The sequence below is a fragment of the Pseudomonas sp. HR1 genome (assembly GCF_030175875.1).
Classification (GTDB): domain Bacteria; phylum Pseudomonadota; class Gammaproteobacteria; order Pseudomonadales; family Pseudomonadaceae; genus Chryseomonas; species Chryseomonas oryzihabitans.
In genome coordinates, this window is sequence record NZ_JASNRF010000001.1 from 1,165,723 (window position 1) to 1,272,458 (window position 106,736).

The following is a 106,736-nucleotide window of genomic DNA, read 5'->3' on the forward strand; positions in this document are numbered from 1 at the left end:
AAGACGAAGAAGGTCAGGAAGAAGCCCAGCACCACGCCGCCACTGGCGCCGACGGCCATCTGCAGCGCGGTGCGCTTGGGATCCGGCGAGGCCGAGGCCAGCGCCGAGACGGCTGCGGCGTTGAGCGCCAGCATGCCGCCGCTGGGATAGGCACTGGCGATCCAGAAGGCGCCCAGCACCAGCACCAGAAAGGCGCTGCGGATACCCGTGACCGCCGCGCCCAGGGCATTGGCCTTGGCCACGAAGCGCGGCTTCCACTGCTCGCGACTGTGCCGCGGCGCGGCCAGGGAAGCGTGGGTCTGCAGATAGCCGTGCCATTCGCCGGTGAAGCGAAAGAGCAGCTCCACGGCGGTCTCGAAGTCGCGCCGGTCGGTTTCGCTCAAGGGCGGCAACTCGGCGCGCAGGGCACGAATGCGCGGCCGCAGCCCCTGGTGCAGCTGTTCCAGACGCGCCGCCGCCGTCAGGGCCGCGCGGTCGGTGAGCGCCTGGCCGCGCCATTCCTCGAACAGTTCCAGCAGCGGCGCCCAGAGGCGTTCGAGGGCCGTCAGTGGCAGCTGGGCGTTGCGTTCGCGCAGGCGCATCAGCAGGCGGCTGAGGGCATGCAGGCGGGTGGTCAGGCCCATGAATTCGGCGTTCAGCCGGGCCAGGCGGCCGCTGCGCATGCGCATGTGCGGGTCTTCGAAGGCCGAGGCGCTGCGCAGGCTTTCCAGCCCCACCGCTTCGGCGGCCAGGCGCACGCCCGCGGCTTCCAGGGTGGGCCGGTCGAGCCGACCGCGCAGGACGTCGGCGGCCAGTCCGGCGAAGCCGCCCATGCGCCGATAGAGGGTCGCGCGCATGGCCGTGGCGCTGGTCTGCGGAAAGACCGCCGCACTCACCGCGCCGCTGCAGAGCACGCCCAGGGTGATGGCCAGCACCCGCATCACCGCCGACATGAAGGCGGTGTCGGCATTGAGCGCGGCAGGGATGCCGATCAGCGCGGCGGTATAGCCGGCCAGCATGCAGGCATAGCTGCGAAAGTCCCGGTAGCGCGCCGAGCCGGCCACGCAGAGGCCGATCCACAGCGCCAGAAAGATCAGGAAGGGCACCCGTTCCTGGGCGAACAGGGCGATCAGCACCAGCATCACCGCCAGTCCCAGCAGGGTCCCCATGACCCGGTAGAAGCTCTTGGCCAGGACCTGGCCGCTCTGCGGCTGCATGACGATGAACACGGTGATCACCGCCGAACTGGGGTGCGGCAATTGCAGGCGCATGGCCAGCCAGAGGGTCAGGCTGGCGGCGAGCAGCATCTTGGCCTGGTAGAGCCAGAGGCTGCCGTCGCTGCGCGCCCAGGCGCCGAGGGCCTGGCGCAGCGGCGCGCCGGCGGTGGTGCCGGCACTCACCGGGGGGCTCGCTCGACGGCCACGCGCGCCGGCACCAGATCGTGGTCGCCCGGGCCGCGTTCGAGGTCCGCGCCGCCGCCGAGGGCGACCAGGGCAGCGGCCTGGGCGGCCAGGCGCAGGGCATGCACCTGGGCGGTGACCCGCTGCTGGGCGAACAACCGGGTCTGGGCGTCGAGCACGTGCAGGTAGTCGGTCAGGCCGCGGCGAAAGGCCTCGCGGGCGATGTCGTAGGTGCGCTGGGCTTCCTGGCTGGCCTGGTCGGCGAGGGTGGCCTGCCTGGCCGCCGAGTCGGCCTTGATCAGCGCATCGGAGATGTCCTTGAGGGCGTCCACCAGGGTCTGGTTATAGGCACTGACCGCCATGTCGTAGGCCGCCGATTCCGCGCCGAGACGACTGCGCAGGGCGCCGCCGTCATAGATCGGCAGGGAGAACGCCGGGCCGATGAAGGAGCCGGTCTTGGCGTGGGTCAGCATCTCGCTGAGGCGGCCCAGGGTCAGGAACTGGCCGACGTTGGCCACCAGGTCGATGTTGGGATAGAAGCTGGCGCGGGCGACGTCCACGCCCTTGGCCGCGGCGGCGATCTGCCAGCGGCGTGCCACCACGTCGGGGCGCTTGCCGACCAGTTCCAGGGGCAGACTGCTGGGCAGGCGTGGCGCCGCGCCCAGGGTCAGGCGCGGCCGCTGCAGGCGGGCGCCGGCACCCGGGCCCTTGCCGGCCAGGGCGGCGAGCTGGTTGCGATCCAGCGCCAGGGTCTCGTCCAGGGCTTCCAGCTGGCGTTCGGTCTCGGGCAGCAGGGCGCGCGCCTGGCTAACCTCGAACTGGGTGCCGAGGCCACCGTCCAGCTGACGCTGGGCCAGGTCGGCCAGTTGCCGCTGCTGCTCCAGGGTGGCGGCGAGGATGTCGCGCTGGTCGTGGTGCAGGGCGAAGCCGATGTAGCTGCGGACGATGTTGCCGGTCAGCTCCAGTTCGGCGGCGCGGACCTCGGCGGCTGCCTGATGGGCCTGGTCCAGAGCCTGGGCGCTGGCGTCGCGCTCGCGGCCCCAGAAGTCCAGGGCATAGCTCAGGCCCAGTTCGGCATTGTTGTTCCAGGTGGTGCGATCGGCCAGCTCGCCCGGGCCATAGAAGCCGTCGGTGGGCCAGCTGTAGCGCTTGAAGGCGCCCTTGCCCTCGACCTGCAGGGCTTCCCGGGATTCGGCCAGGCCCGCCAGGGACTCGGCGCGGCGCACCCGGGCGGCGGCCGTGGCCAGGCGCGGGTTGTCGGCCAGGGCACTGCCGATCCAGGCATCCAGCTGGGGATCGCCATAGGCGCGCCACCACTGGCGCTCGGGCCAGGCGGCCTGGCCGGCGGCGGCCTGGATGGCGGCGTCGGTGGCCAGCGCCTGATCGTCGAGACGCTGCGCCTGGGGCGCGTTGTGACCGGTACCGATACAGCCGGCCAGCAGGGTCGCGAGGGCGACCACCGTGAGCGCAGGCCAGGCTCTGCTAGAGAAAGGCGACACGTGGGGGTCCGTTGGCAACAAGGCCATACCGGCGTCTGGCTGAGAGGGCGCAGCGCGGTAGGCGAGATGAGCTGGAACTGAAGAGGACGCCGGTAGGAGATGCCCGCGAACCGAGCGGTCAGCGGACGTTACCATTAGGCTGCTAACGATTCTATAAAATTCCAGGGTGGCCGATTAGCGCGCGAACCGGCGAATCTTTGTTTCACATACTGAAATAATATGGAGAATGACGCTTTTCCCGACTGTCGAGGCGGCATGGACACCCTGCACAACATGCGCGTTTTCGTCGCCGTGGTGGAGAGCGGCAGCTTCACTGGGGCGGCCCAGACGCTGCAGACCACCACGGCCCACGTCTCCCGGGCGGTGGCCCATCTGGAAACCCATCTGCGCACCCGCCTGCTGCACCGGACCACGAGACGCATCGCCCTGACCGAGGCCGGCCAGCGCTACCTGGCGCGCTGCGAGCAGATCCTCGCCTATGTCGAGGAAGCCGAAGCCGAGGCCGGGCACGCCCAGGCGCGCCCCGAGGGACGGCTGCGGGTGCACAGCATGACCGGCATCGGTCAGCACTACGTGATCCGCGCCATCGCCGGCTATCGCGCCCTGCACCCCGAGGTGCGCTTCGACCTGACCATGGCCAACCGCATTCCCGATCTGCTCGAAGAGGGTTTCGACCTGGCCATCGTGGTGGCGGCCGAGTTACCCGATTCCGGCTTCGTCTCCCAGCAGATCGGCCACACCTACAGCATCCTCTGCGCCTCGCCCGCCTACCTGGCGGAGCATGGTCAGCCACAGACGCCGGCGGAGCTGGCCGACCACGCCTGCCTGAGATTCATCAGTCCGGTGGTGTCCTTCGACCGCTGGCACTTCGAGGGCCCCAACGGCCCTGAGACCTATCGCATCGGCGAGACCCCCTTCCAGGTCAACGTCGGCGACGCCATGACCGAGGCCCTGCGCCAGGGCCTGGGCATCGGCGTGCTGCCGCTCTATTCGGCGGTGGACGGCCTGCGCGACGGCAGCCTGGTGCGGGTGCTGCCGGCCTATCGCCTGCAGCGGCTCAATGCCTATGCCCTCTATGCCTCGCGGCAGTACCTGGATGCCAAGATCCGCACCTGGGTGGCCTATCTGCGCGAACAGATCCCCGGGGCGCTGGAAGCGGACGAGGCGTTCGTGCGGGCCGTCAGCGAAGTCGTCGGCCAAGCGCATTGAGATCGGCGGGCCCCTTGGACTAAGCTCGGAAGAGACCGGGCCGCGCGCCGGGTCATAGTTAGTAAGCTATTGAAATATCGCCCGGTATTGCGGTCCTGAGGGCGACAGGATGGGTGCTCGACGGCACACTCCGCCATCGTCGAGGTCCATGTCCCGAGTCGGTGCCCACGCCGACGGACCGCCGTGCAGGACGGCCGGATCACGCAGGCGGTCAGGGACCGCCGTCAGAGCGTGTTCAAGGTCTCGCGAGCTAGCGACAAACAAGGCGAAAAGGCCTGAGGAAGCGGAGTTTACAAAGGGTAAATGAGCATTCCGAAGGCATTTTCAACGACGTTTGGCCGACGCGCAGCAGACTTTGAACAGGCTCCAAGCGCCACGGGAGTCCAATGAGCGCCCCAGCAGGACCCACTCTGAGATTCGCCGACCAGCCGCTCAAGGGCATCGCCCTGATCTGCCTCGCGGTCTGGCTGTTCGCCTCCCACGATGCCCTCTCCAAGTACCTGTCCGGCTTCTATCCGGTAGTCATGGTGGTCTGGGCCCGCTACCTCTCCCACACCCTGCTGATGATGGGCATCTTCATCCCGCGCTCGGGACTGGCGGTGATCCGCACCAAGCGACCCGGCCTGCAGGTGCTCAGGGCGCTGTGCCTGATCGGTTGCAGCCTGTTCTTCACCACCGGGCTGCGCTACCTGCCGATGGCCGAGGCCACGGCGGTCAACTTTCTCGCCCCGCTGATGGTGACGGCGCTGTCGGTGCCGCTGCTCAAGGAAACCGTGACCCGCAGCCAGTGGGCGGCGGTGCTGGCCGGCTTCATCGGGGTGCTGATCATCGTGCGGCCGGGCGGCCAGCTGTTCACCCCGGCGGTGCTGCTACCGGTCTGCTCGGCGGTGTGCTTCGGTCTCTACCAGCTGCTGACCCGCCTGCTCAGCGGCATCGACAGCCCCACCACCAGCAACTTCCTTACCGGCATCATCAACACCCTGGTGCTGAGCAGCGTGGTGCCCTTCTTCTGGGAGATCCCGACCCTGACCCACGGCTTCATGCTGGCCCTGCTCGGCCTCTTCGGCATGTCCGGCCACCTGCTGCTGACCCAGGCCTTCCGCTATGCGCCACCGGCGCTGCTGGCGCCCTTCAGCTACGGCCAGATCGTCACCGCCGGCATCATCGGCTATTTCGTCTTCGGTCATGTGCCGGACAGCGGCGCGCTGATCGGCATCCTCATCATCTGCGCCAGCGGCCTGGCGGTGGCTTGGCAGCAGAGCCGCAAGGCGTCCAAGGCCAAGAAGGCCCGTGCGGTGCAGGCGACGCAACCCGAGGCGCTGCCGGAGGTGGTGGCCGATGCCGCCGCGGGCGCTCCGGCTCAGCGCAGTCCGTAATCGGCGATGATGCCGACGAGGATCGCCAGCCCCGCCCAGTGGTTGTGCAGGAAGGCCTTGAAGCACACCAGAGGATCACGGTCGCGGGTGACGTGGAATTCCCAGGCGAAGCAGCCGGCCGCCACCACCAGGCCCAGGTAGAAAGGCAGGCCCAGGCCGAAGCGGCCGCCGGCCAGCGCCAGGCAGAACAGGGTCAGGCCCTGCAGGGTGGCGATGATCACCCGGTCGGCGTCGCCGAACAGGATGGCGGTGGATTTCACCCCGATCTTGAGATCGTCTTCGCGGTCGGCCATGGCGTAGTAGGTGTCGTAGCCCACCGTCCAGATCACATTGGCGACGAACAGCAGCCAGGCCGCCGCCGGCAACTCGCCGGTCTCGGCGGTGAAGGCCATGGGCATGCCCCAGGAAAAGGCCGCGCCGAGCACCGCCTGGGGGTAGTAGGTGTATCTCTTCATGAAGGGATAGAGCGCCGCCACGCCCAGGGCGCCAAAGGACAGCCAGACGGTGGTGGCATTGGTGCAGAGCACCAGGCCGAAGCTGAGCAGCACCAGCACGGCAAAGAACAGCAGGGCTTCCTTGGGCGAGATGCGCCCGGTGGCCAGGGGGCGGTTCTTGGTGCGGGCGACGTGGCCGTCGAAATTGCGGTCGGCGAAGTCGTTGATCACGCAGCCGGCCGATCTCATCAGCACCACGCCGAGCACAAAGATCAGCAGATTCTTCAGACTCGGCACGCCCTCGGCGGCGATCCACAGCGCCCAGAGGGTGGGCCAGAGCAGCAGATAGATGCCGATGGGGCGGTCCAGCCGGGTCAGCTGGACGAAGTCGCGGATGCGCTCGCGGCGGGGGCGCGTAGCGATCACCCGGGCGCTGGGCTCGGGACCGCGGGGCGCGGCGGGACGGCGATCACGGGGACGGGAGGCGTTCTTTTTCATCGGACGGCTGCATGGCGAAGGGCCCGGCGATTATAGGGGCCCTGGGATTTCGCCGCTGCCGTCGTGATGAGTCGACCCGCTCTCGCGCCGCGCGTGCGGCCAGAAGGCCGGCAGGAAGACCTCGCCCACCAGGATCGCCAGGGGACCACGCCGGAACACCGAGCGCCGGGCCCAGCAGGGCGTGGTGGCCGCTCCTGCGGGCAGCCAGGCGAGCGGATAGCGGCAGGCTTCCAGCGGTCCGCGGACAAAGGCCGGTGCCTGGAACAGCCAGTGGCCGAGGGGGCGCTCGCCCAGCGCCGCCAGGTCGAAATCCGCCGCTTCCAGGGCTTCGCGCGCCGCCACGCTGCGGGCGAAGACCCAGGCCTCGCCGGCACCGCGCAGCCAGACCTCGCGCACCCAGCCAGGGCTGGCCGGCGGCACCTCCAGCGCCTGGCACTCGTCCAGCCGCAGCGCTTGCCAGCCCTCGGCGATCACCTCGACGGCGAAGCGGCCGCCACTGAGGGCGGTCAGGCGTTCGGTGAGGGAGCCGCGGTCGGCATAGAGCCAGCTCCACGGCGCCTCGGCATGGTCCGGCTCCGCGCCGGCCGCCGCCTGGGTCAGCCAGCGCGGGGCGCCGTCAGAGGCCCCAGACATTGCCCAGGGTGCTCAGCAGGGAGGGCTGGGTCCCTTGCTTGCCGAGATAGCCGAGGATCACCTGGGCGAACTGGCTGGTCATGCCGCTGTTCATGCCCAGGGCGTTGAAGGTCTTGTCGACGTCCTGGCGGCTGTCGACATTGCCCAGCAGGCTGCCCAGCGGACTCTGCTTGGCGTCCTGACCACCGCCGCCGAGCAGACTGCCCAGGCCGCCCAGTTGCGCCAGGCCGCCGGTGGCATTGGCGCCGGCCAGTTGGTCCAGTCCCGGCACGGCCTTGGCCAGCTGGCGATAGTCGTTGCCCACCAGCTGATTCTTGGCCAGGCCGAGCAGGGCGCCGGTGCCGCCCACCGCCTGTTGCGGGGTGACGTTGAGCTGGCTGGTCAGCGCCTGCAGCAGGCCCTGGGCCTGGGGCGTGGCCGCCGCGGCGGCGGTGGCCTTGGCGTTGTTGTTGCCATTGGCGCTGTTGTAGGCGTTGACGGCGTCGTTGAGGTTGAAGGCGAACACCGGGCTGGCGGCGAGCACCAGCGGCAGGGCGAGAACGGACAGACGCATGGGCGGACTCCAGCGGGTTGCGTGAAAGGTCAGAGGATAACCCGGCGGCGATGACCACAGACTGAACGGCTTCCCTGCAGGGAGCGGACGCTGCGGTTATCATCGCCGTTTTGCCGGGAGAACCGCGATGCTCAACGGGTTGTGGCTGGGCTTCTTCATCGTTGCCGGGATCAGCGCCTTCGGCCAATGGCTGGTCGCCGGCAACGCCGGGGTCTTCGCCGCCATGGTGGAGAGTCTGTTCGCCATGGCCAAGCTGTCGGTGGAGGTCATGGTGCTCCTGTTCGGCACCCTGACCCTCTGGCTCGGCATCCTGCGCATCGCCGAAAAGGCCGGGCTGGTGGACGCCCTGGCGCGGCTGCTCGGACCGCTGTTCGCCCGGCTGATGCCCGAGGTGCCGCGCGGTCATCCGGCGCTGGGGCTGATCACCCTCAACTTCGCCGCCAACGGCCTGGGCCTGGACAACGCCGCCACGCCCATCGGCCTCAAGGCCATGCGCGCCCTGCAGGAGCTCAATCCCAGTAGCACCACGGCGAGCAATGCGCAGATCCTCTTCCTGGTGCTCAATGCCTCTTCGTTGACGCTGTTGCCGGTGACGGTGTTCATGTACCGCGCCCAGCAGGGCGCCACCGATCCGACCCTGGTGTTCCTGCCGATCCTGCTGGCCCACACCTGCGCCAACCTGGTGGGGCTGTTCTCGGTGGCCTTCATGCAGCGGCTGAAACTCTGGGATCCGGTGGTGCTGGCCTGGATCGGCGGGGGCGCCCTGGCCTTCGGCGCCTTCGTCGCCTTTCTCTTCACCCTGACCGCCACGGCGCTGGCCGGGTTGTCGTCGCTGCTCGGCAACCTGACCCTGTTCGGCATCATCCTGGCGTTCATGATCCTTGGCGCCCTGCGCAAGGTGCCGGTCTACGAAGCCTTCGTCGAAGGCGCCAAGGAAGGCTTCGACGTCGCCAAGTCGCTGCTGCCCTATCTGGTCGCCATGCTCTGCGCGGTGGGGGTGCTGCGCGCTTCCGGCGCCCTGGAGGCCGTTCTCGAAGGCATCCGCCATGCGGTGACCTTCCTTGGCTGGGACACCCGCTTCGTCGAGGCGCTGCCCACCGCCCTGGTCAAGCCCTTCTCCGGCAGTGCCGCCCGCGCGCTGCTGATCGAGACCATGCAGACCCACGGCGTGGACAGCTTTCCGGCGCTGGTGGCGGCGACCATCCAGGGCAGTACCGAGACCACCTTCTATGTGCTGGCGGTGTACTTCGGCGCGGTGGGCATCCAGCGCGCCCGCCATGCGGTGGGGTGCGCCCTCCTGGCGGAATTCACCGGGGTCACGGCCTCGATCCTGATCTGCTACTGGTTCTTTGGCTGAGCCTTGGGCTCCAGCTCGACCATCCACTCGTCCTGCACCATGCGCCGCTGGCGGCGCGTGGTCAGCTGCTGGGTCTGCCAGTCCTCGGCGATCAGCGCGCAGTAGTGGCCGTCGTGCTGGCCCAGGCGAAAGCGCCGGCGCACGCCGATGGGGTCGTGGTCCGAGCCGTAGAAGGCCACCGCGCGGATCTCCAGGCCCTCGAACACCCAGCCCTCGGGCGGCCGGTGGTCTTCCAGGGTCAGGCCGTTGTACTCGGCGGCGCGGCGAATCAGGCCCTGGAAGGTGCCGATGTGGGTGAAGTCGCCGGTGTTGAGCGGTCCCTGGTGGGTAGCCTGGCCCAGCACCAGATCGGGATCGACGTCATCCTGGCCACTCTCGCGGATGTCGGTGACATCCGTGTAGAGCGTCTCGCGATTGGTCTTGAGGATCACCGTGAGCTGGTTGATGAACACCGGCTCGGCGCTCATGTTGGACAGCAGGCAGAGGGCGCCTACGCCCTTGCCGGCGCCGCGGTTGATGATCAGCCGCGGCTGACGCTGGCGCTTGTAGTTGTTGAGCAGGAGCTGCGCATAGAGGACCCAGACGCCCAGGGTGCAGCACTGGGCGAAGAGTGTGAGGACCTGGGAATTGTCTTTCAACCACTGGAACATGGGAGCACTTCGCTGAACGGAATGCCCATCGGAAATACCGTTCGGGTTCCAGGTTCCACCGCTTCGCTGGCCAAAGGGCCGCGCTGAGAACATCGCCACAGCGCGGGCGTCCAAGCCTGAGAGGTCATCACGCCAAGGAAAACCGCCATGCTGCGTCTCTCGCTCCTCTGCTGCACCACCCTGCTGAGCACTGCCGTGCTGGCCGAACCCCTGTCCTGCGATCAGCTCAAGGCCGACATCGAGGTCAAGATCCAGTCGGCCGGGGTGACCGCCTATACCCTCGAAGCGGTCCCCAATGCCGAGGTGCGCGATCCCAACATGGTGGTGGGCAGCTGCGCCAACGGGACCTACAAGATCCTCTACCAGCGCAACGACTGAACTCCCGGACCGGGAGACAGACCGTTCATCCGCTGGATGCTTGTACAGTTCCGCTTGGCTTAGTACTGTTTGCGCATACAGTATTTAGCCAAGAGGGTAATGCCATGTCGCCGTTCGCCCGGATTCGCCAAGCTCTGTCCCTTGCCCAGCCCGCGCCGCGCTGGATGGAACGCGAGGATTTCCTGCGCATGAGTCGCCAGCTGCGCGAGCAGAAGGGCCGCCCGCTGACGGTCCGCACCCAGGATCGCAGCCAGGACGACTGGCTCAGCGTGCCTGCCTAGTAGCCCTTCACCCGACCGTGCCGGCCGCTCTGCCAGCCGTGGTCAGAAGGGCGAGCAGATGCCGCGCTCGGAACTCACCAGCTCGCGCGGGCCGTCGTAGAGGGTGATCTGACCCTGGCCAAAGGTGTTCTCGGCCTCCAGGCGATAACGCCGGCCGGCCTGGAAGTCCGGATAGTCCAGTTCCAGATAGCACTGGATCTGCAGCGGTTCGCGCCAGCCGAAGCGCGAACCGAAGCCACCGCCGCCATAGAGTTCGTAGCGATAGCTCACCTTGAGGCTGTGGCTGCCGGGGGTGAGCTGGAAGTAGCGGCCGTCATCGAGACGCTTGCCGTCCTGGGCCTCGGCCAGCAGCGAGGCGCCCACCGCGGGTTCGCGCAGCACCAGATCGACCCACGCCTGGTGGGGATCCTTGGGGGGCAGCGGCGTGGTGCAGCCGCCGAGCAGGAGCAGCAGGGGGACCAGCAGGCGCAGGCGCATGGACGGCGACTCGCGACAGGGAGATCAGCCGAGTCTACACGTCGCCGCAACGACTGGCAGTGCTACGCGCGACTTCCTGGTTGCGCTCGTCATAGAGGCGCGCCCAGGGCCGCCAGCCGGTCTGGCCGGCTTCCAGGCGATAGCGCTCGCCGGCGGCGAAGGCCTTGTAGTTGAGGGTCACCAGGCAGGTGCGCGCCAGCGGATCGGCCACCTGGGCGCCGATGTTGGTGGGCTGCACCTCGAACTGGTAGCGTACCTGCAGATCGTGGTTCCCCGGCCAGACCTGGAAGTAGCGCCTGTCTTCGAGATCCTTGCGGTCGGCGCGCAGGGCTTCCAGCTTGGCCTTGCCGTCGCTGTCCAGATCGATCCAGGCCTGCGCCGGATCCGGCTTGGGCAACGGCCACAGGGAACAGCCACCTAGGAACAGCACAGGCAACAGCAGGCACAGTCTACGCATGACGGCTACAACTCCGGGCAGGGAAGGGCGCGCCACCCAGCCAGGCACCCTGCCTGCGCAACGCACGAGCCGCTGGCTGGCGCTGCTGTCCCTCGTGATCGGACTGAGCGGTTGTACCTCGGTCGGGTACTACGGTCAGATGGTACAGGGCCAATGGGCGCTGATCCGTGATCGCGAGCCCATTGCGACGGTCGTCGCAGATCCCGCGCGACCCGCCGCCCTGCGCGAACGCCTGGCCGTCGCGGCGGCGGCCCGCCGCTTCGCCAGCGCCGAGCTGGCCTTGCCCGACAACGCCAGCTATCGCAGTTTCGTCGAACTCAAGCGGCCCTTCGTGCTGTGGAACGTCTTCGCCACCGCCGAATTCTCCACCCGGCCCACCACCCACTGCTTTCCCATCGCCGGTTGCGTGGCCTATCGCGGCTACTACCAGGAAGCCCGGGCGCGAGGCGAGGCGCAGCGGCTGCAGGCCGAGGGCCAGGACACCTATGTCGGTGGCGTGCCGGCCTATTCGACGCTGGGCTGGTTCAGCGATCCGCTGCTCAGCAGCATGCTGCGCTGGGACGACGATCAGGTGGCGGCGACGATCTTCCACGAACTGGCGCACCAGCGCTTCTATCTGCCCGGCGATACCGCCTTCAACGAGTCCTATGCCACCTTCGTCGAGGGCGAAGGCCTGCGGCAATGGCGCGCCAGTCGCGGTCTACCCCCGCCGGATGCGGGGCGCGAAGCCCGCTACCAGCAATTCCGCGCCCTGCTGCTGACCACCCGCGCCGACCTGGCCCGGCTCTATGCCCAGCCATTGACGGCCGAGGCCAAGCGCGCGGCCAAGGCCTGCCGCTTCGCGCAGTTGCGCAGCGATTACCAGCGGCTGCGCGCCACCCCGGCCTGGCGGGACGACCGCCGCTTCGATGGCTGGATGCAGCAGCCGCTCAACAATGCGCGGCTGGTGCCCTATGGCCTGTACGAACAGTGGGTGCCGGCCTTTGCCGCCCTTTATCGACAGCACCCGGGCAACTGGCCGGCCTTCTTCCATCGGGTCCGGCTGCTGGGCGAGCGCCCGGCGGCCGAGCGCGAGCAGGCGCTCAGGGCGCTGCTCGGGCCGGAGGCAGGCCCCCAGTCCTAGCGCGGTGCCCGCCAGTTGGACCAGGCGGCGACCAGACCCAGAGCCGCCGCCAGAGCCAGTCCCAGCCGCGGGGCCAGGCTGCCATCCAGATGCAGCAGCAGCGCCAGGGCCGCGGCGCCCAGGGCCATGCCGGTCTGCCGCGCCGTGGCCTGGACACCGCCGGTGGCGCCATTGCGACCGGCCGGGGCGGCGGTCAGCATGATCCTGTTGTTGGGCACCTGAAAGAAGCCGAAGCCGATGCCGCCGAGAATCAGGCAGGGTATCAGCAGGGCGGTCGAGCGCTCCAACGGCATGATCGCCGCCGCGGCCAGCCCCAGGGCGATGCCCAGGCCACCAAGCATGCAAAGGCGCTGCGGCGGGTGGCGGTCGGCCAGGCGCCCGGCCACCTGCGCCGAGACGGCCACGGTGAGCGGCCAGGCCAGCATCAGCAGGGCCACCTGCAACGGCACTAGTCCGAGCTGGTGCTGCAGATAGAAAGGCAGGGCGAGAAAGCAGAGCATCTGCGCGGCAAAGGAGCAGACCGAGGCCAGCACCGAGTGGCGCATGGCCGGCAGCCCCAGCAGATCGACCGGCAACAGCGGCGCCGGCAGACCGCGCTCGCGGCGCACCAGCAGCACCAGGCTGGCAGCGGCCAGCAGCAGCAGACCCAAGCCCTGCACCGGCGCGGCGCCGAGGCGCTCCAGACCGCCGATGCCGGCGCAGAACAGCAGGGCGTTGAGCAGCACGCTGAGCGGATCGAGGCGGCGCTGCGCACGGGGGCTGTCGGGCAGGTTATGCACCAGCAGCGCGATCAGCACCGCCACCGGCACATTGACGGCGAATAGCCAGGGCCAGCCACCCAGGGCCAGGATGGCGGCGCCCAGGCTGGGTGCGGCAGCCGACCCCAGAGCCACGCAGAGGGCATTGATGGCGATGCCACGCCCGAGGCGATCGCGCGGATAGGAGAGGCGGACGATACCGGCGCTGACGCACATGATGGCGGCGGCGCCCACCCCCTGCAGCGCCCGCGCAGCTACCAGGCTGGCGAGATCCGGCGCCAGGGCGCAGCCCAGGGAGGCCAGGCCGAAGATCCCGACCCCGGCGGCGAAGACCGGCCGCAGACCGTGACGCTCGGCCACCGCGGCCAGGGGAAACAGCAGCGCCACCAGACTCAGCTGATAGGCGCTGACGATCCAGACCGCCGCCGCCGCCGAGACGTCCAGGGCCTCGGCGATGCTGGGCAGCGCCAGGTTGGCGATGCCGCTGTCCAGCACCGTCATGCTGATGGCCAGCAGCAGGGCGGCCACGGCGCGATAGCGGCGGGGCAGGGGCAGGCCGTCGGTGACGGCGGTGGCGGTGCTCAATCCTCGACCTTCACATGCTGGTCGCTCTCGCCGAGCTTCCAGTAGCCGGCCGCCTTGACCCAGTCCCGCGGCAGTCCCTTGGCCAACAGCGCCTGGCGCGCGGCGCGGGCTTGGGTGGCCTCGCCGGCGATCCAGGCATAGCCTTCACCGGGCGGCAGCTCCAGCTGCTCCAGGGCCTGCACCAGGGCCTCGGCCGCGGTCTCGCGATAGACCCAGCGGATCTCGGCGGCCGCGGCCGTCGGCAGGGCGATTTCCAGGCCCGGACGGGCCACTTCGGCAACGACTACTACCCGGACGCCGGCTGCCAGCTGCTCCAGGCGGCGAGCGATGGCGGGCAGGGCGGTCTCGTCGCCGGCCAGCAGGTACCAGTCGAAATCCTCGGGCGGCACCAGAGCGCCCTTGGGTCCACCGATGATCAGCTCGGCACCCGGCTGCGCCTGGCGCGCCCAGGTGGTCAGCACCCCGGCTTCATGCAGGTAGAAGTCGATGGCCAGTTCGCCACGGGCGGCATCGTAGTGGCGCGGCGTGTAGTGGCGGCCCACCAGCTGCTCGGGGCTAGCGGCGCGAATCGGCGTGGTGTCGGCGGGGACGAAGAGCTTCACGTGCTCGTCGAAGGCCGCGCTCTGGAAATCCGCCAAGTCGCTGCCGCCAAAGGTCAGGCGCAGCAGGTCGCCACCGAGTTCTTCGCGGCGGACGACGGTTGCCCAGCGACGCTTGAGGTCGAAGCGCACGCGCTGGAAAAGGTGAGGGGCACTGGCATCGCCCTCGCGGCTGTGAAAAGATGTCGCCATTGCGGAGGTACCATTCATTGAGGTTCCTCACTATATTCGAGGTAAGCAGCTTTCATGTCAACCGCCGCCGCCATTGCCGAAGCCCTGATGGATCTGAAACGGCAGATGCGCCAACAACTGGATGAGACCCTCAAGGCCTCCGGACTTTCCTTTGCCCGCTACAAGGTGCTCAAGGTGCTGGAACGCCTGGGCCCCTGTCGTCCGGGCGAGGTCGCCGAACAGCTGCGCCATGCGCCGCGCACCCTGACCGATGCTTTCGATGCCCTGGAACGCGACGGCCTGGTCCGGCGCGAGCCCCATCCCCAGGATCGCCGGGCGCTGCTGGTCCATCTCACCGAGCAGGGTCGCCAGGCGCTGGACCAGGCCCAGGTGCCGCGCACCCAGGCCCTGGAAGCGGTCTTCGCGCCGCTGGACGCCACCGAGCAGGCGCAGTTGCTGGCCTATCTGGAGCGGGTGCGGATCCGCAATTGAGCGGCGGGCGAACTCCGCAGCGGTCGTCGCGCTCGAAAGAAGGACCCTACCGAGGAGAGCCCTTCATGAGCGACCAGCGTTCCGATGCCCATCTGGGCAAGACCCCACCCAACGAACCCGCGCTCGATGAAGCCGGACGGCCGGTGGACGTGGTGAAAAAGGACATGGAACAGCCGGAATCGACGCCGACCGATGGCATCGACAAGGTCATCACGCCCACCGATATCAAGACCAAGGAGCAGGAAGCCGAGGAGATCAGGCGCAAGACCGCCGAGGTCGAGCGCAAGCTGGAACGCTGATGCTCCACGTGGAACCTCGGGCCAGCCGGGGCTGCCACGCGCCAGCGGCCCTGGCCGGTCATAGTCCGTACCAGGGCCCGTCATAGCGATTTTGAACGGGTCAAACGCAGGTGGGTGCTTTAGCCTGGACGCGGATCATCTCCCTTCAGCGTCAGGAGCACCCTTGGACTCGATCACCTTCATCGAGCAACTCGCCCGCGAGGGCTTCCAGCCGCCGGTACTGGTCGAGCGCGAGGCCCTGGGCCGCCTGGACTCCCATGCTCATCCCTTCGAAGCCAAGGCGCTGGTCGTCCAGGGCGACTTGCACATCCGCACGGCCACGGGCGAGCGCCACTATGGCGTTGGCGAGGTCTTCCACCTGGCCGCTCAGGAGCCGCACTCGGAGCGCTTCGGTGCCGAGGGCGTGCGCTATCTGGCAGGTCGGCGCCTGGCCTAGCCTTCGCTGTCGTTCTTCTCGATGTCCTTGCGCTGGCGATTGAGGATCACGCAGCCGTAGATGCCGCCGCCCAGCAGCAACACGGCGAGGATGGAAAAGAGGGTCATGAAGAGGGAGTCGTTCATCGTGCTCTCCGAAAGCGTGGTCGGAGCAGTCTAGCGATTCGGCCTGTCGCTGCGAACGGCCTTTATGACGCGGTGTTGCCGATGCCAGGCGGCACCGGCAGGCACCTCAAACCCTTAGCCTTCGAGCGTGGCGTTCAGGTTGATCTTGGCGCCCTTGAGCACCTTGGACACCGGGCAGCCTTCCTTCGCCTGGTTGGCGATGGTGGTGAACTGCTCTTGGGTGGCACCGGGGATCTTGGCCTTCATGGTCAGATCGATGGTGGTGATCTCGAAGCCGTCGCCGACCTTGTCCAGGGTCACGTCGGCCTTGGTCTCGATGCGCTCGGGGGTCAGACCGTTCTGGCCCAGCAGCATGGAAAAGGCCATGGAGAAGCAACCGGCATGGGCCGCGCCGATCAGTTCCTCGGGATTGGTGCCCGGGGTGTCTTCGAAACGGGTGTTGAAGCCGTAGGCATTGTCCTTGAGCGCGCCGCTCTCGGTGGAGATATGGCCCTTGCCATCCTTCAGACCGCCTTGCCAGACCGCGGAAGCATATTTTTTCATGGAGCGTCTCCGGTTGTGGATGAGAATTCATCTAGAACCAGACGGCAGCCGGTAAGTTCGTTGCAGTCGATCCGGGACCCACGTGGTCAACCCTTTTCGACCATCCCTGGAGGCCCCCATGAACTATCGCAATCTAGGCCGCACCGGTCTGAAGATCTCGCCCCTCTGCCTCGGCTGCATGACCTATGGCGTCCCCGAGCGCGGCAATCACCCCTGGACCCTGCCGGAAGACCAGAGCCAGCCGCTGCTGAAGAAGGCGCTGGATCTCGGGATCAACTTCTTCGACACCGCCAACAGCTACTCCGACGGCACCAGCGAAGAGATCGTCGGCCGCTTTCTCAAGGCCAACGCCGTGCGCGAGGAGATCGTGCTGGCGACCAAGGTGTACTTCCCGCTGCGCGACAAGCCCAATGTCGGCGGCCTGTCGCGCAAGGCGATCTTCGCCGCCATCGACGCCAGCCTGCAGCGGCTGGGCACCGACTATGTCGACCTCTACCAGATCCACCGCTGGGACTATCACACCCCCATCGAGGAGACCCTCGAAGCCCTGCACGACGTGGTCAAGGCGGGCAAGGCGCTGCACATCGGTGCGAGCAGCATGTATGCCTGGCAATTCGCCAAGGCGCTGCACACGGCGGAACGCCATGGCTGGACAAAATTCGCCACCATGCAGAACCACCTCAATCTGCTCAATCGCGAAGAGGAGCGGGAGATGCTGCCGCTGTGCCGCGACGCCGGCATCGGCGTGATCCCCTGGAGTCCGCTGGCCCGCGGCCGCCTGACCCGCGACTGGGACGCCAGCACCGCGCGCACCGAAAGCGACGCCTTCGGCAAGACGCTCTATACCGCCAGTGAGGAATCCGATCGGCAGATCGTCGCCGCCGTGGCGCGCATCGCCGAAGCCCGTGGCGTACCCCGTGCCCAGGTGGCCCTGGCTTGGCTGCTGCAGAAGCCGGGCATCGACGCACCCATCGTCGGGGCGTCCAAGCCTCAGCATCTGGAGGATGCGGTGGCGGCGCTGGAGCTGCGCCTGAGCGAAGAAGAGATCGGTGCCCTGGAAGCGCCCTATGTGCCGCATCCGGTGGTGGGGTTCAGCTAAATACGCGAGCAGCCCTCACCCCGGCCCTCTCCCGGAGGGAGAGGGGGAAGAGCGGGATGGCGCGAGGAATGAGTTCCGGCGCCCAGGCCGTCACGAAGCTTGATCTCTGGGCTCTAGCTCCCCTCTCCCTCAAGGAGAGGGGCCGGGGGTGAGGGCCCCTTCACTCCGACCTCGACTTTTCAGACTGCCCCTGCCCACGCGCGAGGAGTCGCTAGCTCCCCTCTCCCTGAGGGAGAGGGGCCTGGGGTGAGGGCGTCCGGACTCAGGCGTACTGGTCGGCGATCTGGCGTTCGGCGCTGGCCAGGGCCGCGTTCTTGGCTTCGTCGCCATAGGCCAGGCCTTCAGCGCGGACGATCTGGACATCGGTGATGCCGAGGAAGCCCAGCAGCAGCTTCAGATAGTCTTCGTGGGCGATGCCGGTGGGCTTGCCGGCATGGATGCCGCCCGCGGTAGCGACGATGATCGCCTTCTTGCCTTCACAGAGACCCACCGGACCGGCTTCGCTGTAGCGGAAGGTGGTGCCGGCCACGGTGATGCGGTCGATCCAGGCCTTGAGCTGGGTCGGGATGGTGAAGTTGTACATGGGGGCGCCCAGCACCAGGACATCGGCGGCGAGGAATTCCTGCAGGGCGCGGGCATTGCGCTCGGCTTCGTCGCGCTGTTCGGCGCTGCGCTGCTCGCCGGGGGTGGCACCGGCGGCCAGGCTGGCGGCGGAGAAGTGCCCCAGGGCGTCGTGGGCGAGGTCATGGTAGCTGACCTTCAGTCCGGGGGTAGCGGCCTTGAGGGCGGCGACCACCTTGGCGGTCAGGGCACGGGAGGCGGAGTGATCACCGAGGATGCTGGAATCGATGTGCAAGAGTTTCATGTGCGGTAGTCCTGTAGGGTTCGACGCGATGAGCCCAGACTACCGATAAGACGATCGGCTGATTAGTCGCCTAGAATGCGATGCTTCGTCCCATGGATAGGACAATCGTCCATGCAAGACCTCAATGATCTCGCCTACTTCGCCAAGGTAGTGGAAGCCGGGGGCTTCGCCGCCGCCGGGCGGCTGCTGGGCATTCCCAAGTCGCGGCTGTCCCGACGGATCGCCGAGCTGGAGACGCGCCTGGGCGCGCGGCTGCTGCAGCGCACCACCCGTACCCTGACCCTGACCACCCTTGGCGAGCGCTACCTCGTGCACTGCCAGGCGCTGCTGCGCGAGGCGGAGAGCGCCGCCGAGACGGCGGCCAGCCTGTCCAGCGAACCCCGTGGACCGCTGCGGGTGTCCTGCCCGGTGGCGCTGGCGCAGGATTACCTGCCCGACGTCGTCACCCGCTTCCTGCAGCGCTATCCCCAGGTGCAGCTGGAGATGGTGCTGGTCAATCGGCGGGTGGACGTGGTCAACGAGGGTCTCGACGTGGCCCTGCGGGTAAGGGACGTCGACGACGTGGAACCGGGGCTGATCGTGCGCCGCCTACGCCAGGCCTCCGGGGTGCTGGTGGCCGCACCCGACTTTCTCGTCGGTCGCCAGCTGGATGCACCGGAGGCCCTGCTGGGGGTCCCGCTGCTCGGCGCCCTGGAACTGGATCGCCGGGTGCACCTGCGCATGGTCGGCCCCAACGGCCAGCGCCGTGAGCTGGTGCTGGAAGCCCGGCTGGGCATCGATGACTTTAGCGTACGCAAGACCGCCGCCCTGGCGGGCCTCGGCTACACGATGCTGCCGCTGCTCTATTGCGAGGCCGAACTGGCCGAGGGTCGCTTGCAGCGCCTGCTGCCGGACTGGTCGCTGCCCGGTGGTCACCTGCAGGCCGCCTATGCCCACAGACGCGGTCAGCTGCCGGCGGTACGCGCCTGGCTGGAGCACCTGGAGGACAGCTTCCGCGATCAGGGCGGGATGCCGGTCTAGACCACCGTCGCCCAGGCCGAGGCGAGCAGCAGCGCCGCCATCCCCAGGTTGAAGCCGCGCCAGGCGCGGGTCGATTTCAGGCCATGCGCCGCGACCCGGCCGAGCAGGGCCCAGAGGCCCAGGCAGGGTACGGACACCAGCAGGAACACCAGGGCCAGCACCAGCACCTGGTGCCAGAGATCGGCACCGGGTTCGGCATAGACGGTCACCACCGCCAGCGCCATGCTCCAGCTCTTGGGGTTGAGCACCTGCAATCCGGCGGTGCCGCCGAAACCGAGGCGGGCGCTATCGTCCGCCACCGCGGGCGCCCCGGCGCGGGCCAGTTGCCAGGCCAGCCAGCTCAGCCAGAGCACCCCGGCCCAGGCTAGGGCGCGCTGCCAGTCGGGGTGTTGCGCCAGGGTCTGGCCGAGTCCGAAACCCACCACCAGCACCAGGGCCACCGCGCCCAGGCTGCCGCCCAGCACCAGCGGCAGGCTGGCCCGGGCGCCATGGCGCGCGCTGTGGCCGAGGATGAGCACATTGGTCGGCCCCGGGGTGATGGAGGCGACCAGGGCGAACAGCAGAAAGGGCAGCAGGGACATGGAAGACTCCCGAGAGGACTGAGCCACCAGGGTCGCAAGCCTTGCCGCTAGCGGTCTGGAAGATTCGAGCAGCGCGCGCGATAGGCCGCCGGGGTCAGGCCATAGGCGCGGCGGAACCAGCGCCCCAGGTGACTCTGATCGGCGAAGCCCAGGGCGGCCGCGGTCTCCGCCGGCGACAGACCATCGGCCAGCAGGCGGCGTGCCCGCGACAGGCGCAGCTGCACCAGATAGGCATGGGGCGCCAGGCCAAAGGCGGCCTTGAAGGCGCGGGTCAGGCGGAATCTGTCCACCCCAGCGGCCTGGGCCAAGGCTTCCAGGCCGATGTCTTCGTGGTGATGGGCATGCAGGAAGTCGCGGGCGCGCAGGGCCACCTGAGGCAGCCGCGGATCGCCGGCCTGGGGCGCGCGCCATTGCAGTTGCGGCAGGAGGCGCAGTAGCAGGGCGTCCAGCGCGCTCTGGCGGACGATACGCAATTCCGGACGACTCAGGACCTCATGGGCCCAGGCCACGGCGCGATGCAGCTCGGCCTGCTCCACCAGGGTCCGGGCGAAGCCGGGTTCGCCCAGGGGTCGGCCGTCGCCATGCAAGCCCTGCAGCTCGCGCGCCAGCCACTGGGGATCGAGATAGAGCATGGAATAGGTGAAGCCCTCGGCCTCCGGCGCCTGGCCGTCGTGCAGTTCGCCGGGCTCCAGCAGAAAGACCTGGCCGGGCGTGCTCAGGTGGCGCTGGCCGCGGCAGTGGAATTGCTGCAGGCCCTGCTCGGTGTAGCCCACCAGATAGGCGTCGTGCCAGTGCGGGTCATAGGCATGGCCTTCGAAATGGGCGCGCAGGGTCTCGATGCCGGTCTCGGCGTCCTGCTGCAGCTGGATCCAGTGATCGTCGGCCATGGCGAGAGAAGGGGGCTTTCGGGCCTTTCAGTCTAGTTACTGACCTGATGGCGGTCTGGAAGATTCGTGCAGCCCTAGCGTCCCAACCGCGCGGGCAGCTCCCGTGCCAGGTAGCGGATCAGCTCCGACAGTCGGCGCGGCACGTGGCGCTGCTGGCGGTGCACCGCATAGATGGCCGCCGCCGATGCCTCGTGATCGGTCAGCAGCGGCACCAGGGCGCCGCTGGCGATCAGCTCGGCCACGTCCCATTCCGATCTCAGGATCAGCCCGTGGCCCTCCAGCGCCAGACGCACCACCACCTCGCCATCGTTGCTGCTCAGGCTGCCGCGGACCTTCTGGGCGAAATGCTGGCCGTCCCGGGTGAAACGCCAGACGGCGTAGTCACCGGCGTCCTGGCGCAGCACCAGGCAGTTGTGGTGCGCCAGGTCGGCCACGCTTTCCGGCACGCCGGCCCGGGCCAGGTAGGCCGGGGCGGCGCAGAGCAGGCGGCGGTTGTCCAGCAGGCGATGGGCGATGACCCGGGCATCCGGCGGCTCGCCGACGCGGATGTCCAGGTCGAAGGGGCCGTCCAGCAGATTCACCGGATGGCTGGAGAGGTGCAGGTTGAGCTCCAGCTCGGGATGACGGCGGGCGAAGTCCGACAGCAGTGGCGCCAGGTGGCGGCGGCCGAAGCCAAAGGTGGCGTTGAGATTGAGCGTGCCACTGAGGGGCGCATCGGGTCGGCCGACCGCGGCCTCGAGATCCTCCAGCTGAGTCAGCAGCGGACGGGCGCCTTCCAGATAGCGCAGGCCTTCCGGGGTCAGGTCCAGCCGTCGCGTGGTGCGGCGGATCAGCTGCACGCCCAGCCGGCGCTCCAGGGCGGTGAGTCTCTTGCTGACGGCCGCCAGCGACAGGCCCAGTTCCCGGGCGGCGGCGGTCAGGCTGGGGTGGCCAGCCAGGCGGACAAAGAAGGCGAGGTCATCGGCGGACAAGATTCTTGATCCCAGGTTAAGAATGGCTTTCCCTGTGGCGGGATTGTACGCCCCTGGCGCAGGACTACACTGGGTCCATCTCACCCAGACTGCCGGAGAACGTCCATGCAAGCGTCCAAGCCCCACAAGATCGCGGTCATCGCCGGAGACGGCATCGGCAAGGAAGTCATGCCCGAAGGCATCCGCGTGCTGGACGCCGCCGCTCGCCGCTTCGGACTCTCGCTGCAGTGGGACCACTTCGACTTCGCCAGCGCCGAGTACTACCAGGCCCATGGCAAGATGCTGCCGGACGACTGGTTCGAGACGCTCAAGGACTACGACGCCCTCTACTTCGGCGCGGTCGGCTGGCCGGACGTGGTACCGGACCACATCTCCCTCTGGGGCTCGCTGCTGCAATTCCGCCGCCGCTTCGACCAGTACGTCAACCTGCGGCCCTGCCGGCTGATGCCCGGGGTCAAGGCGCCCCTGGCCAATCGTCAGCCGGGCGACATCGACTTCTATGTGGTGCGCGAGAACACCGAAGGGGAGTATTCCAGCGTCGGCGGCATCATGTTCGAGGGCACCGAACGCGAGGTGGTGATCCAGGAAACGGTGATGACCCGTCACGGCACCGACCGCATCCTCAAGTTCGCCTTCGACCTGGCCCAGCAGCGGCCGCGCAAGAAGCTGACCTCGGCCACCAAATCCAACGGCATCGCCATCACCATGCCCTGGTGGGACAAGCGCGTGGAAGAGATGGGCAAGGCCTATCCGGAGGTGGCGGTGGACAAGTTCCACATCGACATCCTCACTGCCAACTTCGTCCTGCACCCGGACTGGTTCGACGTGGTGGTGGCCAGCAACCTGTTCGGCGACATCCTCTCCGACCTGGGTCCGGCCTGCACCGGCACCATCGGCATCGCGCCCTCGGCCAACATCAACCCGGAGCGCACCTTCCCCAGCCTGTTCGAGCCGGTACACGGCTCGGCGCCGGACATCGCCGGGCGTGGCATCGCCAATCCCATCGGCCAGATCTGGTGCGGCGCCATGATGCTGGAGCACCTCGGCCATGCCGAGGCCGGCGCTGCCGTGGTGGCGGCCATCGAGGCGGTGCTGCGCCAGGGGCCCGAGCAGGCGCCCCTGACCCGCGACCTTGGCGGCCAGGGCACCACCGAAAGCCTGGGGCAGGCCATCGCCGCGGCCCTGGCCTGAAATGGACGGTCTCTTCGCGGGATTCGAACAGCGGCGGCTGAGCGTCAACGGCGTCGAGCTCAATTGCCGCGTCGGCGGCCAGGGCCCGGCGCTGCTGCTGCTCCACGGCCATCCCCAGACACTGGTCATGTGGCACAAGGTAGCGCCGCGGCTGGTCGAGCGCTTCACCCTAGTGGCCGCCGATCTGCGCGGCTATGGCGACAGCGCCAAGCCGGAGGCGGGTGCCGAGGCGTACAGCAAGCGTACCCTGGCGCGGGACAACGTCGAGCTGATGCGCCGGCTGGGTCATGAGCGCTTCGCCGTGCTGGCCCACGACCGCGGCGCCCGGGTCGCCCATCGCCTGGCGCTGGATCATCCGGAGGCGGTGGAGCGACTGCTGCTGCTGGACATCGCGCCGACCCTTGCCATGTATCGGCAGACCGACGAGGCCTTCGCCCGCGCCTACTGGCACTGGTTCTTTCTGATCCGCCCGGCGCCGCTGCCGGAGCGGTTGATCGAAGCCGATCCGGAAGGCTATCTCAAGGGCGTGATGGGTACCCGCAGCGCCGGCCTGGCGCCCTTTCCGCCGGAGGTGCTGGCCGAATACCTGCGCTGCCTGAGCCTGCCCGGCACCGCCCGTGGCATCTGCGAGGACTATCGCGCCAGCGCCGGGATCGACCTGGCGCATGACCAGGCCGATCTGGATGCCGGGCGCCGGCTGGAATTGCCGCTGCGCATACTCTGGGGCGCGGAAGGCACCGTGGGGCGCTGCTTCGATCCCCTCGCCGAGTGGCGCCAGGTGGCCACCCAGGTCAGCGGCCGCGCCTTGCCGGGCGGGCATTACCTGGCGGAGGAGCTACCGGATCTGGTGGTAGAGGAGGCCCTGGCCTTCTTTGGTTGACGCGGTGACTGCAAAGGAGTGTTGCGTCATCTGGCTGTAACAAAGTGTGACGTTATCGAGGTCAAGCGGGTCTATTCGTGAAATTTTCGTGAAAAGAGACCTCGATGAACGCTCTACTCTTCGCTTCCACCTGGCAGTGGCGCCGCCTGGCGCTGTGCCAGGGACTGGCTCTGGGCCTGTTGCTGCTCTGGCTGATTCCGGGTGTGCGCAGCCAGCTGCTGGCCTTCGACGCCGGGTTGTTCCATGCCCTCAACGCGCCCCTGGCCCAGTCCACCGCCTGGCTCTACCTCTGGACCTTCTTCAGCCTGAGACCGGTGGATGCCCTCGTTGGCCTGGTGCTGCTGGCGCTCCTGGTCCGTGGCGGCTGGGCCTATCCGGCCCGGCAGGTGCGCCCGGCGCTGGCGGCCTTCATCGGCCTGCTGGTGATCCTGCTGATCGTGCGAACGCTGTTGACCAAGGGCATCGAAGCCTGGGGCCTGCAGCATTCCAGTCCGTCCGATGTGCTCTCGGGCGCCTATCTGCTCAGCGATCGCTTTCCCGGACTTGAGCACGGCTGGGAATTGAAGGACAGATCCGGCGCCAGCTTTCCCGGCGACCATGCCTCGGTGCTGCTGCTCTGGGCGCTGTTCATGGCCCATTTCACCCGCGGCGGACGCCGGTTGATGGTGGCCGCGCTGGCCGTGCTGTTCATGCTGCCGCGCCTGGTGGCCGGCGCCCACTGGGGCTCGGATGACTATATCGGCGGTCTGGCGCTAGCCCTGGCCGTCATCAGCCTGGGCCTGCATACGCCGCTGGCGGCCGTCTTCGCCCGCCAGGGTGAGCGCCTGCTGACGCCGCCGTTGCGGAGTCTGGGCCGGTTGCCGCTGCTGGGTCGGCTGAGTCTGCTGCGGCCCTAGCGCCTGCTAGCCGCGTGGCTGGGCCAGGGCTGGCAGCAATTGCTGGTCGATGGCCTGGCGCACCGCCGGCAGCAGCGCCGCGCTGCCGGACAGCAATTCCTGGATCAGTTGCCGCAAGGCCTGGGCGCGCTCCTGGTTGAGTCCCGTCACCGCCTGGCGGCAGGCCTCGTCCGCGGTGGCCGCGGGCGTTACGTTGAAACCCAGCGCACGCAGGCGGTCGCGGAAGTCGTCCTGGTCGATCAAGTCGGCGATCATCATGGTGCTGCCCTCTCCGGTGGAATGCCTGGATTCTCCCATCGGCGTCGCAGACGGCAAGCCGGGCTGGCGTCGCCGCATAGCCGGATGTCGTTTTTGGAAAGCACCGCGCCCGCCAGCCAGGCAATGTAGGTTTATTACGACGTCATGCCCGGACAATCTGCCGCAGGGTCAAGAGCGACGTTCGCGGTTAGAATGGCGCCTATCAACGACATTTTCCGGTTGTTCGCCACCAGAGCCGAGCAACCCCCGGTTACACACTGAGGCCCATCAGGGCGTTTGAACCTCTTCCGTCTCCAGCGGTTGAGGTTTTTTTTTGTCTTTTGCCAGGTCAGCAGGGGGCAGGGCGCCCAGTTCGCCCGCGAGAAAGCGCTCCAGGGCCTCGCGCAGCGCCTCGGCCCGCCGACCCTGGGCGCGCAGGGCGCCGTGCAGCAGACCGGCGCCTTGCCACAGGCGACCGGGCGTTCCGCCGGCACGCAGGGTGGCGATATAGGCGCGGCCATGGTCGGCCAGGGGATCGCGCCGGGCCACGGCGACAAAGGCCGGCGCCAGTCCACTGCAATCGCTAGCCTCCAGGGGCAGGGCGAGAGACTCCCGGCGCTGCGCCTGGCGAGGCAGATAGACCTCCAGACACGCCCGCCAGTCGGCCGCGCTCAGCAACGGCGCCGCGGCCTGCCGGCGTTCGCTGGGCAGCACCCGCGCGGTCAGCGCCGGATAGATTAGCGCCTGGGCCCGGGGCTGGGCACGCCCTTGCTGCCGCAACGCCAGGCATAGGGCGGCGGCGAGATTGCCGCCGGCACTGTCGCCGGCCACCGCCAGCCGGGTCGGGTCCAGCCCCAGTGTCGGGGCGTGCTGCTGCAGCCAGTCCCAGGCCTGGCGGGCATCGTTCAGAGCGGCGGGATAGGGATGCTCCGGCGCCAGGCGATAGTCCACCAGCAGCACCGCCAGCCCCAGTCGCCGCGCCAGCCGCGCCGCGAGAAAGCCGTGGGAATCCAGATCGCCGAGCATCCAGCCGCCGCCATGCAGATAGAGCAGGGCGGGACGGTCAGCGGTGGGCTCCCGCGGCGCCACCAACCGCAATGGCACGTCGCCGGCTCGGTGATCGCTGACCGCCAGGCCCTGATAGTCCGCCGGTGCCAGGGCGGCGCAGAGGCGCGTATAGGCCTGGCGTTGGGCCTGGATATCCGGGTCGGCCGTGGCGAAGGCCTGGCTGGCCGCGACGAAGGCGGCCATGTCCGCCGACAGCGGTGGCTGGCTCATCGTTGCAGCACGCGAATCCGGGAGTGCAATTCGTCTCTGTCGACATAGCAGCCCTGGAAGTGACGTGCGCCGCTGGCAGGGTCGAATTCATCCCTGGCATGCAGGGCGCGTCTGTTGTCGAAACACCACAGCTGACCCGCTTCGAGTCGCTGTCGATAGCGGAAGCGATCGTCCCGCGTCAGGGCGATGAAGCGACGGTAGGCGCGGTAGAGCAGCGGCATGGTGGCGGGCGGGGTACTGAAGGGGCCACGCAGGAAATTCGCCATGCGGATTTCCGTCACCTCCTGGTTTTCGTCCAGGGCAATGATGGGCGCCTGGTAGCGATAGTCAGAAGACCTGCCCCGATTGCGGAATTCGATGGGCAGGCTGGTGAGGATCTCGAAAGCCTGCGGGTCTTCTTCCCTGAGCACTTCCGCCAGTTTGAAACCATCGACGAAGGTGCTGCTGCCGCCGCGTGCGTCGTTGACCAGGCAGTGCAGGAATTGCAGACCGGGTTGCAACTCGCGGGTCGGCAGATCGGTATGCAGCGGGAGGTTGAAGGCGGTATAGGCGTTGCTGTCCGCATCGACCTTGGACTGGACATCGAAGAGCGTGCCGAAATTGCTTTCCCGGATGAAGGAGATGCGTTTCGCCACGGGGACGAGCGCGCCGCTTTCGGTAGGCACGCCGTGGATCAGGGACAGGCCGGTATCTCTCACTGCCAGCAGCCAGGCCAGCAGCGCGGCGTCGTCGGCCATTACGTCGGTGTAATGGAAGGCTGGAACAGCCAGGCTGCTGCCCCAGAGCCTTTTCTTCGGCTTCAGCCGTTCCCGTTCAGCGAGGGATTCCTCGTCATAGGCGTGGGCGCGCAACCAACCCGCGTCGTAGGTACTGGCATGCCCGTCTTGCCAGAGGATGTCCAGATTGCCGTCATCCGTGAGGGTCACCCGGGCGGCCTGAATGTCTTCGGGAATATCCAGGATCTCGACGACCTGCTCGCGGGTAACGGAATAGACACAGCGCGAGCAGGGGCAGTTGTCCCTGAGCCAGAGTAGGTGGTAGGGACTGGTTCGGCCGTCCAGCCAAAGCACCGTGACCTGAGTGTCATCCTCCAGGGCGCTGCGTATCGGGCTGATGACCTTGTAGGTACTGAAGTCGGCGATGGCGCTCATGTCAGGGTGACTCCGCTGGATCCTTGGGGTCGTTGGTCATTTTCTCGCGGGCGGCAGGCCGATGACCCGCCCGACGTGCTCCGGCCAGGGTTCGTCCCGCTGCGCCGCCAGCCGGGTCGCCAGCCAGTCGTGCACCGCGGGGGCGAAGGGCGCCGATTTAGGACCGGCTAGGTCCACGTGCAGCAGCAACTGCTCGGAGGCGGCCAGCAGCTCTGTCTCGCCCTCGCGATACAGCCCGAAGTGCAGGTGCAGACGCTTGGCGTCCAGGGCCAGGAATCTCACCCGCACCTCCAGCTGGGCGTCCGCCTTCACCTCATGGAGGAAGTTGAGATGGCACTCCAGGGTGAACAGCGAGTGCCCGCTGGCGGCGCGGCCGGCGGCGTCCAGGCCCATGGCGTCCATCAGGGCGTCGGTGGCGTGGCTGAAGATCAGCAGGTAGTAGGCGTCGCGCAGATGACCGTTGTAGTCGACCCACTCGGGGGCGACGGTGGTGCTGTGGATCAGCATGACCCTTCTCCTAGTCCCGAATCCCGTGGCGTGTCTTGCAGTCGGCGATGGCCGCCTGCACCGCCAGCAGGCAGTCGTCGCGATAGCGCTCCAGCGCCGCCAGTTCCAGGTCGCCCTGCTGGGCCTGGGTGCCCTCGACCACGGCGTCGATCAGGCCGTCGGTCAGCTCCGGGGCTTCCAGGTAGGTCCAGGGCAGCTTCAGGGCCGGGCCGAATTGCTGCATGAAGTGGCGCATGCCCGCCGGGCCGCCGGCCAGGGTGTAGGTGAGGAAGGTGCCCATGAACGACCAGCGCAGGCCGGCGCCATAGCGGATGGCGTCGTCGATCTCGCCGGTGGTGGCGACGCCGTCGTTGACCAGGTGCAGCGCCTCGCGCCACAGGGCTTCGAGCAGGCGGTCGGCAATGAAGCCGGGCACCTCCTTGCGCACCCGCAGCGGCCGCATGCCCAGCTCGCGATAGAAGGCCTCGGCGCGCTCCAGGTTGGCCGTCGAGGTCTGGCTGCCACCCACCACCTCCACCAGCGGCAGCAGGTAGACGGGGTTGAAGGGATGGCCCACCAGGCAGCGCTCGGGGTGCTGGGCGTCGGCGTAGAAGTCACTGGGCAGCAGCCCCGAGGTGCTGGAGCAGATCAGGGCGTCGGGCCGAGCCGCGCGACTGACCCGGGCATGCAGGTCGCGCTTGAGCTCCAGGCGCTCGGGGGCGCTTTCCTGGATGACGTCGGCGCTGGCCACCGCGGCTTCCAGATCGGTATGGAAACTCAGGCGCTCCAGGCTGGCGCCGGGCGCCAGGCCCTGGGCCTCCAGGGCCGGCCAGGCATTGGCCAGGCGCGTGCGCAGGGCGGCCTCGGCGCCGGGTGCCGGGTCCCAGGCACGGACGTCCACGCCCCGAGCCAGGGCCCGGGCGATCCAGCCGGCACCGATCACGCCGGTGCCGAGGGCGGCGAAGACGGCGCTCATCGGGCACCTCCCAGCTGCATCCGGTCCCGCCCTTCGGCCGGGCTCAGAGCGCGTCCGCCCAGCCGTTCGATGATCTGGATGACCCGCTCCACCAGGCTGCCGTTGGTGGCGTGGACGCCCCGGTCCAGCCAGAGATTGTCCTCCAGGCCGACGCGGACGTTGCCGCCCAGCAGCATGGCCTGGGCGGCCATGGGCATCTGCATCCGGCCGATGCCAAAGCCGGCCCAGCAGGCGCCCGCCGGCAGGTTGTCGACCATGGCCTTCACGGTGGTGGTGTCGGCCGGGGCGCCCCAGGGAATGCCCAGGCACAGCTGGAACAGCGGATCCTTCAGCAGGCCCTCCTTGAGCAACTGCTTGGCGAACCAGAGGTGGCCAGTGTCGAAGATCTCCAGCTCGGCCTTCACCCCCAGTTCGGTGATGCGCCTGGCCCCGGCGCGCAGTTGCGCGGGGGTGGAGACATAGATGAAGTCGCCATCGCCGAAGTTGAGGGTGCCGCAATCCAGGGTGCAGATGTCCGGACGCAATTCCTCGACATGCAGCAGGCGGGTGAGGGGACCGACCAGGTCCGAGCCGGGGCCGAAGTCGGTGGGCGTCTCGCCCGGGCCGATCTCCAGGTCGCCGCCCATGCCGGCGGTGAGGTTGATGACGATCTCGGTGTCCGCCTCGCGGATGCGCTCGACCACCTCGCGATAGAGCGCCACGTCGCGACTCGGCTTGCCGGTGGCGGGATCGCGCACATGGGCGTGCACCACGGTGGCGCCGGCGCGGGCCGCTTCCAGGGCGGCGGCGGCGATCTGCGCCGGGGTAACGGGGACATGGGGATTGCGGCCTACGGTATCACCGGCGCCGGTCAGGGCGCAGGTGACGATGACATCGGTGTTCATGGGGTCTGTCCTTGGGCGATCAGAGCTTGAGAGCGGCGGGCTGGCCGGTACGGGTGGTCACGCCCTGGAGAAAGGCGTCGAGGCGTTGCGGGTTGTCCTTGAGCCAGGCGCGGGCGGCGTCCTTGGGCGCGGTGCGCTCCAGGATGGGCGCCATCACGGCACTGACCTCGGCACTGTCCATGTGCAGATTGCTGAGCAGGCGCTGGACGTTGGCGCAGCGCTGCGGATAGTCGGCGGTGGTCACCACCGAGACCGTGGCCTGGCCTTCGTTGGGGCCGAAGACGTCTTCGCTGCCTGTCAGGTAGCGCATCTTGATCTGCAGGTTCATCGGATGCGGCTTCCAGCCAAAGAAGACGATCCACTCCTTGCGCTTCTCGGCGCGGCGCACGGCGGTGAGCATGCCCGCCTCGCTGGACTCCACCAGCTGGAAGTCCTTGAGGCCGAAACGGTCGGTCTTGATCATCTCGGCGGTGCCGCGGTTGGCGCCGCTGCCTGGCTCGATGCCGTAGATCTTTCCGCCGAGCTTGTCCTTGAAGCGGGCGATGTCGGCAAAGGTCTTCAGGCCCCCCTCGTAGACGTACTCGGGCACCGCATAGGTGGACTGGGCATCGGCCAGCAGCGGCGGAGTCAGCACCTTGACCTGGCCCTTGTCGACGAAGGGCTGCACCACCGGCTGCATGGTCGGTTGCCAGTAGCCGAGGAACACATCGAGATTCTTGTCGCCCATGGCCGCCATGATGATCTGCTGGGAGGCGGTGGTCGGCTTCACGCCGTAGCCGAGGCCTTCGAGCATGACCTCGGCCAGGGCGCTGGTGGCGACCACGTCGGTCCAGCCGACGATGCCCATCCGTACCGTCTGGCAGCTGTCGGGATCGGCGGCGCGGGCGCTGCCAAGGGTGGCGGCCAGGAGGCCGCAGGCGAGGAGGGTGGCGCTTAGGGTCTTGTTGGGCATGACGAACTCCCTGGGGCGGCGGGCGGGGATGACTGCCGGTTGCCTTCTACCCTAGGCGCCTCGCCCCGCCGCCATGTGCAGCCCGACGACCGGAATTTGCACCCTGGCGACCTTCTTGCTTGCCCAAGCCAACCGTTACCGAGGACGCCCCACCCATGCCGCAGTCCTTTGCCTTTCTCCTGCTGCCCGGCTTTTCCGCCCTGGGCTTCATCGCCACCCTGGAGCCCCTGCGGGTGGCCAACCGCTTTCGCCCGGGCAGCTACCGCTGGCGCATCCTCGGTCGCGAGGGCGCGGCGGTGACCGCCAGCAACGGCATGTCGGTCAATGTCGACAGTGGCCTCGATGCCCTGGAAGCGGGCACCACCCTGTTCGTGGTGGCCGGTTTCGAGCCCCTGGCCCATTACGACGACGGCCTCGCCAGCTGGCTGCGCCAGGTCGCCCGCCACGGCCATCCCCTGGGCGGGATCGACACCGGTGCCCTGGTGCTGGCGCGTGCCGGGCTGCTGGACGGCCATAGGATCACCCTGCACTGGGAGGCGGTGGCGGCCTTTCGCGAGGCCTGGCCGCAGCTCGAGGTAACCGGCGAGCTGTTCGAGATCGACCGCGGCCGCATCACCTGCGCCGGCGGCACGGCCAGCCTCGACCTGCTGCTGGAACTGATCGGCCGCAGCCACGGCAGCGAACTGGCGGTGCAGGTCTCCGAGCAATTCGTGCTCGGGCGCATTCGCCCGCCGCGCGAGCACCAGCGGCTGCAGGTGGCGCAGCGCTACGGCATCGCCAATCGCAAGCTGATCCGCGTGGTGGAGCGCATGGAGCGCCACACCGAGACGCCCCTGGGCACCCTGGAGCTGGCCGCCGGCATCCAGGTGACCCGCCGCCAGCTGGAGCGGCTGTTCCGCCTCCACCTGCAGACGACCCCCTCCACCTTCTATCTGCAGTTGCGCCTGGACCGGGCCCGCCAGCTGCTGCAGCAGGGGGAGGCCAGCGTGCTGGACGTCGCCCTGGCCTGCGGCTTCGAGTCCGCGTCCTATTTCTCCCGCTGCTACCGCCAGCGCTTCGGCCTGAGTCCGCGGGAAGACCGGCCGCACCGGTCGTCGGCGCCGGAGCTTGCGGCGGCGGCTGCCGGCCTGCCGCCGGGGTAGGCCGACCCGCTCACTGACGCTTCTGGTGATACCCCTGTCGTTTTTGCATCCGGTCGGCCAGGACCCCGGGGCTATGCTGGCCTCGAATCGCCGGCACCCGTTCCGGCGCGAGACCAACGCCGGAGCCCGTCATGAATGCCACCGAACTCCACGCCGACAGCATCGTCATCGACGGGCTGATCATCGCCAAGTGGAACCGCGAACTCTTCGAAGACATGCGCAAGGGTGGCCTGACCGCCGCCAACTGCACCGTCTCGGTATGGGAGGGCTTCCAGGCCACGGTCAACAACATCGCCGCGAGCCAGAAGCTGATCCGCGAGTGCAGCGACCTGGTGGTCCAGGTGCGCACCACCGCCGAGATCCGCCAGGCCAAGGCCCAGGGCAAGACCGGCATCCTGTTCGGCTTCCAGAACGCCCATGCCTTCGAAGACCAGATCGGCTACGTGGAGATCTTCAAGCAGCTCGGCGTGGGCATCGTGCAGATGTGCTACAACACCCAGAACCTGGTGGGCACCGGCTGCTACGAGCGCGACGGCGGCCTGTCCGGCTTCGGTCGCGAGATCGTCGCCGAGATGAACCGCGTCGGCATCATGTGCGACCTCTCCCACGTCGGCTCCAAGACCAGCGAGGAAGTCATCCTCGAATCCAAGAAGCCGGTCTGCTACTCCCACTGCCTGCCCTCGGGCCTGAAGGAGCATCCACGCAACAAGTCGGACGAAGAACTCAAGTTCATCGCCGACCACGGCGGCTTCGTCGGCGTGACCATGTTCGCCCCCTTCCTGGCCAAGGGCATCGATTCGACCATCGACGACTACGCCGAGGCCATCGAGTACGTGATGAACCTGGTGGGTGAAGACTCCATCGGCATCGGTACCGACTTCACCCAGGGCCACGGCCATGACTTCTTCGAGTGGCTGACCCATGACAAGGGCTACGCCCGCCGCCTGACCAACTTCGGCAAGATCGTCAACCCGCTGGGCATCCGCACCGTGGGCGAATTCCCCAACCTGACCGAGACCCTGCTCAAGCGCGGCATGCCCGAGCGCACCGTGCGCAAGGTCATGGGCGAGAACTGGATGCGCATCCTCGGCGAAGTCTGGGGCGAGTAGTGAATACCTCTGGAGCCTACTGCGCACACCGCTAGCGGCGTCGCGTCCTCGCGCCAGGTTCGCCGTACCTCGGTACTGCTCTCACCTGGCGCTGCGGGGCTCCTTGCCAGCGGCGCGCTCGCTACGGCTCCACAGGCATTCACCCACACCTTTTTTTAGATACGTATTAGCGAATCGGAGCTCCACACATGGCCAGCCACGCCCCCGAAATGCCCATCCAGGTCGACGACGAAACCGGCGTCTGGACCACCGACGCCCTGCCGATGCTGTACGTACCCCGGCACTTCTTCGTCAACAACCACATGGGCATCGAAGAAGTCCTGGGCGCCGACAAGTACGCCGAGATCCTCTACAAGGCCGGCTACAAGTCCGCCTGGCACTGGTGCGAGAAGGAAGCCGAGTGCCATGGCATCCACGGCGCCGCGGTGTTCGAGCACTACATGAAGCGCCTGTCGCAGCGCGGCTGGGGCCTGTTCGAGACCCAGAAGCTCGACCTGGACACCGGCCATGCCGAGGTCAAGCTCAAGCACTCCGCCTTCGTCTACGTCTACGGCAAGGTCAATCGCAAGGTCGACTACATGTTCACCGGCTGGTTCTCCGGCGCCATCGACCAGATCCTGGCCGCCAAGGGCAGTGCCATCCGCACCGTCACCGTCCAGGAATACAGCGGTTCCGAAGAAGGCCATGACGACGGCCTGTTCGTCACCCGGCCGAAGTAACGTCCCGCCCCCGGGTGGCCGCCGACCCGCTCGCGGCCACCCCAGCGACACCCCAGAGCAAGAGCGCGGCTCAAGACCGCGCACCAGCCGATCGAGGAGAAGGTCATGGCCTTCGAAGCAATGTTCCAGCCGATCCAGATCGGCAAGCTCACCATCCGCAACCGCGTACTCTCCACGGCCCACGCCGAGGTCTATGCCACCGACGGCGGCATGACCACCGAGCGTTACGTCAAGTATTACGAAGAGAAGGCCAAGGGCGGCATCGGCCTGGCCATCTGCGGGGGTTCCTCGGTGGTCGCCATCGACAGCCCGCAGCACTGGTGGAGTTCGGTCAACCTCTCCACCGACCGCATCATTCCGCACTTCCAGAATCTGGCCGACGCCATGCACAAGCACGGCGCCAAGATCATGATCCAGATCACCCACATGGGGCGCCGCTCCCGCTGGGACGGCGGCCACTGGCCGACCCTGATGTCGCCGTCGGGCATCCGCGAGCCCGTGCACCGCGCCACCTGCAAGACCATCGAGCCGGAAGAGATCTGGCGGGTGATCGGCAACTTCGCCCAGGCCGCCCGCCGGGCCAAGGCCGGCGGCCTGGACGGCGTCGAGCTGTCCGCCGTGCACCAGCACATGATCGACCAGTTCTGGTCGCCGCGGGTCAACAAGCGTACCGACGAATGGGGCGGCAGCTTCGAGAACCGCATGAGATTCGGCATGGAGGTGCTCAAGGCCGTGCGTGCCGAGGTCGGTGACGACTTCTGCGTCGGCATGCGCATCACCGGCGACGAATTCCACCCGGACGGTCTGTCCCACGACGACATGAAGCAGATCGCCAAGTACTACAGCGACACCGGCATGCTCGACTTCATCGGCGTGGTCGGCTCGGGGTGCGACACCCACAACACCCTGGCCAACGTCATCCCCAACATGACCTATCCGCCGGAGCCCTTCCTGCACCTGGCCGCGGGCATCAAGGAAGTGGTCAACGTACCGGTGCTGCACGCCCAGAACATCAAGGACCCGAACCAGGCCACCCGTATCCTGGAGGGCGGCTATGTCGACATGGTCGGCATGACCCGCGCCCACATCGCCGATCCGCACCTGATCACCAAGATCAAGATGGGACAGATCGACCAGATCCGTCAGTGCGTCGGCGCCAACTACTGCATCGATCGGCAGTACAACGGCCTCGACGTGCTGTGCATCCAGAACGCCGCCACCAGCCGCGAATACATGGGGCTGCCGCACATCATCGAGAAGTCCACCGGGCCCAAGCGCAAGGTGGTCATCGTCGGTGGCGGCCCGGCCGGCATGGAGGCCGCGCGCGTCTCCGCCGAGCGCGGCCATGACGTCACCCTGTTCGAGAAGCAGGAGCAACTCGGCGGCCAGATCACCCTGGCCTCTCGCGCTCCGCAGCGCGACCAGATCGCCGGCATCACCCGCTGGTACCAGCTGGAACTGGCGCGCCTGGGCATCGACCTGCGTCTGGGCACCGCCGCCGATCCGGCGACCATCCTCGACCTGCGCCCGGACATCGTCATCCTGGCCAACGGCGGCCATCCCTTCCTGGAACAGGTTGACCATTGGCACGCCGCCGACGGCCTGGTCGTCAGCAGCTGGGACATCCTCTCGGGCAAGGTCGAACCGGGCAAGAACGTGCTGGTGTACGACACCATCTGTGAATTCACCGGCATGTCGGTGGCCGACTACCTGGCCGACAAGGGCGCCCAGGTCGAGATCGTCACCGACGACATCAAGCCGGGCGTGGCCATCGGCGGAACCACCTTCCCGACCTACTACCGCAGTCTCTATCCCAAGGAAGTGATCATGACCGGCGACCTGATGCTGGAAAAGGTCTACGCCGAGGGCGACAAGAAGGTCGCGGTGCTGGAGAACGAATACACCGGCGCCCGCGAAGAGCGCGTGGTCGACCAGATCGTCATCGAGAACGGCGTGCGCCCGGACGAGGGGCTCTACTACGCCCTCAAGGAAGACTCGCGCAACAAGGGCCAGATGGACATCGAGGCGCTGTTCGCCATCGAGCCGCAGCCGGCGCTGGGCGAGACCGGCAACGGTTACCTGCTCTACCGGATCGGCGACTGCGTGGCCCAGCGCAACACCCACGCCGCCATCTACGATGCCCTGCGCCTGTGCAAGGACTTCTAAGACACGCCCCGTGAGGGTTCGCAACGTCCGGTCGGCACGGACAGCCTCCTCTCCCTGAGGGAGAGGGCGGGGGTGAGGGGCCCAGCTGACGCCTTGGCGTCAAAGCGGGCTCTCCATCTCGGCTTTCTCCCCAGGGAGAGGAGGTGATCCGCCGCCACCCGAGGTCCCGTAGGGAGACCCGCAATGCTCAGTACCATCCTCCCCATCCTGCTCTTCGCCGCCCTGGCCCTCACCGTGATCGGTGCCGTGCGCCGCTTCAGTCTCTGGCGACAGGGGCGTCCGGCCGAGGTCGACTGGCTGGGCGGGCTGCTGAAGATGCCGCGGCGCTACCTGGTGGATCTGCACCACGTGGTCGACCGCGACAAGTACATCTCCAAGACCCACGTGGCCACCGCCGGTGGCTTCGTCCTGGCGGCGCTCTTGGCCATCCTGGTGCACGGCTTCGGCCTGCACAGCCGCATCCTCGGCTGGGCGCTGCTGGCGGCCACCGCCTGCATGTTCACCGGCGCCCTGTTCGTCGCCAGGCGCCGCCGCAATCCGCCGGCGCGGCTGTCCAAGGGCCCCTGGATGCGCCTGCCGAAGAGTCTGCTGGCCTTTGCCGCGAGCTTCTTCATCGCCACCCTGCCGGTCGCCGGCATCCTGCCGCCGGACTTCGGGGGCTGGCTGTTGGCCGCGGTGCTGGCGGTGGGCGTGGCCTGGGGCGTGTCCGAACTGTTCCTCGGCATGACCTGGGGCGGTCCCATCAAGCACGCCTTCGCCGGTGCCCTGCACCTGGCCTGGCACCGTCGCGCCGAGCGCTTCAGCACCCCGCACAACGCCAGCGCCGCCCGCTCCAGCGGTCTCAAGGCGCTGGACCTGCACGATCCCAAGGCGCCGCTGGGCGTGGAAAAACCCGCCGACTTCACCTGGAACCAGCTGCTCGGCTTCGACGCCTGCGTCCAGTGCGGTCGCTGCGAAGCCATGTGCCCGGCCTTCGCCGCCGGCCAGCCGCTCAACCCCAAGAAGCTGATCCAGGACATGGTGGTCGGCCTCAAGGGCGGCAGCGATGCCCGCTACTTCGGCTCGCCCTATCCGGGCAAGCCGGTCGGCGAGCACGCCGGTGGGCCGCACCTGCCGATCGTGGCGCGCCAGGGCAAGGCCCTGGTGGATGCCGAGACCCTCTGGTCCTGCACCACCTGCCGCGCCTGCGTCGAGGAATGCCCGATGATGATCGAGCACGTCGATGCCATCGTCGACATGCGCCGGCACCTGACCCTGGAACGCGGCGAGACGCCGAACAAGGGCGCCGAGGTGCTGGAAAACCTCATCGCCACCGACAACCCCGGCGGCTTCGCCCCCGGTGGCCGCCTGAACTGGGCCGCCGACCTGGACCTGCCGCTGATGAAGGACAAGGGCCAGGCCGAGGTGCTGTTCTGGGTCGGCGACGGCGCCTTCGACATGCGCAACCAGCGCACCCTGCGCGCCTTCGTCAAGGTGCTCAAGGCAGCCAAGGTGGACTTCGCCGTGCTCGGCCTGGAAGAGCGCGACAGCGGTGACGTGGCCCGTCGCCTGGGCGACGAGGCGACCTTCCAGCAACTGGCCAGACGCAACATCGAAACCCTGGGCAAATATCGCTTCCAGACCATCGTCTCCTGCGATCCGCACAGCTTCCATGTGCTCAAGAACGAGTACGGCGCCCTGGGCGGCCACTACCAGGTGCAGCACCACAGCACCTTCATCGAGACCCTGCTCAGCCGCGGCACCCTGCACCTCGGCCAGCACGCCCTGGCCGAGCAGGGCGCCACCATCACCTATCACGATCCCTGCTACCTGGGCCGCTACAACGGCGAGTACGAGGCGCCGCGCGCCGTGCTCAAGGCGCTGGGCATCGCGGTCAAGGAGATGGAACGTTCCGGCTTCCGTTCGCGCTGCTGCGGCGGTGGCGGTGGAGCCCCCATCACCGACATCCCCGGCAAGCAGCGGATCCCCGACATGCGCATGGCCGACATCAAGGAAACCGGCGCCGAGCTGGTGGCCGTGGGCTGCCCCCAGTGCACCCTGATGCTGGAAGGCGTGGTCGCCCCGCGTCCGGAGATCAAGGACATCGCCGAACTGGTGGCCGAGGCCATCGTCGAGGCGCCGGTGGACAGTAAGCCTGCGGCTGCGCGTCGGCCGGTCGCGGAGGCGCTGTCGTGAGTGGGTTTGGTAGCCCCCTCACCCTGGCCCTCTCCCCGAGGGGAGAGGGGATGGCTACCGGTGTCCGGCCAGTTGTGGCGTTCGCCTGTAGCACCGGGAAAAGCCATCTGGCAGGCCTGCCGCTTTTTTCTTTTACCCCCGCTCCCCTCAGGGGAGAGGGATGGGGTGAGGGGCCCACCGCGCACCTCACCGGCCATTTCCAAACGGAGCGCCCAGCATGAGCATCATCCGTCGCGATCCGCGCCGCGAGTGGATCGCGCGCAACCGTCTGCATCCGCTGCACGCCAGTATCGCCAGCAGCGCCGAGTCCGAAGTCCGCTGGATGGGCCCCAATGGCCTGGTCCGCAAGAATCCCCATGCCGCGGCTGCCGGTTTCGTCGGGCCCCAGGGCGTCAAGCGGATCGATCGCAGCGGCGCCCAGCAGGGCGGCGGTCGCCGTGGCGCCGCCCAGGCGGTGGAAGAACAGCTGCCGCTGCACCGCATCGCCGAGCCGGCCTTCCACATCGCCGTGGTTCCGGACCTGGTCAGCGGTCGCCTGACCGCCCACGACCGTGACCTGCTGGGCCTGGCCCGGCAACTGGCCGGCGCCGAGGGCGCCGTGCTGGCGGTGGTCTTCGGCGAGGTCAAGGAAACCGCCTTCGATACCGCCGGCGTGGATCGCCTGCTGCATCTGGACGGCGAGCAATTCCAGGGCTATGCCCCCGAGCAGCGGGTGCTGGCGCTGCGCGCGGTAGACAATGAACTGCAGCCGCGTCACTGGCTGCTGCCCGACAGCCGCAGCGGTGGCGGCGAACTGGGTCGGCGCCTGGGCGCGGCCCTGCACGAGCGTCCCGCCACCCGCGTCTGGCAGGTCAAGGACGGTCTGGCCACCGGCCGCGCCGGTGCCGGTCGCCAGGATCTGCAACAGCCGCTGCCGCGCCTGGTGCTGGCCTTGCCGGAGTGCGCGGAGCCGGTCGGCGAGACCCGTCACGAGGTCCTGCAGGTCACCCTCGGCGGCAACATCGCCCGCCACCTGCCGCGCATCGAGGACCTCGGCCCGGTCGCCGTGGACCCCATGCAGATTCCCCTGGGCGAAGCGGAATTCATCCTCTCCGGTGGCAACGGCATCCGCGACTGGGATCTGTTCCACAGCACCGCCGCCATCCTCGGTGCCACCGAGGGCGCCTCGCGGGTGGCGGTGGACGATGGCCATATGCCGCGCAATCGTCAGGTAGGTGCGACCGGGACCTGGGTCACTGCGCGGGTCTATCTGGCCGTGGGTATCTCCGGCGCCGTGCAGCATCTGCAGGGCATCGCCAGTTGCGACAAGGTCATCGCCATCAATACCAATCCGGGTTGCGACATGGTCAAGCGCGCCGATCTTTCGGTGATCGGCAATGGTGACGCCATCCTGGCCGCCCTGGCGCGGCTGGTCGAACAACAGCGGGCAGGGGAGTTGCAGGATGTCGCCTGAGCAGAAGCTGCCGTCGCTGGACGGCGTCAAGGTCGTGGCCCTGGTCTCCGTTGGCGCCCACCCTACCTCCGGACGGGCCCGGCGGGCGGAACAGGATGCCCGCGCCGTCGAACTGGGCCTGCGCCTGGTAGGCGACAAGCTGCGCGTGCTGCACGCCGGTGACCCCGCCGAAGAGGCCTTGCGCGGCTATCTGGGCATGGGCGTGCCGGCCCTGCACGTACTGGAACAACCGCCAGGCGCCGATGCCCTGCCAGCCCTCGGCGATACCCTGCGCGACGTTGGCGCCGGCCTGGTGCTGACCGGCAGCCAGGCGGAAACCGGCGAGGGCTCGGGCCTGCTGCCCTATCTGCTGGCGGAGACCCTTGGCTGGCCGCTGGTGGTCGGCCTCGCCGCGGTGGAAGCCGTGGAAGGTGGCCAGGCGACCGTACTCCAGGCCCTGCCGCGTGGTCAGCGCCGTCGGCTGCGGGTACGGCTGCCCTTCGTCGCCAGCGTCGACAGCGCCGCCCCGGCGCCACGACAAAGCGCCTTCGGCCCGGCCCGGCGGGGCGAGTTGCAGGTGGAGACCACCGAGATCGTGCAGGACAGTCTGTTCGACAGCGGCGAATTGCAGCCCGCCAAGGCCCGTCCCAAGCGCCTCAAGGTGATCAAGGCCAAGACCGCCGCCGACCGCTTCAAGGCCGCCACGGCCAAGGCCTCCGGCGACGGCGGCCAGGTCCTCAAGGACCTGACCCCCGAAGCGGCCGCGGCCGCCATCTTCAAGGTATTGCGCGAGGAAGGCGTGGTGCGCTGAGGCTTTACCCCCTCTCCCCCTGGGAGAGGGCCGGGGTGAGGGCCCCCTTGGCACCCGAGTTTCAAGTGGAAAAGGCTGCGCCGTTTTCCACGCTACGGTGCCACGGAGCCGAAGCCACGCTCCAAACCACCCCCTCTCCCTCCGGGAGAGGGCTGGGGTGAGGGAAGCCCCGGCACCCAAGCCTCAAGTGGAAAAGGCTACGCCGTTTTCCACGCTACAGAGCCACGGTGTCGAAGCCACGCTCCAAACCGCCCCCTCTCCCCCTGGGAGAGGGCTGGGGTGAGGGCGCCCTTAACACCTGAGTTTCAGGTGGAAAAGGCTGCGCCGTTTTCCACGCTACAGAGCCACGGTGTCGAGGCCGCGCTCCAAACCGCCCCCTCTCCCCTTGGGAGAGGGCTGGGGTGAGGGGAGGCGCGGCACCCAAGCCTCAGATGGAAATGGCTGTTCCGTTTCCAAGCTACGGTGTCTGAATCGCGGCCATGGGCCGCTCCTACAGTGAGATCTAAACCTGTAGGAGCGGCCGCATCGGCGGACCGCCATGGCGGCGATCAAACCCAGTCAGGCGCATCTATCAGTGCGCCTCGTCCCAGTTACCACCCACCCCCGACTCCACCAGCAGCGGCACGTCCAGCTCGCCGGCGCCGCTCATCAGCGGTAGCAGGCCTTCGCGCAGCAGCTCCACCTGGTCCTCGCACACCTCCAGCACCAGTTCGTCGTGTACCTGCAGGATCACCCGGGCATCCAGCTCGGGGGTCGATTGCAGCCAGCCGTCCACGGCGATCATGGCGCGCTTGATGATGTCCGCCGCGGTGCCCTGCATGGGCGCGTTGATCGCCGCCCGCTCGGCTGCCCGACGCAGGCCCTGGTTCTTGGAGTGGATGTCCGGCAGGTACAGCCGGCGGCCATAAAGGGTCTCCACGTAGCCCTGGTCCACCACCTGGGCGCGGGTGCGCTCCATGTAGGCCAGCACGCCCGGATAGCGCTGGAAATAGCGATCGATATAGGCCTGGGCCTCGGCGCGGCCGACGCCGATCTGCTTGGCCAGGCCGAAGGCGCTCATGCCGTAGATCAGGCCGAAGTTGATGGCCTTGGCGCGGCGACGGTCCTCGTTGCTGACCTCTTCCAGGGGCACGCCCATCACCTCGGCGGCGGTGGCGCGGTGCACGTCCAGATCGTTCTGGAAGGCGTGCAGCAGGCCTTCGTCCTGGGCCAGGTGGGCCATGATGCGCAATTCGATCTGCGAATAGTCCGCCGCCAGCAGGCGATAGCCTTTGGGTGCGACGAAGGCCTGGCGGATGCGCCGGCCCTCGGCGGTGCGGATCGGAATGTTCTGCAGATTCGGGTCGCTGGACGACAGCCGCCCGGTAGCCGTCACCGCCTGGTGGTAGCTGGTGTGGATGCGCCCGGTGCGCGGATTGATCTGCTGCGGCAGCTTGTCGGTGTAGGTGCTCTTGAGCTTGCTCATCTGCCGGTACTGCATCAGCACCTTGGGCAGCGGGAAGTCCTGGTCGGCCAGTTCCTGCAGCACCGCCTCGGCGGTGGAGGGCTGGCCGGAAGCGGTCTTGCTGACCACCGGCAGGCCCAGCTTGACGAAGAGGATCTCGCCCAGCTGCTTGGGCGACCCCAGGTTGAATTCCTGGCCGGCCAGCTCATAGGCCTCCTTTTCCAGGGCGATCATCTTCTCGCCCAGCTCGCGGCTCTGCACCCCGAGCAGCGCCGAATCCACCAGGGCGCCGTTGCGCTCGATGCGCGCCAGCGCCGGCACCAGCGGCATCTCGATGTCGCGCAGCACCGCGGCCAGGCCCGGCACGGCCTCCAGCCTGGGCCAGAGGGTCTCGTGCAGGCGCAGGGTGACGTCGGCATCCTCGGCGGCATAGGGCCCGGCCTGCTCGATGGCGATCTGGTCGAAGGTCAGCTGCTTGGCGCCCTTGCCGGCGATGTCCTCGAAACGGATGGTGCTGTGGCCCAGGTACTTGAGCGCCAGGCTGTCCATGTCGTGACGGGTGCCGGTGGCGTCCAGCACATAGGATTCGAGCATGGTGTCGAAGGCGATGCCCTGGATCGTGATGCCGTAGCGGGTCAGCACATTGAGGTCGTACTTGCCGTGCTGCATGACCTTGAGCTTGGCCGGGTCTTCCAGCAGCGGCTTGAGCGCCGCCAATACCGGCTCCAGACCGAGCTGGGTGGGCGCGCCCATGTAGCTGTGGGCCAGGGGCACATAGGCGGCCTGGCCCGGCGCCACGGCAAAGGACAGGCCCACCAGCTCGGCGCGCTGGGCATCGATGCTGGTGGTCTCGGTGTCGAAGGCGAAGCAGTCGGCGGCCTGCAGGCGCGCCAGCCAGGCGTCGAAGTCGGCCTGCTCCAGCACGGTGTCGTAATGGGTTTCCACCTGGGTGGTGGCGGCATCCTCGGCCAGCGGCAGCGGCGCGCCCTGGCGCTTGGTGTCGCGGATCAGCTCATCCAGCCAGGACTTGAATTCCAGCTCCTGGTAGAGCGCCATCAGGGCTTCCACATGGGGCTCGCCGACCTTGAGTTCCTCGAAGGTGAGGTCCAGCGGCACGTCCAGCTTGATGGTCGCCAGCTGGTAGGACAGATAGGCCTGCTCGCGATGCTGGTCCAGCTTGGCGGCCAGCGACTTGGCGCCGCGCAGGGGCAGGGCGGCCACCGCGTCGAGGTTGGCGTAGAGGGTATCCAGGCCACCGCCGATGCCATTGAGCAGGCCGGCGGCGGTCTTCTCGCCCACCCCGGGTACCCCGGGGATGTTGTCGATCTTGTCGCCCATCAACGCCAGGTAGTCGATGATCAGCTCCGGACCCACGCCGAACTTGGTCCTGACCCCTTCCACGTCCAGCACGCTGCCGCTCATGGTGTTGACCAGGGTGACGTAGGGGCAGACCAGCTGGGCCATGTCCTTGTCGCCGGTGGAGATCACCACCGGGCGCTCGGCGCTGGCGCAGTGGCGGGCGAGGGTGCCGATGACGTCGTCGGCTTCCACCCCTTCGACGGCCAGCAGCGGCAGGCCCAGGGCGCGGATGCAGGCGTGCAGCGGCTCGACCTGGCCGCGCAGGTCGTCGGGCATGGCCGGTCGCTGGGCCTTGTAGTCGGCGAAGAGTTCGTCGCGGAAGGTCGGGCCCTTGGCGTCGAAGACCACCGCGAAGAGGCTGTCCGGATACTGGCGGCGCAGCGAGAGCAGCATGTTGAGCACGCCCTTCACCGCGCCGGTCGGCTTGCCGGTGGAGGTCATCAGCGGCGGCAGGGCGTGGAAGGCGCGATAGAGATAGGAGGAACCGTCCACCAGGACGAGAGGGGCGTGGCTCATGGTCTAGACCTTTGTCGTGGCGTGTGCGGCGTCTGTCCGGCCAGTCTCGACGACTGCAAGGCCGGGTTTTAGAATCGACCACTCGCTCCGTTCAAAAGGTCAAAGGTTACCATGGGTGCTCGTCGCTTCCTCTTCGCCGCGTTGCTGCTGGCGCCGCTGGTCCAGGCCGCGGAACCGCTGCCACCGGGCGAAAAGCCCCTGCCTGACGAGATCAAGGTGATCCGCTACCAGGCCGGCGACCAGACCATCGAGGAGACGCGCATCCGCGGCGTGCTGCAGTCCACCCGGGTCATCCCCAAGCATGGTGCGCCCTACGAACTGGTGCCCGCCGATGGCAGCAGCACCGCCGCCAACGACAAGCCGACCCTGCACGTCCCCAGCTGGCGCCTGTTCAGCTGGTAGGCGCAAGGCGCCTGGACCGGTAAACTGCGCGCCGCTCGCACATTCCTCCGCCAGGCTCCGTCATGTCCGTCTTCACGCCCCTCGATCGTCCCACCCTCGAAGCCTTTCTCGCGCCCTATGGCCTGGGCCGGCTGCGGGATTTCCGGGGCATCGCCGAGGGCTCGGAAAACACCAACTACTTCATCAGCCTGGAAGGCGGCGAATTCGTCCTGACCCTGGTGGAGCGCGGTCCGGTGGCGGAGATGCCGTTCTTCATCGAACTGCTCGACGTCCTCCACGACGCCGACCTGCCGGTGCCCTATGCGGTGCGCACCCAGGATGGCCAGGCCCTGCGCGAACTGGCCGGCAAGCCGGCGCTGCTGCAACCACGCCTGGCCGGTCGCCACGAGCGTGTGCCCAATCCCCATCACTGCAGCGAAGTCGGCCACCTGCTGGGCCATCTGCACCGGGCTACTGCGGGTGAAAAACGCATCGAACGCGCCAGTGATCGCGGCCTGGCCTGGATGCTGGCCGAAGGCGAGCGCTTGGCGCCGACCCTGGACGCGACCGCCCGGCCATTGCTGGAGCGCACCCTGGCGGAGATCCGCGAGTTGCTGAGCGAGCAGCCGCCGCTGCCCGAGGCCAATCTGCACGGCGACCTGTTCCGCGACAACGTGATGTTCGACGGCCCCCGGCTGTCGGGCGTCATCGACTTCTACAACGCCAGTTCCGGCTGGATGCTCTATGACCTCGCCATCACGGTGAACGACTGGTGCTCCACCGAGAGCGGCGCGCTGGACCTGCCACGCGCCCGGGCGCTGCTGGCGGCTTATGCCGCCGACCGCCACTTCACGCCGCGCGAAGCCGAATTGTGGCCGGTGCTGCTGCGGGTCGCCTGCGTACGCTTCTGGCTGTCACGCCTGATCGCCGCTCAGGCCTTTGCCGGTCAGGACGTGCTGATCCATGATCCGGCCGAATTCCAGCAGCGCCTGGTGGCGCGGCAGCAGACCCCGCTGGAATTGCCGCTGACCCTGTAGCCCGGGGTTCCACGTGAAACCTCTGTGCCGAGCTACAGCTGCAGGCGTCGCTCGATGGCGGGCTGCGCCTGGCCCTGCCGCTGCCAACTCAGCCTGGCCTCGATCAGGCTGCCTGGCGCCGCGCCCAGGCGCGTGATCACCGGGCAGCCGTCACCTCTGGCCTCGCCGGCCTGGCGCGTGCGGGCGACGCCCCCCGGGCCGTGCAATTCGACGATGAGTTCGTAGCGCAGGGGTGCGTCTTCGCCGGCGAAGCACAGCTCCACCTGAGCGCCCGCCGGTTGCGGCTGCAGCTCCAGACGGGCGCTGGCCGCGGTGCCGCCCGCCAGGGGCAGGAGGGCCGCGATTAGCCAGGCGACGGGTTTCACCGCTGGTTGATGGTGGCGCTGTTGCCGAAGCCGCTCTGCGAGATCTGCGCGCTGTCGTTGAAGCCGTTGAAGTTGGCCGAAGTCTGCAGGATGCTCGCGCGGTTGCTGTCGCCGATCTGGCTGACGCTGGCCGTGCTGATGGCACTGGTGACGTCGAGACGCGCTTCGTTGCCGTTGCCGGTCTGGACGATGCTGGTCTGGTTGCTGTCGCCCTGGACGGTGACGCTGGCCAGGTTGTCGTCGCCGGTGGAGCTGCCGCTGAAGCGATTGCCGCGACCGGCCTGGTTGACGTTCAGGGTGTTGCGATTGCCGTCCTGGGTAAAGCTCAGTTCGTTGAACTTGCCGGAGGAGAGCACCGTGGCGACGTTGGCCTGGCCGCGCTGGGTCAGCTCCACGGTGTCGACCGAGTAGCCCTGCTGGGTCAGGTCGATGCGGTTGTCGGTGCCGGTCTGACTGAGGGTGGCCGTCACGGCATCGCCGCTCTGGTCGACCCGCACCTGGTTGTTGTCGCCATTCTGCTCCAGGGTCAGCTGGGCGCTGGAGGCCGACTGGACCAGGGCGCCGCTGTTGCTGCCCACGGAGGTGATGCTGGCCTGGTTGCCGAAGCCGTCCTGGGCCAGGGTATGGACGTTGCTGCCGCCTTCCTGGCGCAGGTTCGCCACGTTGCCCTGGGCGTAGCCGTAGATATCGCCGCCCTGGGTGATGGTGGCGCTGCTGGCGCCGGTCTGGACCACGCTGATCGTGTTGCCTTCGCCCTGCAGCTGATAGAGCGACGCGCTGTTGCCGGGGCCGCTCTGGTCCAGGGTGATGGTGCCGCTGTTGCCATCCTGCTGGACGGTGGCGGTGCTGTTCTGGGCAAGGGCGTTGGCCGCCACGAGGGCCAGCGTCAGGGCGGCCAGGGGCCTGAGTAGAAACATCTGTCTGATCTCCATGAGTGCCATCAGCGGTACTGACGTACCACCGTGTTCTGGTTGCTTCCGTACTGGACGATGCGGCTGGACAGGCCCGAGCCGTGCTGTTCGATGCGGGCGTTGCCCTGGACGCCGAGTTGCAGGATGTCGGCCTGGTTGCCGCTGCCGACCTGCTCGATGCGCGCCACGTTGCCGTAGCCGCCCTGGAGGATGACCGCGCTCAGTTCCGTGCCATCCTGCAGGATGCGGGCTTCCTGGGCAGCGCCGCTCTGGGCGATCTGGGCGCGCAGCGCGGTGCCACGCTGGTCGATGAGCGCCTGGTTGCCTACGCCGAGCTGGCGGATGGCGGCTTCGCGCCCGGCTGCGGGCGCCTGCCCCAGGTCGCCGGTCTCCATGAGATCGGCGGCCGACGCCAGGGCGTCCAGGCCGAGTACCAGGGCAAGGACCACGATCAGGCCGCGGGTTGGGCTGCGCATCTCTGTCACCATCATTGCCTTGGATTCTCCGCCTGGCATTGTCCGGAGCCGCCTGGCCCATCGCTATCGCTCCAGGGAGCGAATCCCGCGAGGCTGGCGGCTTAATCCCTAGCGCCGGGTCGGCTCCAGGTACTTGGTCAGCGCCGGATCCCGCGGATCGCGACCGTCGGCCACCAGCCACAGCCGCCGTTCCACGCCCTGGGCGACCAGATGGGCGACCGCCGCCTCGATGGCCGAGAGCACGCACAGCTGCGCCGGCTCATTGGTGGTGTAGCCGGACTCGGCTTCGAGCAGCTTCTTGAATTCGATGAACTTGAAGACCCCGGCCTGGCGGCCGATGGAATAGATGGTCTTGGAGGTCATGACATTGGCCAGCACCCGACCGCTGCGGGTGTCGATGGCGCGCAGATTGACCGTCACCTGATCCACCCGGTATTCCTCGGACAGGCCGATGCCCAGGTAGCGCGCCCCTTCGCCGCCGCTGCGGACGTTGGTGTCGTAGGCCACCACGCCGCCTTCCAGCAGCAGGTTCGCCGCCTGCAGCGAGGGCAGCGCCTGCTGCAGATTTTCCGGCAGGTCCGGCTTGTTCTGGGTGGCGCGGATGATCTTGCGCTCGGTCAGCAGGTTCTGCAGGCCCTCGCGTTCGAGCACCACGAACCAGCCGCTGGCCTGCAGGGCGTCCACCAGCATGCTGCCGGCGCCCTGGGTGACGGCGGTGGAAAAGGAACTGGCCGGATTGGGCTTGTATTGTCCGGTCTGGTCGCGGAAGCCGTAGACGGCGGCCACCAGCGGACCCTTGGGCGGCGGCAGCGCCAGCAGGTCGTAGTAGGTGGAGGCACGCGGCGTCAGGGTCGGCGCGGCGTTCTGTTCGGCGGGCATGGGATCGCGCACGCAGCCGGTCAGGACGAGGGCGGCGGTCAGGGCCGCCGCCAGGGAAAAGGCGTTCATGGCAGGCATCCGTGCTCAGGGTTGGTTGAAGCCGTTGACGGAGATTTCCGAAATCTCCCCGGTACCGCGATCGGTGATCTGCACGGTCAGGTTGCCGGAGTCGTCGACGATGTTGACGATGAACTGGTCGGTGGAGAGGGTGCCCGAGTTGCCGTCCTTGATGTCGGTCAGCACCTGGGACAGCAGCCGCGATTCCAGCTGGCTGGTGAAACGCTCGAGGGGCGACTGGCTGCTGGCGCTGCTGCGCAGGTCGGGATCCTTGTGGCGATCCTGGGCGGTGGCGTTGTTCAGCAGGTAGGTGCCGTTGAGCGGATTGCCGCCAAAGGACGGATTCACCGGCGTATAGACCAGTTCGGTCGCCATGGCCGGGGCGACGCCCAGGGTGCAGAGCAGGGGCAGGGCCTTCCAGGCGTGCGCGTTCATAACTCGTCCTTTTCCATGTCGAAAGTGTCCTGCAGCAGATTTTCCAGGCGGCGCCGGGTGATGCCCTCGTGGACCTGGTCCGCCGCGGCGTAGGCGGCATCCTTGAGTTCGCTGTTGTTGGGCGGAATGAACTGGCGATAGAGCAGCCGCTGCTCGTACTCGACCCAGACCAGGCTGCCCCAGCGCGCCGAGGGCCGTTCGCGCACCACCAGGTTGAAATCCAGGTCGGTGGTGTCGGTGAGGCGGTCGGCGAAGTGGCGATAGAAGTCGTGGCCGAAGCGGGAGATGGTGTTGTCCACCAGCAGTCCCTGGATCAGCTCGCCCTCGGCCCGCAGCGGTCCGGCCAGCAGCAGGCCGAACAGCAGCCAGACCGCCTTCATCCCGGCAGGTCCTGCCCGGCATGGAAGCGCAGCGCCGCCTCGGCGCGATTGGCCGCGCCGGTCTTGCGCAGCAGGTTGTGCATGTGGCTCTTGACCGTGTGGGTGCTCAGGCACAGCGTCTCGCCGATGGCGGCGTTGGACAGCCCGCGACCGACCAGCCGGAGGATCTCCCGCTCGCGGCGGGTCAGGCCGTCGGCGGCGATGCTGGGGCGCTCGCGGGAGCGGCGCAGCAGGTGGGCCAGGATGGCGCGGGGCAGCCAGTCCTCGCCGGCCAGCAGGGCGCCCAGCCCCTGCAGCAGCTGGTCGCGACTGGCCTGGGGGGCGAACACGCCCTGGATGGCGGGAAAGCGTTCGACCCAGGGCAGGGCCTGTTCGACGCTGGCATTGAGAAAGGCCACCGTGACCGCCGGTGTCAGGCCTTCCAGCCAGCGCTCCAGCGCCGGCTCGGGCACGCTGCCGAGATCGACCAGCACCAGGCCGGCGTCGCCGGCTGCGTCCAGCTCGCGGGCGCAACTCAGCTCGATGCCGTGGCGTTCTTCCAGAAAGGGTTTGAGCAGTTCTGCCAGGAGGACGTTTCCTGTCGTCAGGCAGACCTTGCTCGCAGGTATCGCGCGCATGTCCATATGGGCTGTCTCATCATCCGTTGCGCGAACGCTGAGACAAATCGCCGGGAGCGACAAGAAAAAATTGACCGATTTCCAGCGACTTAACGGCTCTGTGGACCGCTTGGCAGATTACCCGTCGACCAGCCGGCGGCAGCTAGCTCCAAAGACTTAGCTCTCCGGATTGAGGCGCGAAAACAGGCGCGCCGGATGCCGGAGCGCCTGGGCCGAGGATCGTCGCCTCAGCGGGTGAGGGTAACCTTGCGCAGGTGGCGCGGCTGGTCCGGGTCCTGGCCCCGGGCCTCGGCCAGCAGGGCGGCCATGCGATAGAAGCTCTGGATCGCCAGCAGGCCGTCCAGGTCCGGATGGCCGGCGACGGTGAGGGGCAGGTCACGCTCGGCCACCTCGTCCGGCGCGGCCAGCAGCACCCGGGCGCCACGTCCGCGCAGGTCCCGCGCCAGGTGCAGCAGACCGGCCTGCTCGGGCCCGCGCAGGGCGAAGATCAGCAGCGGATAGCCGCGCTCCACCAGCGCCAGGGGGCCGTGCTGCAATTCCGCGCCGCTGAAGGCTTCGCCCTGCAGCGCCGAGGTTTCCTTGAGCTTGAGCGCGGCCTCCTGGGCGATGGCGAATCCCGGCCCGCGGCCGACCACCATGCAGCGCTCGGCGTCGCGCAATACCGGCAGCGCCGGCGCCCAGCTCAGCTCGGCTGCGCGATCCAGCGCTTCGGGCAAGGCCGCGCCGGCGGCCAGCAGGGTCTCGTCCTGCTGCCAGTGGGCGATCAGACGAGCCGCGGCGGCCAGGGTGGCGATAAAACTCTTGGTGGCGGCGACGCTCTGTTCGGGTCCGGCCTGCACGCCGATGGCGTGGCGGCAGGCCAGGGCCAAGGGCGAATCGATCTCGTTGACCAGGGCCGCGGTGCGGGCGCCGTAGCGATCCAGGGCGGACAGCGTCTCGATCAGATCGGGACTGCGCCCGGACTGGGAAAAGCCCAGGGCGAGCTGGCCTTCGACGCGCAGCGGCGCCTGGCGCAGGGTCACCAGCGAAGGCGGCAGCGACAGCACCGGCAGTCCCAGGTGGGCCATGGCCAGGTAGGCGAAATAGCTGGCCGCATGGTCCGAACTGCCGCGCGCCACGGTCAGCGCCAACTGCGGCGGGTGGGCCCTGAGGTCGTCGGCCAGCGCCGCCAGGGCCTGGTCGATGGTCGCCAGTTGGCGAGCGACCGCCGCGCCGCTGGCGGCGGCTTCTGCGAGCATGAGCGAGGTCAAGAGGGTCTCCTTGCGCGAACGCCTAGGGTCGCACTCTGCCACTCCTGGCCGGGCGCGACCAGCCGACCTTGGTCAGTCCCCGTCGTCCGCCGCGCCACCGGTGAACTGCAGGTCGTGCTTGCGCAGCTTGTCGGACAGCGTCTTGCGCGGCAGGCCCAGGGCTTCGGCCAGGCTGCGCAGGGAGGCGTGGGGTCGGGCCAGTTCGCGCTGGATGAGTTCGCGTTCGAAGGCCTCGACCTGCTCGCCCAGCCCGGCGGCAAGGGCGGCCGCCGCGGGTGCCGCCGCCGTGGAAGCGGCCACGGGCGTCGCCGTCATGGGCGCCAGGGGCGCATAGGCGCTGTTGTCCAGCGCCAGCTCCAGCCCCAGGGCGAAACGCTCGGCGGCGTTCTGCAATTCGCGCACGTTGCCTGGCCAGCTGTGGGCGATCAGGGCGGCGCGCTGCTCGGCGTCGGGTTCGCGCAGCGGGGTGCCGTGGCGCTGGGCGGCGGCCAGGGCGAAGTGGCGGAACAGGGGCAGGATGTCTTCGCTGCGCTCGCGCAGGGCGGGGATGCGCAGGGTGGCGACATTGAGCCGGTAGTAGAGGTCGGCGCGGAACCGGCCCTGGTCGGCGGCCTGGCGCAGGTCTTCCTTGGTGGCGGCGACCACCCGGATGTCCAGCGGGATCTGCTGGTTGGAGCCGAGGCGCTCGACCTTGCGCTCCTGCAGCAGGCGCAGCAGCTTGACCTGGACATCCAGGCTCATGCTCTCGATCTCGTCGAGAAAGAGGGTGCCGCCGCTGGCGTATTCGAATTTGCCGATACGGCGCTTCTGGGCCCCGGTGAAGGCGCCCTGTTCGTGGCCGAAGAGTTCGCTCTCCACCACGGATTCGGCGAGGGCGCCGGCGTTGATGGCGACGAAGGGGCCGTCGCGGCGATTCGACAGGTCGTGCAGGGCACGGGCCACCACCTCCTTGCCGGCACCGGTTTCGCCATGGATGAGCACATCGGCCTGGGTCGCGGCGAGGGCGCCGATCTGGTCGCGCAGGCGGGCCATGCCCGGGGTCTGGCCGATCAGCCGGGTCTGCAGCTCATGGCGTTCGGCCAGGGCCAGGCGCAGGCTGCGGTTCTCCAGCACCAGGTGGCGGGCGCCCAGGGCGCGGCGCACGCTGTCGATCAGGGCGTCGTTGGCGAAGGGCTTTTCCAGGAAGTCATAGGCGCCGGCGCGCATGGCCTGGACCGCCAGGGGCACGTCGCCGTGGCCGGTGATCAACACCACCGGCAATTCGGCGTCGCGCTGGTGCAACTGGGCGAGCAACTCCAGGCCATCGATGCCGGGCATGCGGATGTCGCTCACCACCACGCCGGGCCAGTCGCGCACGGTGGCCATTTCCAGGTCGCGGGCATCGGCCAGGGTGGTCACCTTGAAGCCGGCCAGGTCCAGGGTCTGGCTCAGGGCCAGGCGCAGGTGGGCGTCATCGTCGATCAACAGGATCTGGCTGGCGGGGTCGAAGGGGGGCAGGGCGCTCATGGCAAGGAACCTAAGGTAAGGGGCTGCACGGTCAACCGCGGACTTCTTCCTGGGGTACCGACGCGACCCCGGGTTTGCCGTGCAGCAGATAGAGGCGCACCTCGGCGCCACCGTCGAGATGATTGGACAGGTGCAGGTGACCGCTGAGGGTCCGCAACAGGTTATCGCAGATCGCCAGACCCAGGCCGAGACCCTGGGCGGTGGCCTTGGTGGTGAAGAAGGGTTCGTGGGCGCGGGCCAGGGCTTCGCTGGAAAAGCCCGGGCCGTTGTCCCTCAGGATCAGGGTCACACCGCGCTCGTCGAGGCTGGTGGTCAGCCACAGCCGGCGGGTGCTGGTCTTTTCCGCCAGGGCGTCGAGGGCATTGCTCAGCAGGTTGCTGATGATCTGCCGCAGGCGGGTCTCGCCGGCCTGCACCCACAGCGGCGCATCGGGCAGGTCGCGGATCAGCTCCACCTGCATGGCCCGGCGCCGGGCGGCGACCAGCGCCAGGGCGTCTTCCAGGGCGCCCTGCAGCACCACGCTCTCCGGCGCGCGGCGGGCACCGCGGGCATAGGCCTTGAGGTGGGCGATGATGTTGGCCATCCGCGTGGTCAGCTCACCGATCAGCTTGAGATTGCCGCGGGCATCGTCCAGCCGATCGTGGTCGAGCAGCACCACGGCGTTTTCCGTGTAGCTGCGGATGGCCGCCAGCGGCTGGTTGAGTTCGTGACTGATGCTGGCCGACATGGTCCCCAGCGCCGACAGCTTGCCGGCCTGCACGGCTTCGTCCTGGGCGCGCATGAGTTCGCGCTGGGCCTGCTCGCGATCGTGCACCTCCTGCTGCAGCCGAGCGTTGAGCGTCTGCAGGTCGCGGGTGCGCTCCTCCACGTTCAGCTCCAGGTCGCGCTTGGCCCGGGCATCCAGCGCCAGGCGCTCGATGAAGTGGCGCCGTCTCAGGGTCATGACCACCAGCAGCAACAGCAGCGCCAGCAGGGTGGCCGCGCCGACATAGAGGGCGCTGCGCACCTGGCGTTCGACCATCTCCCGCGGCGCCAGGATCTGCGCGTTCCAGCCCACTTCGTCAAGATTGCGGGTCTGGGTCAGCCAGTCGCCGGGCACCAGGGTCAGGGGCGCCGGATTGGTGGTGGGGTAGGGCCGGTTGGCGTTGACCTGCTCGCGCTGGCGCTCGTCCAGCGGATGGGTGGCGCGAAAGCGCCAGGCGTCATGTGAGGTGAGGATGACCACGCCCAGGTCATCGGTCACCAGCAACTGCTCGGGCGCGTTGCCCCAGAGCCTTTCCGCACTGTCCAGATCGACCTTGACCACCACCACGCCGATGGCGCGCGCGCCGTCACGCACGGCGGCGGCGAAATAGTAGCCGCGCTTGCTGGAGGTGGTGCCCAAGCCGAAGAAGCGCCCCGGCTGGCCCTGCATGGCCGCCTTGTAATAGGGCCGGAAGGAGAAGTCGCGACCGACGAAGCTGTCTGCCTGGCGATAGTTGGAGCTGGCCAGGCAGGTGCCGTCGTCCTGCATCAGGTAGATGACATCCGCCCCGGTGCGCTGGCGGATGTCTTCCAGCATCTGGCTGGCGGCGTCCTGTGCGCTGCCGTCTCGCTGGCCTTCCAGGGCATGGCGCAGCACCGGCAGATCGCCCAGCAGATCCGGCAGCACCTCGTAGCGTCTCAGGGTGCCCAGCAGGTTGGCGACATAGAGGTCCAGGGTCTGGCCGTTCTGCTCGGCCAGTTGCGCCTCGTAATAGTGCTGGGCCGCATAGCGCAGCGGAATCAGCAGCAGCGTCAGACCCAGGGCCAGCAGCAGCAGGCTGCTCCAGCGGGGGCGCTTGGGGAGATGAGGACTCTTGGGCATACGCGGCTACGGTAAGGGGGCGTCTCGGCATTATGCCCAAGCCGGGCCCCTGACGAAGGGGTTGCCAGACTGTTAACGCCTTGGCAGTCGATTGAAATATCTTGTTACCAATGGCCCTGGCTGTGGAAGGGGACACGGTTTTGCCGGGCGAAAGGCGGCTAACTGGGGCTGCAATCAGCCACCGAAGGAGTGACTTCCATGAAAAGCACCACCCTCTGCCTGACCCTCGCCGGCCTGCTGGCCACCTCCGCCGCCTTCGCCCAGACGGCGCCCGCCGATCCGGCAACGCCGCCTGCCGCGACGAGCAGCAGCCCGGCCAAGACCGGCAAGCAGACCACCACCCACCACAAGAAGGTGGCGCACAAGAAGGTCCACAAGGCCAGCACCAGCGGCAGCTGATCCGCGGCGCGGCACCTCCCCGCGGGGGAGGTGCCTAAAGGGGAGTGCATCCGTCCAGAGGAGTCCTCCCATGCGTACCTCTTCCCTGCTCTGCGCCCTGATCCTGGGCCTCAGCCTGTCCGGCGCCGCCCTGGCCCAGACCAGCCCGACCAATCCCCCGGCCACCCCCGCGCGACCCGATCCCACCAGCACCCATGGCATGGAAAAGGCGCCCAGCACCGGCGTCGGTGCGGCCGACAATGGTTCCAGCAGCGGTTCGGGCAGCGATACCGGCACCGATCACGTGAAGAAGCCAAAGACCCAGCACAAGGATCACTGAGGCATCCGCCCATTCCCCCGGGGAATGATCCAATGAGCAAAGATCGCTTGAGCAGCCCGTGCGGGCATGTCGAAATCGGCTTCTAGCCTGAGCCAGGAGCCGCTCCCATGACCGCCGCGTCGCTGCTTTCCCCGGATCTGATCCGCACCCGCTTTTCCCAGGCCATGTCGGCGATGTACCGCCAGGAGGTGCCCCAGTACGGCACCCTGCTGGAACTGGTCGCCGAGGTGAACGCCGGACAACCGGGCTTCGCCGGAGATTCCGCGGAGCGCCTGGATCTGGAGCGCCATGGCGCCATTCGCGTCGGCACCGCCGCCGAGCTGGCCACCCTGCGCCGCCTGTTCGCCGTGATGGGCATGCAGCCGGTCGGCTACTACGATCTGAGCGTGGCCGGGGTGCCGGTGCATTCCACCGCCTTCCGTCCGGTGGAGCCGGCCGCCCTGCAGGTCAATCCGTTTCGCGTCTTCACCTCGCTGCTGCGCCTGGAGCTGATCGAAGACGCCGAGTTGCGCCAGCTGGCCGAAGGGGTGCTGAACGCGCGGCGCATCTTCACCCCGGGCGCACTGGAGTTGATCGAGCGCGCCGAAGCCCAGGGCGGACTGACGGATGCCGAGGCCGCTGCCTTCGTCCAGGAAGCCCTGGAGACCTTTCGCTGGCACCGCGAGGCTAATGTCGACGCCAGTCTCTACCACCGCCTGCACGATGCCCACCGACTGATCGCCGACGTGGTCTGCTTCAAGGGGCCGCACATCAACCACCTGACCCCGCGCACCCTCGACATCGACGCCGTCCAGGCGCAGATGCCCGCCCGCGGCATCGCGCCCAAGGAAACCATCGAAGGCCCGCCCCGCCGCCAGTGCCCCATCCTGCTGCGCCAGACCAGCTTCAAGGCCCTGGAAGAGCCCATCCTGTTCCAGGGCGAGGTCCAGGGCTCGCACACGGCGCGCTTCGGCGAGATCGAACAGCGCGGCATCGCCCTCACGCCGGCCGGTCGCCAGCGCTACGACGAGTTGCTGCAGGAGGTCCGCCAGCGCAGCAAGGCGGCCGGCAGTGACTACGCAACGGTATTGGCCGAGGTGTTCCAGGCGCTGCCCGACAACTGGGACGAACTGCGCCGTCAGGGTCTGGCCTGGTTCCGCTATCGCGCTGCGCCCGGCAGCCAGGCGGCTAGCGATAGCCGCGATCCCGAGGCCCTGATCGCCGCCGGCCACCTCCTCGTCGATCCCATCACCTACGAAGACTTCCTGCCAGTCAGCGCCGCGGGCATCTTCCAGTCCAACCTGGGCGTCGGCAGCCAGCAGGAATACCAGAGCGGCGGCAATCGCGCCGCCTTCGAAGCCGCTCTGGGTGCGCCGGTACTCGACGAGATGGCGCTGTATGAGCGCCAGCAGCAGGACTCCCTGGACGCCGCCCTGGCTGCCCTCGGCCGCCCCGCCTAGAATGGCGGCTCCCGCGTCGGCGGCCCCCAGCCCCGACGCCCGCCCCCGGCAGGCAGCCACGATGTTCACCAAACTCGATCCGACCGACTGGCAGCTCATCCACCTGCTGCAACAGAACGCCCGCGCCTCCAACGCCACCCTGGCCCGCCAGCTGGGCCTGGCGCGCACCACGGTGGTCACCCGCCTAGCGCGCCTGGAGCGCGACGGCATCATCCAGGGCTACGGCCTGCGGCTGGGCTCCGAACTGGAACAGGCCGCCGTGCGCGCCTACTGCGCCATCAGCGTCCTGCCGCGCAGCACCGCCGGCGTCATCCGCGCCCTGGAAAAGATGGTCGAGGTCGAGGAAGTCTCCTCGGTCAGCGGCCAGTTCGACTACCTGGCCTTCCTGCGCTGCACCACCCACGAAAAGCTCGACGAGCTGCTCGACCGCATCGGCAACCTCGACGGGGTCAAGCAGACCCAGACGTCGATCATCCTGAATCGGAAGATCGATCGGCGGGTGACACTTAACAACTATTTCCTAATCACGTAGGAGTGACTAGCAGTTTGGATATCGTTCGTTCGCTAAGTTTTAGCTTTTTTGTCAACACATGTAGTCGTATTACGGCAGCTTACTGAATGGTATCTGCGGTATTTGACCTGTGAAAAAAATCTATTGCCCGGTGAGCCGTATGTTATGTTGCCTAAGGCAAAATTTCCATTAAGTTGAACAGGCTTCTGGCCGGCTATTAATGTGCGCGGGTAAAGGCTGAATGGTCAGCGTTTGCTAGCAAGGTAGTACGAGAGGCTATTCGACTGACTTCGGTATCTAAAATGAATAGCATGATCATTGGCGTCGCGACGCTTTAAATGTTGTTTTTTAGCAATATATACTTGTGTATTTTTAAGAGTGTTTGCTGAAACTTAGCTTGTGGTTTTAGGATAACAGATAATTTTATAGATTAGGTGGTTACCAGAAAACGCTGTACAATGTAACAGGTAACAAAAAGAAGATTTATCCTAAACAATAATTTCCAAAACTAAAGAGTACTTTGTGGAAAGACTTTCAGGTTTAGACGGAGCTAGAGGTGTCGCTGCTGTACTAGTAGCCCTAGCGCACTATTTTATCAGTTTATACAAGTTCCCTAGTGAATCTTTGCTAGGCTTTTTTTCGTCCTTTATAGGTAGCTACGCGGTAGGTCTATTTTTTTTAACTAGCGGGTTTGTTGTAGCATCTAGTGCGCAAAAAAGCTACGCATCGGATTTCTTCGTAAGGAGAATCTTTAGGCTTTATCCTGTTGCAATAGTAGTTGTTGCTATAAGAATGTTAGTAGAGTTTAAGCTCGGCAATATAAGAGGTCTAGACTGCCAAGATTTTTTAATAAGTGCTTCGCTCTTTGGTTCAGACTTAGTGCCGAACGAAGCGTTGGTCGAGCCCATCTACTGGACTCTTTCAATAGAAGTAAAGTTTTATATTATAGTGGGGTTAGTATATTTCTTGTCAAAAAAGCTTAATGCTGAGGTTTTGCCATCAATATTTATCATATTTGGTCTTTTATCGGTAGGGCACACATATATCATGCCGCATAACTCACAGTGGCCATGGGCAGTTTCATTTGGTGTATTAGCATCAACTCTTCCAATGTTGCTTTTAGGTTGGATAACTTGGTTGTATAAGTCGGAAGCAATAGGGCGAGCGTATTTTTTTTCCGGACTTTTGTGTGTCTTTCTATCCTTATTAAATGCGCCTTACCCAATTTACTTTTCACTCGATAAAGGCGCTCCGAGCTGGCTTTTATCGGCATTAACATTTTTCTTAATTCTAAAAAATCCATCTTTTTTGACGTTTATAAAAAATAGAGCTTTCGGATTTTTAGGGAAAATATCATATCCTCTTTATGCCGTTCACAGTTCGTTAATAATCATTGTCATAAACTATCTTCCAAGCGGCATGAATGCATTAATTACGTTTAGCATTTTTCTTGGATTGCTGCTACTTTGCTCATGGCTCTTGAGTTTCTTAGTAGAGCAACCAATGATAGAGTTTTCGAAGAAACTATTAAAACTGAGTCGAAAGAAGCTTGGCTGATATTGTTGAGAATCGTATGTTGTTTGCGATCAAGGTGGTGCGAAATCGTTGTTCACTGCATCTGTAAAAGCTAACTTTAACCATTAGAGTCTGCTAATATCTGGAAATGTGCTTATTTTATGGCATATTCCTAACATGACAAAGCCTATAAGTTTGCATCCGTCTTAGTAAGAGCGCTGTAATAGGCCGATTTGACGGTGGTGATAAATGCATGATTGGACAATAATATCTTCAAGTTCTGATTCGAGAAATGGGTAAGAGAATATAATATTTAATGCTTTGATTGGTATTCAGCGCTTCCTATTATTAGCGACCTTACAGTGTCAATGCTCATTGCTCCGCTCATCACGCTATTCGTCCAGTACATAAGCCCTTGATCATCTGCTTCTCTTGTTAAAAGCGTCCTATATAGGTCTTTAATCGATTCCCTAACTTGGAACTCTCTGCTAGCTCTTATGCTAGCTACCACAGACTGCTCATTCATTTTGTTCCCCATAATTAATGAAGTCCAATACGCGGCTCCCTCATCGTCTGCCTTTCTACCCAAATTATCCATATAAATATTATCAACTAATGTGACCGTTTTATACTCTTGCGTATTTTTGATGGATTCTATTGCTTCAGAAATGGTTATTTTCTTTGTCGCTATCAAAGTTGTCCAAAACAAAATCCCTTCATTATCGCCGGGTCGTTTGAGGTAAGTTTGATAAACAGCCTTTACTTGTAGGCGCGCACGATATTCGTCACTAGATAAGATATTTGATACAACCTCCGCTATTGTCAAGCTTCCATTCAGCACCCGTGCTGTCCAATATGTTATTCCTTCTGGATCACCTGCCCGCCCAAGATAGTCTATGTATATCTTTTTTATCATTGCTCGTGTTTGATACTCTAGGCTTTGAGTAAGTTGGTTGGCAACGTCCGATGGAGAGCTTATTTTCTGATCTATTAAGCCTGCCCAGTAGGCTAAACCTGCCGGGTCAGCAGCGCGTTCCAATAGAGAAAGATAAAGATCTTTTACAATTGAAAATGAAGATGAGCTAGTAATGCTACTCTGTATGGACACCACACCAAAGCCTACGCAGTTCGTTGGCGCGAGATATTTTTTGAGAATAGTCCATTGCGGGCGATCATTACCGTTAACAGGTTCGATAGAAAGATTGTAGCTGCCCCAACCTGGCCCCGCCGCCCAATAAAATGCGGGCACGCAGTTGCTTCTCAAATAATCAAGCATCTTGTCCATCATGGTATTCCATCGGGGATCGCTATCGGGGACACCGAACTCCCCAATCATTCCCCTTTTCCCATTCTTTCTCAGCCATTCCACGAACGGTCTTACCCTTTCTATTCCGTAAGTATCAGGCAAGGTATCTGCGTTAGTATTTGAATACACGCCACCTCCTCCTTCGCCATCAAAATAGCTGTGAGCCTGATAAACAATGAGATTAGAAGGGTCCTTCAATCCCAATAAAGAATCATTCCATTGGGGCCAGCGGGTAGCCTCTGCCCATCCATTACCCTCTATTAGTATTGGCCTTATACTATCGATAGATCTGATACCGTCAATCGCATGCTGTGCTGCAATGGGCCACTGCGTAATAGCATCGTGGGGTTCATTCATCACATCGTAAGCATATAACGAAGGCTGGCTATTCCATCGTAACGCAACTTTTGTAATTAGGTCTTTGTAACTGCTGTATGAAACATTACCTGTACCAATTACTACGCCGCGGTAGCGCATATAATTGTGTATGTCAAGGATGATCTTGACGTTATATTTTTGAGCGTATCCGAAAGTTCTATCTATTAGGCCCGCATAGGTTGGATCAAAAGGTCCATTCAAAGTAGGTTGTAGCCTTTCCCATAGGATAGGAAAGCGAACCATCCTCACCCCTCGAGCACTCCACTGACTAAAGTGAACTTCCAACGGGAAGATGAAATTCCTTTCGTTTACCCCTGGGAGCGACTGAGGAGCAAAGCCGGCGCCAGAAAGATTAATACCAATCAGCTGAGTGTTTTCGCCCAGCCCCCAGCTGTGTTGAGTAGCTAAAAGCAAAAAAGTTATCGCGATGTTTTTTGACGATCTGGCTAGGCTGAACATCTAATTCACCGATGGTTACGTGTCAATGTATCTCCGAAACACTGTGTATCTGAATCTATAGAGAAATCTTTAATTTTTCAGACGGATGGCTCAGATGAGACCGAATCGACCGAATTAGTCACTTATGGTATAGGTGCCTGATCTTAAGGTTATAGAAGGCAAGAGATAATAGGGATGATGTTTTTGTTTAAGCGGATAATGAACAGCTGGGCTGACTCCGTTTTGTATTCGACAGCTAAATAAAATTCTTGAACAATGCGCCCCGTCACCTTAACTCTTAGAATGTCATTCGATTGAAACGAATTATCGCTCTTCCTAACTACAGTTAATAATCATTATCGGTGGCGGTTAGAAAGGATATAGTCGGCGCGCGAGATGGGCCAATAATTCGGGTTTGATTTGATAAGTGAATAAACGCTGTGAACTTAGTCGAGCATCGGGCTAGTTTATTTTTTACCAGCTGATCAAATAGGAATTATTCGATTTCAAGCGAGAAGGTTAAAGGTCAATAGGAGTTACAACTGGATCAGTTTTATTTTCCGCCTATTAATTCGAATATAAGTGATAAATAATTTCGGGAGCAATTTATTTATAAAATGCAGCCATCAGTACTTGATTGGTTTTTTATTAAATAGCCTGTAGAATGATGGGCAATTTTGAGGAATGCTTGTCGCGATGGTGAAAAATATAATGGGAATACTAAAATATAAATACTGGATCAGCGCTAGTATTGTCTGCTCTAAGATCGCATCTGACACAGTTAAATTATAGATATTTAATCAATTGGTTGGCGTAGGAGGCTGCAGGTGTTAAGAACTCTTTTGAATTATCAGGGATTCATATTGGGTAGCGTGAAACGAGAGTTTGAGTTGAAATATAAAAGCTCAATGCTAGGTGCAGCATGGTCGATTATTCATCCTCTCTCATTGGTAATCGTTTACACATTGATCTTTTCGCAAGTAATGGGCGCACGTCTCCCAGGTGTGAATAACCCTATCTCTTACAGTATATACTTGTGTAGTGGTCTGCTAACTTGGAACTATTTTGTGGAGGTATTAAGCCGTGCACAAAATACATTTATAGAAAACGGGGCTTTGATAAAAAAGCTGAGCTTTCCAAAAATTTGCCTTCCTGTTGTTTTATTAATCAGCGCAACTATTAACTTTGCAATAATCTTTGTGATTTTTATTCTGTTTTTGGTGCTGTTTGGCTATTTTCCAGGCGTGGTAATTTTAGCGATATTGCCTGTTCTGATGGTGCAAGTATTATTTGCTATAGGGCTTGGTATAACACTTGGCGTGTTAAATGTGTTCTTTAGAGATATAGGGCAGCTTTTCAGCGTTTTCATTCAGTTCTGGTTTTGGGCCACACCTATAGTCTATCCAATAAATGTTCTTCCACAGTGGTTTAAAAACGTAGTGGATTTAAATCCTATGACCGCAATCATAAGAGCCTATCAAGATATAATCCTTTCAGGGGGGGTGCCAGACATCTATACATTACTGCCTTCACTGCTATTGGGGTTGATATTTTGTTTTATAGGTATCCTTATGTTTCGCAAGCATGTTGGTGAAATGGTAGACGAATTATAATGGCTAAGATAATAGTTAAAGGCTTAGGGAAGTCTTATAAAAAGTACAAAGGGCGCTGGGGGCGTTTATTACATTGGCTAGGGTTTTCAAATAAATTCGAAGAGCATTGGGTACTAAGGCATATAGATCTAGAGGTTGAAGCAGGTGAAGCAGTTGGCCTCATAGGAGTTAATGGGGCGGGTAAGAGTACCTTGCTCAAGATGATAACAGGTATCGTAAGACCTACAGAGGGTTCTTTCTCAATCGAAGGAAGAGTTGCAGCATTGTTAGAACTAGGCATAGGCTTTCACCCAGAGTTCACGGGTAGACAGAACGCTGTAATGTCCAGTCAGCTTTTAGGGTACTCCGCAAGTGACATAGAGAGAGTACTTCCAGAGATCGAATCATTTGCGGAAATCGGAAGCTACATTGATAGCCCTGTTAGAACGTACTCTAGTGGTATGCAGGTTCGACTAGCTTTCGCTGTGGCTACCGCTATAAGGCCCGATATTTTAATAGTAGATGAAGCATTGTCTGTTGGCGATATTCAGTTTCAACAAAAATGTGCGGAAAGAATAAAAACTTTTAAACAGAAAGGCACAACTATTTTGTTTGTAACTCATGACATGAACGCGTTACACAGCCTTTGCGATCGGGGAGTGGTCTTGAGTCAGCACGGCTGTGTCTTTCAAGGATCCACTGCTCAAGCTGTTGAAGCATATTTTGATTGTCTCGCACGGGACAAAGTTAGCGGAAATGAAGAGATTCATAATGATGTAGAAAATTTCCAGCCAGACACTTCTGCGCCCGTTGTTGCACTCAGCGGTCTACACAAATATATTGATCATTACGAGATAAAAAACAGAGCTTTACAAAGTGTGAGCGTAATTAGCGAATCAGAAGCGTTCTACCTCTTAATAAAGCTCAAAAATCTAGGCGGTATCGAAGATCCGCATTTGGGATTCCGGATTCAAGACCGACTAGGCTTAGTTATCTACGAGACTAATACCTATTGTCACGGGATCTCCCTCGGTAAGTATGTGCGAGCAGACGGAACAGCAAGGCTGAAAATAGAGCTATCCAACAGCTTATCAATGGGCGAGTATACGATCGCTTTTGGCTTGGAAAGCCAGGGGTATGGAGATGGCTTGTTTAAAAATGTATTATGCGTTACCGAAACCATAGGGTCTTTCACAATTATCCGCGCTAAAGACGCCGCCATATGGGCTGGCTCAACTAATATGCGGCCCAGCTTCGACTTTGAGGTTTGAATGAAATCTATATCTCCTTTTATTAGAAATCTGCACGACACAATATCGGATGGGCAGAAGGTATTTTGGATTGGATGCAATCCGACTGTTCAATGCACTGCGATGGATATAACCTCAGGATCGAACTGTCGAGTATGTGAAAATTATCACCGCTCCTTTGATTCAGTATGGATTTTTGAAATACCTATCTTTGAGATGGCAGTCGACTGGCGGCTGGTACTGGATGAAAGTATCAGGCTGCTAAAAGAGCACGGCACTTTAGTGATTAGATCTCGAGATTGCGAGCATGGCACATTATTTGAATTAAAAAGCTTGCTTCATCGTTCTCATCTAATAGACGTTACGTTAGAGATGCAACATTCATCAGAAGACGGATCAACGATTAGCGTTTATAAAGTCTTCAGGAGATTTTTTAAAAGCTACACGGATAAGAGTTGGACAATAGGGGTACTTTCTAATGGCGCAAAGGAAAGTAATGTAAGGAATTTGATTGCTAAGCTTCATAGTCTTAAATCAAATTTGGAATTCATAGTGTGCGGTCCAGCCTTTGAATACACCGAAGATTTTTCAGTGAAATTTATTGATGTAGATATCAATGACGCTTTGCCAAGAATCGGTGAGAAAAAGAACAAAATTATTCGAGCCGCATCTAATGCGAATATCGCTATCTTCCATGATAGATACATGGTAGATGAGAGCTTCTTCGAAGGCTTTGATCAATTTGGATACGATTTTGACTATTTAGCAGTGCGTCAACAGTATGAAAGCGGTAAAAGTTATCCTTCCTATGTGGGTTTTCAAAAAAAAGAGCTGAGATGGCAATCTCCATCTTTTGCGGACGATACTCGAGCGTTGTTTAACACACCATTTGTCAACGGCGGGATAATAGTTGTAAAGCGCCATTTGGGAATAGCCTTCAATATAAACCCGCTCCTTCTTCATAATGAAGCAGAAGATGTCGAGTATGGATATTGTCTCAGTGTACTTGGTGTTATACCAAGATATAACGTCTTGTCTTTGGCGACTACTGTAGGAACTCCCGAGGACTACACGAAAACCTTTCAGAAAACAGACGTTATTGATACAGCGTCAGATACCCAAAGGTCATTGGCTGCCTTAGCATTGAAGTTTTGGATAAAGCTCTCGCCTGACCAAAGAGCAAAAATTAAAAAGAGTAGGATTTATGGAAAAGTCAAAAGTTTGCTTTTTAATTGATGACGGGATTATCCGGTCGCACCACGGGGTTAGAAGATACATTCTTTCTCTTTCAGATATTCTATCTAGTAGCTATGAATGCGAAATCTTTGTCGCTAAGCGTCATGTGTCAGGGCGCTTTATAAACTGGAATAAGTTGTATTTTCAAAAAGTCGATTATAGGGATAACGGATTTAAAGAAAACAGACTTGTAGGAAGAAACAAGCGGGAAATAATTTCCAATATTCCGGTTGCGTTGCAGCATAGCGAAGCATTCAGTGGTAGCGAGATCGCGTCAATAAACTTTGGATGCAATCTACCTGATAGCTACGAGTTTGCTATCGTGTGCGCGCCGTGGTTGTTAACTGCCGACCTCTTGCTACCAAAAGCAAGAAAAACCTTTTGTATTGCGTATGACGCGATTCCGAACATCTATTCAATCAAAAGGCCCGGGGATGTAGGATTAGCAAATTTTGCTAGTGAGCATGCCCGCGGATACCAAATAGCTGAGACAGAACTGGATGGTATTTTGGCGATATCTGAAGACTCAAAAATACAGTGTGAGTCAATAGGGTTCGGGCGTATTAAGGAGATATCAGTAATACCTCCATTTTTACCCGCTGGTTTTTCGGGGTTATCGCCTAAAAATGCGGACAAAAAAAAGCGGATAGTATTAGCAGCTCCCTTCGATTTGCGAAAAGGGCTGGAAGCAATACCAGATCTAGTTAACGCTAGCGGAGCCGAGTCACTTGTTATTTTTGGATCAGTGCGTTGTGACATTGGTAAGGTATACGAGTTTTACGACCGGCTATCAATGGATAATGTGGAGTGGTGGTCATCTGTTAGCTATGATAAGCAAATAGAGCTTTATACGAATTCCCATCTTTTACTATTCCCCTCCTTAAATGAAGGGTTAGGGCTACCTGTTCTTGAAGCCTACGCCTGTGGAACCTCAGTTCTTGTTTCAAACATCAGCCCGCTTAATAAAATTGCCTTGAAAGAAGATGTACTTAATGACGATTTAGACGCCAGCAAAGCGAAGATAGCTGATCGTATTTCCTCTAACGCTGACCATAGCTTTCTTGCTAAACATGCAGATAAGACATGGGGTAGGGCAAACCTTGAAGCCGTATGGGGAACTTTCTAGATATAGATTTTAATAGGACGATATTATGCCTGCAGACCTAATTCTAGATATAGGGGCCAATATTGGCCAGTTTGGCTGTGAAGTTGGAAGATTAAATCCTGATAAAAATGTTATTTGTATCGAGCCAGTTCCAGCGCTTGCAGAGACAATTCAACAACGACTTTCCGAATCGTGCTTATCGAACGTATCTGTGATCCAATCGGCAGTTGGCCCCCAAGAAGGCGTTGCTGATTTTAATATTTCGAAGCGGGGCGACTGGGGAATATCAAGCCTATTGAAAATTAGTGTTAATAATGTTCAAGGTGATGAATATTGGTCTAGTCGCTCTGATCTTATTTACGATGAAACGTTTAAGGTAGACGTTTCATCACTAGAGCGTATTTTAGATGGCTTAGCTTTTGATCGAATTCCATTTATTAAAATAGATGTTCAAGGGCGGGATCTAGATGTTCTTAGATCGGCAGGAAAGTATCTTTCTAAAATAGAGGCTGGGGTAGTTGAGGTGGTTTCTACGCTATCCTGCTCAATATACGAGGACGTGCATGACGATCTACGCTCCTGCTTAAACTACCTGAATGAGAACGGATTTCAGGTTTTCTATATTAAGCCTAATGATCCCTCTGCCAATGAGTTTAATGTATTTTTCGCGAAGGTGGGTTGTGATCTAAAGGTTATCGAAAGGGAGCTAAACCTTAGAGGACTGGCGGAATATGACGGAAAATTTTTTTGGCATGCCTTTAGCGATAGCCCCAGCTACGCTGATGACCTGCACAAGAAACTCATTGAGGAAAACGAACGGCTTTTAGCTAGGATTAGTGAGCTAGATAGTGAGGTAATAAGACTCGATGCCGAGGTTAATAGGCTAAATACTGAGATTGAGTCAAACTATATTTTAAAGAAAAGTCAGGAGTAGGTTATGCTAAATATCGTAATACCAATGGCAGGGCGCGGGAGCAGGTTTTCAAATGCAGGTTATAAGCTTCCTAAGCCATTAATAGATGTCGGCGGAAAACCGATGATCGAAAGAGTGGTCGTCAATCTGACACCTCAAACCGATTTTCGTTTTATATTTATATGCCAGAAGGAACACAATGAAACCTACGGTTTGAAACAGATGCTGACTGATCTTAGTCCTGGGTCAATAGTCATTGATGTCGACGGAGTTACGCAAGGCGCTGCCTGTACTGTTTTATACGCAAGAGAATATATAGACAACGACAGCCCTTTGATGATTGCTAATAGTGATCAGTACGTCGACATAATTATTGGCGATTATATTGATCAGGTTAGTCGCAGGAATTTGGACGGTCTTATAATGACAATGAAGGCGGATGACCCAAAATGGTCGTTCGTCGGATTAGATGATGACTCAATGGTAACAAGAGTTGTGGAAAAGGAAGTCATATCCGATGAGGCAACCGTTGGTATTTATAACTTTGCGCGTGGTTCTGATTTTGTTCGCTGCGCGGAGTTGATGATAGCGGAAGGTAATACAGTTAATGGAGAGTATTATGTTGCGCCCGTATACAACTCTTTGATCGCGGAAGGTAAGCGGATCGGCATTTATAACGTAGGTAGCGAGGCTCACGGTATGTATGGATTAGGTATTCCTAAAGACCTTGATCTTTTCTTAAGCTTAAACATTGTTTCGTAGGAGACTATCGTATGAAAATATTGAGCCATAGAGGTTTTTGGAGAAGAGCCGAGGAGAAAAATACCCTGGGCGCATTTGAATTCTCCCGCGATAACGGCTTCGGTACGGAAACTGATGTTCGAGATCTAAATGGGCGCTTGGTCATATCTCACGACATTCCGAATCAGGACGCGCTAGATCTGCACTCTTTTTTAGAAGTCTTTGCAGGAACTGATTTGCCCGTAGCTTTAAATATTAAAGCAGATGGGCTTTCCAGTGTGCTCGAAAAAGCTGTATCTGAATATGATTTGAAAAATGCGTTTGTTTTTGACATGTCGGTTCCGGACATGAGGTCTTATTTCAAAACAACGCTACGCGTATTCGGCCGTGTTAGCGAGGTTGAGCCAGTAGTAGCGTGGGTGGATAGCTGTGGGGGTATATGGCTTGATTCTTTTGAGTCAACTTGGTATACGCCAGACGACGTAAGAAAGCTATTAGATTTAAATAAGCACGTTTGTATCGTTTCGCCTGAGCTGCATTCTCGTGAATATGAACCTGTTTGGCATGCGTTGAAGGGACTAAATATTTACGAAAACCTAATGTTGTGTACCGATCACCCAGATAAGGCTAGCGTTTTCTTTGGAGTCTGAAATGATCAAAGCCATAATATTCGATATGGACGGTGTCCTTATTGAGGCAAAGGATTGGCACTATGATGCGCTGAATAGGGCCCTTGCTCTGTTTGGTTTTTCGATTAATCGATATGATCATTTGAAAACATATGATGGCTTGCCAACAAAAAGAAAGCTGGAAATGCTTTCTATTGAGTCTGGTCTGCCAGTTGAATTGCATTCATTCATAAATGAGATGAAGCAAGCTTATACAATGGAGCTGGTTTATCAGTGCTGTAAGCCGCGTTTTAATCACGAATATGCACTTTCACGGTTGAAGGCGGAAAATTACAAGTTGGCGGTGGCCTCAAACTCTATAAAGAATACAGTCGATGTTATGATGCAAAAGTCAATGCTTGACAAATATCTTGATGCCGTCTTGTCTACAGACGACATATCGCGTCCAAAGCCGCATCCTGAAATTTATCTGGCGGCCATGTCACGGCTTGGTGTTCAGCCGGCTGAATGTCTCATCGTTGAGGACAACGAAAACGGCATTAAAGCTGCCATAGCTTCTGGTGGACATGTCATGGCAGTGAAGGAAGTTAGCGATGTCACATATCAAAACATATCGGCTAGAGTCGCAGAAATTGAGGGTGGTGCACGATGAATATCTTGCTTCTAGCTGCAGGCCCTTCAGATATCGATTCTCATGATGGAGCTTATCCACTTTGTCTAGCAGAGTTCGATGGAGTTCCGCTAATTCAACACATTATAGAGTCGATTTCTCCTTTAGAGCCCTCAAATCTAATGGTGGCCCTGAAAAAAAACGAGATTGATCGCTATCATTTGGATAGTGTAGTGACTATGCTTTCCTCGAGCGCTAAAGTTATTTCTGTACAAGGCGAGACTAAGGGAGCGGCTTGCACAGCTTTGCTCAGCGTAGGGTATATTGATAATGATGAACCTCTTTTAATTATCAATGCAAACGAGTTTCTAACGTTTGACTTTAACGAAGTTATCGACGATTTTCGTAAGCGGTCTCTGGATGCCGGGGTTGTTACTTTTTCGTCAATTCATCCTCGATATTCGTACGTAAAGCTATCATCTGAAGGCTTCGTTATCGAGGCGTCAGAGAAAAATCCAATCAGTAAAAACGCTACAGTTGGTTTTTATTGGTTCAAAAGAGGAGCTTCTTTTGTATCTGCAGCGAAAGAAATGATTCGAAAGGATGCCAAAACGAATGGTATATTTTATATCTGTCCTGCATTAAATGAGCTTGTATTAAACCAGCTTGTTATAGGGACGTATCAGATAGATTTGGATGATTATCATCCTTTTAAAACTGAACGTCAGCTGATGCAGTTCAACGCAGGATGAGGTTTTTATGAAGAATTATGATTTATCGGACATGGTAAAGGGTTGGTTTGTTGGGGGGTTTAACCCATCGGCTTACACGACGCAAGACTGCGAAGTCGCGGTAAAAAAGTATAATAAGGGCGATTTTGAATCGGAGCATTTTCATAAAGTGGCAACCGAGATCACTGTGATTGTTTCCGGGACAGTAAGAATGATGGGTAAAGAATGGAGCGAGGGACAAATTATAGTTCTGGAACCTGGTGAGGTTACCTCATTTGAAGCTATTAGTGATGCGGTAAATGTAGTGGTAAAATTACCTGGTGCACTCAACGATAAATTTATTGTGGAATGAAAAATGGCTAATTCTAATGGGTCAAAGGCTCTTATTACAGGTATAACCGGCCAGGACGGCGCCTACCTGGCCCAACTGCTGCTGGAAAAAGGCTATACCGTCTATGGCACCTACCGCCGTACCAGTTCTGTCAACTTCTGGCGCATCGAGGAGGTCGGCGTCGCCGGCCATCCCAACCTGCATCTGGTCGAGTATGACCTGACAGACCTGTCCGCCAGCATCCGTCTGCTGCAGACCACCGAAGCCACCGAGGTCTACAACCTGGCCGCCCAGAGCTTCGTGGGCGTCTCCTTCGATCAGCCGGTCACCACCGCCGAGATCACCGGCGTCGGTCCGGTGAACCTGCTCGAAGCGATCCGCATCGTCAATCCGAAGATCCGCTTCTACCAGGCGTCCACCTCGGAGATGTTCGGCAAGGTCCAGGCCATTCCGCAGATCGAAAGCACCCCCTTCTATCCGCGTAGCCCCTATGGCGTGGCCAAGCTCTACGCGCACTGGATGACCATCAACTACCGCGAGTCCTACGGCATCTTCGGTACCAGCGGCATCCTCTTCAACCACGAATCCCCGCTGCGCGGCCGTGAGTTTGTGACCCGCAAGATCACCGACAGCATCGCCAAGATCAAGCTGGGCAAGCTGGACGTGCTGGAGCTGGGTAACCTCGACGCCAAGCGTGACTGGGGCTTCGCCAAGGAATACGTCGAAGGCATGTGGCGCATGCTGCAGGCCGACAAGCCCGACACCTACGTGCTGGCCACCAACCGTACCGAAACCGTGCGTGACTTCGTCAGCCTGGCGGCCAAGGCCGTGGACATCCAGCTGGAATGGAAGGGCGAAGCGGACAAGGAAGAGGGCTACTGCACTCGCAGCGGCAAGAAGATCGTCGCCGTGAATCCCAAATTCCATCGTCCCGCCGAAGTGGACCTGCTGATCGGCAACCCCGAGAAGGCCAAGCGTGAGCTGGGCTGGGAGCCCAAGACGACCCTGGAGCAACTGTGCCAGATGATGGTCGAGGCTGACCTGCGTCGCAACGAACAGGGTTTCTCGTTCTAACTAAGGGGATAGGCATGCCAACCGCTCTGGTCACAGGCGCATCGGGTTTCACCGGACGCTATCTGATCCATGCACTCAAGGCCCGAGACTTCAAGATCATCGGGCTTGGGAGCGGCTCTACCGATGCGGATGTCACCGTGGCATGCGATCTCACCGACAAGGCGGCCGTCGCTGCCGCCGTGGCGCAGGCGCAACCGGATTGGGTCATCCATCTGGCGGCGCTGGCCTTCGTTGGTCATGCCGATCAGGAGGCCTTTTACCGGGTGAACCTGTTCGGCACCTTGAACCTGCTGGAGGCACTGGGTTCGCTCGAGCGGCAACCCCAGCGAGTGCTGATTGCCAGTAGTGCCAACATCTACGGTACTCCTGGTATTGAGGTGATCGACGAATCTGTCTGCCCGGCGCCCGTCAACCATTACGCCTGCAGCAAGCTGGCCATGGAACACATGGTCGCCACCTGGTACGACCGCCTGCCCATCGTCATCACCCGGCCATTCAATTACACCGGGCCGGGGCAGGATGAGCGCTTCCTGATTCCCAAGATCGTGGGGCATTTCGCCCGCGGTGAACGGGCAATAGAACTAGGCAATCTGGATGTGAGTCGAGACTTCTCCGATGTCCGTGATCTGGTTCAGGCCTATATCGGTCTGCTGGATAGCACTCACCGTTCCAGTCCGGTCAACGTTTGCTCCGGGCAGGCCACTGCGCTACGTACCGTCATCCAGATGGCTGAGCAGATCGCAGGTTATGCGATTGAGGTGCGTGTAAATCCAGCGTTCGTACGTGCCAATGAAATTCCTGTATTGCGAGGAGACGATGCTCGCCTGAGAGGAATCGTCGGTCCACGAGATCTGATACCCCTCCAGCAAACCCTGAGTGACCTTTTTAGGGCTATTGGTAGTGGTGCTCGACGGTCGTGAGACTAGGCCTGGGCACTACCGTCTGGTCTCGCGGGACCGCCTTGGGACATCTTGACGGCATCGGCATCTACAGTGAGGCGCTCTGGCAAGCGCTGTCGCGTTGTCCTGAGCTGCGCATAAGCTCGTATGTCCTCGATGGTGAGCCGCAGTCATTGGCCTGCGGAACACCCGTAGGACTGGCCAGGAGCTTCCCCGGTCTGGTACTTCGAAGCGCGCTGCTGGGCGCGGATCGTGGCATCAGCCGCCGACTGGCGGCGGAGGTCGAGGTATTTCACGCGTTGGATCATCATATCCCGCGACTGAAAGACATACCCTTGGTCGCTACCGTCATGGATTTGATTCCGCAACTGCATCCCGAGTGGGTCACTCCCAGGTTGCGTGCATTGAAGAGCAGCCTGTTCAACCGGAGCGTCCGCTGGGCTGATCAGGTCATCACCATCTCCGAAAGCAGTCGGTTGGATATCATCCGAATCCTGAAACTTCCCGAGGACCGGGTTCACGTAACCCCCTTGGGCGTAGATGCGCGTTATTTCAGCCGGCAATCCACGGCCGCGCGGCTGGAGGTGCTGACGCGACATGGCCTGGAGCCTGGCTTCTTTCTGTTTGTTGGAACGCTGCAACCACGCAAGAATCTCACCGCCGTTCTTGCGGCCCATGCTCGATTGCCGGAAGTACTGCGTAAACGCCATCCGCTGGTAGTCGTCGGCCGCAATGGTTGGCGTGCCGAGGCGCTGGTCGCCGAGTTACGCGCGCTGGAGGCCAGAGGCGAAGGGAAGTGGTTGGAGTATCTACCGCAGAACGAGGTGATCGCCCTTCTGCAGAGTGCGGCGGCGCTGGTATTCATGTCGTTGTTCGAAGGTTTTGGTTTGCCAGCGATCGAGGCTTTCGCCGCGCGTTGCCCGGTGATCTGCTCCAACACTACGTCGCTGCCAGAAGTCGTGGGTGAGGCGGCTTTGCAGGCCGACCCGCGTGAGCCTGGGGCTATCGCCCAGGCGATGCAGCAGGTTCTGGACGATCCCCTGGGCGCTCAGCAGCGGGTCGACGACGGCGAGCGACGCGCTCGCGGCTACACCTGGGACGCCTGTGCCGCCCAAACGCTCGAGGTCTATCGCCTAGCCCTGAAAGGACGTTAGGCGATCCGGTTCAACCAAGGGCTTTGCAATAGACCCCGATCAGTTCGGCAGCCATGATCTCGCTGCGAAAGTGCGTGTCGAAGCGCGCCCGAGCGGCCTGGCCATACCGGGTCCGTAGTTCGGCGTCCTGCCAGAGCGTGATCAACCCCGCACGCAGGGCAGCAGGCTCGGGCGGTACGCCGATCCCGGTCTCGCCGTCGAGATTGATCTCGCTCATGCCCGAGCCGATCTCGCAACTGAGCATGGGCTTGCCGTACATGGCCGCTTCCAGCAGCGCCATGCCAAAGGCCTCGGAGCGCAGGTGCGAGGGGAAGACAAAGCTTTCGCAGCCGGCATAAAGCGCCGCCAGATCTGCTTCGCTCTGACGTCCCAGGAAATGGCAGTTCTTCAGGCCCAACCGCTCGCACTGAGCGCGAAGGGCTTGGCCTTCCGGTCCGTCGCCGACGATGGCCAGCGGATAGTCGAGCCCCTGTAGCGCTTCGAGTAGCAGGTGCAGCCCCTTGTAGTAGCGCAATACCCCCACGAACAGCAGATAACGCGGTCCGAGACGCTCGCGCCAGTTCGCCACGCGCTGCGGATCCGCCTCGGGATAGCTGGCTGGATCCAGGCCATAGGGAATCACCTTAACCTTGGCGCCCAGGTGTTGCAGGGTAGGGCTGGACCGGCGATAGGGCTCGGTCGCCACTATCACGCGAGCAGCCTTGCCCAGGAAGCGTTGCATCAAAGGTGAATAGAGCTTGAGCAGATGGCGCTGCTTGACGATGTCCGAGTGGTAGCTGACAACATAGGGCTTACCCGGCCGTATCACCAGCTGCAGGACGTCCATGAACGGCCAGGGGAAGTGAAAATGCACCAGATCGACGGCGCGGCTTTCCTCGGCGAAGGCGCGGAAGGCGGCTAGGGAAAGTCCGGTCGAGGCGAGGTCGACGTCCTGCTTGAGCCGGCGGACAGGAATGCCATCCACCTCCACGCGCTCCGGAACGGGATGCTTGCTGAGCGTCAGAATTCGATGATCAATTCCGAAGCCTTTCGTACCCAGGCACATCTGGCGAATGACATGTTCGATGCCGCCATGGGTGTCGGGCAGATAGGTCTTGAAGACATGCAGAATGCGCATGAGTGATAATGCCATAAAAAGAGAAAGCACTATAGCATAAATCGAGTATGATAAAATCTATATGTTAATATATGATTTTAAAATAATTTTGGTTCATGTTCCATGTGGCTGAGGAACACCCAGCTGCATGCTATAAAAGCGCTTAGATTCTGGTTTCCAAAAGTCGATATTTGTATGAAGCAGATTGAAGGTGCAGGTCTGCGATGTCTTGAGCTTTTTTCCGTTAAAGCCAAATTTGTGAACAGCTTAATGAGTTTGTTCTGAAGCTCGTAGGCAGAGTCTAGGTAATAATCAGGAGTTTTTAGGATTAAGGCGTGCCGATCTGGGCTATATATAGCGCGCTTCGGTTTAAAGCTTGATTTGTCGTATTCAGTCGAACGCCACTTGCCTCTGCTGATCGATGGATACTCAGAGTCAATTAGCTTGGGATTCATGATGAGTAGTCGGTTTGCTAACTACTAAAATAGTTTGCCAGCCTAGAGACCCGCTCAGCGTCAGCTCGAGCAGTTGAGTTATCAGTGTTGCCTGCTCTCTTTGAGAATATGGCGAGGTAATTTCAGCGCACGGATATGATTCTGAGATTGCTTTGCAACACCGCAAGCGGGAAAAAGTAGTTCTGCCTGCTCCGCATTATAAACTGTTAGGGGGCTGCGTACTGGGTATTGACGAGTATCTGGGTCTAACATGCTGAGACTAAGCGCAACTCCATTGTGCATGATTGCTGCAATTTTCGAGCTTTAAAACATGGATTGATATCATGGCCAAAGTTTATGCTTCAGGTGAGGCGACACGCGGGCACCTGTCATATGAAGCTCGTTCAGCGACTTGGGAGAATGCAATCCTCATTTTTTGGAAGAAATATGTGCCAACAAGTTGATTGGAGTGATAGCGTATCAACGCTAGATATAATTATATAGTTTTTGGATTACAGGGGCTTAGAAATTCGCCCAGAAGCGCAAGGGCGCCCGTTTGTACGCTAGCCTGTCAAAAGCGTGTTTGTCTCGGCCCAGAAACGACGAAGGCCAACCGGAAGGTTGGCCTAGGGTCTTGCAGCGCTTGGTGCCGGCACCAGGAGTCGAACCCGGGACCTACTGATTACAAGAAAGCTGGGCTTTCCTTGTATTTCAGCTATTTAGCCGCTTTCTTGTTACGCATGCGCACGGCTTTAACCCGGATCCCTTGCGGGTCCGGGCTAGCTTGTTACGTGCTTATTTAGAGGGCGGAAGGGGTGACGACCGGGATGCTGAGGTCGTAGATGTCGAGCATCGCGGCCGAGCGGTGGCCGCTGGCCTGTTGCTTGTCAGCGCGGGTGCCGGGGCTGTCGGTGATGCCCTTGCGCTTGAGGTCGTGCAATGCGAAGCGCTGCTCGGCCTGGATGACGCCATCGGCGATCGCCGTGGTGATGAATCGTTGCCAGGCGCTGTCCAGGCTGGACTTGACCAGGGCGCCGCCGTGAATGGCCACGATCGCCGGGCGCCGCTCAGGCGCAGCAGGCGTGGGGATAGACTTCTTCGTCCAGATCGCGGTGCGGTAGGCCCGGGCGCTATTCCAGGCCTCCCGCAGGCGTGGCGTCCAGCTGACGACGTTGTCGCGGCTACCCTTGCGGCGATTGGTCTGCAGGCCTTCGGGCAATTCGTTGGCATCGGTGAGCGTCACCACCTCGATCCCGCGCAAGCGGCAGAGGTAGGCCAGCTCCATCACCAGCCACAGGTAGGCCGGGCAGCTGCCAGGTTGGCCGCGGCTGAGGCGTCCCATTTCGCGAGCTCGCTGGATCAGCAGGTCCATGACCTCTGGTGCCGGCAGCCGCCGCAGCTTGCGCTCGGTTGGCGCTTCGATGCCCAGGGCAGGGTTGAGGTCGACGTAGCCGCGGTTGCGGCCCCATTGCAGTATTCGGCGCAGATAGCGCAGGGCGTGTGCAGCCTTCGACGGCGTACCCTCGGCGGCGATCCGATCGACCAGGCGCTGGACCAGGGCTGGAGTGAACTTGCGGACAGCCAGGGCGCCGAGTGGCTTGCCCAGCTTGGTGGGAATGCCGACCAAGACCTTCCGGCAGTAGTCGTAGTCGGCCTGGGTCTTGGTGGCGAGCTGCTTGAACTGCGGGCTCGCATGGTACTGGCTGCAGAGGTAGTCGAGGCTCTCGCGATCGACGCCATCGCGCTCTTCCATGATGCGGTGCAGCTCGGCGAGGGTGACGGTGGCCGGTGCAACGTTCTTGCGGCGCTGCCGGCCGGCTTCGTCTCGGTGCAGTGTGTACCAGACGCCATGCCCGCGGTGATCGAAGAAACAGGCCGCGGGTAGCGCGGCCTGGTCGATGTGGCTGGGTATATGGGGATTGAGCTTTCGCTTCCTGGCTCGCCTCATAGGATGTCGACGTCGTACCGCTCCTGGCTTGCCGGCTTGACGCCGCCGGCCTGGTTGATGAGTTCGAGGGTGGTCCAGGGGCCTGTGCGGCCCCTGAATATCCGGACGCCCTGGTCGAGCAGGATCCGCTCAACGTCCGCGCGCCGGTTGTACCCGGTGATTGATTGCAGATCCTGGAAGGTCAGGATCCCGGTCGCCGGTGTCATTGCTCCAGCCACTCCTTGCGACGACCGTACTGCCGCCGCATTTCCTGGATGAGTTTATCGGCCGCCTGGGCACCGCGTTTACTGGAAATCAAAGCGCTCAATTCTTGGATCCGCTCGGGCGAGATGTAGCCCTTGCGGATCCAGGTGCGCGCCTCGGCCTCGAGGAGCTGTTGGCGGTTGTCGATCGTCATTACCTAGCCTGCAGGTCTGTGGGCTGCTCCAGCGATGCCACCCGGCTGGCTTCGGCCTTGGCGCAGTCCAGGCGGAGGGCGTGGACGGACAGGGCCTGGATCAGCTGGTGGGCTTCGTGGCGGGCGTCGTGCAGGGCGTGGTGACGGATGCCCTCGAAGTCGCGCAGCTTGGCGGCGGGGTACAGGTCCAGCAGGGTCCGCAGATCTCGCTCCTCGCGGTGGTGCCAGGGCACCAGGTTGTCGCCGATGCGGTAGGCGTTGCCCAAGATGATGCAGTCGAAACTGGGGCTGTTGCCCCAGATCCGCCGTTCCACGTCGGCGAGATAGCCGTCCTGGTCGGCTTTAGGCGTCGATTGCTGTAGCAGCCAGGCGGAGAAGATCACCAGCGCGGCCCGGATGTCGTCCCGATCGCGGCTGCCGTCGATCTCGGCCCGGGCCTCGGCCGACTGCTGCCACCACCATTCGATGGTTTCGCTGTCAGGCACGGCGCCGCGGGCGATAGCGGATTCCAGGTCGACGCGGCGGTAGAACTCGCCGGCGATCGCCGCGGTGGCGGTGCCGGCACCGGTCACGGCAACGGCGCCGATGGACAGGATCGGAGCGTTGTTGCCCTGGCCGAGGGTCTCCAGGTCGATGACGATGTCGATGCGGTGCTTCATGCGCTTGCTCCGGTGTGCTGCTGGGCCGGCTTGGCCAGGGTGGTTTCGATGACCTCGGCGTCCTCGGTGGTCAGGGCGCCGAGGGTGTTGGCCATGCTGGCCAGGGCGAGGAGGTGGATGCGATCGCCGCTGGAGCGGCTGACCTGGTAGCGGATGACCGCCTCGCCCAGCAGGGCGGTGGCCTGGCAGCGTTGCACCAGGGCCGGGTGGAGCGTGATAGGCTGAGCATTGCTACTGCGCTGGTTTACGTTAGGCATGATGTTTCTCCAGTGGTGGTGGTCGGCCTGGGCGAGTTGGCGCTCTCCAGGCCTCTTTCTTTCCGGCGTCCCTTTAGCGGATCCGGACCTTCTCTCCTCGATCACGAACAGTTGGGCGCTCCCGGCCCTCAAGCTGCCTCCCGGTTGTAGTCGCGGCGGGCGGCGTCGTAGTGTCTGGGCAGGATCTCCTCAGCACCGTCGATCCAGCCGGCGCTGGGCTTGCCTGCGGCGACGTTGGCCAGGTGCTTGTCCTGGTCGATGCAGAAGCCCAGGCAGAAGTAGGCCGAGCCGTGCTGGGTGAAGAACAGGCCGCCGCTGAGCAGCAGGTTGCCGGTGTTCACGCCCAGGCGATCCCAGAACGCATGCACGTCGAGCGACGCCGGGCAGTGCTCCTGCCACAGCTGGACCAGACGCTGGTGCTCGACCTGGAGGGTTTCGCGCTCCGCCTTGGGCATGCCCTTGGCCGTCTTCGGCTTGACGCGCAGGCGGCGGAAGCCCCATTGATCAGGTCGGCACCAGTGGACGTCCAGCTCCTGGCCTCCCTTGAGCTTTATGCCGCCGGGCATGACATCGGTCGTGGAGCGCAGCAGGGCGACCTCACCGCCGAAGGCCTCGCCCAGACGATCAGCAGCGAGCCGCAGGGCTTGGCGCTGGTTGAAGCAGTCCTGGACGATGGCGACGACTGCAGGGTCTGTGGAGCGGTAGTGGTATTGCTGCATGGTGGTTCTCCTTACCTGGTGGGCTTGCTGGTGCCGGCCTTGTCGCCCGGCTGATAGTTGGGGTTGGTGAAGACCCAGCAGCGAACCTTGCTGGGGCGGTTGTCGAGAGGCGCAGCGGCGCGCTGCAGCTCGCGGATACGGCTGTCGACGGCCTTGTTGTCGAGGTAGCGGAACTGGCGGGAATCCTTGAGCAGTTCGCGCAGGGTGCTCATGTCGGCCAGGCGCTGACGGTGCTCGGCGGCGCGCTCGACGAATTCGTTGAGGTTGATGGCCACCTCAGCCGGGTTCTTGCTGTGGTTGACGACCGGGTTTTCGCTGAGCGATTGGAGGTAGTCGTAGACCTGCCAGAATTCGGTGACGACGGGGTTGTCCGCGCTGATGGCTGCCTGCCGTTCCAGGGCGATGCGAACGATGGTGCGCTGGGTCTGGCGGACCATGTCCTCGGGGATGGCGACCACCAGGGCGAGGCAGTCGAGCAGAGCGAGGAACATGGCGTGGTTCTTCACGATCCGCTCGATGCGCAGGTGGCCGACCAGGTCGCTCTGGCAGCTGCTGCAGCGATGGGTGTCGCCGGTCAAGCGGGTGCCGCAGCAGAAGCAGGTGTCGCCCAGGCGACGGAGCTTGGCCTCGTACTGTGGGAAGACCTCATGGAAGCGGGCCAGGACCTCGGCCTCCTTGCGGGTGGCCTGCAGCAGGAAGTGGCTCAGGGCCTCGCCATCCATGCGGCTCAGGGTGTCGGCCGCGGCCCGGCTCTCGTCGGTCAGCACCGGACGGGTGAAGTGCAGCTTCACGATCCGGGTGAGGATGGCCTCGGAGGCACTGACCGCGGCGTTCTGGCTGATGGCGATGGTGCCGCGGAAAGGCGGTTCATAGGTCTCGTTGCCCGACGTCTTCATGCCGCGGGTGCGCAGGGTGCCGCCGCCGAAGAAGTCCTTCAGCTCGTCCCAGTCGAAGCTTTTGGCGTGGGCCTTCTCCGGATCGTTGCGATCGCCCTCGATCAGCACGATGGGCATGCCGGCGACCTGGCCCATGGCGCGGCTGCGGCCAGCGGTGGAGGACTTGGACGGGTCGAAGCCTTCGTAGCCGGCGCGGCCAAATAGCTTCCAGAGAAAGGTCAGCAGGGTGGTCTTGCCGGCGCCGGCCTCGCCGGTGGCTTCCAGGAAGGGGAAGGACTGGTAGCGGGCGCGGATCTGCTCGGCGAACAGCGAGCCGAACCAGAAGGTGAGGGCGGTCAGGCCGTTGGCGCCGAAGCAGGTCCAGAGCAGCGGCAGCCAGTCGCTGCGGTAGTCGCCGGCGGCGGGGTTGGGCTTGAGGCCGATGGTCTTCTGCAGGGTCTTGAGGCGTAGCTTGCCGAAGTCGAAGTAGTCCTCGTCGTTGACCTGGTGCAGCTGGCCATCACGGACCGCCAGGTCGCCGAAGACATAGCAGCCGTGCTCGCGGCTGTAGCCGACATAGTCCATGGTCTCCACGGTTTTGAGGCCGAAGAGCTGGTCTTTCATGATCTTGTCCAGCTGGGTGCCGCTGCCGGTGAAGACGGCGCCGGCGGCCATGCTGAGCAGGCGCTTCTTGAACTCGCTGGCGGCGGCGACTTGGGCGCCGGTGAAGGTGTTCTTCACCGGGGCGCCGTCGTGGGGAAACTCGACGCGGAAGTAGTACCAGGACTCGTCGGTGACCTCGTTGCGCTGGAAGTACAGGGCCTGGGGCGCGCAGTTGGCGATCTCCACCACGTTGCCGGCCAGGCGCATGGCCTTGTCGCGCTGCTGCTTGGTGGTCAGCTCGCGGTCTTCGTCGCGCTCGGACTCCTCGATGTGGGTGAGGGCCTTGTTGTACTTGTCCAGGTCGAGCTTGAACCAGTAGAGCCGGGCCTCGTAGGTGAAGTGGAATTCGTGGCGCTCGCGCCATTCGTACATGAGGACCGCTTTCTCTGCCGCGGTGTCGGCCAGCAGCAGGGCGCCGTGGTACCGCGCCTCCTTGAGGTCCTGGTCACGGCGCTCCTCGCGCTTCGCCTCGTCCTGCTCGAAGGCCCAGCGCTGGTGCAGGTCGTTCCAGTCGACCTTGCGGCTGCCGGGTTGTGGGATCTGCGCAGCCTCGCACTTGAAGCCCAGCTCGCGGGCCTGGCGTGCCCAGCGGCGGGTGTAGCGGTGGGCGCCGGGTTCGTTGTCCAGGGCCCAGACCAGTTTCGGCAGTTTGCCCTGGCGCGCGTTGGCCAAGTCCTTGAGGGACTGCTCGGGATAGGCGTTGCTGCTCATGGCCGAGACCGCGGCGATGCCGTGGTGGGTCAGGGCGATGGCGTCGAAGATGCCCTCCACGATCCACAGCTCCTTGACCGTCTGCAGATCCAGGCTTGGCGGGCACCACCAGACGCCGCGGTAGCTGGCGCCGGGCTGGAAGCGGGCCTTCTGCTTGCCGAAGCGCGAGGGGCGGTCGATCAGTCGTTCCCAATAGCCGCCCTTGGCCAGCGGGAAGCGCACGGTGGCCGAGCCGATGCGTTGGTCTCGATCCCAGTAGTTCTCCTGGGAGTACCAGCCCTTGACCAGGCTCAGGTCGAAGCCGCGGGCGAACTGGAGGTAGCCGTCGGCGCTCGCGGCCGGCGCGTCGCTGGTGGGCTTGAAGCGCTCGGACCAGTCCTCGAACAGGTCGCTATAGAGCTCCTTGACGTGCCAGGTCTGGCCGCACTTCGACTCGCGGCCGCACTTGAGCACCCAGGGCGCGCGGTGATCGGTGAACAGCTCGCGCTTATGGCAGGCCGGGCATTCGCCCTTGCGCATGTAGTTCGTCCCGCCGATGTGCCGCATGCCGAGGTCGCCCTCGAGGCGCTGCAGCACGTCGGCGCGGAGCTGGTGGTCCATTTGGTACATGCTCAGAACTCCGCCGCGCGGCCGGTACCGAGGTCGCGCACCAGGCGCAGGTCACCGCCCTCATGGCGTTCGGCGTCGGTGGCCAGGATGTTCAAGGCGCGGGCAAGCTCGCGCAGCTCGGCAGGGGTCCAGAAGTCTTCCTTGCCCAGGGCGCCGTCATTGGAAAAGACCAGGGGCTGGCCGGCGTTGCGGTGAAGGGTGACATCGAGCTGGCGGCGCATCAGTTGGCCTCCTGGGTGGCGAGCTGAGCGCGGATCAAGCGGGCGGTCTGGTCAGCGGCGAGCTGGGAGGGGAAGCGGCGGAGGATGGCGGCGCGGCGGTTGGTGAGGTCCTCGATACACACGTAGCGGGGCTCACCCCAGTGCTGCTGGACGGTGTAGTCGGCTCGGCCTTGAAGCCAGCGGGCGAAGGCTTCGGCGGCTTCGGCCGGCAGCTCGAGCTGGACGTTGAGGGTGTTCGGCATGATGTTTCTCGCTGCAAAAAGGCGCAGTTCACCCATACCCACGCAAGGCGGGCATGGATCAGGTATTTAGGGGCTTAGCGGGAGGCGTTCTGTCGCGTGCCAGGGTCTTCGTCGATCAGGGCGTCGAAGATCTCCACGACCGGGATGCAGTAGCGCAGGCCAGTGGCCGGATTGACCAGGACGACGACGTCGCCGGTGCTGGCATCAATGTCAAGGAAGCGGTGGCCCTTGAGGGCTTCGAGTTGATCACTGGCGCGGGCGACCAGGCGCTCGGCGGTATGCTGGGGCACGCTCATCAGCTGCAGGTGCGCGGCGGCGGCATCCTGCAAGGCCTGGCTGCGGCCGAGGTGCTTGGCTTCGTGGTTGCGCAGGTAGGCCAGGGCAGCGGCCTGCATGGTGTCGAGGTAGTCGGCGGGGTGGTTGGTAGTGGTCACGATGCGATGTCCTCTCTGACGTGCTGCTGGTCTTCTTCGTGCTCTTCCTGGAGCAGATTGAGCTGCTCTTCACGGATGACCAGGTTGTTCTCGTATACCTTCTGCGCCATCCGCCTGAGATGGTTGGTGCTGGGCGGCAACTCACAGGCTGGTGCATTCGGTAGGCCGCTTTGGCTGGCTAGATGGGTCAGCTCGGTGCGGGCGTAAAACGATGCGCTGCAGGGCGCGAAGTGGCACTGAAATACCTGCTGACGCAGGAACATGTGGGCGAACCAACTGGTCCGGCAGACCAAGGGCGCGCCGCAAAAACAGCACCAAAATTGCCCTTTCTTCGGTTTCTTGAATAAAGACATCTATCTTCCCTGCCGCCTTTGGCGGCTCCGGCCTTGCCGGTTTCTGGCGCTCCGCGCCGACTTCGTGCCCGCCGTCCTGGCAGGCTTTCAGGGTGTGTCTTGTGGCTAGTGCTTGCGGCCGCTGCCTCTGGCCGCGTGCAGCGTGATCACCGCCCAGACCTCTTCCTCGCGTGCCGCCATGTGCCGGCGATGCGCGCTGAGGATCTGCTCGACCTCCTTCTCATCGATCACGCCGTCCTCCAGCGCCTGGCCGATGATCTGGTCCACCAGGCCACGTTTGACGGCGGTCTTCACCGAGCGGGCGTAGAGGTCCAGGTTGTCCAGGTCGCCGATCTCGGCCTGGCGCACGAAAAAGCCGCCGTACTGAGAGGCCAGGTAGTCCACCAGGTGGGTGGTGCCGGTCTCCTGCTCGAGCAGCAGGATCTGGGCATCACTCAGCGGGCGGCAGCCGGCGGTCTCGTAGGCGTGGTTATCGAATTTTTTGAGCGGCAGGCCTAGGCGGGCTGCGGCGCATTCGCGACCACCGGGATATGCACAGATCACGGCACTGATGACCTGGCGGCGGGTTTCTAGGGCGGGGCGTTTCATCTTCCAGTATCTCCCTGGGCCGTTCGGCCCTATCGTTCTGCTGCAACTTGCGCCGGGATAGCTCCCTGCTTGATACCCAGCAGTACAGCGGCTCGATGCGCTTCGCCGCGAAGGCATTTCTTCTGCCCGTTAATCACCGCGTAAACGGTACTGGGGTTCAGCTGATGCTGGATCGCGAAGTCCTTTACGGACATCCCCTGCATCTCCAGTCGGGCGCGGGCTTCTTTGCAGGCTTGGTCGGTAGCGTAGGTTTCGGCCATGGTGCAAAATCGTGTGATTATGGGTGGGTGATGCGCAGATTGGTCCGATATTTAGGACCTGTCAAGGGAGTAAGGTACGAATTTTATGACCATCGGTTCACGCTTGAGGGATGAACGGACGCGGTTACGCCTCAGCCAAACCGACTTGGCCGTGGCTGTTGGGATTGCTAAAAACACCCAGCTTGGTTACGAAAAAGGCGAGCGCAATCCCGATGCTAGCTACCTGATTGCGGTTGCTTCTCTCGGAATCGATGTCAATTTCGTACTCTTTGGGACACCTACGCCAACGACTGTGGACAGCCTCAATTCAGATGAGGCGGAGCTCCTGCGGCACTTTCGAGGAATGTCCGATACAAGCAAAGACGCCGCGCGCCGTATGGCCTTCGCCCTGGCTGCAGCAGACGGCGCACTGGATTCCGGCAAGGCGTAAGCCCTGTCGGCCCCGGCCATGGGGGCCGGGAAGCATGGATTCCACAAGGAGTAGTTCCATGACCCATCACCATCGATCGCTCGCGAGTTGCCTCCCTGCCTCCTTTTCAGGAGGTGTCGCATGGCGCTGACGCCCTGTAAGACCTGTGGCCACCAGGTGGCGCCGACGGCCAGGGTTTGCCCTGGTTGTGGGGTCAAGAATCCAGGTATCCGTATGAAGCACTACTTCTACGGCCTGGCGTTCATCACGGTCGCGGGTTGGTTTTTCATCAAGGTTCTGGGTGCGCCGTCCGCTGCACATGGCGAGAAGATCACGGCAGAAGAGTACGGCCAGGATTGGCCCTTTACCGTGCCTGCCGTGCTGCTGGACTGCGAGCCACCGGCTTATACCGTGGTGCGCGTTGGCAACACCACCTACGCCGTCAATGGATCAGCACGGTCCAAGGCAGCGAAGATGGGCTGGCGTGATTTGACCGAGATCTGGCGCGACGATCCGAAATCGGTTGGCACTGGCACGACCTGGAAAGTCCCGCCACCTACGGAGATGATCCAGCGAGCGCTTGCCCGCTGTCCCAAGTCCTGATCTGCAAGCCCGGCCTCTACGCCGGGCTTTTCGTATTAAGTAACCCTTAAGGGTTGGCGACCTACGTCACAAAATGTACTGTATGCAAATACAGTAATGTGAGGGTCGTGCAACCATGGAGCAGGTGAGTTATACCCGGGCAGAGCCGCGACAACGTCGAGAAGACGCTATGCGCCTGGTGGAGGTCGAGCGAGAGATGCTCGATGCCTTCCGTCACCTTTCCAGCGCCGATCAAGGGCGCATCCTGCTTCTGACGCGCAGCCTGCGGTGGGCTGCCGGTCCCTTACCTCACCGCCAGTAGACACCATTCGTCGCTTCGTCTGTTGACCTCTTTCTGAAGCCAGCACCTATACTGTTTAAACGTACAGTATCAAGGTGCCATCATGGACGCTTTCAAGACACGGGGTCGCAGACTCGCGCAGCTCGCGCTCTCCCAGGCGCGGCTGAAGATCACCGGCTTCCAGAGCCCAGCCGAGGATCACGCGCAGGTGCCACTCTCGATCGACGAGGCGATTGGTTGGGGCGCGCCGAACCTCTGGCTCTGGCTGGTGAACAGCGAGGCCTTGGCAGGGCTGAGCATCCACCAGGGGGACGTCCTGGTCGTGGACCGTGCCGGCGACGTTGAGCCGGGGCGGGCCGTGATCGTGGTGGCCGACTGTGAGCACCGGCTCTGCACGGTGCTGACCACCCAAGAGCGGAACCAGCTGCTGGCGACGATAGGGCGTGATGGCCACCCGCGGCCGCTCGACCTGATCGGCGAAGTGGAGCTCTGGGGCGTGGTGGACTTCCTGATGCGAGACCTGCGGCCATGAGCGTCTACGCGTTGATCGACTGCAACTCCTTCTACTGCAGCTGCGAGCGGCTGTTCCGGCCAGAGCTGAACGGGCGGCCGGTGGTGGTGCTGTCGAACAACGACGGATGCGTGATCGCCCGGAGCCGGGAGGCGAAGGCCCTCGGCATCGGCATGGGCGTGCCGTACTTCCAGAATCGAGCCTTCCTGCGGCAGCACAACGTGGCCGTCTTCAGCTCCAACTACGAGCTCTATGCCGACGTCTCGAATCGGGTGATGCGGACCATCCAGGGCATGGTGCCGGACCTGGAGGTGTACTCCATCGACGAATGCTGGGCGGATCTCACTGGTATGCCGGGCGACCTCGACGCGCTCGGCCGGGAGATCCAGGCGCGGGTCCGGCGCTGGGTCGGCATCCCGGTTGGCGTGGGGATCTCGACGACCAAGACGCTGGCCAAGCTCGCGCAATGGGCCGGGAAGACCTGGCGCGCTACCGGTGGGGTAGTGGACCTCACCGATTCGCTGCGGCAGGGACGCTTGCTGCCGCTGGCGCCGGCAGGCGATGTGTGGGGCGTGGGCCGCAAGCTGACCACTCGCCTGCAGGGGCTCGGCATCACCACGGCCGAGGACCTGGCCCGGGCGGATCTATCGATGCTGCGCAAGGAGTTCTCCCGCGTCTTGGAGCGGACGGCACGGGAGCTGCGCGGCGAACAGTGGATGCGCCTGCACGAGGCGCCGCCGCTGAAGAAGGAGATCATCAGCTCGCGGATGTTCGGTCACCGGGTGTACCGCCTGGAAGCGCTGCGCGAGGCCATGGCCACCTACGTGACCCGGGCGGCCGAGAAGCTGCGGGAGCAGGGGTCGCTGTGCTCCACGCTACTGGTGAGCGTGCAGACCGGCCAGCACGAACCCGAGGAGCGCCGCTATTACCGTAGCCTGGGCATCCAGCTAGCTCACCCAACCGACGACACCCGCATCCTGGTGCAGGTCGCCCTGGCTGGCCTGGACCCCATCTATCGCGAGGGCTATGCCTACTCGAAGTGCGCCGTGGTGCTGGGCAGCATCGTGCAGACGGACGAGTTCACGCCGGATCTCTTCGCCCCGGCCGGGCAGGGGCGCCCGAGCGAGCTGATGCAGGTGGTGGACCGGATCAATGCGCGGTACGGGCGGGCGGCGCTGCACGTGGGGCGGGTGCCCGCCGATCCGGGGTGGCAGATGCGGCGGGAACTGCTGTCGCGGGGGTATACGACGCGGTGGGGGGAGTTGCCGCGGGCAGGGTGATTAACCTAGACGCTAGGTTCGATCTTTTTAAGGGCGTCTGACTTGTCTATGCCCGCAGACTCTACGGTAGTAGCATCCTTTTGATCTATCGCCTGTCCTGAATCGACGTTCTTGTCGTCCGCATTGGGAGCAAGCTTGATACTAAAGTTGCCGAGGCTGTTAGCTAGGTATGCTTTAAGCATCTCAAGCTTAACCTCAACCCTAGTCCTGAACTTCTCATCAGCTGAAATGTTTGTAGCTTCAGCTGTAGAGAATACTGTCTCCTTGGCCAAGATGAGGAGCTTTGCAAGAGTAAGTCTTTCTTCGTTGATGGATAGTATTCTTCTGAACATAAATCTCGCAAGCGCCAATGAGGCTAGCAATGTTCCGCTCATTACCGCAGCAAATGGTAATCTCAAGATGAAAGATGCAAATACCCCTTGGGCATCCTCAAATGGATGTACGAGAAGGTCTTTAGCTCCGGTGTAAAGCAATGACAATGCGATAATGGCGATAGCTAACGATGCTGCGAGATAGAGTCCGTAAATGCGAGATTGGCTTTTGCCTTCGCGAACGTAATCTTTGTACTCGTCTGATATGAGGTTTCTATCATTTATTATGGCTGAGAGCTCTCGTTGTCGATCCGCAATCTCGATATTCAGGACTTGGGTTTTTTTATCGAGTTGTTCGATGTTATTGTTCTTTTGAATTTCTGTCTCGGCAATCCCTTTAAGGCTATCTCGCTGAAGCTTAATGTTATTGCTCAACTCAAAGCTCTGCTCCACCAGTTCGCTGATTTTATTCTGCTTCTCTTCGAGTTCAGCTGTGGCAACAGTAAGGAGGTTGGTGTCGCGCTCTATGTTCTCTTTCAGCTCAGAGTATTTAGAAGACAGAGTCTCAATTTCTGTCGACGCCTTCGCAAGTTCCCTCTCAACTTGAAAAGCGGCATCAAAAAATCGGGCAATTGTAGTCCTTTGCTTTTCAATGCTTTCGAAGTCAAGGCCGAAAACTTCAATTTTTGTGGCTTTTGGTCTTATGCCTATGCCCGAGTACTTGATTTCAAATTGACTTGAGAAACTTTCCGGGAAGAATACTACTCGATCTCCATGGCCCTGTCGTGTACCTGGTGAATCTATCAATTCCCCCTTCTGATTCATAATCGAGACCTTTAAGGACTCAGTTTTTTTGTCAGGATTTTCGAAGTAAATAGAGATTGATCGTATAAATAAACTTCTATCAGATCTGAATATTCGCCCTGCCTTGTCTAGTTTTATAAATTTTGTAGGCGTATTTTTTAGAAGCAAAGAATTATACGTTGCGCTTGATTTAAAGAATCGATTGATAAGCGAAGATTGGAAAGACGTCTCTTTTAATGTGGTTGCCAAGTTGGAGATGTCAAAAGAAAACATTTTCTATCCTTGAGGTTTTCTATAAGGTTGATTCAGTGGCGCCGATTACTTTTTTCACCGAAGGCAGCCGTTATATAGGAGTCGGTCTAAGATCAGAAATCTTTAGCAAGACGAGCCAATTTATCAATGTTGGCTGATACTGGCGCAAGCTCTCATAGTGATGATGTCACCAACCTGCGCCACTCCCGCTCCACCGCGCGCTTCGCCGTCGCCTTGGTCGCGTACAGGTGCCTTAGTCGCCGCGGCTTGCTCTGGTCGCCCTCGGTGAGCGTGTGCTCCTTGCCGGTCTTGGGATCGCGGTAGTAGGCGATGATGCCGGTGTAATCGCCCTGGATCTCGTCGACCAGGTCGGCGACCAGGTCCTCCGGCAGCTTGGCTTCCAGCTCCAGGCGCGTGGTGTAGCCGCCGTCCGCCGTGAGGCTGTGCTGCACGTTCCCCCCGTACCAGATGATGGCGTCGATCTCGGCCTTCACGCCCTGAAGGGTGTAGGTGAGCTCGGGCATGAGCTCAGGCCGGCCCAGGGCGAGCTGGTAGGTGAGGGTGGCGGTGCCGCGCTGCAGGCGGTTCCACTCGGCCCGGGCGGCGCGCAGCGCGGAGAGCTCGTCGGTGTAGGTGTGGCGTAGATCCTTCACGTTCTCGCCGCCGCCGGCGATGGCCTCCTTCTTCTTCGCACTGTTGACGTCGTAGTAGAAGGCGCGCACGGCGTCGTAGCTCTCACGATCGGCCTGCAGGTAGCTGTGTTGGTCGCCGTCCTGGCGGGTGAGGGTGACGTGGCCCAGATCGGCGCCGCTGACCGACTTGCCGCCGCCGGCCGGGAGGAACAGCAGCCGGCCCGCTTTCACGGTGGCCACTGCGTCATAGTCCTCGCCCAGGCGGGTCAGCAGGTTGGCGTCCGATTCCCCTGTCTGATCCAGCTGCAGGACCTGCTGCGCCTCGAGGTCGGGCGCGATGAGCGGGGTGAGGCCCTGGCGCGCGGCCAGGACTCGCAGCACGGCGCCCAGGGTGGTGGCGCTGTAGCTCTGGTCCCGTTTGGTCTTGAGGCCTTTGCGCAGGTCGGCGCTGCGGGCGCGGATGCTCAGCACGTCGGGAGCGCCGCTGTGCTCGGTCTCGTCGACAATGTAGCTGCCCTTGTCGATCAGTCCGGTGGTGGACCAGCCCAGCCAGAGGCGAATCTTGGCGCCCCGGGGCGGGATGGCCAGCAGGCCGTCGTGGTCGGACAGCACCAGGCTCAACTGGTCGGCCTCGAGGCCGCGGTTGTCCGTCAGGTCCAGGCTGATCAGCCGCGGCGCGATGAGGGCGCTGATGTCCTTGCCGTCGACCAGGATCTGGTAGCGCGCCTGGGGGTAGCTGGCGCCCTGCACTAGGTCGCGGCCGAGGGTGCGCAGCTGGCCGGTGGCGGTGTCGAGCAGCTCCTGGATCACAGCAGTTTCCTCAGCAGGGTGCCCATGCCGGCGAGGCCGGCGCCAAGCAGCTCGCGGCCGGTGTCATCGTCGACGCGCTTGAGGGTGATGCTGAATTCGATACGGCGCGGGGTGCCGTCCTGGAAGAAGAGCGTCTTGGTCTCGGTGATGCTCTCGATAACCCAGAGCCCGTAGATCCGCCCGCTGCCCTCGATCAGCGGCCAAGCGCCGCCGGAACCGGCCATGTAGCGCAGTACATCCAGGCTGCTGGGCGTGCCGGCGAGCTCCGGGGCGAGCCAGCCGGGCAGGGTGATGCTGTCGTCGCCCTTGCCGAGAAACTGGCGCGCCGGCGCGGCGCCGACGCGGGAGCTGCTGGCGTGGCGGTAGTCGGTTTGCCGCTGCAGCTCCTGGTAGGCGAGGGTGTAGAGGCTGAAGATGAAGTTGCCGAGGGCCATCATCATGGTGGTCAGGTCCTGTCTCTGAGGCTGCTGCGGCCGCGGGCGGCTTTCTGGCTTTCGATACGGGCCAGGGCGGCCTGGACCTCGCGGGCGATGGCCTGGGCGTCCGTACCGGCACCAGCGTTGATGGTGATGTTGTAGACGTCACCGCCCGCCGGGGCAGCAGGGGCTGCAGCGGACATCGCGGGCCGGTCGTCGAAGGTGATGCCGTTGGCCAGCGCGGGAGTGGTGGCGGTGCCGATGCCCAGGGCGACCGCGCCGGCGCTGGCGATGCGCTTGGCGGTGTCGGCAATCTGGGCCAGCGGACTGCCTTCCCCCTTGCCCAGGCCGATGGCCAGGCCCTGCATGGTGAACTCGCCCAGGGAGGCGAAGACGCGGGACGGCGAGTGGATGTCCAGCTTCTCCTTGAAGAAGTTGATCGCGCTCTCGCCGGCGCCCATGACCGCGTTCTTCACCGCACCCAGGCCGCTGGTGATGCCGTTGACCAGACCCTGCATCATCATGCCGCCGAGGTCGGTGAATTTGGCCGGGAGCTCGACGCCGAAGTAGTTCATCACCGCGGCGAAGGCCCGGTAGAAGAGGCCGATCGGCGAGAAGTCCAGGATCAGCTTGGCGATTCCGGTAATACCACCACTTGCGCCCAGCTTCATCTCCTCCCAGATCCCTTTGAACCACGGCGCAATGGTGCTCCAGTTGGCGTAGAGCAGGGTGCCAGCGGTGACCAGGCCGAAGATGACGGCGGCGATGGGGTTGGCCATCACCACGGCGCCGAGCAGCCGGAAGCCTGCGGCCACCAGGGGCAGGGCGCCCTTGCCGAGGTTGAACAGCAGGCCAATCAGGTTCGGTAGGCGGATACCAACCTGGGCGAGCATGAAGCGCAGCGCTAGGAAGGGACCCAGCACGCCAGCCAGCCCCAGGGCAACGGTGCCGAAGGCGATCGAGACGGCAGACAGCACCGCGGCCACCTTGACCAGGTTGCCGGCGAGGACAGGATTCTCGCGGGCCCAGGCACCGGTTGCCGCGGCCATATCGCCTACCCATGTGATCAGGCGCTTGAGATCCGGGGCTACCGTCTCACCCCAGGCCGATTGGGCATTGGTGAAGCTACCGGTCGCGGCCTCCCAGACGTTGGACAAGGTGCCCAACTGCTCGTTGACACGCATCTGCAGGCCTGCCTGCTGTTCCATCTTGGCCTGGGTCTCGCGGTAGCCCTCGATGCCCTTGGACATCATGTTGTTGAGGGCCGTGAGGGTCTCAGCGTCATCGCCGAAGATGGTGCCCAGGACGTTGAGGCGCGTCTCGGTGTTGAGCTTGCCCAGCTTCTTGAGCTCGGCGTAGAGCTTCTCGATCCCGCCGAATTCGCCCTTACCATCGGTGAAGTCGAGCTTGATGCCCTTGCCCTTGAGCGCCTTGTTGGCCTTGTCGACCTTGTCCGTCTTCATGCCGGCCTGGAAGATCTTGCGCAGGGCATTACCGGCGGCGCTGCCTTCCATGCTGGCCTGGTCGAGCTGGATGAGGATAGGTGCCAGCGCCTTGGCAGCCTCTAGGCCTTCCTTCTTGATGATGTCCAGGGCCGGGCTGACCTTGCTAAAGCCCTCCAGCATGTTGTTGGAGTCGACGCCCAGGTAGAAGCCGCGCTGGATGGTGTCCATCAGCCCCATGAGGTCTTTTTCGCTAGTGCGGGTGGCGTCCTGCATCTTGGAGGCGAACTCCGCGGCCTCGGTGACTGGCATCTTGAGCTGGACACCCAGGTAGGCGGCCGCCTCACCCAAGCCACCGAGAATGGTCTTGGCCGCCATGCCCTGACGCACCAGCATGGTCATCATTTCCTGGAATTCGGCGGTGGTACCGGGCAGGCGATCGCCCAGGCGCGTGGCCAGGTCGGAGATCTCCTTGAATTCCTTGGGGACTGAGCCATCACTTTGCATCAGCGAGGCGCGCAGCTGGGTGGCGGCGTCCTCGGCCGGGGCGAAGGCCTTGAGCATGCCCAGCACCGGGCCGCCGATCGCAGCGCCGGTGGCGGCAGAGCTGGCTCCAGCCATGGCGGCATTGCCGGCGAACTCCTGGCCGCGCTTGAGCTTGCCACGGGCGGCGGCCAGCTTCTCCTGGGTCCGATTGAGGCGCTCGAGCTTGTTCTTCTGGGTGTCGATCGCCGTATTGGCGTTGGTGATCTGTGCCTGCAGCCGCGCCTGGGCGGCGCCGAGGTCGCGGGTGTCGACGCCACTGGCGCGCATGATCGGCAGCAGGCGCTGCAGCTCGGTGCGCTGGGCGGTGTGCTTGGCCTGCAGCTTGTCGACAGCTGCCGCCGCGTTGGCGAAGGTCTTCTGGAAAGCGGCTGACGGGGCGTCCATGGACTTGAGCTGCTCGCGGTAGGACCGCAGCTTCTCCTGGCCCTTGGCGAGCGCCTCGGCGCTCTGGCGCACGGCCTCGCGCTGGCGCTGGTAGGCGCTGATGTCTTGCTGCTGCTGGTTCAGCTCCTTGACCCGGTCCCGGGCGGCCTTGAGCGCCCGGGCGGTCGCGTTGCCGCCCCCGGCGATGCGTTTGAGTGGGGCCGTGACCTTGTCCAGGGCGGACAAGAGGACGCGGATCTGCAGGTCATTGGCCATCAGGGGCGACTCGTTTGCGGGCGCGCTCGCGCCAGTCCATCAATTCAGCGAGGCCCAACGCATCGAGCTGGGCCGGTTGCCAGTGGAAGGTGATGGCGAGATCCGCCATCGCATCCTCTACGTGGCGGGGTAGAGCGCCGCCTTGTCGGACTTCTTCAGCAAAAAACCAGCGATCTTCCCGCCCACGTCGACCAGGTCGGCCGGATCCATGCCGCGGAGCTCCGCCTCGGTGAGGGTCGGCTGGCTGATGCGCGGGGTCACGCGGACGATGGCATTGACGTCCAGCTGCAGCAGGTCGGACAAGGTGATGCCGCGTAGCTCGCCGGCGTTGGGCTTGCGCAGGGTGATCTGCTCGATGGTGGTCTCGCCGCGGACGATGGGCTGGTCCAGGACGACGACGTGCTCGGGGGTGGTGGTGCTCATGGTAGTACTCCAGGTAATAGGGCAGGGCTGGCCCGCCAGAGCGGGCCGGGAAGGGGAGAGATCAGATGCCGAGGGCGGCGCGCTGCTTGGCCAGACGATCCTCGCCGCCGACGTTCTCGACGAAGGCCAGAAGGTCGATCTCGATGACGGTTTGGCCGTCCACGGTCAGCTTGTAGTAGCTGCAGGTGGTGGTGATCTTGTGCTCGGTGTCTTCACCGGGCGTGGCCTCGCCCATGTCGATGGTTTCGTGGCGGCCGCGGACGACGATCTCCACCGCGCTGACGTCGCCGGTGTCGTCCTGTTGGTAGGCGCCGGCGAAGCGCAGGGGCACGGCTGCGGCGCCCACGGCGCCGAATTGCTTTAGGGCGACGAGATCCAGGCCGCCCAGGGTCCACTCCAGCTGGATGCCATCGTCGGAGAAGCCGAGGTCGGCCTTGACCGGGCCGTTCATGCCGGCGCCGCGGAAGGCTTCCATCTTGCGGCCCAGGGGCGGCAGGGTGCAGCCCTTGGCGATGCCGAGGTAGCTGTTGCCGTCGTTGAAGAGGTTGAGGTTCTTGAGTTTGCGGGGCATGGCCATGTTGGCAGCTCTCCAGAGGACGCCCCAGGGGGCGCCGGGTGATCAGGATCAGGCGTTTACGCGGGTCGCGAAGTCAGCCAGGAAGCGGTCGGTGATGCGCTGGCGCAGGGTTAGGTCTTCCAGCGGCGGGACGGGGGTGTAGTCGTAGTCCAGGAAGAGCTTGCCGGCCTTGAGCGACTCTTTCTCGTTGGCATCGGCGTCGTACCAGCACTCGCCGCCGAGCAGGTAGCCCTGGCGGGTCAGCTCGCGGAACTTGGCGTTGATGCCCTCGACCAGGTCGCGCACCAGGCTCGGGTGCATCGGCTTGTCCACGGCCCAGAAATGCGCCTCGGCCATGGTGTCGGCCAGCACCTGGGCGGTGCGGGTGTAGTTCTCGAAGGCGAAGAGCGGATCCTCGCTGCAGGTGCGAGAGCCCCAGAAGCGATAGCCGTCGTGGTTGATCAGCGTGGTCACCTCGTTGCTGTTGAGGTAGTCGCTGTCAGTCGCGGTGTCCTGCAGGTCCCAGAAGACATCCTTGCTGATGCCGGTCACGCCTTCGACGGTGGCGTTGGACAGGGTCTTGTGCCAGCCGATGTCGCGGTCTAGCTGCGCACGCAGGCCCAGAGCCCGGGCGGTGGCATTGACGGTGACGGTCTTGTTCTCGGTGGTGGACCAGGCCAGGAATTCGGGCCAGTGCAGCATGAGCTCGCGGGCGCCGAACTGGTTGCGGTAGGCGACGGCTTCTTCCTTGGTGGCGCAGCCATTGCAGTTGGCGTAGACGAAGCCCCGCAGTTGTTTGGCGATGGCGATCATGGCGGTGGTGACGGGCTGGGTGTCCAGGCCGGGCACGCCCAGGATACGGGGGACCACGCCGAGCTGCGCCTTGGCGGCGAGCAGGGCTTTCATGCCGGTGTATTTGCCCGCAGTGACGCCGCCGATGATGTTCGAGGTGGTCTCGGCTGCGGTGGCGCCTTCGGCCACGCGTACCACGACGGTCATGGGCTTGGCCTGGTCGGCGATCGCCTGCAGGGAGGCCGCGAGCGTGCCTTTGGTGCCGGCCTTGTCGACGGAGCCCTGGACGTTGGTCAGCAGGACCGGGGTGTTGAGGGGAAAGGCGGTGGCATCGGCATCGCTGCCGGTGCAGACCATGCCAACGATGGCGGTAGAAACGGTGGAGATGGACCGCGTGCCCAGATTGATCTCTTGGACTCGCGTGCCGTGATGGTAGTCAGCCATGGGGGATAAGCCTGCGCAGGTGGGTAGGTGACGCTGCACAGGCTGGCGGATCCGCGCGCGCGGGTCGCGGGGCGGGATGTGTAGGGGTGGCCGCTACACAAGAGGGCCAAGATTCGAGGCCCAGCGGACAGCCTCAGCCAGTTGCCCAGGGCTGTAACGCTGGGGCTGCTCCAGGTCCAGGACGTGGGCGCAGAACTCCGAACAGAACCACCGCGACCGGCTCTGGATACCGGCCGGCAGGATCTGGCTGCCGAGAATGCCGAGCCAGTCGTAGCCGGCACCGCCTTCCTGCTCGAGCAACTGCTCGACGTGAGCGGCCTGGATCCAGGGCAGGGGCAGGAAGTCCCAGACCGCGGGATCCTGGTCGATCACCTTGGCGCGCACGCCGCCGTCCCGGGGAGAGCTGGTGACGAAATGGCCGTCCGGCAGCACCAGCTCACAGTGTGAGTAGGGGCTGCGGGTCCAGGCGCGGATTAGACGGTCGTAGGTATCGCCCGGCGCCTTGTACAGAGCCAGGCGGATCACTGCGCCGCCGTCCAGGTGATGGCTTCGACCTCGGCCAGGGTCTTAGCCTTAGCGACCTGCTGCTCGAGCAGAATCTTCTGGGCGATGCAGGCATTGATGGCGTCCTTGCCATCGGTGCCCACGCGCTGGATCTGGGCAGCGGTGTGCGGGCGATAGGCCCAGGTGCCGGCGGCGTCCTGGCACCAGAAGGGGGTGGTCCAGTCCGTAGCCAGGCCCGGTAGGAGGGAGGCCAGCACGGACGCCTGCAGATTGCTTTGGTCCGTTGCCTTGGCTGGGTACTGATAGACCTTCCCCAGTGCCGCGGAAGCAAAGCCACTGGCGATCTCGGTTGCACAAGCCGCTTCGAGCTCGGCTACCTTGAACGTCTGCGCTTCCGACAGGGACATCAAGGGCTCAGGCTTGTTGCCCTGGGCAGTCCAGGCCAAATAGCGCTGATAGTCACTGTTGCGCTCATCGGCAGGAATGAAGGCGCTGTCTGCCAGACGGATAACGCCGTCTTCGGCCATTCGGTAGGTATTCATATTTACAGCTCCGCGTCGGCGACGTAATCACAGGTCCAGACTTGCTGGCCCGTGGTGGAACAGAGGGCGCGGGGTCTGAAACCCTGCTGGTTGGAGGCGGCTACTGCTGGCGTACCTGAGTTGGCTCCACTGGAGGCGTTGATCAGCGCTATCGTGGGCGCTGCCCGCTTGCGCACGGTCCAGGGATGCCAGTAGCTGCCGTAGTTGGGATTCGCGCCATAGGACTCATAGGCACAGTTACCCACCTCGTAATAGGCCTGGCAGAGCACGGCTTCCAGCGTCAGATGGCGGAACTCGAATGGCGTCGCGATTGCCCCTTCCTCGAGCTGACAGCCCCAGATGCCGATACCGCCCGCGCCACTGGTAGCGTTGGTGATGGAAAACGCCACACGCAGACCGTTCGCCGTCCCATCGTTGGGCACATCGGCGCTGATGGTGAAGGTTTGAGCTGCCGCACCGATGGCACAGACCTTGGTGGCGATAGTGCTCCAGCCCCCAGGACCGCCTACTGAAGAGGCGGCAGTGGCAGATTTCTGGATGTACGCGGTCACGGATTGTGCGGTACCGGCATTCGCCTGGAACGAGAAGGTGGCCCGCTTGCCAATCAGTGGAATGGCGACGAAATCGTCCAGCGTTTGGGCGATGCCCAGCTGGTTACTGGCTGCCGTGGGAGTCAGCAGCAGGGCGAATTTGCCGTAGGGCGCTGAGGCGGCGCCTCGCGAGACAGTGACGTTGCTGGCACTGTCGATCTTCCAGCGGTCGGCGCAGTAACCGGCGGCGGTGAATGACGTGCCGCGCTGCCAAAGGTCGAAGTTGCCGTTGATGAGCTTGTTGCGGAAGGCCCACTGGCCAGCGACGCCGGTGGCCAGCGCTTCCACCGCCTCGGCCGAGCCAGCCGATACCGCCCAGAGGCCTTCGGCGGGCACGGCCACCAGCAGCAGGGAGGTCAGGGGGAGCAGCTTGACGGCCCGGGACAAGGCGTCGGCGCCGGCGGGCGTCAGTGCCACCAAGGCGGCGGCCGATACGTTCTTGAGCAAGAGCGTGGCGCCCTGGGGGACATCGGCGGTGGCAGGCAGCACGATGCTGCCGGAGGCCGGAAGGCTGATACGGATCGCCTTGCCGACGTCGGCCGCCGCCAAGGTGGTACCGGCCGCAGTCACGACCTTGACCGTGGACAGCTCCAGGCCGCGCAGCTTGGCGAACTCGGTAGTGACTAGGCGTTTGGAGTTGTCGAAGCGATCCGCCGTAGGAGCGGTAGGGCTGTCGGTGAATACCGGCGACCTGAGCGGCGCATAGCCGCTGGTGATGTCCGCGAAGGCCAGCGCGGTATTGCCCAGGGTGATGGGCGCATCGGTGATCAGCTTCCAGATCGTGTCGCCCTGGGAGGCGCCCTGCTCGACGTAGACGGTGAGGCCCGGGGTGACCTCACTGCTGGCGTCGGCATCCAGGGCGCGGTTCCAGGTGCCGGCCGCGACCAGGTAGAGTCCGTTCTGGCTGGCGGTGTCCTGATTTTTGACCAGGATGCGATCGCCCACGGCCAGCGCGATCCCGTCGACGGTGGGCGTGCCGGTCAGGGGTAGATTGGCCGTGGTGGCCACGCGCACCGATTGCTTGTTGTCCAGGCGGTTGACGGCCACGGTGATGGCGTCGTCGACGTACTGCCGGGTGGCCAGTACCACGCTGGGATCGATCTTGAGCTCCACCGCGCTCGCGCTGCTGACGATCAGCACCATGCGCAGCACCTGGGTGCGACCGGAGCCCTCGGCCAGCTGCGGCTTGTAACTGGGCGGGGTGTTGGCCACGGCAATGAGGTTGCCGTCGGCATCGATGAGGCCCATCTCGCGGATCCAGTTGCCGCCGGTGGCTTCCGGGATCACCAGCTCGGCGATGATCTGGCTGGTGTTGCTGGGATCCACGGCCAGGGTATTGAGGCCGGCGCGGTACCACTCGCCGACCAGCGCCGTCTGGCTGCGGTTGGGCGTGGGGACCACGCCGCCGCCGTCACCTACGGCCATCTTGGCGATCTTGAGGGTGGTGTTGAGCGCCGCGGCGTTGGCGAGCTTGGCCTCGCCGATGGCGGTGAGGATGGCGTAGTAGGTCTGGCTCATGGGTAGATGCTCAGGGTGTCGATGCTATGGGTACCGCCGGCGCCCAGCAGGGCTTGGCCGCTGACGACGATGGCTTCGGGTTGGTAGGCGTAGACGGTGAGGATCTCGCCGCCATAGGCGGCCAGGTGCGGGCCTACAGGGCCGCGGGCCTCGAGGCTAATGGCCAGGCCCAGGAGGTGGCGGCTGACCGGCTTGGCGTCGTCGATCAGGAGCGATAAGGCGTCGTACATGGCCTCGGTGATACCGGTGTCCAGGACGCCGATGTCCAGGCGGAAGGAGCCGGGCGTGCCGGTCGGGTTTTCCTGCCACCACTCGCGGACGCGGATCAGATAGCCGAGCGGCTCGACCACCCGGCGCAGGGCGCCGATGGTGCCCTTGTGGGCGTGGACGAAGTAGGCGGACTTGATGACCTGGCGCTTGGTGGCCTCGCTCCAGGTGCTGTCCCAGCGATCCACTGAACGGGCCCAGGCCAGATACGGCAGCAGGGCGACTGGGCAGCGATCCGGATCGCCCAGGTCGCGCAGCGGGACTGGCACGTCGCCGATGCTACCCAGCGCCTCGGCGGCCAGGCGCTCCAGGCGGGTGCTGTTGGGTGGGAGCAGGGCAGTCATGCCTTAGCTCCCCACGGTGACGCTGGTGGCGGTGCAGTAGGCCGCCTGAGTTTCGGTGGGCGTGACGTCCTGCCAGCCGATCAGCTCGACCCAGGCCACGCCGGCGACGTGGAGCGCGGCATCGATGCCGGACCGCGGGATTCGCACGCCCAGGCGCCGCCGCTGATTGACGTAGGCGGCGAGGTTCTTCTTGGCGGTGGCCAGGATGACCTCGGCCTCGGCGCCGGTGTTGGCCAGGTGCAGGATGGCCGTCACCTGGTACCGGAGAATCTGTGCGGATTGCACGGTCAGGCGATCGCCGACTGGGCGGACGTCTTCGTCGTTGAGGGCCTTGCTGACGGTGGCCAGCAGGTCGGCCGAGGCGGTGCCGTCGCCGGTCAGGGCCTGGACCGTAACGGTTACGGCGGCCGGGCTGGGGCTGGTGGCGCTGGCATCGGCCACCAGGCCGCTGGCGTTGCGCGCGTGCAGGATGTAGGCATTGCGCGGGCCGGCGACGCTCAGGCCTTCCCAGGCCATCTGCACGCGCTCGCGCAGGGCGTCGTCCGTTTCCATCACCGCGGCGGTGGGCGGCACGGCGCTGGGGTTGGCTGGGGTAACGACCAGGCGAGTCAGGTTGACGCCGGCGGCGATCTGCTCGAGGTCGGTCCCGGTGGCCTTGGCCAGCATGGTGGCGAGGGCCGCTTCGTTGACCCGCTGGCGCAGCAGCAGCTCGCGATAGACGTTCTCCTGCAGCAACTTGGTCAGCGGCTCGGATTCGAGCTGCAGGCGGGCGGCAATGGTGGCCTGCTCGGCAACGGGCCAGAGGCTGACCATCTTGGCCTTGCGCGCGGCGAGCAGGGTCTCGAAGTCGAGCGCCTCGATGACGGCCGGATCCGGTAGCTGGCTGAGATCGATCGGGGTGAAGGTGGTCACCGGGTGCCTCCCAGGGTGAGCGGAGCCCGCAGGCTGACGGCGGTGTTGGTCACGGTGCTGTAGCCCTCGAGGTCAACGAAGGCCTGGCCAGGCTCGTCGCCGAGTTCGAGGGCGATGCGGGTGAGGTTGATGCGCGGCTCCCAGCGCAGCAGGGCGATTACGATCACCGCCTTGGCCTGGAGGGCGAGGGCGCCGTTGAGGGGCTGATCGATGAGGCTGAACAGGTCGCAGCCGTAGTCCCTACGCATCAGGCGGCTGCCGATGGGCGTGGTGAGGATGTCGGCCACGGACTGCTGCAGGTGCTCGAGGTCGGTAACGCTCAGGCCGGTGCTTCGGTTCATGCCGGCGCTCCAGTCTGGGCACCGCCGCTCTGGACGCCGCCGTGCTTGTGCTTGACCAGGCTGATGCCAGCGGCGACCACGTCCTCGCTGACGGTGACCTTGCCGGTGACGTTCTGGTTGCCGGTCTGGGTGTAGTCGCCCTGGTGGTTGATTGGGCCGATGATGTTGATGCCGCCGGGGCTGGTCAGGTCGGTGACGCCGCCCTCGGGCAGGATGGCGCGCAGGCGATGGGCTTCGCTGTCGTACTCGACGACGGCGCCGTCTGGGTAGGTGCGGCGGTGCAGGCCGGCGCGATCGCCGTTGGCAGGAACGAGGGCGCTGAACAGGCCTGTGATGGCGACGCCCTGGGCGGTCTGGCCGCTTGGGCTCAGGACCAGGACCTGCTCGCCCACGGTGGGCGGATCCCAGTCGCGCGTGGTGCCGGCGCGCAGGGCGGCCCAGGGCAGCCAGCCGGTCAGCAGGTCGCCGCTCTGAACCCGAACCCGGGCAGGGCGCTTGTCTGGGAGACTGCCATGGTCGACCTCGGCAACGGTGCCGAGGCGGAACAGGTTCTCGATGAGGCGGGAAAGGGCGGCGATATCGGTCATGCCGCGGAGGATGGCGGCCGCGCGCGCGAGGTGCAGCCAGCTACAGTTGTAGCCAGGTCTGCTACAAATGTGTGTGCCAGCTAAGCGGAGGAAATTTCATGGACGCGAAGAGCAAACTGCCAGGAATCATAAAGCGCAGCGCTGAACTTGCTGGCGCCGGTGCAGGGCCGCTTCTTGCCACAGCGGTTGGAGATCCGACTGGGGGGGTATTGGCTCAGGCAGGGGTGGCGATAACTCGCGGGCTAGTCGATTTTGTACAGCGAACCATGTCAACCCGTGAAGAAATTAGAAGCATCAGTGCGGTAGCGGTAGGTGCCGAGCGAATACAAGAAAGGATTTCGTCGGGCGAAGAACTGAGAGACGATGATTTTTTCCGGACGCCTATAGGGTCAATACCTAAAGCTCAAACAATACTCGATGGCGTACTTACCAAGGCAAAGCTTCAATATGAAGAGCAGAAGGTTCAGGTTTTAGGGGAGCTTCTGGCATCTGTTGCCTTCGACGCATCTATATCTGCGGATGATGCGTCTTGGTTGCTCTCCTGTATTGACAGGCTCACCTATCGGCATCTTCTGATCCTTGCTGCGTTCAATGAGCTTGGGGAGGTTTGGGGTGATAACGATCTTCACCATATTGTAAAGAAAGACCTGATTATTTCCGTTCAGATTGGCGAGCTGCGCGGAATGTCTTTATTGAATGGGAAGCATGCATTTGCGGTTGCCGTTGCGATAACGCCTTCGGGTAAGAAGTTGGTTGAAGCTGCTCAGCTTTCGAAGTTTCTAGATTGGGACGGACAATACGTTCGGAAAGTGCTGAATCCTCCCGATGAGTTGTATTCAAGAGATCAACTCGTCTAGTAGGTCATCTCTTAATAATTTCAAATCGCTTTCTGTAAGGCCAATCAGTTCGCGGCGGGCGTAGCGGACCTCGGGGGCCCCACGCTCGGCGCGGTCTTTCAGGCCGTACTGGTGCACGCGGGCGATGCGGGAGACGCGGCCGGCGAAGCCGATCACCGCCTGTTGTGGCGATCCCTTGGCCTTCAGGTATCGGGCCATCTTCAGCTTCTCGAACATGCGCCGCTTGATGCGGCCTTTCTTACCGCGCAGATCCCGCGGCTTGCGCGCCTCGAACGGCGAGCCGTCCGGGTTCACCTGGGCACGGATCCGCTGCTGCTGGCTGCGGCGCAGCTGCTGGGCGGCCTTGCGGGCCAGTTGGGCCCGGCCGCGGCCGTCGAGCTTCTGCAGCAGCGGCGATAGCCAGGTCTCCAGCGTCTCGATGTCAGCCACGGCTGCGGCCCGGGTGCGGCGTTTCCAGTGCCAGGGCGTCGCCGGCGGATCCGGATTGCCATTCGGCCAGGAGCTCGTCACCGGCGAAGACCTTCCAGGTGGCCGGCTCCTGGTACTCGGTGTACTGCGGCTCCGGCGCGTGGCTGAGCTGGTAAGTGCCATCGGGCTGATGCTTGACGACCACGCGCTCGGTGAGCGGCAGAGTGATGGCTAGATCTACCTTGGAGTTGTCCAGGATGTCGGCCTCGAAGCCGATGCCCTGGGCGGATTTGTCCAGGTTGACCAGGAGCTCGGACTGGTTCGTCCGGACCCATGCCAGGAGCGGCAGCATCACCGCGTCCGGGTGGCCGGCGAAGTCGGTGAGGATGACCTGGAGCTCGTAGCCGTACTCCCAGGACAGGCTGGCCGCGGCGGTGCAGCGCAGCTTGCCCTTGTCGATGAAGACCAGCAGCCGGTCCGGGCTGTGGCGCAGCTCCGGCACGGCGGCGAGCAGGTGAGCGCGCAGGCTCTCGGGCTTGTTCATGGGTGGGCCTGCTGGGCGTCATAGACCATATCGACCTGGGCAGCGCAGTCGGCCCAGGCAGCCTCCAGGGCCTCGCTATCGTTCAGGAGCTCGCCGTTATTGCGTGGGGCGGTCGACGGCAGCTGGCAGCGCGTTACCACTGGACAGCCACTCACGGTAAGCCGTGGCGCCGGTGAGGACGGGCCGCTGGCGCAGCCGGCGAGCAGCAGCAGGCAGAGGCTGGCCAGCCCAAGCCTTGAGGTCGGCGTTTTCATTTTCGAGCTCCTGGATCCGGCGCTTGCGGACATCGATCTCGCGGCGCAGGTCGGTCTGGGTGGTCTGCAGCCGGGCCTGGGCGGCCCGCTGCTCGGTGAGGGTAGCGGTGAGGTGGTCGCGATCCCCGGTCAGCTGGGTGACCTGGTCCTCAGCGGCCTCGCGCTGCTGGTTGGCCTGGTCGATGCGCAGGCCCTGCGAATAAAGGGTCAGGCACAGCATGGCGATCGTCAGGGCCAGGGCGAGCGCGAAGAGCGTCTTCTCCTTCCAGCTGATCATCGGCGGTACCAGCCAGCACGGCCCATGGCCGCCTGGTCCAGGTGCTCGAGGTCACCCATTACGACGACGGCGCGGACCCCGGGCTTTGCGGCCTGGATGGCTTCGGCCAGGTGCTCGGCGTCCTCGATCGAGGCACCGGCCGGCAAGACGAAGACGTCGCCGTCTACCGGTTTGATGCGCTGCGCAGCATCCATGGCGATCATGCGGCGTCCTTAGCCGGGGCGGCGGCGCTGTAGCGGGCGAAGGCGCGCTCGAGCTTCACGTCGTAGAGGTTGCGGGCGTAGGCCGGGCCGTTATAGCCGCGGGCGAAGTCGGCCCACTTGCCAGCCTTGAGCGCCTTTAGCAGCGCGGGCTCCGCCTTGACGAAGCGGACGAAGGCGTCGAGCTGCTCGGCTTCGCTGGTCTGCATGCGGGTGACGAAGTCCTGGACGCTGGCATAGCCCAGGTCCTGCCAGTGGTAGCCCATGACCTGGAACAGGCCCCAGCTGCACGACTCCAGCGCGCAGGCCTCGTCGATCTGGCGGGCTGAGGTCAGGCGCTGCCACTCGGCCGCGCCGCCGGCGTAGCCGCCGGACTTCGGGTTGATCAGGTTCGGGTTGAGGGCTGCCAGGCGATCGGCCTCGGCCTGGCCGCGGGCCTTGACCAGGCGCTGGTAGAAGACGTGGCGCTCGAACAGGATCACCACCCGGCCGTTGTCCAGGAAGCCTTCGCCCTTGGACTCGACCTCATTGACCGCCTGGACGGCCGCGACGGGGACGCCCAGGGTCTTGGCCGCGAGCTCGAGGTCGGCGTAGCCCAGATGCAGTGGGTCGCGCTTGCCCAGCAGGGCGGCGAAGGTCTTCGGGCCGGCGATGCCATCGGCCACCAGGCCGACAGAGCGCTGGAAGGCTTCGACGGCGTGCTCGGTGCCCTCGTCGTAGTTGCCATCCAGGTCGACGGTGAAGCCGGCGGCGGCCAGGGCTTTCTGCAGGTCGCGCACGGCCAGGCCGTGGGCGCCGAGGATCAGGATCTTGGGCTGGTTCATTGCGTTTCTACCTTGCGTTCGACGAAGCGTTTAGCCGCGGCGCGAGTGCCCTCGACGCCCAGCAGTCCGATGATTCCGCCCCAGAAGGGGCCGGTGCTGGCAGGGATGCCCAGCAGGGAGAGGCCGTGGCTTGCGGCCAGGGCCAGGGCGCCGCAGAGCGGGGCCTCGAGCAGCACGCGCCGCAGGGTGCCGCCGCTGTAGGCGATCCGGAGACCCGCGATGACGCAGGCGACCATGGCGGCGTAGAGGGCGGGCCAGTTGTGTTCGAGCCAGGTGGCGAACCAGGCCCAGGAGTCAGGACGGTCAGGCATGATGTTTCTCATCTAGTCCCAGAGGCTGACCGGCTGCTGCGCGGCGATGCCGGCAGAGACCTGGGCAGGGGCGTCTGGCAGGGTGATTGGGGTGCCGATCGGCAGGATGAGGCCCAGCTCGGCCAGGCCCGGGTTGGCGTCGAGCGCGGCCTCGGTGACGTCCTGGGTGCGCCCGTAATGCCGCAGGCAGATCCGGTCCAGGGTGTCGCCTTGCTGGGCGCGCACGACGGTGGCCATCAGATGAGCTCCACGGTGGTCCGGGCCAGGCCCAGGAAGTCGCGGATGGCCCAGCGCTGATCGCGTCGGTAGTCGTCGATGGTGGGGGTCTCCGCCTCGGCGTCCTTGTCGCCCTTGCTTGAGCTGTCGTAGCTCCGATACCGCTCGGCGACCTCGGCCGCGGTGGCGGCATCGATCGCACGCAGGTAGAGGTGGGCACGCTCGCTGACGCCATCGACCAGCAGCCCGGGCACGGCGGCCAGGGTGGCGTAGCCGCTGGTGGCCTGGGCGAAGCGGTAGCCGGCGAGCTCGCGGTTGACGGCGATGGCTGCGGCGATCACGGCGGCCTTGAGCTTTTCCGTGGTGACGCTGCTGTCGATCCGCAACCGCGCGCGGACCTGGTCCAGCTCGATCGCCGGCCAGAAGGGGTCGGACACCACCTGACCGCTGGCGACGGTGCCGCCTGCAACGAATCCGCTCATGGTGCTGCTCTCGAATGGGTCGCCGGTGGTCGGGGCTTCACGGTCCCAGGCTAGGCCTGGCCGATCCGCCCCGAGCCGGCGGGGTTGCGGGGGACCGCTCGGTTAGCCGCCAGGGGCAGCATGTTTCTTGGCCAGGCGCTCGGCCCGTTCCAGGTCTTTCTTGCCGCCGCAGCGGTCGTGCAGGCTGATGGCGCGCTGCAGCGCAGCGATGCCGCGAGCCAGCTGGCCCTCAGTGCCCGGCCGCTCTTCATCGATGCCCTCGAGCTCGGCCCGGCCGATGGCCAGATAGAGCTTGGCGCGCGCCTCGTCGGGCATGTCCTGCTCGACGGTGAGCGCATCGGTGTAGAACAGCAGGTCCGGTTCGAACGGCTGGCCGGCTTTCTGGGCGTTGAGAGCGGCGGTGGCCACCTCTTCAGCGATCAGGCAGCCGGTGGTCCGGGCGAAGCGATCCGGCATCACCAGGCCATGCTTGAGTACGTAGGCAGCGATGTGGAGCGCCCCCCAGAAGTCGCCGGCATCGATGCGCCAGATCATCACGGTGACCAGCACCTCGTCCTGGGCGCCATTGCCACCCTCGAGCACGCCGCTGACGTAGTCGGCATACGCGCCGAGCAGCTGCCGCTTGAGCTCGGCCTTGGCCTGGGTGGATTGCACCTGCTTGAGTCGCAGCCGGTCCTGCAGCAGCTGAGCCAGCTGCTGCTCGTACACGGTACGGCCCGCCATGCTGTCGGCCGGCCCGGCTGCCGCGGCAGCGAGGGCCGCCGATACCGCCAGGAAGTGCCGTTTCGCGGGAGAGGAGGCCATGGCTTACGTGCCCGTCTTGATGTTTTCGACGACACAGCCGAGGCCGTAGTCCTCGACCACATAGGCGTCGTTGCTCGACTCGTAGTTCTCGACCCGGTTTTTCTCCGGCGCTTCTTTGACGAAGCGGCGACGGCCACCGATCTGGTAGTAGATCGAGAGGTTTTGCAGCGAGGTGATGAGCATCCCGTTGTCCGGGACATAGGGCACCTCGATGGGCTGCAGGCCACCCATGCGGCGCTGGGTCAGGATGACGTCGGTGGCCAGCTTTTCGGAGGCGGGCTGCTCCTTGTTCACCAGCGGGAAGTACTTGTCGTGCATCAGGTCGCGGCCGAGGATCACCACCAGGCCCGGATCTTTACGGTGCCAGGGATCGATCAGGCTGCTGATGGCATCGAAGACCAGGGCGTCCAGGTTGTTGTAGTCCGCGTCGGCGCCGGTGCCGATCACGATCTTGTCCGCGGCTTTGCCCGACTTCATCACGCGCTGAGGGGCATTGTTGCGGTACTGCTGGAGCCAACCGATGTTGACGTCCTGGAGCAGCGGGTTGGTGGCGCGGTTGGTGGTGGCGGCGGCACTGGTGCCGTTGAAGCCGATCATCATCCGATCCAAGGCCTGGCGCTTGACGATAGCGTCACGCAGCTTGGCCTGGAAATCCGGGAACTTCGCCCAGGTATCCAGCAGGGAGTAGGGGATCGCGGTGTCGAAGTCGGTTTTCTCGCACTTGTAATCCTGCTTGTCAGTGCTGGCCACGTCGCGGGGGCTACGGCTGGCGGTACCGCTGGTATCGGTACGGCTGGCGATGGTGCCAGACACGCCCAGGCCGACCTTTTGCCCCATCAATTCATCGACTGGGATCATGTTGATTGCCGCCAGGAAGTCGCTGGATTCCTGGATGCGGGATTCCAGCTTCTGCTGGACAGTGGGGTCGACAGCGAAGGTCGCGTGGGCCGAGGCCACGCCGCTCAGGGCAGCAACTTGGGCCAGGTAGGCGGTGTAAAGGACGCGGGTATCGTTACGCATGGATCTCTCCGGGAAAGTGAACGGCTGATCAGCAGTCGGTCAGGGTCTTGCCATCGCCGCCGGTGACCGGAGGGCGCTTGGCCTGGTTGGGGTCTTGGGTCTGGCTGAGCTGCACCTGCAGGGCGGCGAAGTCGGTCTGCAGCTGCTGGTGCTTGCCCGTCAGCTCGGTGAGGGCCGCCTCGGCGCGGGTGAAGCGCTCATCCTGCTCGCGGACGTGCTCGGCCACCGCGGTGACGGCAGCGCCGAACTGGGCGAACTCGCCTTCGGTGCGTGCTTCCTTGCCCTTGAGCAGATCGGTGACCTTGGCCAGGAGCATCACGCCCAGGCTGGGCTTGTCCTCGACCTCGGCGAAGGTGAGGGCGGTCTCTTCGGCCACGGTGAACAGGTTGTCGGCGTGCTGCTTGCGGCCGGCGTAGGGATTGCCGGCGGGGTTGGCCGCGGCGAAAGACAGCACGTCGGTACCGAGGCTGGCCGGGCTGTCGGTGATGCCCAGGCCGACCAGGTAGGCGGCGCCGGTGTCGGCGAACTTGGGCGAGATCTCGATCGAGGTGTAGATCTTCTGCTTGGCCTTATTCAGGGCCACCAAGTCGGCGGTGGGCTCGATCTGGGCGAAGAGGGCAAGCTTCTTCTGGCCGTTGATCTCGACCTCCTCGGCCTTGACCGCGATCACGTCGCCATAGGCCTTGAAGGGGCTGTCCGCCACGCTGCTGCGGATGTGCTCCATCCAGATGCGGGCGCCATAGGTCTTGGGGTTGTAGCTGGCCGCGGCCTGCTCGATCCAGGCGCGCTCGATCTGACGGCCATCGCAGGTGGCGCCTTCGACGGCGACACGGAAGAAGGGAGAGCGGAGTTTGGGGGTCTTGGGGTCGGCCATGCCGGGGATCCTCAGAGGCTTAGCGGGAGTGCTTGGGCGATGAGGGGCATGGTCGGGACGCGCGCGCGTCCCAGCAACGAGGGGGTTTTGTAGGCGCACACGGTACACGGTCGCGCGCTATGGAGGAGGGGATCAGGGCGGCAGTCTGGCGGCCATGAAAAGCCTATCCGATTCCTCGCCCCTGCCAAGCCCGGC

General features: G+C 63.5%; 121 protein-coding genes and 1 pseudogene (1 of these 122 running past the window's edge). 46 read left to right on the top strand and 76 right to left on the bottom strand.

What is annotated here, in order from left to right; genetic code table 11:
• On the bottom strand, positions 1 to 1,379 hold the 5' portion of the coding sequence (locus QKY98_RS05300; RefSeq protein ID WP_284670448.1) for an FUSC family protein. Its footprint begins 778 nt before the window's first position; the window shows 1,379 of its 2,157 coding nt (coding positions 1-1,379); the start codon lies at positions 1,377 to 1,379; its stop codon lies beyond the left edge, outside the window.
• Positions 1,376 to 2,878 carry an efflux transporter outer membrane subunit gene (locus tag QKY98_RS05305; protein ID WP_244898745.1) on the bottom strand — a complete coding sequence of 501 codons (1,503 nt, stop codon included), beginning with the start codon at positions 2,876 to 2,878 and terminating at the stop codon, positions 1,376 to 1,378. Before QKY98_RS05305 ends, QKY98_RS05300 begins: the two co-directional genes overlap by 4 nt.
• A gap of 255 nt (positions 2,879 to 3,133) precedes the next feature.
• On the opposite strand from QKY98_RS05305, the gene QKY98_RS05310 reads away from it, so the two are divergent.
• Positions 3,134 to 4,087 (top strand): LysR family transcriptional regulator, encoded by a 954-nt coding sequence (locus QKY98_RS05310; RefSeq protein WP_027597281.1) that lies wholly within the window; start codon positions 3,134 to 3,136, stop codon positions 4,085 to 4,087.
• 386 nt (positions 4,088 to 4,473) lie between these two features.
• Positions 4,474 to 5,463 carry a DMT family transporter gene (locus tag QKY98_RS05315; RefSeq protein WP_074583279.1) on the top strand — a complete coding sequence of 330 codons (990 nt, stop codon included), beginning with the start codon at positions 4,474 to 4,476 and terminating at the stop codon, positions 5,461 to 5,463.
• Here QKY98_RS05315 and ubiA read toward each other — a convergent pair.
• From ubiA to QKY98_RS05330, 3 genes are read right to left on the bottom strand one after another with little or no spacing between them, the layout of a single operon-like run.
• Positions 5,448 to 6,395 (bottom strand): 4-hydroxybenzoate octaprenyltransferase, encoded by a 948-nt coding sequence (ubiA, locus tag QKY98_RS05320; protein ID WP_037006596.1) that lies wholly within the window; start codon positions 6,393 to 6,395, stop codon positions 5,448 to 5,450. The genes QKY98_RS05315 and ubiA overlap by 16 nt on opposite strands.
• 30 nt (positions 6,396 to 6,425) lie before the next feature.
• Entirely contained in the window at positions 6,426 to 7,028 is a 603-nt protein-coding gene (locus QKY98_RS05325; protein ID WP_284670449.1) for a chorismate--pyruvate lyase family protein, read from the bottom strand.
• Entirely contained in the window at positions 7,012 to 7,581 is a 570-nt protein-coding gene (locus tag QKY98_RS05330; protein ID WP_027597285.1) for a DUF2780 domain-containing protein, read from the bottom strand. Before QKY98_RS05330 ends, QKY98_RS05325 begins: the two co-directional genes overlap by 17 nt.
• 127 nt (positions 7,582 to 7,708) lie before the next feature.
• On the opposite strand from QKY98_RS05330, the gene QKY98_RS05335 reads away from it, so the two are divergent.
• Positions 7,709 to 8,938: a spore maturation protein gene (locus tag QKY98_RS05335; protein WP_007160216.1), complete on the top strand. Its 1,230-nt coding sequence runs from the start codon at positions 7,709 to 7,711 to the stop codon at positions 8,936 to 8,938.
• Here QKY98_RS05335 and QKY98_RS05340 read toward each other — a convergent pair.
• A complete protein-coding gene (locus QKY98_RS05340; RefSeq protein WP_007160217.1) occupies positions 8,920 to 9,588 on the bottom strand; it encodes a hypothetical protein in 669 nt (222 codons plus the stop codon). The two genes, QKY98_RS05335 and QKY98_RS05340, sit on opposite strands and share 19 nt — an antisense overlap.
• Before the next feature lie 147 nt (positions 9,589 to 9,735).
• Between QKY98_RS05340 and QKY98_RS05345 the strand changes: the two genes are divergently transcribed.
• Positions 9,736 to 9,966: a DUF1161 domain-containing protein gene (locus tag QKY98_RS05345; protein ID WP_027597286.1), complete on the top strand. Its 231-nt coding sequence runs from the start codon at positions 9,736 to 9,738 to the stop codon at positions 9,964 to 9,966.
• A 104-nt stretch (positions 9,967 to 10,070) separates the two neighbouring features.
• A complete protein-coding gene (locus tag QKY98_RS05350; protein ID WP_007160219.1) occupies positions 10,071 to 10,247 on the top strand; it encodes a hypothetical protein in 177 nt (58 codons plus the stop codon).
• Between the two features lie 42 nt (positions 10,248 to 10,289).
• Here the strand turns inward: QKY98_RS05350 and QKY98_RS05355 are convergent, their stop codons facing one another.
• Together QKY98_RS05355 and QKY98_RS05360 are read right to left on the bottom strand one after the other, a co-directional pair.
• Positions 10,290 to 10,724, bottom strand: coding sequence for a PA0061/PA0062 family lipoprotein (locus tag QKY98_RS05355; RefSeq protein ID WP_007160220.1), 435 nt, complete (start codon positions 10,722 to 10,724; stop codon positions 10,290 to 10,292).
• A gap of 34 nt (positions 10,725 to 10,758) precedes the next feature.
• A complete protein-coding gene (locus tag QKY98_RS05360; protein ID WP_074583275.1) occupies positions 10,759 to 11,181 on the bottom strand; it encodes a PA0061/PA0062 family lipoprotein in 423 nt (140 codons plus the stop codon).
• Between QKY98_RS05360 and QKY98_RS05365 the strand changes: the two genes are divergently transcribed.
• Positions 11,180 to 12,304, top strand: coding sequence for an aminopeptidase (locus tag QKY98_RS05365; protein WP_144954629.1), 1,125 nt, complete (start codon positions 11,180 to 11,182; stop codon positions 12,302 to 12,304). The genes QKY98_RS05360 and QKY98_RS05365 overlap by 2 nt on opposite strands.
• On the opposite strand, the gene QKY98_RS05370 is transcribed toward QKY98_RS05365, so the two are convergent.
• Positions 12,301 to 13,647 carry an MFS transporter gene (locus tag QKY98_RS05370; protein ID WP_144954626.1) on the bottom strand — a complete coding sequence of 449 codons (1,347 nt, stop codon included), beginning with the start codon at positions 13,645 to 13,647 and terminating at the stop codon, positions 12,301 to 12,303. The genes QKY98_RS05365 and QKY98_RS05370 overlap by 4 nt on opposite strands.
• Complete coding sequence (locus QKY98_RS05375; protein ID WP_278894951.1) at positions 13,644 to 14,438, bottom strand: siderophore-interacting protein; 795 nt, start codon at positions 14,436 to 14,438, stop codon at positions 13,644 to 13,646. Before QKY98_RS05375 ends, QKY98_RS05370 begins: the two co-directional genes overlap by 4 nt.
• Before the next feature lie 54 nt (positions 14,439 to 14,492).
• Here QKY98_RS05375 and QKY98_RS05380 point away from each other — a divergent pair, with 54 nt between their 5' ends.
• The 3 genes from QKY98_RS05380 (at position 14,493) to QKY98_RS05390 (ending at position 15,644) form a co-directional block, all read left to right on the top strand.
• A complete protein-coding gene (locus QKY98_RS05380; RefSeq protein WP_027597291.1) occupies positions 14,493 to 14,909 on the top strand; it encodes a MarR family winged helix-turn-helix transcriptional regulator in 417 nt (138 codons plus the stop codon).
• A gap of 65 nt (positions 14,910 to 14,974) precedes the next feature.
• Positions 14,975 to 15,208: a hypothetical protein gene (locus tag QKY98_RS05385; RefSeq protein WP_007160226.1), complete on the top strand. Its 234-nt coding sequence runs from the start codon at positions 14,975 to 14,977 to the stop codon at positions 15,206 to 15,208.
• A gap of 163 nt (positions 15,209 to 15,371) precedes the next feature.
• A complete protein-coding gene (locus tag QKY98_RS05390; protein ID WP_284670450.1) occupies positions 15,372 to 15,644 on the top strand; it encodes a cupin domain-containing protein in 273 nt (90 codons plus the stop codon).
• Here QKY98_RS05390 and QKY98_RS05395 read toward each other — a convergent pair.
• Positions 15,641 to 15,769 carry a hypothetical protein gene (locus tag QKY98_RS05395; RefSeq protein WP_007160228.1) on the bottom strand — a complete coding sequence of 43 codons (129 nt, stop codon included), beginning with the start codon at positions 15,767 to 15,769 and terminating at the stop codon, positions 15,641 to 15,643. The two genes, QKY98_RS05390 and QKY98_RS05395, sit on opposite strands and share 4 nt — an antisense overlap.
• 114 nt (positions 15,770 to 15,883) lie before the next feature.
• Complete coding sequence (locus QKY98_RS05400; protein ID WP_007160229.1) at positions 15,884 to 16,312, bottom strand: OsmC family protein; 429 nt, start codon at positions 16,310 to 16,312, stop codon at positions 15,884 to 15,886.
• 118 nt (positions 16,313 to 16,430) lie between these two features.
• Here QKY98_RS05400 and QKY98_RS05405 point away from each other — a divergent pair, with 118 nt between their 5' ends.
• Complete coding sequence (locus QKY98_RS05405; RefSeq protein ID WP_007160230.1) at positions 16,431 to 17,411, top strand: aldo/keto reductase; 981 nt, start codon at positions 16,431 to 16,433, stop codon at positions 17,409 to 17,411.
• 262 nt (positions 17,412 to 17,673) lie between these two features.
• Here QKY98_RS05405 and QKY98_RS05410 read toward each other — a convergent pair whose 3' ends face one another.
• The gene (locus QKY98_RS05410) at positions 17,674 to 18,276 is read right to left on the bottom strand and encodes an NAD(P)H-dependent oxidoreductase (protein WP_284670451.1); all 603 of its coding nucleotides are present in this window, start codon (positions 18,274 to 18,276) and stop codon (positions 17,674 to 17,676) included.
• A 111-nt stretch (positions 18,277 to 18,387) separates the two neighbouring features.
• On the opposite strand from QKY98_RS05410, the gene QKY98_RS05415 reads away from it, so the two are divergent.
• Complete coding sequence (locus QKY98_RS05415; RefSeq protein ID WP_027600566.1) at positions 18,388 to 19,296, top strand: LysR family transcriptional regulator; 909 nt, start codon at positions 18,388 to 18,390, stop codon at positions 19,294 to 19,296.
• Here QKY98_RS05415 and QKY98_RS05420 read toward each other — a convergent pair.
• From QKY98_RS05420 to QKY98_RS05430, 3 genes are all read right to left on the bottom strand, one after another.
• A complete protein-coding gene (locus QKY98_RS05420) occupies positions 19,293 to 19,877 on the bottom strand; it encodes a LysE family translocator (RefSeq protein ID WP_027597298.1) in 585 nt (194 codons plus the stop codon). The genes QKY98_RS05415 and QKY98_RS05420 overlap by 4 nt on opposite strands.
• Positions 19,878 to 19,924: 47 nt before the next feature.
• Positions 19,925 to 20,764, bottom strand: a complete 840-nt coding sequence (locus QKY98_RS05425; RefSeq protein WP_284670452.1) for an AraC family transcriptional regulator — start codon at positions 20,762 to 20,764, stop codon at positions 19,925 to 19,927.
• 74 nt (positions 20,765 to 20,838) lie between these two features.
• Complete coding sequence (locus tag QKY98_RS05430; RefSeq protein ID WP_284670453.1) at positions 20,839 to 21,735, bottom strand: LysR family transcriptional regulator; 897 nt, start codon at positions 21,733 to 21,735, stop codon at positions 20,839 to 20,841.
• A gap of 105 nt (positions 21,736 to 21,840) precedes the next feature.
• Here QKY98_RS05430 and QKY98_RS05435 point away from each other — a divergent pair, with 105 nt between their 5' ends.
• From QKY98_RS05435 to QKY98_RS05445, 3 genes are all read left to right on the top strand, one after another.
• Positions 21,841 to 22,926: a tartrate dehydrogenase gene (locus QKY98_RS05435; RefSeq protein WP_027597301.1), complete on the top strand. Its 1,086-nt coding sequence runs from the start codon at positions 21,841 to 21,843 to the stop codon at positions 22,924 to 22,926.
• Between the two features lies 1 nt (position 22,927).
• Entirely contained in the window at positions 22,928 to 23,806 is an 879-nt protein-coding gene (locus tag QKY98_RS05440) for an alpha/beta fold hydrolase (protein ID WP_284670454.1), read from the top strand.
• Positions 23,807 to 23,910: 104 nt separating this feature from the next.
• Positions 23,911 to 24,702, top strand: a complete 792-nt coding sequence (locus QKY98_RS05445; RefSeq protein WP_145248918.1) for a phosphatase PAP2 family protein — start codon at positions 23,911 to 23,913, stop codon at positions 24,700 to 24,702.
• 6 nt (positions 24,703 to 24,708) lie between these two features.
• On the opposite strand, the gene QKY98_RS05450 is transcribed toward QKY98_RS05445, so the two are convergent.
• The 7 genes from QKY98_RS05450 to choX form a co-directional block, all read right to left on the bottom strand.
• The gene (locus QKY98_RS05450; RefSeq protein ID WP_007160239.1) at positions 24,709 to 24,960 is read right to left on the bottom strand and encodes a hypothetical protein; all 252 of its coding nucleotides are present in this window, start codon (positions 24,958 to 24,960) and stop codon (positions 24,709 to 24,711) included.
• 267 nt (positions 24,961 to 25,227) lie between these two features.
• Entirely contained in the window at positions 25,228 to 26,217 is a 990-nt protein-coding gene (locus QKY98_RS05455; protein WP_284670455.1) for an alpha/beta hydrolase, read from the bottom strand.
• Positions 26,214 to 27,368, bottom strand: coding sequence for a gamma-butyrobetaine dioxygenase (locus tag QKY98_RS05460; RefSeq protein ID WP_284670456.1), 1,155 nt, complete (start codon positions 27,366 to 27,368; stop codon positions 26,214 to 26,216). The genes QKY98_RS05455 and QKY98_RS05460 overlap by 4 nt, the downstream gene beginning before the upstream one ends.
• Before the next feature lie 36 nt (positions 27,369 to 27,404).
• Positions 27,405 to 27,875, bottom strand: coding sequence for a thioesterase family protein (locus QKY98_RS05465; protein ID WP_042135105.1), 471 nt, complete (start codon positions 27,873 to 27,875; stop codon positions 27,405 to 27,407).
• 10 nt (positions 27,876 to 27,885) lie between these two features.
• On the bottom strand, positions 27,886 to 28,830 hold the full coding sequence (locus QKY98_RS05470; RefSeq protein ID WP_284670457.1) for an L-carnitine dehydrogenase: 945 nt from the start codon (positions 28,828 to 28,830) through the stop codon (positions 27,886 to 27,888).
• Positions 28,827 to 29,714 carry a 3-dehydrocarnitine:acetyl-CoA trimethylamine transferase CdhC gene (gene cdhC, locus QKY98_RS05475; protein WP_284670458.1) on the bottom strand — a complete coding sequence of 296 codons (888 nt, stop codon included), beginning with the start codon at positions 29,712 to 29,714 and terminating at the stop codon, positions 28,827 to 28,829. The genes QKY98_RS05470 and cdhC overlap by 4 nt, the downstream gene beginning before the upstream one ends.
• Positions 29,715 to 29,733: 19 nt before the next feature.
• Positions 29,734 to 30,666 (bottom strand): choline ABC transporter substrate-binding protein, encoded by a 933-nt coding sequence (choX, locus tag QKY98_RS05480; protein ID WP_044341194.1) that lies wholly within the window; start codon positions 30,664 to 30,666, stop codon positions 29,734 to 29,736.
• A gap of 155 nt (positions 30,667 to 30,821) precedes the next feature.
• Between choX and QKY98_RS05485 the strand changes: the two genes are divergently transcribed.
• The 7 genes from QKY98_RS05485 to etfB all read left to right on the top strand — a co-directional run bounded on the left by QKY98_RS05485 (position 30,822) and on the right by etfB (position 40,220).
• Positions 30,822 to 31,808, top strand: a complete 987-nt coding sequence (locus tag QKY98_RS05485; RefSeq protein ID WP_042135111.1) for a GlxA family transcriptional regulator — start codon at positions 30,822 to 30,824, stop codon at positions 31,806 to 31,808.
• Between the two features lie 131 nt (positions 31,809 to 31,939).
• Entirely contained in the window at positions 31,940 to 32,917 is a 978-nt protein-coding gene (locus QKY98_RS05490; protein ID WP_058791813.1) for a dipeptidase, read from the top strand.
• Positions 32,918 to 33,105: 188 nt separating this feature from the next.
• Positions 33,106 to 33,636: a DUF5943 domain-containing protein gene (locus QKY98_RS05495; RefSeq protein WP_027597311.1), complete on the top strand. Its 531-nt coding sequence runs from the start codon at positions 33,106 to 33,108 to the stop codon at positions 33,634 to 33,636.
• Between the two features lie 105 nt (positions 33,637 to 33,741).
• The gene (gene dgcA / locus QKY98_RS05500) at positions 33,742 to 35,802 is read left to right on the top strand and encodes a dimethylglycine demethylation protein DgcA (RefSeq protein WP_027597312.1); all 2,061 of its coding nucleotides are present in this window, start codon (positions 33,742 to 33,744) and stop codon (positions 35,800 to 35,802) included.
• Between the two features lie 183 nt (positions 35,803 to 35,985).
• Complete coding sequence (gene dgcB, locus QKY98_RS05505; RefSeq protein ID WP_284670459.1) at positions 35,986 to 37,977, top strand: dimethylglycine demethylation protein DgcB; 1,992 nt, start codon at positions 35,986 to 35,988, stop codon at positions 37,975 to 37,977.
• A 217-nt stretch (positions 37,978 to 38,194) separates the two neighbouring features.
• Positions 38,195 to 39,430, top strand: coding sequence for an electron transfer flavoprotein subunit alpha (gene etfA, locus QKY98_RS05510; RefSeq protein ID WP_144960973.1), 1,236 nt, complete (start codon positions 38,195 to 38,197; stop codon positions 39,428 to 39,430).
• The gene (gene etfB / locus QKY98_RS05515; protein WP_037007498.1) at positions 39,420 to 40,220 is read left to right on the top strand and encodes an electron transfer flavoprotein subunit beta; all 801 of its coding nucleotides are present in this window, start codon (positions 39,420 to 39,422) and stop codon (positions 40,218 to 40,220) included. Before etfA ends, etfB begins: the two co-directional genes overlap by 11 nt.
• A gap of 571 nt (positions 40,221 to 40,791) precedes the next feature.
• Here etfB and polA read toward each other — a convergent pair.
• Positions 40,792 to 43,539: a DNA polymerase I gene (gene polA, locus QKY98_RS05520; RefSeq protein WP_077171283.1), complete on the bottom strand. Its 2,748-nt coding sequence runs from the start codon at positions 43,537 to 43,539 to the stop codon at positions 40,792 to 40,794.
• Positions 43,540 to 43,650: 111 nt separating this feature from the next.
• Here polA and QKY98_RS05525 point away from each other — a divergent pair, with 111 nt between their 5' ends.
• Both QKY98_RS05525 and QKY98_RS05530 read left to right on the top strand, forming a co-directional pair.
• Positions 43,651 to 43,941, top strand: coding sequence for a DUF2782 domain-containing protein (locus tag QKY98_RS05525; RefSeq protein ID WP_027597317.1), 291 nt, complete (start codon positions 43,651 to 43,653; stop codon positions 43,939 to 43,941).
• A gap of 62 nt (positions 43,942 to 44,003) precedes the next feature.
• The gene (locus tag QKY98_RS05530) at positions 44,004 to 44,957 is read left to right on the top strand and encodes a homoserine kinase (protein ID WP_284670460.1); all 954 of its coding nucleotides are present in this window, start codon (positions 44,004 to 44,006) and stop codon (positions 44,955 to 44,957) included.
• A gap of 32 nt (positions 44,958 to 44,989) precedes the next feature.
• On the opposite strand, the gene QKY98_RS05535 is transcribed toward QKY98_RS05530, so the two are convergent.
• The 10 genes from QKY98_RS05535 to QKY98_RS05580 form a co-directional block, all read right to left on the bottom strand.
• Positions 44,990 to 45,322 (bottom strand): hypothetical protein, encoded by a 333-nt coding sequence (locus QKY98_RS05535; RefSeq protein ID WP_169854557.1) that lies wholly within the window; start codon positions 45,320 to 45,322, stop codon positions 44,990 to 44,992.
• Positions 45,319 to 46,239, bottom strand: a complete 921-nt coding sequence (locus QKY98_RS05540; RefSeq protein WP_284670461.1) for a hypothetical protein — start codon at positions 46,237 to 46,239, stop codon at positions 45,319 to 45,321. The genes QKY98_RS05535 and QKY98_RS05540 overlap by 4 nt, the downstream gene beginning before the upstream one ends.
• Before the next feature lie 23 nt (positions 46,240 to 46,262).
• Positions 46,263 to 46,709 carry a curli fiber surface-exposed nucleator CsgB gene (locus QKY98_RS05545; protein ID WP_044341187.1) on the bottom strand — a complete coding sequence of 149 codons (447 nt, stop codon included), beginning with the start codon at positions 46,707 to 46,709 and terminating at the stop codon, positions 46,263 to 46,265.
• A 108-nt stretch (positions 46,710 to 46,817) separates the two neighbouring features.
• On the bottom strand, positions 46,818 to 47,657 hold the full coding sequence (locus QKY98_RS05550; protein WP_017641598.1) for a CsgG/HfaB family protein: 840 nt from the start codon (positions 47,655 to 47,657) through the stop codon (positions 46,818 to 46,820).
• A gap of 15 nt (positions 47,658 to 47,672) precedes the next feature.
• Positions 47,673 to 48,080, bottom strand: a complete 408-nt coding sequence (locus tag QKY98_RS05555; RefSeq protein ID WP_027597322.1) for a curli assembly protein CsgF — start codon at positions 48,078 to 48,080, stop codon at positions 47,673 to 47,675.
• Positions 48,077 to 48,460 (bottom strand): curli production assembly/transport protein CsgE, encoded by a 384-nt coding sequence (csgE, locus tag QKY98_RS05560; RefSeq protein WP_027597323.1) that lies wholly within the window; start codon positions 48,458 to 48,460, stop codon positions 48,077 to 48,079. The genes QKY98_RS05555 and csgE overlap by 4 nt, the downstream gene beginning before the upstream one ends.
• Positions 48,457 to 49,077 carry a helix-turn-helix transcriptional regulator gene (locus QKY98_RS05565; RefSeq protein ID WP_223855396.1) on the bottom strand — a complete coding sequence of 207 codons (621 nt, stop codon included), beginning with the start codon at positions 49,075 to 49,077 and terminating at the stop codon, positions 48,457 to 48,459. Before QKY98_RS05565 ends, csgE begins: the two co-directional genes overlap by 4 nt.
• Before the next feature lie 227 nt (positions 49,078 to 49,304).
• Positions 49,305 to 50,315 carry an SIS domain-containing protein gene (locus tag QKY98_RS05570; protein WP_037007512.1) on the bottom strand — a complete coding sequence of 337 codons (1,011 nt, stop codon included), beginning with the start codon at positions 50,313 to 50,315 and terminating at the stop codon, positions 49,305 to 49,307.
• 84 nt (positions 50,316 to 50,399) lie between these two features.
• Positions 50,400 to 51,833 (bottom strand): sigma-54-dependent transcriptional regulator, encoded by a 1,434-nt coding sequence (locus tag QKY98_RS05575; protein ID WP_042135133.1) that lies wholly within the window; start codon positions 51,831 to 51,833, stop codon positions 50,400 to 50,402.
• Positions 51,834 to 51,864: 31 nt separating this feature from the next.
• Entirely contained in the window at positions 51,865 to 53,679 is a 1,815-nt protein-coding gene (locus QKY98_RS05580; protein ID WP_284670462.1) for a sensor histidine kinase, read from the bottom strand.
• 198 nt (positions 53,680 to 53,877) lie between these two features.
• On the opposite strand from QKY98_RS05580, the gene QKY98_RS05585 reads away from it, so the two are divergent.
• The 5 genes from QKY98_RS05585 to QKY98_RS05605 all read left to right on the top strand — a co-directional run bounded on the left by QKY98_RS05585 (position 53,878) and on the right by QKY98_RS05605 (position 57,904).
• Entirely contained in the window at positions 53,878 to 54,078 is a 201-nt protein-coding gene (locus QKY98_RS05585) for a hypothetical protein (RefSeq protein ID WP_044341184.1), read from the top strand.
• A 70-nt stretch (positions 54,079 to 54,148) separates the two neighbouring features.
• Positions 54,149 to 54,397, top strand: a complete 249-nt coding sequence (locus tag QKY98_RS05590) for a hypothetical protein (protein WP_150340384.1) — start codon at positions 54,149 to 54,151, stop codon at positions 54,395 to 54,397.
• Between the two features lie 107 nt (positions 54,398 to 54,504).
• Positions 54,505 to 55,836: a 2-oxoadipate dioxygenase/decarboxylase HglS gene (gene hglS / locus QKY98_RS05595; RefSeq protein WP_284670463.1), complete on the top strand. Its 1,332-nt coding sequence runs from the start codon at positions 54,505 to 54,507 to the stop codon at positions 55,834 to 55,836.
• Between the two features lie 61 nt (positions 55,837 to 55,897).
• A complete protein-coding gene (locus tag QKY98_RS05600; protein ID WP_284670464.1) occupies positions 55,898 to 56,368 on the top strand; it encodes an Lrp/AsnC family transcriptional regulator in 471 nt (156 codons plus the stop codon).
• Between the two features lie 501 nt (positions 56,369 to 56,869).
• Positions 56,870 to 57,904 (top strand): acyltransferase family protein, encoded by a 1,035-nt coding sequence (locus QKY98_RS05605; RefSeq protein WP_284670465.1) that lies wholly within the window; start codon positions 56,870 to 56,872, stop codon positions 57,902 to 57,904.
• A 271-nt stretch (positions 57,905 to 58,175) separates the two neighbouring features.
• Here QKY98_RS05605 and QKY98_RS05610 read toward each other — a convergent pair whose 3' ends face one another.
• Positions 58,176 to 60,005, bottom strand: a complete 1,830-nt coding sequence (locus tag QKY98_RS05610; protein ID WP_284670466.1) for a cellulase family glycosylhydrolase — start codon at positions 60,003 to 60,005, stop codon at positions 58,176 to 58,178.
• Positions 60,006 to 60,805: 800 nt separating this feature from the next.
• Between QKY98_RS05610 and QKY98_RS05615 the strand changes: the two genes are divergently transcribed.
• Genes QKY98_RS05615 through QKY98_RS05675 form a run of 13 tightly spaced genes read left to right on the top strand, consistent with a single transcriptional unit; the run spans position 60,806 to position 72,249 of the window.
• A complete protein-coding gene (locus QKY98_RS05615) occupies positions 60,806 to 61,597 on the top strand; it encodes an ABC transporter permease (protein WP_284670590.1) in 792 nt (263 codons plus the stop codon).
• Positions 61,597 to 62,847, top strand: coding sequence for an ABC transporter ATP-binding protein (locus QKY98_RS05620; RefSeq protein WP_284670467.1), 1,251 nt, complete (start codon positions 61,597 to 61,599; stop codon positions 62,845 to 62,847). Before QKY98_RS05615 ends, QKY98_RS05620 begins: the two co-directional genes overlap by 1 nt.
• Positions 62,848 to 64,062 (top strand): hypothetical protein, encoded by a 1,215-nt coding sequence (locus QKY98_RS05625; RefSeq protein WP_284670468.1) that lies wholly within the window; start codon positions 62,848 to 62,850, stop codon positions 64,060 to 64,062.
• A complete protein-coding gene (locus tag QKY98_RS05630; RefSeq protein ID WP_284670469.1) occupies positions 64,031 to 65,188 on the top strand; it encodes a glycosyltransferase in 1,158 nt (385 codons plus the stop codon). The genes QKY98_RS05625 and QKY98_RS05630 overlap by 32 nt, the downstream gene beginning before the upstream one ends.
• 25 nt (positions 65,189 to 65,213) lie before the next feature.
• Complete coding sequence (locus QKY98_RS05635) at positions 65,214 to 66,101, top strand: FkbM family methyltransferase (RefSeq protein WP_284670470.1); 888 nt, start codon at positions 65,214 to 65,216, stop codon at positions 66,099 to 66,101.
• A gap of 3 nt (positions 66,102 to 66,104) precedes the next feature.
• Positions 66,105 to 66,842, top strand: coding sequence for a glycosyltransferase family 2 protein (locus tag QKY98_RS05640; protein WP_284670471.1), 738 nt, complete (start codon positions 66,105 to 66,107; stop codon positions 66,840 to 66,842).
• A gap of 11 nt (positions 66,843 to 66,853) precedes the next feature.
• Positions 66,854 to 67,471 carry a PI-PLC domain-containing protein gene (locus QKY98_RS05645; RefSeq protein WP_284670472.1) on the top strand — a complete coding sequence of 206 codons (618 nt, stop codon included), beginning with the start codon at positions 66,854 to 66,856 and terminating at the stop codon, positions 67,469 to 67,471.
• A gap of 1 nt (position 67,472) precedes the next feature.
• Complete coding sequence (locus tag QKY98_RS05650) at positions 67,473 to 68,102, top strand: HAD family hydrolase (protein ID WP_284670473.1); 630 nt, start codon at positions 67,473 to 67,475, stop codon at positions 68,100 to 68,102.
• Positions 68,099 to 68,812: a glycosyltransferase family 2 protein gene (locus QKY98_RS05655; RefSeq protein ID WP_284670474.1), complete on the top strand. Its 714-nt coding sequence runs from the start codon at positions 68,099 to 68,101 to the stop codon at positions 68,810 to 68,812. Before QKY98_RS05650 ends, QKY98_RS05655 begins: the two co-directional genes overlap by 4 nt.
• Positions 68,813 to 68,819: 7 nt before the next feature.
• Positions 68,820 to 69,143, top strand: coding sequence for a cupin domain-containing protein (locus QKY98_RS05660; protein ID WP_284670475.1), 324 nt, complete (start codon positions 68,820 to 68,822; stop codon positions 69,141 to 69,143).
• Between the two features lie 3 nt (positions 69,144 to 69,146).
• Complete coding sequence (gmd, locus tag QKY98_RS05665; protein WP_284670476.1) at positions 69,147 to 70,196, top strand: GDP-mannose 4,6-dehydratase; 1,050 nt, start codon at positions 69,147 to 69,149, stop codon at positions 70,194 to 70,196.
• Positions 70,197 to 70,210: 14 nt separating this feature from the next.
• On the top strand, positions 70,211 to 71,116 hold the full coding sequence (locus QKY98_RS05670) for an NAD-dependent epimerase/dehydratase family protein (protein WP_284670477.1): 906 nt from the start codon (positions 70,211 to 70,213) through the stop codon (positions 71,114 to 71,116).
• A complete protein-coding gene (locus QKY98_RS05675; RefSeq protein ID WP_284670478.1) occupies positions 71,113 to 72,249 on the top strand; it encodes a glycosyltransferase family 4 protein in 1,137 nt (378 codons plus the stop codon). Before QKY98_RS05670 ends, QKY98_RS05675 begins: the two co-directional genes overlap by 4 nt.
• 10 nt (positions 72,250 to 72,259) lie before the next feature.
• Here the strand turns inward: QKY98_RS05675 and QKY98_RS05680 are convergent, their stop codons facing one another.
• The 14 genes from QKY98_RS05680 to QKY98_RS05745 form a co-directional block, all read right to left on the bottom strand.
• Positions 72,260 to 73,366, bottom strand: a complete 1,107-nt coding sequence (locus tag QKY98_RS05680) for a glycosyltransferase (RefSeq protein WP_284670479.1) — start codon at positions 73,364 to 73,366, stop codon at positions 72,260 to 72,262.
• A gap of 1,212 nt (positions 73,367 to 74,578) precedes the next feature.
• On the bottom strand, positions 74,579 to 75,727 hold the full coding sequence (locus QKY98_RS05685) for a site-specific integrase (protein WP_284670480.1): 1,149 nt from the start codon (positions 75,725 to 75,727) through the stop codon (positions 74,579 to 74,581).
• Positions 75,724 to 75,933: a hypothetical protein gene (locus tag QKY98_RS05690; protein WP_017641646.1), complete on the bottom strand. Its 210-nt coding sequence runs from the start codon at positions 75,931 to 75,933 to the stop codon at positions 75,724 to 75,726. Before QKY98_RS05690 ends, QKY98_RS05685 begins: the two co-directional genes overlap by 4 nt.
• Complete coding sequence (locus QKY98_RS05695; protein WP_284670481.1) at positions 75,930 to 76,124, bottom strand: DUF7696 family protein; 195 nt, start codon at positions 76,122 to 76,124, stop codon at positions 75,930 to 75,932. The genes QKY98_RS05690 and QKY98_RS05695 overlap by 4 nt, the downstream gene beginning before the upstream one ends.
• Positions 76,124 to 76,783, bottom strand: a complete 660-nt coding sequence (locus QKY98_RS05700; RefSeq protein WP_284670482.1) for a 3'-5' exonuclease — start codon at positions 76,781 to 76,783, stop codon at positions 76,124 to 76,126. Before QKY98_RS05700 ends, QKY98_RS05695 begins: the two co-directional genes overlap by 1 nt.
• On the bottom strand, positions 76,780 to 77,040 hold the full coding sequence (locus QKY98_RS05705) for a hypothetical protein (RefSeq protein ID WP_284670483.1): 261 nt from the start codon (positions 77,038 to 77,040) through the stop codon (positions 76,780 to 76,782). Before QKY98_RS05705 ends, QKY98_RS05700 begins: the two co-directional genes overlap by 4 nt.
• A gap of 128 nt (positions 77,041 to 77,168) precedes the next feature.
• Positions 77,169 to 77,759 carry a Mu-Gp12 family protein gene (locus QKY98_RS05710; RefSeq protein WP_284670484.1) on the bottom strand — a complete coding sequence of 197 codons (591 nt, stop codon included), beginning with the start codon at positions 77,757 to 77,759 and terminating at the stop codon, positions 77,169 to 77,171.
• 11 nt (positions 77,760 to 77,770) lie between these two features.
• On the bottom strand, positions 77,771 to 80,617 hold the full coding sequence (locus QKY98_RS05715; RefSeq protein WP_284670485.1) for a toprim domain-containing protein: 2,847 nt from the start codon (positions 80,615 to 80,617) through the stop codon (positions 77,771 to 77,773).
• Between the two features lie 2 nt (positions 80,618 to 80,619).
• Positions 80,620 to 80,838 carry a hypothetical protein gene (locus QKY98_RS05720; protein WP_284670486.1) on the bottom strand — a complete coding sequence of 73 codons (219 nt, stop codon included), beginning with the start codon at positions 80,836 to 80,838 and terminating at the stop codon, positions 80,620 to 80,622.
• Positions 80,838 to 81,080, bottom strand: coding sequence for a hypothetical protein (locus QKY98_RS05725; protein ID WP_284670487.1), 243 nt, complete (start codon positions 81,078 to 81,080; stop codon positions 80,838 to 80,840). Before QKY98_RS05725 ends, QKY98_RS05720 begins: the two co-directional genes overlap by 1 nt.
• Before the next feature lie 74 nt (positions 81,081 to 81,154).
• Complete coding sequence (locus tag QKY98_RS05730; RefSeq protein WP_284670488.1) at positions 81,155 to 81,514, bottom strand: hypothetical protein; 360 nt, start codon at positions 81,512 to 81,514, stop codon at positions 81,155 to 81,157.
• Positions 81,511 to 81,867: a hypothetical protein gene (locus QKY98_RS05735; RefSeq protein WP_284670489.1), complete on the bottom strand. Its 357-nt coding sequence runs from the start codon at positions 81,865 to 81,867 to the stop codon at positions 81,511 to 81,513. Before QKY98_RS05735 ends, QKY98_RS05730 begins: the two co-directional genes overlap by 4 nt.
• Before the next feature lie 105 nt (positions 81,868 to 81,972).
• Positions 81,973 to 82,455 carry a YmfL family putative regulatory protein gene (locus tag QKY98_RS05740; RefSeq protein ID WP_284670490.1) on the bottom strand — a complete coding sequence of 161 codons (483 nt, stop codon included), beginning with the start codon at positions 82,453 to 82,455 and terminating at the stop codon, positions 81,973 to 81,975.
• A 29-nt stretch (positions 82,456 to 82,484) separates the two neighbouring features.
• Positions 82,485 to 82,715: a DNA-binding protein gene (locus tag QKY98_RS05745; RefSeq protein ID WP_284670491.1), complete on the bottom strand. Its 231-nt coding sequence runs from the start codon at positions 82,713 to 82,715 to the stop codon at positions 82,485 to 82,487.
• 85 nt (positions 82,716 to 82,800) lie between these two features.
• Here QKY98_RS05745 and QKY98_RS05750 point away from each other — a divergent pair, with 85 nt between their 5' ends.
• From QKY98_RS05750 to QKY98_RS05765, 4 genes are all read left to right on the top strand, one after another.
• A complete protein-coding gene (locus QKY98_RS05750) occupies positions 82,801 to 83,145 on the top strand; it encodes a helix-turn-helix domain-containing protein (protein WP_284670492.1) in 345 nt (114 codons plus the stop codon).
• A 213-nt stretch (positions 83,146 to 83,358) separates the two neighbouring features.
• On the top strand, positions 83,359 to 83,727 hold the full coding sequence (locus tag QKY98_RS05755; RefSeq protein WP_284670493.1) for a DUF2511 domain-containing protein: 369 nt from the start codon (positions 83,359 to 83,361) through the stop codon (positions 83,725 to 83,727).
• 383 nt (positions 83,728 to 84,110) lie between these two features.
• Positions 84,111 to 84,539: a LexA family transcriptional regulator gene (locus tag QKY98_RS05760; protein ID WP_284670494.1), complete on the top strand. Its 429-nt coding sequence runs from the start codon at positions 84,111 to 84,113 to the stop codon at positions 84,537 to 84,539.
• The gene (locus QKY98_RS05765; RefSeq protein ID WP_115946739.1) at positions 84,536 to 85,798 is read left to right on the top strand and encodes a Y-family DNA polymerase; all 1,263 of its coding nucleotides are present in this window, start codon (positions 84,536 to 84,538) and stop codon (positions 85,796 to 85,798) included. The genes QKY98_RS05760 and QKY98_RS05765 overlap by 4 nt, the downstream gene beginning before the upstream one ends.
• Before the next feature lie 5 nt (positions 85,799 to 85,803).
• Here QKY98_RS05765 and QKY98_RS05770 read toward each other — a convergent pair whose 3' ends face one another.
• The 15 genes from QKY98_RS05770 to QKY98_RS05840 all read right to left on the bottom strand — a co-directional run bounded on the left by QKY98_RS05770 (position 85,804) and on the right by QKY98_RS05840 (position 99,470).
• On the bottom strand, positions 85,804 to 87,186 hold the full coding sequence (locus QKY98_RS05770; protein WP_284670495.1) for a hypothetical protein: 1,383 nt from the start codon (positions 87,184 to 87,186) through the stop codon (positions 85,804 to 85,806).
• Between the two features lie 152 nt (positions 87,187 to 87,338).
• Positions 87,339 to 88,607 carry a phage late control D family protein gene (locus tag QKY98_RS05775; RefSeq protein WP_284670496.1) on the bottom strand — a complete coding sequence of 423 codons (1,269 nt, stop codon included), beginning with the start codon at positions 88,605 to 88,607 and terminating at the stop codon, positions 87,339 to 87,341.
• Entirely contained in the window at positions 88,604 to 89,047 is a 444-nt protein-coding gene (locus tag QKY98_RS05780) for a phage tail protein (RefSeq protein ID WP_284670497.1), read from the bottom strand. The genes QKY98_RS05775 and QKY98_RS05780 overlap by 4 nt, the downstream gene beginning before the upstream one ends.
• 5 nt (positions 89,048 to 89,052) lie before the next feature.
• The gene (locus tag QKY98_RS05785; protein WP_284670498.1) at positions 89,053 to 91,650 is read right to left on the bottom strand and encodes a phage tail tape measure protein; all 2,598 of its coding nucleotides are present in this window, start codon (positions 91,648 to 91,650) and stop codon (positions 89,053 to 89,055) included.
• Positions 91,640 to 91,759 (bottom strand): GpE family phage tail protein, encoded by a 120-nt coding sequence (locus tag QKY98_RS05790; protein WP_082706862.1) that lies wholly within the window; start codon positions 91,757 to 91,759, stop codon positions 91,640 to 91,642. Before QKY98_RS05790 ends, QKY98_RS05785 begins: the two co-directional genes overlap by 11 nt.
• Positions 91,760 to 91,767: 8 nt before the next feature.
• The gene (locus tag QKY98_RS05795; RefSeq protein WP_284670499.1) at positions 91,768 to 92,073 is read right to left on the bottom strand and encodes a phage tail assembly protein; all 306 of its coding nucleotides are present in this window, start codon (positions 92,071 to 92,073) and stop codon (positions 91,768 to 91,770) included.
• Positions 92,074 to 92,134: 61 nt separating this feature from the next.
• Positions 92,135 to 92,650 (bottom strand): phage major tail tube protein, encoded by a 516-nt coding sequence (locus QKY98_RS05800; RefSeq protein WP_059226006.1) that lies wholly within the window; start codon positions 92,648 to 92,650, stop codon positions 92,135 to 92,137.
• Between the two features lie 48 nt (positions 92,651 to 92,698).
• Positions 92,699 to 93,865, bottom strand: a complete 1,167-nt coding sequence (locus tag QKY98_RS05805; RefSeq protein ID WP_284670500.1) for a phage tail sheath protein — start codon at positions 93,863 to 93,865, stop codon at positions 92,699 to 92,701.
• 93 nt (positions 93,866 to 93,958) lie between these two features.
• On the bottom strand, positions 93,959 to 94,390 hold the full coding sequence (locus tag QKY98_RS05810) for a hypothetical protein (RefSeq protein ID WP_284670501.1): 432 nt from the start codon (positions 94,388 to 94,390) through the stop codon (positions 93,959 to 93,961).
• Positions 94,387 to 94,896 (bottom strand): DUF4376 domain-containing protein, encoded by a 510-nt coding sequence (locus tag QKY98_RS05815; RefSeq protein ID WP_284670502.1) that lies wholly within the window; start codon positions 94,894 to 94,896, stop codon positions 94,387 to 94,389. The genes QKY98_RS05810 and QKY98_RS05815 overlap by 4 nt, the downstream gene beginning before the upstream one ends.
• A gap of 17 nt (positions 94,897 to 94,913) precedes the next feature.
• Positions 94,914 to 97,019: a phage tail protein gene (locus tag QKY98_RS05820; RefSeq protein ID WP_284670503.1), complete on the bottom strand. Its 2,106-nt coding sequence runs from the start codon at positions 97,017 to 97,019 to the stop codon at positions 94,914 to 94,916.
• Positions 97,016 to 97,630, bottom strand: coding sequence for a phage tail protein I (locus QKY98_RS05825; RefSeq protein WP_284670504.1), 615 nt, complete (start codon positions 97,628 to 97,630; stop codon positions 97,016 to 97,018). Before QKY98_RS05825 ends, QKY98_RS05820 begins: the two co-directional genes overlap by 4 nt.
• Before the next feature lie 3 nt (positions 97,631 to 97,633).
• A complete protein-coding gene (locus tag QKY98_RS05830; protein WP_284670505.1) occupies positions 97,634 to 98,542 on the bottom strand; it encodes a baseplate J/gp47 family protein in 909 nt (302 codons plus the stop codon).
• A complete protein-coding gene (locus QKY98_RS05835) occupies positions 98,539 to 98,883 on the bottom strand; it encodes a GPW/gp25 family protein (protein WP_284670506.1) in 345 nt (114 codons plus the stop codon). Before QKY98_RS05835 ends, QKY98_RS05830 begins: the two co-directional genes overlap by 4 nt.
• A complete protein-coding gene (locus QKY98_RS05840) occupies positions 98,880 to 99,470 on the bottom strand; it encodes a phage baseplate assembly protein V (protein ID WP_284670507.1) in 591 nt (196 codons plus the stop codon). Before QKY98_RS05840 ends, QKY98_RS05835 begins: the two co-directional genes overlap by 4 nt.
• 98 nt (positions 99,471 to 99,568) lie before the next feature.
• On the opposite strand from QKY98_RS05840, the gene QKY98_RS05845 reads away from it, so the two are divergent.
• Positions 99,569 to 100,327, top strand: a complete 759-nt coding sequence (locus QKY98_RS05845; protein ID WP_284670508.1) for a hypothetical protein — start codon at positions 99,569 to 99,571, stop codon at positions 100,325 to 100,327.
• Here the strand turns inward: QKY98_RS05845 and QKY98_RS05850 are convergent.
• From QKY98_RS05850 to QKY98_RS05905, 12 genes and pseudogenes are all read right to left on the bottom strand, one after another.
• On the bottom strand, positions 100,307 to 100,756 hold the full coding sequence (locus QKY98_RS05850; RefSeq protein WP_284670509.1) for a phage virion morphogenesis protein: 450 nt from the start codon (positions 100,754 to 100,756) through the stop codon (positions 100,307 to 100,309). The genes QKY98_RS05845 and QKY98_RS05850 overlap by 21 nt on opposite strands.
• Positions 100,749 to 101,279 carry a phage tail protein gene (locus tag QKY98_RS05855; protein ID WP_284670510.1) on the bottom strand — a complete coding sequence of 177 codons (531 nt, stop codon included), beginning with the start codon at positions 101,277 to 101,279 and terminating at the stop codon, positions 100,749 to 100,751. Before QKY98_RS05855 ends, QKY98_RS05850 begins: the two co-directional genes overlap by 8 nt.
• Entirely contained in the window at positions 101,276 to 101,533 is a 258-nt protein-coding gene (gene lysC / locus QKY98_RS05860) for an Rz1-like lysis system protein LysC (RefSeq protein ID WP_284670511.1), read from the bottom strand. The genes QKY98_RS05855 and lysC overlap by 4 nt, the downstream gene beginning before the upstream one ends.
• Positions 101,457 to 101,810 (bottom strand): annotated as a pseudogene (locus QKY98_RS05865) (Rz-like lysis system protein LysB); the annotation flags it as partial. The gene lysC and the pseudogene QKY98_RS05865, both read right to left, overlap by 77 nt.
• A complete protein-coding gene (locus QKY98_RS05870) occupies positions 101,807 to 102,013 on the bottom strand; it encodes a hypothetical protein (RefSeq protein WP_181085913.1) in 207 nt (68 codons plus the stop codon). The gene QKY98_RS05870 and the pseudogene QKY98_RS05865, both read right to left, overlap by 4 nt.
• Positions 102,010 to 102,834, bottom strand: coding sequence for an N-acetylmuramidase domain-containing protein (locus QKY98_RS05875; RefSeq protein WP_284670512.1), 825 nt, complete (start codon positions 102,832 to 102,834; stop codon positions 102,010 to 102,012). The genes QKY98_RS05870 and QKY98_RS05875 overlap by 4 nt, the downstream gene beginning before the upstream one ends.
• Positions 102,831 to 103,145, bottom strand: coding sequence for a phage holin, lambda family (locus tag QKY98_RS05880; protein ID WP_115946757.1), 315 nt, complete (start codon positions 103,143 to 103,145; stop codon positions 102,831 to 102,833). The genes QKY98_RS05875 and QKY98_RS05880 overlap by 4 nt, the downstream gene beginning before the upstream one ends.
• Positions 103,146 to 103,157: 12 nt before the next feature.
• The gene (locus QKY98_RS05885; RefSeq protein ID WP_284670513.1) at positions 103,158 to 103,382 is read right to left on the bottom strand and encodes a tail protein X; all 225 of its coding nucleotides are present in this window, start codon (positions 103,380 to 103,382) and stop codon (positions 103,158 to 103,160) included.
• Positions 103,382 to 103,843 (bottom strand): head completion/stabilization protein, encoded by a 462-nt coding sequence (locus QKY98_RS05890; protein WP_284670514.1) that lies wholly within the window; start codon positions 103,841 to 103,843, stop codon positions 103,382 to 103,384. Before QKY98_RS05890 ends, QKY98_RS05885 begins: the two co-directional genes overlap by 1 nt.
• 102 nt (positions 103,844 to 103,945) lie before the next feature.
• A complete protein-coding gene (gene gpM / locus QKY98_RS05895) occupies positions 103,946 to 104,647 on the bottom strand; it encodes a phage terminase small subunit (protein WP_284670515.1) in 702 nt (233 codons plus the stop codon).
• 3 nt (positions 104,648 to 104,650) lie between these two features.
• A complete protein-coding gene (locus QKY98_RS05900) occupies positions 104,651 to 105,667 on the bottom strand; it encodes a phage major capsid protein, P2 family (RefSeq protein WP_284670516.1) in 1,017 nt (338 codons plus the stop codon).
• A gap of 28 nt (positions 105,668 to 105,695) precedes the next feature.
• Positions 105,696 to 106,541: a GPO family capsid scaffolding protein gene (locus QKY98_RS05905; RefSeq protein WP_284670517.1), complete on the bottom strand. Its 846-nt coding sequence runs from the start codon at positions 106,539 to 106,541 to the stop codon at positions 105,696 to 105,698.
• Between the last annotated feature and the right edge of the window lie 195 nt (positions 106,542 to 106,736).

What these genes read in the sequence shown, in the direction of transcription:
- QKY98_RS05875 (WP_284670512.1), bottom strand. Translation starts at nt 102,834, where the DNA reads ATGAACCAGCCCAAGATCCTGATCCTCGGCGCCCACGGCCTGGCCGTG.
- QKY98_RS05420 (WP_027597298.1), bottom strand. Translation starts at nt 19,877, where the DNA reads ATGTCCCTGCTGCCCTTTCTGCTGTTCGCCCTGGTCGCCTCCATCACC.
- etfA (WP_144960973.1), top strand. Translation starts at nt 38,195, where the DNA reads ATGAGCATCATCCGTCGCGATCCGCGCCGCGAGTGGATCGCGCGCAAC.
- QKY98_RS05555 (WP_027597322.1), bottom strand. Translation starts at nt 48,080, where the DNA reads ATGAACGCGCACGCCTGGAAGGCCCTGCCCCTGCTCTGCACCCTGGGC.
- QKY98_RS05815 (WP_284670502.1), bottom strand. Translation starts at nt 94,896, where the DNA reads ATGGCCGAAGACGGCGTTATCCGTCTGGCAGACAGCGCCTTCATTCCT.
- QKY98_RS05530 (WP_284670460.1), top strand. Translation starts at nt 44,004, where the DNA reads ATGTCCGTCTTCACGCCCCTCGATCGTCCCACCCTCGAAGCCTTTCTC.
- QKY98_RS05465 (WP_042135105.1), bottom strand. Translation starts at nt 27,875, where the DNA reads ATGCTGATCCACAGCACCACCGTCGCCCCCGAGTGGGTCGACTACAAC.
- QKY98_RS05460 (WP_284670456.1), bottom strand. Translation starts at nt 27,368, where the DNA reads ATGAGCGCCATCGCCGACTTCAGTACCTACAAGGTCATCAGCCCGATA.
- QKY98_RS05550 (WP_017641598.1), bottom strand. Translation starts at nt 47,657, where the DNA reads ATGAACGCCTTTTCCCTGGCGGCGGCCCTGACCGCCGCCCTCGTCCTG.
- QKY98_RS05440 (WP_284670454.1), top strand. Translation starts at nt 22,928, where the DNA reads ATGGACGGTCTCTTCGCGGGATTCGAACAGCGGCGGCTGAGCGTCAAC.
- QKY98_RS05805 (WP_284670500.1), bottom strand. Translation starts at nt 93,865, where the DNA reads ATGGCTGACTACCATCACGGCACGCGAGTCCAAGAGATCAATCTGGGC.
- hglS (WP_284670463.1), top strand. Translation starts at nt 54,505, where the DNA reads ATGACCGCCGCGTCGCTGCTTTCCCCGGATCTGATCCGCACCCGCTTT.
- QKY98_RS05315 (WP_074583279.1), top strand. Translation starts at nt 4,474, where the DNA reads ATGAGCGCCCCAGCAGGACCCACTCTGAGATTCGCCGACCAGCCGCTC.
- etfB (WP_037007498.1), top strand. Translation starts at nt 39,420, where the DNA reads ATGTCGCCTGAGCAGAAGCTGCCGTCGCTGGACGGCGTCAAGGTCGTG.
- QKY98_RS05575 (WP_042135133.1), bottom strand. Translation starts at nt 51,833, where the DNA reads ATGAGCGCCCTGCCCCCCTTCGACCCCGCCAGCCAGATCCTGTTGATC.
- QKY98_RS05580 (WP_284670462.1), bottom strand. Translation starts at nt 53,679, where the DNA reads ATGCCCAAGAGTCCTCATCTCCCCAAGCGCCCCCGCTGGAGCAGCCTG.
- QKY98_RS05795 (WP_284670499.1), bottom strand. Translation starts at nt 92,073, where the DNA reads ATGAGCACCACCACCCCCGAGCACGTCGTCGTCCTGGACCAGCCCATC.
- csgE (WP_027597323.1), bottom strand. Translation starts at nt 48,460, where the DNA reads ATGAAGGCGGTCTGGCTGCTGTTCGGCCTGCTGCTGGCCGGACCGCTG.
- QKY98_RS05395 (WP_007160228.1), bottom strand. Translation starts at nt 15,769, where the DNA reads ATGAACGACTCCCTCTTCATGACCCTCTTTTCCATCCTCGCCGTGTTG.
- QKY98_RS05415 (WP_027600566.1), top strand. Translation starts at nt 18,388, where the DNA reads ATGCAAGACCTCAATGATCTCGCCTACTTCGCCAAGGTAGTGGAAGCC.
- QKY98_RS05705 (WP_284670483.1), bottom strand. Translation starts at nt 77,040, where the DNA reads ATGCCTAACGTAAACCAGCGCAGTAGCAATGCTCAGCCTATCACGCTC.
- QKY98_RS05710 (WP_284670484.1), bottom strand. Translation starts at nt 77,759, where the DNA reads ATGCAGCAATACCACTACCGCTCCACAGACCCTGCAGTCGTCGCCATC.
- QKY98_RS05645 (WP_284670472.1), top strand. Translation starts at nt 66,854, where the DNA reads ATGAAAATATTGAGCCATAGAGGTTTTTGGAGAAGAGCCGAGGAGAAA.
- QKY98_RS05585 (WP_044341184.1), top strand. Translation starts at nt 53,878, where the DNA reads ATGAAAAGCACCACCCTCTGCCTGACCCTCGCCGGCCTGCTGGCCACC.
- QKY98_RS05725 (WP_284670487.1), bottom strand. Translation starts at nt 81,080, where the DNA reads ATGCCGAACACCCTCAACGTCCAGCTCGAGCTGCCGGCCGAAGCCGCC.
- QKY98_RS05455 (WP_284670455.1), bottom strand. Translation starts at nt 26,217, where the DNA reads ATGAGCCAGCCACCGCTGTCGGCGGACATGGCCGCCTTCGTCGCGGCC.
- QKY98_RS05600 (WP_284670464.1), top strand. Translation starts at nt 55,898, where the DNA reads ATGTTCACCAAACTCGATCCGACCGACTGGCAGCTCATCCACCTGCTG.
- QKY98_RS05755 (WP_284670493.1), top strand. Translation starts at nt 83,359, where the DNA reads ATGAAGCACTACTTCTACGGCCTGGCGTTCATCACGGTCGCGGGTTGG.
- QKY98_RS05845 (WP_284670508.1), top strand. Translation starts at nt 99,569, where the DNA reads ATGGACGCGAAGAGCAAACTGCCAGGAATCATAAAGCGCAGCGCTGAA.
- QKY98_RS05435 (WP_027597301.1), top strand. Translation starts at nt 21,841, where the DNA reads ATGCAAGCGTCCAAGCCCCACAAGATCGCGGTCATCGCCGGAGACGGC.
- QKY98_RS05630 (WP_284670469.1), top strand. Translation starts at nt 64,031, where the DNA reads ATGGAAAAGTCAAAAGTTTGCTTTTTAATTGATGACGGGATTATCCGG.
- QKY98_RS05905 (WP_284670517.1), bottom strand. Translation starts at nt 106,541, where the DNA reads ATGGCCGACCCCAAGACCCCCAAACTCCGCTCTCCCTTCTTCCGTGTC.
- QKY98_RS05400 (WP_007160229.1), bottom strand. Translation starts at nt 16,312, where the DNA reads ATGAAAAAATATGCTTCCGCGGTCTGGCAAGGCGGTCTGAAGGATGGC.
- QKY98_RS05840 (WP_284670507.1), bottom strand. Translation starts at nt 99,470, where the DNA reads ATGACCGATATCGCCGCCCTTTCCCGCCTCATCGAGAACCTGTTCCGC.
- QKY98_RS05380 (WP_027597291.1), top strand. Translation starts at nt 14,493, where the DNA reads ATGTCAACCGCCGCCGCCATTGCCGAAGCCCTGATGGATCTGAAACGG.
- QKY98_RS05635 (WP_284670470.1), top strand. Translation starts at nt 65,214, where the DNA reads ATGCCTGCAGACCTAATTCTAGATATAGGGGCCAATATTGGCCAGTTT.
- QKY98_RS05785 (WP_284670498.1), bottom strand. Translation starts at nt 91,650, where the DNA reads ATGGCCAATGACCTGCAGATCCGCGTCCTCTTGTCCGCCCTGGACAAG.
- QKY98_RS05340 (WP_007160217.1), bottom strand. Translation starts at nt 9,588, where the DNA reads ATGTTCCAGTGGTTGAAAGACAATTCCCAGGTCCTCACACTCTTCGCC.
- QKY98_RS05655 (WP_284670474.1), top strand. Translation starts at nt 68,099, where the DNA reads ATGAATATCTTGCTTCTAGCTGCAGGCCCTTCAGATATCGATTCTCAT.
- QKY98_RS05770 (WP_284670495.1), bottom strand. Translation starts at nt 87,186, where the DNA reads ATGTTTTCTTTTGACATCTCCAACTTGGCAACCACATTAAAAGAGACG.
- QKY98_RS05790 (WP_082706862.1), bottom strand. Translation starts at nt 91,759, where the DNA reads ATGGCGGATCTCGCCATCACCTTCCACTGGCAACCGGCCCAGCTCGAT.
- QKY98_RS05900 (WP_284670516.1), bottom strand. Translation starts at nt 105,667, where the DNA reads ATGCGTAACGATACCCGCGTCCTTTACACCGCCTACCTGGCCCAAGTT.
- gpM (WP_284670515.1), bottom strand. Translation starts at nt 104,647, where the DNA reads ATGGCCTCCTCTCCCGCGAAACGGCACTTCCTGGCGGTATCGGCGGCC.
- QKY98_RS05410 (WP_284670451.1), bottom strand. Translation starts at nt 18,276, where the DNA reads ATGAAACTCTTGCACATCGATTCCAGCATCCTCGGTGATCACTCCGCC.
- QKY98_RS05385 (WP_007160226.1), top strand. Translation starts at nt 14,975, where the DNA reads ATGAGCGACCAGCGTTCCGATGCCCATCTGGGCAAGACCCCACCCAAC.
- QKY98_RS05870 (WP_181085913.1), bottom strand. Translation starts at nt 102,013, where the DNA reads ATGATCGCCATGGATGCTGCGCAGCGCATCAAACCGGTAGACGGCGAC.
- QKY98_RS05345 (WP_027597286.1), top strand. Translation starts at nt 9,736, where the DNA reads ATGCTGCGTCTCTCGCTCCTCTGCTGCACCACCCTGCTGAGCACTGCC.
- QKY98_RS05425 (WP_284670452.1), bottom strand. Translation starts at nt 20,764, where the DNA reads ATGGCCGACGATCACTGGATCCAGCTGCAGCAGGACGCCGAGACCGGC.
- QKY98_RS05325 (WP_284670449.1), bottom strand. Translation starts at nt 7,028, where the DNA reads ATGTCTGGGGCCTCTGACGGCGCCCCGCGCTGGCTGACCCAGGCGGCG.
- QKY98_RS05835 (WP_284670506.1), bottom strand. Translation starts at nt 98,883, where the DNA reads ATGAACCGAAGCACCGGCCTGAGCGTTACCGACCTCGAGCACCTGCAG.
- QKY98_RS05890 (WP_284670514.1), bottom strand. Translation starts at nt 103,843, where the DNA reads ATGAGCGGATTCGTTGCAGGCGGCACCGTCGCCAGCGGTCAGGTGGTG.
- QKY98_RS05445 (WP_145248918.1), top strand. Translation starts at nt 23,911, where the DNA reads ATGAACGCTCTACTCTTCGCTTCCACCTGGCAGTGGCGCCGCCTGGCG.
- QKY98_RS05760 (WP_284670494.1), top strand. Translation starts at nt 84,111, where the DNA reads ATGGACGCTTTCAAGACACGGGGTCGCAGACTCGCGCAGCTCGCGCTC.
- QKY98_RS05735 (WP_284670489.1), bottom strand. Translation starts at nt 81,867, where the DNA reads ATGTCTTTATTCAAGAAACCGAAGAAAGGGCAATTTTGGTGCTGTTTT.
- QKY98_RS05310 (WP_027597281.1), top strand. Translation starts at nt 3,134, where the DNA reads ATGGACACCCTGCACAACATGCGCGTTTTCGTCGCCGTGGTGGAGAGC.
- QKY98_RS05685 (WP_284670480.1), bottom strand. Translation starts at nt 75,727, where the DNA reads ATGAGGCGAGCCAGGAAGCGAAAGCTCAATCCCCATATACCCAGCCAC.
- QKY98_RS05620 (WP_284670467.1), top strand. Translation starts at nt 61,597, where the DNA reads ATGGCTAAGATAATAGTTAAAGGCTTAGGGAAGTCTTATAAAAAGTAC.
- QKY98_RS05590 (WP_150340384.1), top strand. Translation starts at nt 54,149, where the DNA reads ATGCGTACCTCTTCCCTGCTCTGCGCCCTGATCCTGGGCCTCAGCCTG.
- QKY98_RS05565 (WP_223855396.1), bottom strand. Translation starts at nt 49,077, where the DNA reads ATGCGCGCGATACCTGCGAGCAAGGTCTGCCTGACGACAGGAAACGTC.
- QKY98_RS05335 (WP_007160216.1), top strand. Translation starts at nt 7,709, where the DNA reads ATGCTCAACGGGTTGTGGCTGGGCTTCTTCATCGTTGCCGGGATCAGC.
- QKY98_RS05365 (WP_144954629.1), top strand. Translation starts at nt 11,180, where the DNA reads ATGACGGCTACAACTCCGGGCAGGGAAGGGCGCGCCACCCAGCCAGGC.
- QKY98_RS05695 (WP_284670481.1), bottom strand. Translation starts at nt 76,124, where the DNA reads ATGACGATCGACAACCGCCAACAGCTCCTCGAGGCCGAGGCGCGCACC.
- QKY98_RS05330 (WP_027597285.1), bottom strand. Translation starts at nt 7,581, where the DNA reads ATGCGTCTGTCCGTTCTCGCCCTGCCGCTGGTGCTCGCCGCCAGCCCG.
- QKY98_RS05470 (WP_284670457.1), bottom strand. Translation starts at nt 28,830, where the DNA reads ATGAGCGCCGTCTTCGCCGCCCTCGGCACCGGCGTGATCGGTGCCGGC.
- QKY98_RS05525 (WP_027597317.1), top strand. Translation starts at nt 43,651, where the DNA reads ATGGGTGCTCGTCGCTTCCTCTTCGCCGCGTTGCTGCTGGCGCCGCTG.
- QKY98_RS05640 (WP_284670471.1), top strand. Translation starts at nt 66,105, where the DNA reads ATGCTAAATATCGTAATACCAATGGCAGGGCGCGGGAGCAGGTTTTCA.
- QKY98_RS05820 (WP_284670503.1), bottom strand. Translation starts at nt 97,019, where the DNA reads ATGAGCCAGACCTACTACGCCATCCTCACCGCCATCGGCGAGGCCAAG.
- QKY98_RS05405 (WP_007160230.1), top strand. Translation starts at nt 16,431, where the DNA reads ATGAACTATCGCAATCTAGGCCGCACCGGTCTGAAGATCTCGCCCCTC.
- QKY98_RS05680 (WP_284670479.1), bottom strand. Translation starts at nt 73,366, where the DNA reads ATGCGCATTCTGCATGTCTTCAAGACCTATCTGCCCGACACCCATGGC.
- QKY98_RS05855 (WP_284670510.1), bottom strand. Translation starts at nt 101,279, where the DNA reads ATGAACAAGCCCGAGAGCCTGCGCGCTCACCTGCTCGCCGCCGTGCCG.
- dgcB (WP_284670459.1), top strand. Translation starts at nt 35,986, where the DNA reads ATGCTCAGTACCATCCTCCCCATCCTGCTCTTCGCCGCCCTGGCCCTC.
- QKY98_RS05750 (WP_284670492.1), top strand. Translation starts at nt 82,801, where the DNA reads ATGACCATCGGTTCACGCTTGAGGGATGAACGGACGCGGTTACGCCTC.
- QKY98_RS05740 (WP_284670490.1), bottom strand. Translation starts at nt 82,455, where the DNA reads ATGAAACGCCCCGCCCTAGAAACCCGCCGCCAGGTCATCAGTGCCGTG.
- lysC (WP_284670511.1), bottom strand. Translation starts at nt 101,533, where the DNA reads ATGAAAACGCCGACCTCAAGGCTTGGGCTGGCCAGCCTCTGCCTGCTG.
- QKY98_RS05540 (WP_284670461.1), bottom strand. Translation starts at nt 46,239, where the DNA reads ATGTTTCTACTCAGGCCCCTGGCCGCCCTGACGCTGGCCCTCGTGGCG.
- QKY98_RS05715 (WP_284670485.1), bottom strand. Translation starts at nt 80,617, where the DNA reads ATGTACCAAATGGACCACCAGCTCCGCGCCGACGTGCTGCAGCGCCTC.
- gmd (WP_284670476.1), top strand. Translation starts at nt 69,147, where the DNA reads ATGGCTAATTCTAATGGGTCAAAGGCTCTTATTACAGGTATAACCGGC.
- QKY98_RS05720 (WP_284670486.1), bottom strand. Translation starts at nt 80,838, where the DNA reads ATGCGCCGCCAGCTCGATGTCACCCTTCACCGCAACGCCGGCCAGCCC.
- QKY98_RS05375 (WP_278894951.1), bottom strand. Translation starts at nt 14,438, where the DNA reads ATGGCGACATCTTTTCACAGCCGCGAGGGCGATGCCAGTGCCCCTCAC.
- QKY98_RS05690 (WP_017641646.1), bottom strand. Translation starts at nt 75,933, where the DNA reads ATGACACCGGCGACCGGGATCCTGACCTTCCAGGATCTGCAATCAATC.
- QKY98_RS05570 (WP_037007512.1), bottom strand. Translation starts at nt 50,315, where the DNA reads ATGCTCGCAGAAGCCGCCGCCAGCGGCGCGGCGGTCGCTCGCCAACTG.
- QKY98_RS05485 (WP_042135111.1), top strand. Translation starts at nt 30,822, where the DNA reads ATGCCGCAGTCCTTTGCCTTTCTCCTGCTGCCCGGCTTTTCCGCCCTG.
- QKY98_RS05825 (WP_284670504.1), bottom strand. Translation starts at nt 97,630, where the DNA reads ATGACTGCCCTGCTCCCACCCAACAGCACCCGCCTGGAGCGCCTGGCC.
- QKY98_RS05885 (WP_284670513.1), bottom strand. Translation starts at nt 103,382, where the DNA reads ATGGCCACCGTCGTGCGCGCCCAGCAAGGCGACACCCTGGACCGGATC.
- QKY98_RS05670 (WP_284670477.1), top strand. Translation starts at nt 70,211, where the DNA reads ATGCCAACCGCTCTGGTCACAGGCGCATCGGGTTTCACCGGACGCTAT.
- QKY98_RS05360 (WP_074583275.1), bottom strand. Translation starts at nt 11,181, where the DNA reads ATGCGTAGACTGTGCCTGCTGTTGCCTGTGCTGTTCCTAGGTGGCTGT.
- QKY98_RS05700 (WP_284670482.1), bottom strand. Translation starts at nt 76,783, where the DNA reads ATGAAGCACCGCATCGACATCGTCATCGACCTGGAGACCCTCGGCCAG.
- QKY98_RS05355 (WP_007160220.1), bottom strand. Translation starts at nt 10,724, where the DNA reads ATGCGCCTGCGCCTGCTGGTCCCCCTGCTGCTCCTGCTCGGCGGCTGC.
- QKY98_RS05545 (WP_044341187.1), bottom strand. Translation starts at nt 46,709, where the DNA reads ATGCGCAGCCCAACCCGCGGCCTGATCGTGGTCCTTGCCCTGGTACTC.
- QKY98_RS05350 (WP_007160219.1), top strand. Translation starts at nt 10,071, where the DNA reads ATGTCGCCGTTCGCCCGGATTCGCCAAGCTCTGTCCCTTGCCCAGCCC.
- QKY98_RS05780 (WP_284670497.1), bottom strand. Translation starts at nt 89,047, where the DNA reads ATGATGATGGCCCTCGGCAACTTCATCTTCAGCCTCTACACCCTCGCC.
- QKY98_RS05490 (WP_058791813.1), top strand. Translation starts at nt 31,940, where the DNA reads ATGAATGCCACCGAACTCCACGCCGACAGCATCGTCATCGACGGGCTG.
- QKY98_RS05495 (WP_027597311.1), top strand. Translation starts at nt 33,106, where the DNA reads ATGGCCAGCCACGCCCCCGAAATGCCCATCCAGGTCGACGACGAAACC.
- QKY98_RS05745 (WP_284670491.1), bottom strand. Translation starts at nt 82,715, where the DNA reads ATGGCCGAAACCTACGCTACCGACCAAGCCTGCAAAGAAGCCCGCGCC.
- QKY98_RS05450 (WP_007160239.1), bottom strand. Translation starts at nt 24,960, where the DNA reads ATGATGATCGCCGACTTGATCGACCAGGACGACTTCCGCGACCGCCTG.
- polA (WP_077171283.1), bottom strand. Translation starts at nt 43,539, where the DNA reads ATGAGCCACGCCCCTCTCGTCCTGGTGGACGGTTCCTCCTATCTCTAT.
- choX (WP_044341194.1), bottom strand. Translation starts at nt 30,666, where the DNA reads ATGCCCAACAAGACCCTAAGCGCCACCCTCCTCGCCTGCGGCCTCCTG.
- dgcA (WP_027597312.1), top strand. Translation starts at nt 33,742, where the DNA reads ATGGCCTTCGAAGCAATGTTCCAGCCGATCCAGATCGGCAAGCTCACC.
- ubiA (WP_037006596.1), bottom strand. Translation starts at nt 6,395, where the DNA reads ATGAAAAAGAACGCCTCCCGTCCCCGTGATCGCCGTCCCGCCGCGCCC.
- QKY98_RS05880 (WP_115946757.1), bottom strand. Translation starts at nt 103,145, where the DNA reads ATGCCTGACCGTCCTGACTCCTGGGCCTGGTTCGCCACCTGGCTCGAA.
- QKY98_RS05800 (WP_059226006.1), bottom strand. Translation starts at nt 92,650, where the DNA reads ATGGCCATGCCCCGCAAACTCAAGAACCTCAACCTCTTCAACGACGGC.
- QKY98_RS05625 (WP_284670468.1), top strand. Translation starts at nt 62,848, where the DNA reads ATGAAATCTATATCTCCTTTTATTAGAAATCTGCACGACACAATATCG.
- QKY98_RS05650 (WP_284670473.1), top strand. Translation starts at nt 67,473, where the DNA reads ATGATCAAAGCCATAATATTCGATATGGACGGTGTCCTTATTGAGGCA.
- QKY98_RS05610 (WP_284670466.1), bottom strand. Translation starts at nt 60,005, where the DNA reads ATGTTCAGCCTAGCCAGATCGTCAAAAAACATCGCGATAACTTTTTTG.
- QKY98_RS05765 (WP_115946739.1), top strand. Translation starts at nt 84,536, where the DNA reads ATGAGCGTCTACGCGTTGATCGACTGCAACTCCTTCTACTGCAGCTGC.
- cdhC (WP_284670458.1), bottom strand. Translation starts at nt 29,714, where the DNA reads ATGAACACCGATGTCATCGTCACCTGCGCCCTGACCGGCGCCGGTGAT.
- QKY98_RS05660 (WP_284670475.1), top strand. Translation starts at nt 68,820, where the DNA reads ATGAAGAATTATGATTTATCGGACATGGTAAAGGGTTGGTTTGTTGGG.